This is a genomic window from Thalassospira indica, assembly GCF_003403095.1.
Lineage (GTDB): Bacteria > Pseudomonadota > Alphaproteobacteria > Rhodospirillales > Thalassospiraceae > Thalassospira > Thalassospira indica.
The window spans coordinates 457,058-572,400 of the sequence record NZ_CP031555.1 but is presented as its reverse complement, the minus strand read 5'-3'; the positions used below and the strand labels follow the sequence as shown (position 1 = coordinate 572,400).

At 55.0% G+C, this 115,343-nt stretch carries 96 protein-coding genes, 2 tRNA genes, 1 pseudogene and 1 riboswitch (1 of these 100 cut by a window edge); of the genes and pseudogenes, 48 read left to right on the top strand and 51 right to left on the bottom strand.

Going from position 1 to position 115,343, the window contains the following annotated elements:
* Nucleotides 1-82: 82 nt before the first annotated feature.
* Nucleotides 83-802: a Bax inhibitor-1/YccA family protein gene (locus DY252_RS02685; protein ID WP_064787759.1), complete on the top strand. Its 720-nt coding sequence runs from the start codon at nt 83-85 to the stop codon at nt 800-802.
* Between the two features lie 84 nt (nt 803-886).
* Here DY252_RS02685 and DY252_RS02680 read toward each other — a convergent pair whose 3' ends face one another.
* Together DY252_RS02680 and htpX are read right to left on the bottom strand one after the other, a co-directional pair.
* Complete coding sequence (locus DY252_RS02680; RefSeq protein WP_064787760.1) at nt 887-2,506, bottom strand: hypothetical protein; 1,620 nt, start codon at nt 2,504-2,506, stop codon at nt 887-889.
* Nucleotides 2,507-2,698: 192 nt separating this feature from the next.
* Nucleotides 2,699-3,712 carry a zinc metalloprotease HtpX gene (gene htpX, locus DY252_RS02675; protein WP_064787761.1) on the bottom strand — a complete coding sequence of 338 codons (1,014 nt, stop codon included), beginning with the start codon at nt 3,710-3,712 and terminating at the stop codon, nt 2,699-2,701.
* Between the two features lie 295 nt (nt 3,713-4,007).
* Here htpX and DY252_RS02670 point away from each other — a divergent pair, with 295 nt between their 5' ends.
* Both DY252_RS02670 and DY252_RS02665 read left to right on the top strand, forming a co-directional pair.
* Nucleotides 4,008-4,196, top strand: a complete 189-nt coding sequence (locus tag DY252_RS02670; RefSeq protein ID WP_064787762.1) for a hypothetical protein — start codon at nt 4,008-4,010, stop codon at nt 4,194-4,196.
* A gap of 99 nt (nt 4,197-4,295) precedes the next feature.
* Entirely contained in the window at nt 4,296-4,646 is a 351-nt protein-coding gene (locus tag DY252_RS02665; protein ID WP_064787763.1) for a hypothetical protein, read from the top strand.
* A gap of 74 nt (nt 4,647-4,720) precedes the next feature.
* On the opposite strand, the gene DY252_RS02660 is transcribed toward DY252_RS02665, so the two are convergent.
* The 4 genes from DY252_RS02660 to DY252_RS02645 all read right to left on the bottom strand — a co-directional run bounded on the left by DY252_RS02660 (nt 4,721) and on the right by DY252_RS02645 (nt 15,020).
* Complete coding sequence (locus tag DY252_RS02660; protein ID WP_064787764.1) at nt 4,721-7,900, bottom strand: efflux RND transporter permease subunit; 3,180 nt, start codon at nt 7,898-7,900, stop codon at nt 4,721-4,723.
* Nucleotides 7,901-7,938: 38 nt separating this feature from the next.
* The gene (locus tag DY252_RS02655) at nt 7,939-9,114 is read right to left on the bottom strand and encodes an efflux RND transporter periplasmic adaptor subunit (protein ID WP_231959637.1); all 1,176 of its coding nucleotides are present in this window, start codon (nt 9,112-9,114) and stop codon (nt 7,939-7,941) included.
* A gap of 135 nt (nt 9,115-9,249) precedes the next feature.
* Nucleotides 9,250-9,888, bottom strand: a complete 639-nt coding sequence (locus tag DY252_RS02650; RefSeq protein WP_064787765.1) for a TetR/AcrR family transcriptional regulator — start codon at nt 9,886-9,888, stop codon at nt 9,250-9,252.
* Between the two features lie 296 nt (nt 9,889-10,184).
* The gene (locus tag DY252_RS02645) at nt 10,185-15,020 is read right to left on the bottom strand and encodes an NAD-glutamate dehydrogenase (RefSeq protein WP_064787766.1); all 4,836 of its coding nucleotides are present in this window, start codon (nt 15,018-15,020) and stop codon (nt 10,185-10,187) included.
* A 369-nt stretch (nt 15,021-15,389) separates the two neighbouring features.
* Between DY252_RS02645 and fabI the strand changes: the two genes are divergently transcribed.
* On the top strand, nt 15,390-16,148 hold the full coding sequence (gene fabI / locus DY252_RS02640; RefSeq protein WP_064787767.1) for an enoyl-ACP reductase FabI: 759 nt from the start codon (nt 15,390-15,392) through the stop codon (nt 16,146-16,148).
* Between the two features lie 21 nt (nt 16,149-16,169).
* Here fabI and DY252_RS02635 read toward each other — a convergent pair whose 3' ends face one another.
* The 3 genes from DY252_RS02635 to DY252_RS02625 form a co-directional block, all read right to left on the bottom strand.
* Nucleotides 16,170-16,769, bottom strand: coding sequence for a DUF488 domain-containing protein (locus DY252_RS02635; RefSeq protein WP_231959638.1), 600 nt, complete (start codon nt 16,767-16,769; stop codon nt 16,170-16,172).
* A 152-nt stretch (nt 16,770-16,921) separates the two neighbouring features.
* Nucleotides 16,922-16,996: transfer RNA gene (locus DY252_RS02630), tRNA-Gly, on the bottom strand.
* A 37-nt stretch (nt 16,997-17,033) separates the two neighbouring features.
* Nucleotides 17,034-17,108, bottom strand: a tRNA-Gly gene (locus tag DY252_RS02625).
* A gap of 218 nt (nt 17,109-17,326) precedes the next feature.
* Between DY252_RS02625 and DY252_RS02620 the strand changes: the two genes are divergently transcribed.
* The 5 genes from DY252_RS02620 to DY252_RS02600 all read left to right on the top strand — a co-directional run bounded on the left by DY252_RS02620 (nt 17,327) and on the right by DY252_RS02600 (nt 20,238).
* Nucleotides 17,327-17,845: a prolyl-tRNA synthetase associated domain-containing protein gene (locus DY252_RS02620; RefSeq protein ID WP_064787769.1), complete on the top strand. Its 519-nt coding sequence runs from the start codon at nt 17,327-17,329 to the stop codon at nt 17,843-17,845.
* 134 nt (nt 17,846-17,979) lie between these two features.
* Nucleotides 17,980-18,906 (top strand): thioredoxin, encoded by a 927-nt coding sequence (trxA, locus tag DY252_RS02615; RefSeq protein WP_082923358.1) that lies wholly within the window; start codon nt 17,980-17,982, stop codon nt 18,904-18,906.
* Entirely contained in the window at nt 18,903-19,595 is a 693-nt protein-coding gene (locus tag DY252_RS02610; RefSeq protein ID WP_064787770.1) for an LON peptidase substrate-binding domain-containing protein, read from the top strand. The genes trxA (DY252_RS02615) and DY252_RS02610 overlap by 4 nt, the downstream gene beginning before the upstream one ends.
* A gap of 47 nt (nt 19,596-19,642) precedes the next feature.
* Nucleotides 19,643-19,831 carry a Trm112 family protein gene (locus tag DY252_RS02605; RefSeq protein WP_008888548.1) on the top strand — a complete coding sequence of 63 codons (189 nt, stop codon included), beginning with the start codon at nt 19,643-19,645 and terminating at the stop codon, nt 19,829-19,831.
* A gap of 20 nt (nt 19,832-19,851) precedes the next feature.
* Entirely contained in the window at nt 19,852-20,238 is a 387-nt protein-coding gene (locus tag DY252_RS02600) for a gamma-butyrobetaine hydroxylase family protein (protein WP_064787771.1), read from the top strand.
* A 105-nt stretch (nt 20,239-20,343) separates the two neighbouring features.
* Here DY252_RS02600 and DY252_RS02595 read toward each other — a convergent pair whose 3' ends face one another.
* Complete coding sequence (locus DY252_RS02595; protein WP_063086606.1) at nt 20,344-21,000, bottom strand: OmpW/AlkL family protein; 657 nt, start codon at nt 20,998-21,000, stop codon at nt 20,344-20,346.
* A gap of 198 nt (nt 21,001-21,198) precedes the next feature.
* A complete protein-coding gene (gene ubiH, locus DY252_RS02590; RefSeq protein WP_008888551.1) occupies nt 21,199-22,422 on the bottom strand; it encodes a 2-octaprenyl-6-methoxyphenyl hydroxylase in 1,224 nt (407 codons plus the stop codon).
* A 574-nt stretch (nt 22,423-22,996) separates the two neighbouring features.
* On the opposite strand from ubiH, the gene glnK reads away from it, so the two are divergent.
* From glnK to DY252_RS02560, 6 genes are all read left to right on the top strand, one after another.
* Nucleotides 22,997-23,335 carry a P-II family nitrogen regulator gene (glnK, locus tag DY252_RS02585; protein WP_008888552.1) on the top strand — a complete coding sequence of 113 codons (339 nt, stop codon included), beginning with the start codon at nt 22,997-22,999 and terminating at the stop codon, nt 23,333-23,335.
* A gap of 23 nt (nt 23,336-23,358) precedes the next feature.
* Complete coding sequence (gene amt, locus DY252_RS02580) at nt 23,359-24,687, top strand: ammonium transporter (protein WP_008888553.1); 1,329 nt, start codon at nt 23,359-23,361, stop codon at nt 24,685-24,687.
* A 331-nt stretch (nt 24,688-25,018) separates the two neighbouring features.
* Complete coding sequence (locus DY252_RS02575; RefSeq protein WP_064787772.1) at nt 25,019-26,257, top strand: ammonium transporter; 1,239 nt, start codon at nt 25,019-25,021, stop codon at nt 26,255-26,257.
* A gap of 200 nt (nt 26,258-26,457) precedes the next feature.
* Nucleotides 26,458-27,648, top strand: coding sequence for an aminotransferase class I/II-fold pyridoxal phosphate-dependent enzyme (locus DY252_RS02570; RefSeq protein ID WP_064787773.1), 1,191 nt, complete (start codon nt 26,458-26,460; stop codon nt 27,646-27,648).
* Nucleotides 27,649-27,704: 56 nt separating this feature from the next.
* A complete protein-coding gene (locus DY252_RS02565; protein WP_064787774.1) occupies nt 27,705-30,155 on the top strand; it encodes a DNA translocase FtsK in 2,451 nt (816 codons plus the stop codon).
* A 276-nt stretch (nt 30,156-30,431) separates the two neighbouring features.
* On the top strand, nt 30,432-32,117 hold the full coding sequence (locus DY252_RS02560) for a methyl-accepting chemotaxis protein (protein WP_064787775.1): 1,686 nt from the start codon (nt 30,432-30,434) through the stop codon (nt 32,115-32,117).
* Between the two features lie 95 nt (nt 32,118-32,212).
* Here the strand turns inward: DY252_RS02560 and trxA (DY252_RS02555) are convergent, their stop codons facing one another.
* The 6 genes from trxA (DY252_RS02555) to tsaE all read right to left on the bottom strand — a co-directional run bounded on the left by trxA (DY252_RS02555) (nt 32,213) and on the right by tsaE (nt 41,673).
* Nucleotides 32,213-32,533: a thioredoxin TrxA gene (trxA, locus tag DY252_RS02555; protein WP_008888557.1), complete on the bottom strand. Its 321-nt coding sequence runs from the start codon at nt 32,531-32,533 to the stop codon at nt 32,213-32,215.
* 162 nt (nt 32,534-32,695) lie between these two features.
* The gene (gene addA / locus DY252_RS02550; RefSeq protein WP_064787776.1) at nt 32,696-36,160 is read right to left on the bottom strand and encodes a double-strand break repair helicase AddA; all 3,465 of its coding nucleotides are present in this window, start codon (nt 36,158-36,160) and stop codon (nt 32,696-32,698) included.
* Entirely contained in the window at nt 36,157-39,318 is a 3,162-nt protein-coding gene (addB, locus tag DY252_RS02545; RefSeq protein ID WP_064787777.1) for a double-strand break repair protein AddB, read from the bottom strand. The genes addA and addB overlap by 4 nt, the downstream gene beginning before the upstream one ends.
* Nucleotides 39,318-40,079, bottom strand: a complete 762-nt coding sequence (locus DY252_RS02540; protein ID WP_064787778.1) for a nucleotidyltransferase family protein — start codon at nt 40,077-40,079, stop codon at nt 39,318-39,320. Before DY252_RS02540 ends, addB begins: the two co-directional genes overlap by 1 nt.
* Nucleotides 40,076-41,200: an aminoglycoside phosphotransferase family protein gene (locus DY252_RS02535; RefSeq protein WP_064787779.1), complete on the bottom strand. Its 1,125-nt coding sequence runs from the start codon at nt 41,198-41,200 to the stop codon at nt 40,076-40,078. The genes DY252_RS02540 and DY252_RS02535 overlap by 4 nt, the downstream gene beginning before the upstream one ends.
* A complete protein-coding gene (gene tsaE / locus DY252_RS02530) occupies nt 41,197-41,673 on the bottom strand; it encodes a tRNA (adenosine(37)-N6)-threonylcarbamoyltransferase complex ATPase subunit type 1 TsaE (protein WP_064787780.1) in 477 nt (158 codons plus the stop codon). The genes DY252_RS02535 and tsaE overlap by 4 nt, the downstream gene beginning before the upstream one ends.
* Nucleotides 41,674-41,914: 241 nt before the next feature.
* Between tsaE and DY252_RS02525 the strand changes: the two genes are divergently transcribed.
* Both DY252_RS02525 and DY252_RS02520 read left to right on the top strand, forming a co-directional pair.
* On the top strand, nt 41,915-42,937 hold the full coding sequence (locus DY252_RS02525) for an NAD(P)/FAD-dependent oxidoreductase (RefSeq protein ID WP_008888563.1): 1,023 nt from the start codon (nt 41,915-41,917) through the stop codon (nt 42,935-42,937).
* Between the two features lie 36 nt (nt 42,938-42,973).
* Nucleotides 42,974-43,372, top strand: a complete 399-nt coding sequence (locus DY252_RS02520) for a GFA family protein (protein WP_064787781.1) — start codon at nt 42,974-42,976, stop codon at nt 43,370-43,372.
* Nucleotides 43,373-43,378: 6 nt separating this feature from the next.
* Here DY252_RS02520 and DY252_RS02515 read toward each other — a convergent pair whose 3' ends face one another.
* From DY252_RS02515 to lepA, 3 genes are all read right to left on the bottom strand, one after another.
* Nucleotides 43,379-43,837 carry a heme-degrading domain-containing protein gene (locus tag DY252_RS02515; RefSeq protein WP_064787782.1) on the bottom strand — a complete coding sequence of 153 codons (459 nt, stop codon included), beginning with the start codon at nt 43,835-43,837 and terminating at the stop codon, nt 43,379-43,381.
* Between the two features lie 22 nt (nt 43,838-43,859).
* Nucleotides 43,860-45,731 carry a P-loop NTPase fold protein gene (locus tag DY252_RS02510; RefSeq protein WP_165374886.1) on the bottom strand — a complete coding sequence of 624 codons (1,872 nt, stop codon included), beginning with the start codon at nt 45,729-45,731 and terminating at the stop codon, nt 43,860-43,862.
* 118 nt (nt 45,732-45,849) lie between these two features.
* Nucleotides 45,850-47,655 carry a translation elongation factor 4 gene (gene lepA / locus DY252_RS02505; protein WP_064780089.1) on the bottom strand — a complete coding sequence of 602 codons (1,806 nt, stop codon included), beginning with the start codon at nt 47,653-47,655 and terminating at the stop codon, nt 45,850-45,852.
* Nucleotides 47,656-48,189: 534 nt separating this feature from the next.
* On the opposite strand from lepA, the gene DY252_RS02500 reads away from it, so the two are divergent.
* On the top strand, nt 48,190-50,265 hold the full coding sequence (locus DY252_RS02500; protein ID WP_064787784.1) for a sensor histidine kinase: 2,076 nt from the start codon (nt 48,190-48,192) through the stop codon (nt 50,263-50,265).
* A 100-nt stretch (nt 50,266-50,365) separates the two neighbouring features.
* The gene (locus DY252_RS02495; protein ID WP_064787785.1) at nt 50,366-50,839 is read left to right on the top strand and encodes a hypothetical protein; all 474 of its coding nucleotides are present in this window, start codon (nt 50,366-50,368) and stop codon (nt 50,837-50,839) included.
* 79 nt (nt 50,840-50,918) lie between these two features.
* Here DY252_RS02495 and pheT read toward each other — a convergent pair whose 3' ends face one another.
* The 4 genes from pheT to rpmI all read right to left on the bottom strand — a co-directional run bounded on the left by pheT (nt 50,919) and on the right by rpmI (nt 55,088).
* Entirely contained in the window at nt 50,919-53,327 is a 2,409-nt protein-coding gene (gene pheT, locus DY252_RS02490) for a phenylalanine--tRNA ligase subunit beta (RefSeq protein WP_064787786.1), read from the bottom strand.
* Between the two features lie 4 nt (nt 53,328-53,331).
* Complete coding sequence (pheS, locus tag DY252_RS02485; protein WP_063086571.1) at nt 53,332-54,402, bottom strand: phenylalanine--tRNA ligase subunit alpha; 1,071 nt, start codon at nt 54,400-54,402, stop codon at nt 53,332-53,334.
* Nucleotides 54,403-54,516: 114 nt separating this feature from the next.
* Nucleotides 54,517-54,873, bottom strand: coding sequence for a 50S ribosomal protein L20 (rplT, locus tag DY252_RS02480; protein ID WP_008888574.1), 357 nt, complete (start codon nt 54,871-54,873; stop codon nt 54,517-54,519).
* A gap of 17 nt (nt 54,874-54,890) precedes the next feature.
* Nucleotides 54,891-55,088, bottom strand: coding sequence for a 50S ribosomal protein L35 (gene rpmI, locus DY252_RS02475; protein ID WP_008888575.1), 198 nt, complete (start codon nt 55,086-55,088; stop codon nt 54,891-54,893).
* 253 nt (nt 55,089-55,341) lie between these two features.
* Between rpmI and DY252_RS02470 the strand changes: the two genes are divergently transcribed.
* Nucleotides 55,342-56,292, top strand: a complete 951-nt coding sequence (locus tag DY252_RS02470) for an AEC family transporter (protein WP_064787787.1) — start codon at nt 55,342-55,344, stop codon at nt 56,290-56,292.
* Nucleotides 56,293-56,356: 64 nt separating this feature from the next.
* Here DY252_RS02470 and DY252_RS02465 read toward each other — a convergent pair whose 3' ends face one another.
* From DY252_RS02465 to DY252_RS02450, 4 genes are all read right to left on the bottom strand, one after another.
* The gene (locus DY252_RS02465) at nt 56,357-56,761 is read right to left on the bottom strand and encodes a response regulator (RefSeq protein ID WP_064787788.1); all 405 of its coding nucleotides are present in this window, start codon (nt 56,759-56,761) and stop codon (nt 56,357-56,359) included.
* 51 nt (nt 56,762-56,812) lie between these two features.
* Nucleotides 56,813-57,328, bottom strand: coding sequence for a translation initiation factor IF-3 (gene infC, locus DY252_RS02460; RefSeq protein WP_008888578.1), 516 nt, complete (start codon nt 57,326-57,328; stop codon nt 56,813-56,815).
* Between the two features lie 222 nt (nt 57,329-57,550).
* Nucleotides 57,551-58,585 carry a glycosyltransferase family 9 protein gene (locus tag DY252_RS02455; protein WP_425451897.1) on the bottom strand — a complete coding sequence of 345 codons (1,035 nt, stop codon included), beginning with the start codon at nt 58,583-58,585 and terminating at the stop codon, nt 57,551-57,553.
* Nucleotides 58,582-59,814, bottom strand: coding sequence for a glycosyltransferase family 4 protein (locus tag DY252_RS02450; protein WP_231959639.1), 1,233 nt, complete (start codon nt 59,812-59,814; stop codon nt 58,582-58,584). The genes DY252_RS02455 and DY252_RS02450 overlap by 4 nt, the downstream gene beginning before the upstream one ends.
* A 39-nt stretch (nt 59,815-59,853) precedes the next feature.
* Between DY252_RS02450 and DY252_RS02445 the strand changes: the two genes are divergently transcribed.
* Complete coding sequence (locus tag DY252_RS02445; RefSeq protein WP_064787790.1) at nt 59,854-60,663, top strand: alpha/beta hydrolase; 810 nt, start codon at nt 59,854-59,856, stop codon at nt 60,661-60,663.
* A 38-nt stretch (nt 60,664-60,701) separates the two neighbouring features.
* On the opposite strand, the gene DY252_RS02440 is transcribed toward DY252_RS02445, so the two are convergent.
* The 5 genes from DY252_RS02440 to tsaD all read right to left on the bottom strand — a co-directional run bounded on the left by DY252_RS02440 (nt 60,702) and on the right by tsaD (nt 63,963).
* Nucleotides 60,702-61,037, bottom strand: coding sequence for a Rieske (2Fe-2S) protein (locus DY252_RS02440; RefSeq protein WP_064787791.1), 336 nt, complete (start codon nt 61,035-61,037; stop codon nt 60,702-60,704).
* Nucleotides 61,034-61,447 (bottom strand): EVE domain-containing protein, encoded by a 414-nt coding sequence (locus DY252_RS02435; RefSeq protein ID WP_064787792.1) that lies wholly within the window; start codon nt 61,445-61,447, stop codon nt 61,034-61,036. Before DY252_RS02435 ends, DY252_RS02440 begins: the two co-directional genes overlap by 4 nt.
* A 3-nt stretch (nt 61,448-61,450) precedes the next feature.
* On the bottom strand, nt 61,451-61,729 hold the full coding sequence (locus DY252_RS02430; protein WP_008888584.1) for a YciI family protein: 279 nt from the start codon (nt 61,727-61,729) through the stop codon (nt 61,451-61,453).
* 102 nt (nt 61,730-61,831) lie between these two features.
* Nucleotides 61,832-62,836, bottom strand: a complete 1,005-nt coding sequence (locus DY252_RS02425; RefSeq protein WP_064787793.1) for an NAD(P)H-dependent glycerol-3-phosphate dehydrogenase — start codon at nt 62,834-62,836, stop codon at nt 61,832-61,834.
* Between the two features lie 68 nt (nt 62,837-62,904).
* Nucleotides 62,905-63,963: a tRNA (adenosine(37)-N6)-threonylcarbamoyltransferase complex transferase subunit TsaD gene (gene tsaD / locus DY252_RS02420; protein ID WP_064787794.1), complete on the bottom strand. Its 1,059-nt coding sequence runs from the start codon at nt 63,961-63,963 to the stop codon at nt 62,905-62,907.
* A gap of 289 nt (nt 63,964-64,252) precedes the next feature.
* Between tsaD and hemC the strand changes: the two genes are divergently transcribed.
* From hemC to DY252_RS02400, 4 genes are read left to right on the top strand one after another with little or no spacing between them, the layout of a single operon-like run.
* Nucleotides 64,253-65,197 (top strand): hydroxymethylbilane synthase, encoded by a 945-nt coding sequence (gene hemC / locus DY252_RS02415; RefSeq protein ID WP_064787795.1) that lies wholly within the window; start codon nt 64,253-64,255, stop codon nt 65,195-65,197.
* Nucleotides 65,169-65,954 (top strand): uroporphyrinogen-III synthase, encoded by a 786-nt coding sequence (locus tag DY252_RS02410; protein WP_245960867.1) that lies wholly within the window; start codon nt 65,169-65,171, stop codon nt 65,952-65,954. The genes hemC and DY252_RS02410 overlap by 29 nt, the downstream gene beginning before the upstream one ends.
* A 57-nt stretch (nt 65,955-66,011) precedes the next feature.
* The gene (locus DY252_RS02405; protein ID WP_064787797.1) at nt 66,012-67,526 is read left to right on the top strand and encodes a COG4223 family protein; all 1,515 of its coding nucleotides are present in this window, start codon (nt 66,012-66,014) and stop codon (nt 67,524-67,526) included.
* A complete protein-coding gene (locus tag DY252_RS02400; protein ID WP_064787798.1) occupies nt 67,523-68,947 on the top strand; it encodes a heme biosynthesis protein HemY in 1,425 nt (474 codons plus the stop codon). Before DY252_RS02405 ends, DY252_RS02400 begins: the two co-directional genes overlap by 4 nt.
* A gap of 76 nt (nt 68,948-69,023) precedes the next feature.
* On the opposite strand, the gene purH is transcribed toward DY252_RS02400, so the two are convergent.
* The 4 genes from purH to DY252_RS02380 form a co-directional block, all read right to left on the bottom strand.
* Complete coding sequence (purH, locus tag DY252_RS02395) at nt 69,024-70,601, bottom strand: bifunctional phosphoribosylaminoimidazolecarboxamide formyltransferase/IMP cyclohydrolase (protein ID WP_064787799.1); 1,578 nt, start codon at nt 70,599-70,601, stop codon at nt 69,024-69,026.
* A 344-nt stretch (nt 70,602-70,945) separates the two neighbouring features.
* Nucleotides 70,946-72,358: a 2-oxoadipate dioxygenase/decarboxylase HglS gene (gene hglS, locus DY252_RS02390; protein WP_197482547.1), complete on the bottom strand. Its 1,413-nt coding sequence runs from the start codon at nt 72,356-72,358 to the stop codon at nt 70,946-70,948.
* Between the two features lie 199 nt (nt 72,359-72,557).
* Nucleotides 72,558-74,507 carry a polysaccharide biosynthesis protein gene (locus DY252_RS02385; protein WP_064787801.1) on the bottom strand — a complete coding sequence of 650 codons (1,950 nt, stop codon included), beginning with the start codon at nt 74,505-74,507 and terminating at the stop codon, nt 72,558-72,560.
* 124 nt (nt 74,508-74,631) lie between these two features.
* On the bottom strand, nt 74,632-75,645 hold the full coding sequence (locus DY252_RS02380; protein WP_064787802.1) for an MraY family glycosyltransferase: 1,014 nt from the start codon (nt 75,643-75,645) through the stop codon (nt 74,632-74,634).
* A gap of 223 nt (nt 75,646-75,868) precedes the next feature.
* On the opposite strand from DY252_RS02380, the gene DY252_RS02375 reads away from it, so the two are divergent.
* The gene (locus tag DY252_RS02375; protein WP_064787803.1) at nt 75,869-77,215 is read left to right on the top strand and encodes an RsmB/NOP family class I SAM-dependent RNA methyltransferase; all 1,347 of its coding nucleotides are present in this window, start codon (nt 75,869-75,871) and stop codon (nt 77,213-77,215) included.
* A gap of 132 nt (nt 77,216-77,347) precedes the next feature.
* Complete coding sequence (gene rpe, locus DY252_RS02370) at nt 77,348-78,013, top strand: ribulose-phosphate 3-epimerase (RefSeq protein WP_064787804.1); 666 nt, start codon at nt 77,348-77,350, stop codon at nt 78,011-78,013.
* Nucleotides 78,014-78,096: 83 nt separating this feature from the next.
* On the opposite strand, the gene DY252_RS22220 is transcribed toward rpe, so the two are convergent.
* Nucleotides 78,097-78,360, bottom strand: coding sequence for a DUF1674 domain-containing protein (locus DY252_RS22220; RefSeq protein ID WP_064787805.1), 264 nt, complete (start codon nt 78,358-78,360; stop codon nt 78,097-78,099).
* A 245-nt stretch (nt 78,361-78,605) separates the two neighbouring features.
* Between DY252_RS22220 and DY252_RS02360 the strand changes: the two genes are divergently transcribed.
* From DY252_RS02360 to DY252_RS02340, 5 genes are all read left to right on the top strand, one after another.
* Entirely contained in the window at nt 78,606-80,969 is a 2,364-nt protein-coding gene (locus DY252_RS02360) for a Tex family protein (RefSeq protein WP_064787806.1), read from the top strand.
* Nucleotides 80,970-81,086: 117 nt separating this feature from the next.
* Nucleotides 81,087-81,193: riboswitch (TPP riboswitch) on the top strand.
* A 70-nt stretch (nt 81,194-81,263) separates the two neighbouring features.
* A complete protein-coding gene (thiM, locus tag DY252_RS02355; RefSeq protein ID WP_064787807.1) occupies nt 81,264-82,073 on the top strand; it encodes a hydroxyethylthiazole kinase in 810 nt (269 codons plus the stop codon).
* Complete coding sequence (thiE, locus tag DY252_RS02350) at nt 82,070-82,717, top strand: thiamine phosphate synthase (protein WP_064787808.1); 648 nt, start codon at nt 82,070-82,072, stop codon at nt 82,715-82,717. The genes thiM and thiE overlap by 4 nt, the downstream gene beginning before the upstream one ends.
* Nucleotides 82,718-82,896: 179 nt before the next feature.
* Nucleotides 82,897-83,202 (top strand): hypothetical protein, encoded by a 306-nt coding sequence (locus tag DY252_RS02345; protein WP_008888602.1) that lies wholly within the window; start codon nt 82,897-82,899, stop codon nt 83,200-83,202.
* A 298-nt stretch (nt 83,203-83,500) separates the two neighbouring features.
* On the top strand, nt 83,501-84,106 hold the full coding sequence (locus DY252_RS02340; RefSeq protein ID WP_008888603.1) for a superoxide dismutase: 606 nt from the start codon (nt 83,501-83,503) through the stop codon (nt 84,104-84,106).
* Nucleotides 84,107-84,239: 133 nt separating this feature from the next.
* Here the strand turns inward: DY252_RS02340 and amaB are convergent, their stop codons facing one another.
* The 3 genes from amaB to DY252_RS02325 all read right to left on the bottom strand — a co-directional run bounded on the left by amaB (nt 84,240) and on the right by DY252_RS02325 (nt 88,351).
* The gene (gene amaB, locus DY252_RS02335) at nt 84,240-85,739 is read right to left on the bottom strand and encodes an L-piperidine-6-carboxylate dehydrogenase (protein ID WP_064787809.1); all 1,500 of its coding nucleotides are present in this window, start codon (nt 85,737-85,739) and stop codon (nt 84,240-84,242) included.
* 67 nt (nt 85,740-85,806) lie between these two features.
* On the bottom strand, nt 85,807-87,132 hold the full coding sequence (locus DY252_RS02330) for an aspartate aminotransferase family protein (protein WP_082923359.1): 1,326 nt from the start codon (nt 87,130-87,132) through the stop codon (nt 85,807-85,809).
* Nucleotides 87,133-87,163: 31 nt separating this feature from the next.
* Complete coding sequence (locus tag DY252_RS02325) at nt 87,164-88,351, bottom strand: NAD(P)/FAD-dependent oxidoreductase (RefSeq protein WP_064787810.1); 1,188 nt, start codon at nt 88,349-88,351, stop codon at nt 87,164-87,166.
* A gap of 279 nt (nt 88,352-88,630) precedes the next feature.
* On the opposite strand from DY252_RS02325, the gene gcvA reads away from it, so the two are divergent.
* A complete protein-coding gene (gene gcvA, locus DY252_RS02320; protein ID WP_064787811.1) occupies nt 88,631-89,563 on the top strand; it encodes a transcriptional regulator GcvA in 933 nt (310 codons plus the stop codon).
* A 13-nt stretch (nt 89,564-89,576) separates the two neighbouring features.
* Here the strand turns inward: gcvA and DY252_RS02315 are convergent, their stop codons facing one another.
* The 8 genes from DY252_RS02315 to DY252_RS02280 form a co-directional block, all read right to left on the bottom strand.
* On the bottom strand, nt 89,577-90,401 hold the full coding sequence (locus DY252_RS02315) for a heme ABC transporter ATP-binding protein (RefSeq protein ID WP_129542664.1): 825 nt from the start codon (nt 90,399-90,401) through the stop codon (nt 89,577-89,579).
* Nucleotides 90,398-91,465 (bottom strand): FecCD family ABC transporter permease, encoded by a 1,068-nt coding sequence (locus tag DY252_RS02310; RefSeq protein WP_231959674.1) that lies wholly within the window; start codon nt 91,463-91,465, stop codon nt 90,398-90,400. Before DY252_RS02310 ends, DY252_RS02315 begins: the two co-directional genes overlap by 4 nt.
* Before the next feature lie 14 nt (nt 91,466-91,479).
* Nucleotides 91,480-92,337 (bottom strand): heme/hemin ABC transporter substrate-binding protein, encoded by an 858-nt coding sequence (locus tag DY252_RS02305; RefSeq protein WP_064787812.1) that lies wholly within the window; start codon nt 92,335-92,337, stop codon nt 91,480-91,482.
* A 7-nt stretch (nt 92,338-92,344) separates the two neighbouring features.
* On the bottom strand, nt 92,345-93,427 hold the full coding sequence (locus tag DY252_RS02300) for a hemin-degrading factor (RefSeq protein ID WP_064787813.1): 1,083 nt from the start codon (nt 93,425-93,427) through the stop codon (nt 92,345-92,347).
* A 58-nt stretch (nt 93,428-93,485) separates the two neighbouring features.
* Nucleotides 93,486-95,540 carry a TonB-dependent hemoglobin/transferrin/lactoferrin family receptor gene (locus tag DY252_RS02295; RefSeq protein ID WP_064787814.1) on the bottom strand — a complete coding sequence of 685 codons (2,055 nt, stop codon included), beginning with the start codon at nt 95,538-95,540 and terminating at the stop codon, nt 93,486-93,488.
* Nucleotides 95,541-95,658: 118 nt separating this feature from the next.
* Complete coding sequence (hemP, locus tag DY252_RS02290; RefSeq protein WP_082923400.1) at nt 95,659-95,826, bottom strand: hemin uptake protein HemP; 168 nt, start codon at nt 95,824-95,826, stop codon at nt 95,659-95,661.
* Between the two features lie 194 nt (nt 95,827-96,020).
* Entirely contained in the window at nt 96,021-97,277 is a 1,257-nt protein-coding gene (locus DY252_RS02285; RefSeq protein ID WP_064787816.1) for a CynX/NimT family MFS transporter, read from the bottom strand.
* A gap of 75 nt (nt 97,278-97,352) precedes the next feature.
* Complete coding sequence (locus tag DY252_RS02280; RefSeq protein WP_064787817.1) at nt 97,353-97,985, bottom strand: LysE family translocator; 633 nt, start codon at nt 97,983-97,985, stop codon at nt 97,353-97,355.
* A 159-nt stretch (nt 97,986-98,144) separates the two neighbouring features.
* Between DY252_RS02280 and iadA the strand changes: the two genes are divergently transcribed.
* The 15 genes and pseudogenes from iadA to DY252_RS02210 all read left to right on the top strand — a co-directional run bounded on the left by iadA (nt 98,145) and on the right by DY252_RS02210 (nt 112,920).
* Complete coding sequence (gene iadA / locus DY252_RS02275) at nt 98,145-99,314, top strand: beta-aspartyl-peptidase (RefSeq protein ID WP_064787818.1); 1,170 nt, start codon at nt 98,145-98,147, stop codon at nt 99,312-99,314.
* A 202-nt stretch (nt 99,315-99,516) separates the two neighbouring features.
* Nucleotides 99,517-99,750, top strand: a complete 234-nt coding sequence (locus tag DY252_RS02270; protein WP_008888617.1) for a hypothetical protein — start codon at nt 99,517-99,519, stop codon at nt 99,748-99,750.
* A complete protein-coding gene (locus DY252_RS02265) occupies nt 99,747-100,334 on the top strand; it encodes an RT0821/Lpp0805 family surface protein (RefSeq protein WP_064787819.1) in 588 nt (195 codons plus the stop codon). The genes DY252_RS02270 and DY252_RS02265 overlap by 4 nt, the downstream gene beginning before the upstream one ends.
* A 236-nt stretch (nt 100,335-100,570) precedes the next feature.
* A complete protein-coding gene (locus tag DY252_RS02260) occupies nt 100,571-100,867 on the top strand; it encodes an SCP2 sterol-binding domain-containing protein (RefSeq protein WP_064787820.1) in 297 nt (98 codons plus the stop codon).
* 33 nt (nt 100,868-100,900) lie between these two features.
* A complete protein-coding gene (locus tag DY252_RS02255) occupies nt 100,901-101,569 on the top strand; it encodes a DUF6134 family protein (protein WP_064787821.1) in 669 nt (222 codons plus the stop codon).
* A 54-nt stretch (nt 101,570-101,623) separates the two neighbouring features.
* Complete coding sequence (locus DY252_RS22640) at nt 101,624-102,001, top strand: outer membrane protein transport protein (protein WP_269451508.1); 378 nt, start codon at nt 101,624-101,626, stop codon at nt 101,999-102,001.
* Nucleotides 101,953-102,924, top strand: coding sequence for an OmpP1/FadL family transporter (locus DY252_RS02250; RefSeq protein ID WP_064787822.1), 972 nt, complete (start codon nt 101,953-101,955; stop codon nt 102,922-102,924). Before DY252_RS22640 ends, DY252_RS02250 begins: the two co-directional genes overlap by 49 nt.
* Before the next feature lie 96 nt (nt 102,925-103,020).
* On the top strand, nt 103,021-104,712 hold the full coding sequence (locus tag DY252_RS02245; RefSeq protein WP_064787823.1) for a long-chain-fatty-acid--CoA ligase: 1,692 nt from the start codon (nt 103,021-103,023) through the stop codon (nt 104,710-104,712).
* Nucleotides 104,713-104,816: 104 nt separating this feature from the next.
* Nucleotides 104,817-105,221, top strand: coding sequence for a MerR family transcriptional regulator (locus tag DY252_RS02240; protein ID WP_063086508.1), 405 nt, complete (start codon nt 104,817-104,819; stop codon nt 105,219-105,221).
* Nucleotides 105,222-105,266: 45 nt separating this feature from the next.
* Nucleotides 105,267-106,402 (top strand): annotated as a pseudogene (locus DY252_RS02235) (thiolase family protein).
* Complete coding sequence (locus DY252_RS02230) at nt 106,402-108,738, top strand: 3-hydroxyacyl-CoA dehydrogenase/enoyl-CoA hydratase family protein (RefSeq protein ID WP_064787825.1); 2,337 nt, start codon at nt 106,402-106,404, stop codon at nt 108,736-108,738. The pseudogene DY252_RS02235 and the gene DY252_RS02230 overlap by 1 nt, the downstream one beginning before the upstream one ends.
* A 22-nt stretch (nt 108,739-108,760) precedes the next feature.
* Nucleotides 108,761-110,545, top strand: a complete 1,785-nt coding sequence (locus DY252_RS02225) for an acyl-CoA dehydrogenase C-terminal domain-containing protein (protein ID WP_064787826.1) — start codon at nt 108,761-108,763, stop codon at nt 110,543-110,545.
* Between the two features lie 55 nt (nt 110,546-110,600).
* A complete protein-coding gene (locus tag DY252_RS02220) occupies nt 110,601-111,131 on the top strand; it encodes an acyl-CoA thioesterase (RefSeq protein ID WP_064787827.1) in 531 nt (176 codons plus the stop codon).
* A gap of 66 nt (nt 111,132-111,197) precedes the next feature.
* Nucleotides 111,198-112,004 carry an enoyl-CoA hydratase/isomerase family protein gene (locus DY252_RS02215; protein WP_064787828.1) on the top strand — a complete coding sequence of 269 codons (807 nt, stop codon included), beginning with the start codon at nt 111,198-111,200 and terminating at the stop codon, nt 112,002-112,004.
* A 22-nt stretch (nt 112,005-112,026) separates the two neighbouring features.
* The gene (locus DY252_RS02210) at nt 112,027-112,920 is read left to right on the top strand and encodes an SDR family oxidoreductase (RefSeq protein WP_064787829.1); all 894 of its coding nucleotides are present in this window, start codon (nt 112,027-112,029) and stop codon (nt 112,918-112,920) included.
* A 254-nt stretch (nt 112,921-113,174) separates the two neighbouring features.
* Here DY252_RS02210 and DY252_RS02205 read toward each other — a convergent pair whose 3' ends face one another.
* Both DY252_RS02205 and mdoH read right to left on the bottom strand, forming a co-directional pair.
* Nucleotides 113,175-113,654, bottom strand: coding sequence for a hypothetical protein (locus DY252_RS02205; RefSeq protein ID WP_064787830.1), 480 nt, complete (start codon nt 113,652-113,654; stop codon nt 113,175-113,177).
* Nucleotides 113,655-113,791: 137 nt separating this feature from the next.
* On the bottom strand, nt 113,792-115,343 hold the 3' portion of the coding sequence (gene mdoH, locus DY252_RS02200) for a glucans biosynthesis glucosyltransferase MdoH (RefSeq protein WP_064787831.1). The gene runs 557 nt beyond the window's last position; only the last 1,552 of its 2,109 coding nucleotides appear in the window; its start codon lies beyond the right edge, outside the window — the gene reads right to left on this strand; its stop codon occupies nt 113,792-113,794.

Here is a 115,343-nt window from a genome sequence, read left to right as displayed (position 1 = left end):
TCCCGGAAATCCTGCCATATTTTGATCATCGCAGAATTGTATAACTATGTTCTGCTCACAATTGGATCAAAGAGGGATTTCAATGGCTTTTGAAACGCGTCAACGCGGCTATGACGTCTCGGTTGGCCGGTCGGCGGCCGAGATCGATGAAGGTCTCCGCGCCTATATGCTGCGTGTCTATAACTACATGGCATCCGCACTTGCCCTGACCGGTATCGTGGCAATGGCTGTGTCGACCAGCCCGACCCTGATGCAGGCTATTTTCGGCACCGGACTGCACTGGATTGTCATGCTGGCCCCGATTGGGCTTGTGTTCTTCCTGAGCGCGCGCATCCACAAGATGAGCTTTGGTGCCGCACAGGCGACATTCTGGATCTATGCCGGCCTGATGGGTCTGTCCCTGGCGTCGATCTTCCTGGTTTATACCGGTGAGTCGATCGCGCGCACGTTCTTCATCACCGCGGGTACCTTTGGTGCGATGAGCCTGTTTGGCTATACCACCAAGAAAGATCTGTCGGGCTGGGGCAGCTTCCTGTTCATGGGCCTGATCGGTATCATCATCGCAATGGTGGTGAACATCTTCCTTGCCAGCACGATGCTGCAGTTCGTCATTTCGGCGGCTGGTGTTCTGATCTTCACGGGTCTTACCGCCTATGACACCCAGAAAATCAAGGAAGAATACCACGAGCACGATGATGCAACCACGGCAGGCAAAAAAGCCCTGTTCGGTGCGCTGCGTCTGTATCTTGATTTCGTAAACCTGTTCATCATGCTGCTGCACTTCTTTGGCAATCGCGAATAGAAGTCACACGGCATACGCAGTCAAAACCCCCGCAGCACCTGCTGCGGGGGTTTCTTTTTGTCCGGGCAAAACGGCAGGCAAAAATCAGGAGGCGTCAGCGGTGTCCTTGTCTGTCGCCGCATTACCATTTCCACCCGTGGCATCCATCACCGCCTTGCGATGGCCAAGTTGGGAAAGAAAGTTTTCTGATCGGGTATAGCCGCCAGAAGCAGTACGTGCCGCGCCCTTGGCGCCGGCTTCGGTGAATGCCTCGTAAGACTGAGAGTAGCTCATCCGCGCATGGGTGAGCATTTCGATATCCTTATGCAGGTTGCCATTGGTCAGATAGACGGTCGCGAGTGCAAACATGATGCGGCCCCAGATATAGGGATGATCGCGACGCGTGCAGACCTTGAGCGCTGCCTGAAAGACCGGAACAACCTGGGTATCGGGGATGGTAACATCACGGATGGTCGCAGACGACACAATCGCCTCGGCCAAACCATAGGCGATTGTTGCATATAGCGGACCGTGCACGCGGGCATTGATCATGCCAAGCGCCCGTCGGTAATGGCCAGCCCCCTTGTCGACAAGGCTGGCATCTTCCTTATCCTTGCCGGTAAGCACCATGGCCTCGCCAAGTTTGCAGATCGAAAGGGCCCGATCCACCGGCGATCCCATGGAGAGTTCGATGCGGCGCTCCAACATGCGCCAAATCGCAACCGCAAGAGCCCCGGAGCGCGTTTTAAGATTGGCGACCAAGGACCAGTTCACAAGCGACCCGTAAAGGGCGAGTGCTGCTGTGGTGCGCGGGTCTACCTTGGAGAAATCACTAATCCGGTCGAGAAGATCGGACAGCTGGTTTTCCTGCCCGCCCTGATCATTTCCATCGAGCGCCTCGCCCTTAAGTCCGCTCGGCGCTGCGGTTTTGGTTTTGCCGGCTGCTGCCGTCGGTTTATCAGCGATATCGCTGACCATCTGGCGGATATGGGGCTCCATAACGCGCAGCGCCGTCGCGCAATAGGAACGATCCCCGGTTTCCGAAAGGACGAATGCCCCAAATCCATAGGCAAGGGCCACCCCGGCACCCGCCTGTGAAAAGGTATCACCTCCAAGCACGCGGTCCTGCAGGTCTTCAAGAATGGCTGCCAATCGCGCAATCTGAAGGGCACGCTGTTCGCCACCACGTGATTTCAGCACAAGCTGAGCATTCAAAAGGACACGCAGCGCCTCGGAAACATCAGCATGGCTGGGCTGGCGGAAACTGTAGGTCTGGGGCAACATCAGGTCATAAAGCGACGATGTCAGTGCGTCACTGACCATATGCAAATCGACATAGCCGTTGCCGGGATCCTCACGGCCCCAGAAAACCGTATCGGAATCCTTGCGATGTGCGACGTTGAGAACCCCCAACTGGGCTTCTCGGATGGCTTGGAACAGATCGGCAGCATCGGGATTTGGTGAAAAGAACTGATCGATCCTGATCCCGCTGGTTTCCGGAACAGATTTCAAGGCAGCGCTTACAAGTTCGGAAACGTTATCGGCAGAATCGGCGCCAATATGGGCATTGGTATCAGCAGCGGTGAAACGGGCAATGCCATATCGGCACAGAACATCATCGGCCGCCAGATCATCCCCGGCGCCATCCCCCATGTCATCGACAGTGTCAGAGCCCGTGATCAAGGATTTGAACACGAGGCCAACTATTGACCAGAAACCAGCCATTCTTGTCCTTATCCGTCCCCTGCAGTTCAGAGCCTGGATAACAGGGGCCTTAAGACTTTTGTCGGATCATTTTCCTCTTACAAATCAGGATGGTCAATCCTGCGCGTGGGAATATACCTCATACCCAAGAATAGGATACCCGCCCCCAAAATAGGTGAGCAGACCATCCAACCACACAGATTTTTGACGAATTCAGGATTCCCACGGACGCTTGCGCTGTCGCGACGCAGAACGACCTTTCGCAACAGGGGTCTGTGATTTACGTGCCCATGGCCCCGCAGATCTTCCTGGCTTTGCAACATGTGCAGGCTGGCGGATCGGCCCGCGTTGTGATCCCTGCGCATTTCCGCCCGACGGACGGGTCATGGCCTTGAGACGTGCAATTCGATTGGCCATGTTGGGATGGGTTGAAAACAGGCTATCAACGCCCTTTCCCGACAAGGGATTGGCGATATACATGTGCGCCGTTGCCGGGTTGCGTTCAGCATCCATGTTCGGCACAGCATGCACGCCCTTATCAAGCTTGTTCAGCGCACTGGCCAGCCACATGGGATGACCACAGATTTCGGCCCCGATCTTGTCGGCCTCGTATTCGCGGGTGCGTGAAATCGCCATCTGCACGATCATCGCCCCCATTGGGGCCAAGATGGCAATCAGGATCATGCCGATCCCGCCCAGCGGATTGTTGTTGTCGCTGCGTCCCCCGCCAAACATTCCGGCAAACATCGCAAAGTTTGCAAGGGCCGAAATGGCACCGGCGATGGTCGCCGTGATCGTCATGGTCAGGGTGTCACGGTTTTTCACGTGCGCCAGTTCATGGGCCATGACGCCCGCGATTTCATTGCGATCCAGCAGCTTGAGCAGCCCCGTCGTCGCGGCCACCGCCGCATTTTCCGGATTGCGTCCGGTGGCAAAGGCGTTGGGTTGGGGATTTTCAATCACATAGACCTTGGGCATCGGCAGATCGGCATTGCGCGCCAGCCCCTGCACCATGCCAACCAGTTCAGGTGCGGTTTTGTCATCCACCTGGCGTGCACTGCGCATGCGCAGCAACATGGCATCGGAATTCCAATAGGCAAACACATTCATCGCGGCTGCAAACAGCAGCGCAATGATCATGCCCTGTTGCCCGCCAATCATCATGCCAACCGCGCCAAACAGCGCGGTCAACCCGGCGAGTAACAAACCTGTACGGATGTAATTCATCCTCGAATACCTTTTTGGCTAACAGTCTTTGCGAAAGATAGGGCGTGGTTTTGCGTTGGCAAGCACCCGGCAATTATGAACCGGTCTTTCCACAATAGTATAGGCCATCTCCCGTTTGGTGTAGGCAGTTTGTTCCCTCTAACCATCTGACTTCACGGAATAATTGCGTCCTTGTTTGCCCACGTGACCAACATCACAGAACAGGCACCAAAGATATCAAAGGATTCCCGCGCTACACGCATGAGTGGCACTGATATTGCTTGTTTTCCCAACCGTCACAGCAGGAGATATCGCAATGGTCAACATTCAGGGACAATTTTCATTGGTTGGGGCGCAGATGCTGCTGCTCAATCGGCCGATTGACATGAAAACCGGTGAATACACCACCGAATATAGTGCCGAGGAATGGAAAGAACGCATGCTTTCCCGTCAGGCAGAGTTCAAGGAAATCCGAAAGAATGCGGAAAACAACCTTTCGAACTAGCTTGATGACAACAGCGATGCACAGGTAACCCGTGCCTATTATCTGGATGGGGAACTCACCGCCGTTTTTGGCACCGAAAACACCAATGTTTCGAACGGCATGGATTACGGCTTTGAGTACAGGCTTGCCAAAAATGACGGTGAACAGCGCGGGCTGAGTGGCGATGAGCTGAACGAATATGTAGAAAACCGCATTGAGTTCGAGCTCAAAAGCAAATATGGCAACCGCCTGGAAGTCAGGGAAGGCGCTGCAGGTACAATGGGCACGGTTGGCGACTACCGTGAAGCGCTGTTTGGCGGGGAACGCTGGCCATCAGTCGAAAACATTCCACAACATCCGGAAATTGACTGGAACGCACCGTCACCGAAACAGGCTGGCACATGGAAAGGCCCGATAGACCTTAATACAACGGCGTTTCTGGCGATGCGCGAGCAAGCCAAAAACGCCTGACAGGAAAAGTAAAACAGCCGGACCGGCGGGGTCGGGGGAAAAAGACGGTCCGGCTGCTTATGCAACGATATCGGTCACTCCGCAGGCTGATGTGCATCAGCCTCATCAAGTGAACGAACATCGTTACGCCGGCCAATCATGCGTACAAGAACATAAAAGACCGGGGTCAGGATCAGGCCAAATATCGTCACACCCAGCATGCCGGAAAATACGGCAATACCAATCGCGTGGCGCATCTCGGCACCGGCACCACTGGACAGAACCAGCGGGACGACACCCATGATGAAGGCCAAGGAAGTCATCAGGATCGGGCGCAGACGAAGTCGGCTGGCCTCGATCGCGGCCTGAACGGTGCTGCGGCCCTGATGTTCAAGTTCGCGGGCGAACTCGACAATCAGGATGGCGTTCTTTGAGGCCAGTCCGGCCAGCACAAACAGGCTGATCTGGGTGAAGATGTTGTTATCACCCCCGAACAAATAGACACCAAAGACAGCTGACAGGATGCTCATCGGGACGATCAGGATCACCGCCAATGGCATGGTCAGGCTTTCATACTGAGCCGCCAGAACCAGGAATACGAGCAGGATACAAATCGGGAAGACAAAGATCGCTGTATTGCCCGCGAGGATCTGCTGATAGTTCAGTTCCGTCCATTCATAGGACATGCCCGGCGGCAATGTTTCATCGAGGATCTTTGTAATCGCCGCCTGTGCTTCGCCACTGGAATATCCCGGTGCCGCATTGCCATTCAGATCGGCAGAACGGAACGCGTTATAGCGCATGGCCGTATCGGGCCCGAATGTTTCAGAGACCGAAAGCACGGAGCCAAGCGGCACCATATCCCCGTCTGCATTGCGTGTTTGCAGTCGCAGGATGTCTTCCGGGCTTGAACGGTATGGCTTGTCAGCCTGTGCGATCACCTGATAGGTGCGGCCAAAGGCGTTGAAGTCATTGACATACATCGAGCCGAGATAGACCTGCATGGTCCGGAAGACTTCATCAACCGGGATGCCAAGCTGCTGGACCTTGGTACGGTCAAGCGTTGCCTGAAGCTGTGGCACATTGATGTTGTAGCTTGAGAACACACCGGTCAGTTCAGGAGCAGCCCATGCCTTGGCCAGGACCTGTTTCATTGCATCATCAAGTGCGCGATAGCCCTGATCGGAGCGATCCTGCACCTGCAGCTTGAAACCACCGACGGTACCAAGGCCCTGTACCGGTGGTGCCGGGAAGATGGCCACAAAGGCCTCGTCAATGGCACCGAATTTCTGTTGAAGCTTGCCAGCGATGGCAAGGCCCGACAGATCGTCACTTTTGCGTTCGGCAAAGTCGGTCAGCGTGACAAACACGATGCCCGCACTTGAGCTGTTCACAAAGCCGTTGATCGAAAGTCCCGGGAACGCCACAGCACTTTCAACGCCGGGTTCGTTCAGCGCGATATCAGACATTTCCCGAATGACATCTTCGGTCCGGTCCAGCGTCGACCCCTGCGGAAGTTGGGCAAAACTGACAAGATACTGCTTGTCCTGAAGCGGCACGAAGCCGGTCGGCAGAATCTGGAAGCCCTGATAGGTCAGAACGAGAAGACCGGCATAAAGCACCATCATGATGGTCTTTACCCCGAGCAACCGTTTCACGCCACCGGCGTAAAGTTCGGTACTGCGGTTAAAGAAGCGGTTGAAGCCGCGGAAGAACCAGCCAAAGACAAAGTCCATACCGCGTGTCAGCCAGTCTTTTGGCGCATCATGACTGCGTAGAAGCACAGCCGACAAAGCCGGACTCAGCGTCAGCGAGTTGATGGTGGAAATGATCGTCGCAATGGCAATCGTCAGGGCAAATTGCTGATAGAATTGACCGGTCAGGCCGGAAATGAAGGCAATCGGCACAAACACACCGGTGATCACAAGAGATGTCGCAATGATCGGTCCGGTGACTTCGCGCATGGCGGCAACCGTTGCATCGCGCGGCGACAGACCACGTTCGATGTTACGTTCGACGTTTTCAACAACAACAATCGCGTCATCGACCACGATCCCGATGGCCAGGATCAAACCGAACAGCGACAGCACGTTGATCGAAAAGCCCAACAGCAGCATCAGCGCAAAGGTACCAATGATCGATACCGGCACGGCCAGCAACGGAATGATCGAGGCACGCCACGTCTGCAGGAAGACGGTCACAACAACAACAACAAGGGCAATCGCTTCAAGCAGGGTCATGATGACCGACTTGATGGAACCACGGACGAACACGGTCGGGTCATAAACGATCGAGTAATCCAGATCGTCAGGAAAGCTCTGTTTGAGTTCTTCCATGGTGGCGCGGACGTTGCTTGAAATATCAAGCGCGTTCGAGCCCGGCGATGCGAAGATCGGGATTGCCACCGCCGGCTTGTTATCAAGGAGGGAGCGCAACGCATATTGCTGGGCTTCCATTTCGATGCGGGCAACATCGCCCAAACGCGTAATCGTACCGTCAGTTTCGCGTTTGATGATGATGTTTTCGAACTCTTCGGGGCTCTCCAGACGACCACTGATATTGATCGGCAACTGGAACTGCACGCCAGTGTCATAAGGTGCACCACCGATGATGCCGGCTGCGACCTGAACGTTCTGGCTTTGGATGGCGGAAACCACCTCGCCCGCAGTCAGGTTGCGTTCGGCAACCTTGTCCGGGTTGAGCCAAACACGCATGGCATAATCGCCCGAGCCAAACAGCCCGACCTGCCCGACACCGGTGATACGCGCCAGACGGTCACGCACGTTCAGTGTCGCGTAGTTGCGCAAATACAGCATGTCGTAGCGTTCATTGGGCGAGCGCAAATGCACAACCATGGTCAGATCAGGCGACTGCTTTGACACGGTCACACCAAGCTGACGCACAACATCAGGCAGACGTGGTTCAGCCTGTGATACGCGGTTTTGGACTTTTTGCTGGGCCAGATCCGGGTCGGTGCCGATTTCAAACGTCACGGTAAGGGACAGATTGCCGTCGGTGGTGGCCAGCGAGTTGATATAAAGCATCCCCTCGACCCCGTTGATCTGCTCTTCAAGCGGGGAGGCAACGGTTTCGGAAATCTCGGCCGGGTTCGCACCGGGGAATTTGGCTTCTACGACAACGGTTGGCGGCACAACTTCCGGATATTCGGAAATCGGCAAACGCCACATCGCAATCAGGCCCGCCAACAAGATCAGGACCGACAGGACGCCGGCAAAGATCGGGCGATCCACAAAAAAGCGGGAAAGGTTCTGCATGTTTTTCAGCCTTGCTTTAAAGCGCAGTCACACATCGATTACGATGCGGAGGCCTGCAGAATTTCCGGCGCGACAGGCATACCCGGCCGGACCTTCATGATGCCGTTGACGATAACCAGATCACCTTCGTTCAGACCCGACGTCACAATGCGCATGCCATTGATCTCCGAGCCCAGCGTTACCTGACGGTAGGCAACCGTATTGTCGGGTTCGACGACATAGACAAACTTGCGGTCCTGATCGGTGCTGACAGCCTCTGGCGAGACCATGATGACATTGCTTTTGGCCAATGTGCCGACCTCGAGGCTGGCAAAGGTGCCAGGCAGAAGACTGCCATCAATGTTATCAAACAGCGCACGGGTCCGTATGGTGCCGGTCCGCGGATCAATGCGGTTGTCAAAGCTGTGCACGTGACCGGACACATGACGACCATTCGACAACGTCATATTGACCGGAATGGTTTGGGCGGCGGCGTCGATTTTGCCGCTGTCACCAAGACTTGCAAAGAAGGTCTGCTCATCCAGGTCGAAGTCAGCATAGATTTTACCAGTAGAGACAATCGTGGTCAGGACCGGGGCATTGGGGCCGGCATTGACCTGGTTACCGACGGTCAGCTCAACCCGGCTGACACGACCATTGATCGGTGCTTTGACATAGGCATGATCAAGCTGGATTTCAGCCAGTTCAAGCTTGGCCTTGGCGCGGCTGACGTCACTTTGGGCAACCTGATGGGTGCTGAGACGTTCGTCATAGACGCGCTTGGAAACTGTGCCGTTTGAAACGAGTTTTTCGGCCCGTTCCTTTTCCTTTTTCGCAAGCGACAGATTCTGCTGGGCAGCGGCCAGTTCGGCACGGGCTTCGTCGACCGCGGCCTGATAACTGCGCGGGTCAATGACAGCAAGGATATCGCCCTCGTTGACCAATTCACCGTCTTCAAAAAGGATTTCGACAATCGCACCACTGACCTGCGGGCGCAGCTGAACTTCCTCGACCGCACTCAGACGGCCGGAAAAGTTGCTCCAGAGGCGGACAGATTGAGTTTTGACACCCGATACGGTGACCGGGGTTGCCGGTGGGGCTGCTTGTTCGGTTTGAACCGCGACCTCATCAGCGGCGGAACCGGTGATATGCAGGCCATATCCACCGGCGGCAGCAACCAGCGCCAAGGCGGCAGCTGGCAGCAAAATTTTGCGTTTTGATCGAGACTGCATCATTCCATCTTCCAAATAGGTTACGCCGCGCACAGGCAGCACGTTTGGAAGAAAAATGGATACCGATCGGTATGTTGGCAAGTGAATTTAGAGAAAAAAGTGAACTATTTTCTCTGGACAGCGAAATTTACAGGGGATTTAGGTGGCTGTTTCCGCGTCTACATCCCTGTATTTGCATTGCAAATTAAGGATTCGGCAGATGCCGTTACGGATGTCAGACCGAACGGTATCAAGATCATTGAAAACCTGGCCATAGGTTAGCAAACCGTGAACATACTGGAAAATCAATCGCGCCAAAGTTGTGGCGTCGCCATCTTCACCCAGCATGCCCTCGCCTTTCAGGCCGCGCACCATGGACGCCAGATATTTGATCTGTTCTTCGGCAAGTTCGCGCGAGCAGGCCTGGATCGGCTCATCTTCCGGCCCGACCTGACCACCGGCGGTGAAGATCGGGCAGACACAAACTTCATTTTCCCCAGGGACGGCATAGCGTTCCTGCTTGTTGCAAATGAGCTCGATATAGCTGTTAAGCTGTTCCAACGGTGGGACATCCGGGGAAAAGATGGCGCGAAGTTCGTCCTTGCCCTTTTCCCAGTGATGGCGGGCGGCGGCGGCAAACAGCTCTGCCTTGCTGTCAAAGTGATGATAGAACGCACCCTTTGTCACCCCGGCATGCTTGCACACATCACTGACTCCAACGTCGTGGTAACTGCGTGTCGCCAATAGCTCCATCGCCGTTTCAAGCAGCTTGATCCGGGTTTCTGTGGCGTTCCTCATAACCTTAACCTGTTTTGTTTATATGTCTCAGATATACATACCGGTTGGTATTTTTCAAGGAATACACCGGCCATATTTTGATCCCATCATATAATAATGGCAGCAGAATGACAGGATTTCCCATTAATTTCCGTGATCTAGCGCAAATCACGCTGCATCGCCTTTTTTGCCAATCGGCGGTATGTTTTCTCAACGACGCGCTATGAGCACAGGCCATTGATTGAAAATAAAAGAAGGGCGCCCGCTACAGGCGCCCTTCCAGTTTTTCAAAACAAGGTCTTCCGACCTGCCAGACGTCAAGCCCCGATCAGGGCGCGGATCTGACGGTTGGCCACCGTGATCATGGCAAGATCGATTTGACCGGCCGAACGCAGTTCGTTGATCAGATCATCACAGCGCGCACAGCCACGCTGACGATCTTGCACCCAGATATCGACAAGGTCGGCGCCGGACGAGCCTTTTTTGCCCGCGGCCAGAACCGAACGGGTCAGTTCGCGTTGATGCCCGAACAGATCGTCGATCACTGCCGCACGTGCCAGTTTCTGCCAATGGGTATCGGCTTCGATCGACTCCGCGGCGGAGCGCATCAGGCCCAACTGGAAACGTGCGCCGACTGCGAAATAGGTGGCCGACACTTCGATCACATCGCGACCAGTTGCCTCGGCGATACGAACCACGTCACAAATCGCCACCAACTGGGTCGCAGACGCCACACGCCAGGCGAGGTCGTCGGGGACACCTTGGGCGACCAGCGATTTGGCCTTTTGTTCCAGCGCCTTGCGTGCAGCAGCATCCTCGGGGACGATTTCATCAAAGCTTTCAATCACCTTGGAAACCGCCGGGCGGAAAATCTCGATCTTTGCGCCGACATTAAGCTCCTCGCAATTGCGCAGGAACCACTGGGTAACATCGTTCACCATGCGATTGATTTCGCGGAACATGCTGGTCTGAAGTTTCGCCAGCACGACGTTATCAAGCGCTTCGATGCCTTCCCACATTTCACGCAGCCCGAAGACAGACCGCGTGATCAGATAACCGCGCGACACATCAACTGCCGACATGCCGGTGGCTTCCATCATGTCATGGACGAACGTGCCGCCAACCCGGTTGACCAGGCTGTTGGTCGCTACGGTTGCGATGATTTCGCGTCTCAGACGATGGTTAGAAATCGCGTTTGCGTATTTCTTGCGAAGCGGTGTCGGGAAGTAGCGCACCAGTTCCTCGACCAGAACCGGATCATCCGGCAAATCGGATTCAAGGATTTCGTCATAGAGCCACAGCTTTGCATAAGGCATCAGAACCGAGACTTCCGGACGGGTCAGGCCTTCATGCGCGTTGGCACGACGGGTGAGTTCCTCGTCATCGGGAAGGTATTCAATCTCGCGGTTCAGACGGCCTTCGCGTTCGAGCATGCGGATCAAACGGACCTGTGCATCAAGAATATCGGCCTTTTCCGCATCGGCATTCGAGATGGCCTGGCTTTGCAGATAGTTATCGCGCAGCACCAGTTCGCCGACCTCGTCGGTCATGTCGACAAGCAGCTTGTTGCGTTGCTTTTCGGTCATGTCGCCAGCCGCAACCACCTCGCCCACGAGGATCTTGATATTGACCTCGTGGTCAGAGCAGTTAACACCCGCCGCGTTATCGATTGCATCAGTATTCAGGCGACCACCGGCATGGGCGTATTCGATACGGCCCCGCTGGGTCGCACCAAGGTTTGCCCCCTCGCCAATGACCTTTGCGTGGACTTCGCGACCATTGATGCGGATGGCATCGTTGGCACGGTCACCGGCATCGGCGTTGGTTTCAAGACTGGATTTGATATAGGTCCCGATCCCGCCAAACCACAAAAGTTCGACATCGGATTTCAGGATGGCTTTCATCATGTCCGCCGGGGTGACCTTGCCACTATCCAGCCCCAGAACCTTGCGGACCTCTGGCGACGGATCAAGGGTCTTGGCCTTGCGATCAAAGATGTCGCCACCCTTGGACAGGACCTTTTTGTCATAATCGGTCCAGCTTGAACGCGGCATGTCAAACAGGCGTTTGCGCTCAGCAAAGCTTTTGGCTGGGTCCGGGTCAGGATCGACAAAGATGTGCATATGGTTGAAGGCGGCAACAAGCTTGATCTGCTCTGACAGCAGCATGCCATTGCCAAACACGTCACCCGACATATCGCCGACACCAGCCACGGTAAATGGCGTGGTCTGGATATTCTTGCCCATTTCGCGGAAATGGCGCTTGACCGATTCCCACGCACCACGTGCCGTGATGCCCATTTTCTTGTGGTCATAGCCCTGCGAACCACCAGACGCAAAAGCATCGTCAAGCCAGAAGCCGTAATCACGGGCAACCCCGTTGGCGATGTCCGAGAAGGTCGCCGTGCCCTTGTCAGCCGCAACAACCAGATAAGGATCATCGTCATCAAGACGCACAACGCGTTTTGGCGGCACGATTTCACCGGCAACGATATTGTCGGTGATGTCGAGCATCCCGCTCATCAGCGTTTTGTAGCAGGCAATGCCTTCCTCAAGGAACGCTTCACGCGTGCCATCGACCGGCGGACGTTTGACAACAAAGCCACCCTTGGAGCCGACCGGGACAATGACCGCGTTCTTGACCATCTGGGCTTTGACCAGACCGAGGATTTCGGTACGAAAATCTTCCTGACGGTCTGACCAGCGAATGCCACCACGGGCCACCGGACCACCGCGCAGATGGACAGCTTCAACCCGCGGGGAATAAACAAAGATTTCACGCCACGGACGCGGCAGTGGCAAATCTTCGATCACGGCTGAGTTGAATTTGACCGACAGATAGGATTTCGGATTTCCATCCGCATCATGCTGGAAGAAGTTGGTGCGAAGGGTCGACTGCACCAGATTAAGGAAGGCGCGCAAGATGCGGTCTTCATCCGGGTTCATCACGTCTTCGAGGCGGCTGATGATGTCAGCCTCAATCGCTGCAACCTCGTCACCCTTGGCCTGGTCGCGATCCGGGTCAAAGCGCGCAATAAACAGTGACACCAGAGCGGATGCCAGCGCCGGATTGTTGGCGAGCGTCTTGGCCATATAAGCCTGCGAGAAAGCCGATCCGGTCTGGCGGGTATAACGCGCATAGGCGCGCAGGATCACCACTTCGCGCCAATTCAGATTGCCCAGCAGCACAAGGCGGTTAAATGCATCGTTTTCAACCTCGCCATGCCAGATGCGGACAAACAGTTCCTGGAACTTGTTGCGCACATCATGGAGGCTGAACTCGCCGTCAACCTCGACCCCGAAATCATGAATGCGAACATCAATCCCGACATCACGCGGACTGACCGTGAAGGGATTTTCGGTAATGACCTTAAGCCCCATGTTTTCCAGCATGGGCAGGACATCCGAAAGCGGTACTGGCGCACCGGGATTGTAGATCTTGAAGCGTAGTTCATTCTCGGCAGCTTCGATCGGGCGATAAAGATTTACCCGCAGGTCATTGGCATTAATGACCTCTTCGATACGTTCGATATCAAGTTCGGCACTTTCGACCGTGAAGCGTTCACGATATTCCGTCGAGAAGCTTTCGCCATAGCGACGATGCAGCGCCAGGCCGCGTTCCTCACCCAGTTCACGCACAAGGACCTGACGCAGGGTATCGGACCAGTCTCGCGCCACCTCGACCAACTGGCGCTCGATATCGGCCACACTGTATTCGGGCAATTCACCGGGATTGGTTTTGACCAACAGGTGCAAACGCGCAAGCGGGCTGTCGCCGATCAGGGTGTAGTGCGCCGTGACTTTGCCATCAAAGGCGTTTTCAATCACCGTCTGGAACTTCAGGCGCAGCTTGGTGGTAAAGCGATCGCGCGGACAGAACAGCTGACAGGAGACAAACCGTTCAAACGCATCGCGGCGCACGAATAGCGCAATGCGTTGACGTTCCTGCAGATGCAGGATGCCCATGCACGTATGATACAGATCGTCCAGATCGACCTGAAACAGCTCATCACGTGGATAGGTTTCCAGAATGTTGACCAGCGCCTTACCATCGTGACTTGCTGGCGGGAAACCAGCACGCTTGACGGTTTCGGCAAGCTTCATGCGCAGAAGCGGGATCAGACGCGGGGACAGGTTATAGGCGACCGAGGTAAACAGGCCGACGAAAAGGTGCTGACCAACAACCTTGCCCTTGGCATCGAACTGTTTGACGACAATCGTATCAAGATGCACTGGACGGTGAACCGTCGATTGTTTGTTGGCCTTGGTCACCATCAGCAGGTTCGGCTTGGCGACGAAATCCTGTACCTCGGCTGAAAGGTTGCCAATCTGGCGCAACTCATCAAAGACGTGGGTTCCTTCGCGCGACAGAATGCCGAGCTGATTTTTGACCTCGACATCCACCGGCCCCTTTTTGCCGGCATTTTTAAAGCTGTATTCCCGGTAACCCAGGAAGGTGAAGTGGTCATTGTGCAGCCATCCAAGGAAGTCCTGCACCTCGCGGCGGTCCTCGTCTGGCGCGCCTGCCTTGACATCGCCAATCTCATCAAGAACTTCGGTGACCTTTTTAAGCATCGGCTGCCAGTCGCGCACAGCAAGTGCGACGTCGGTCAGGCTGTTTTCAAGTGCGTCATGGACCTTGGCCAGAACGTCCTTGTCGGTCTGCTCGTCGATTTCGACATGCATGACCGATTCACGCGGATCGTTGGTTTCTTCAACGCTGGCAACACTTTGCAATTCACCCTTGTCATCACGGGCAATGCGCATGATCGGGTGGATGACAAGATGAACGGTCAGATCAAGTTCATGCAGGGCGGCTGTCACCGAGTCCACCAGGAACGGCATATCGGTATTGTTGATTTCGATCACCGTGTGATCAGACGTCCAGCCATGTTCTTCGAGATCGGGGTTATAGACCCTGATTTTGGCCGTATCGGCCGAGGGGCGCTTTTGCGCGAATTTGTAAAGTGTAAGTGCCGCGCCATAAAGCGAGTCGACCGAGCGACCCGCCATGTCGTCAGGCGGAACATCCTTATAAAAAAGGCGAACGAATGCTTCTGCACCCTTCGCCGTTTCACCAGACATTCGTTGATGGATCTTTTCGACAACCTTGTCGATGACTTCCCGCTTTGGGTCGCCGTTTCGGGCTTTCATGACCAATTTCCCTTTTTCCCGGCTCTGTTTACCAGAACCGAAACACCGATCTTTGCGACCGGTGTCACACACCACTGATTTGTCTCGTTATTTGGGAAGGAAAGCAGGAATTTCCACCATAGACCCACCTGGAAATCCCCTGTGTCCCTTCACGCTTACACATAACGGATCATCTGCCTAAAAACTATGCTTCTGCACAAAAAAAATTCATTTAACCAATAAGCTAGCCTTTGGTCGCCAGATCGTCGGCGGACATGAACTGTCACAGAATTTTGCACTTTTTTGCGGCGCAAAACCCGCTACACTTTGAAATACGCCCCGATTTGAGAATTTCTTCGCACTCGCACATGATCCGAAAGGAACCACGGCATGCTTGAAGGCAAAAAAGGGCTAATCGTCGGAATTGCCAATGAAATGTCCATCGCCTGGGGCTGCGCGCGCGTTTTCAAGCGCGAAGGTGCCGACATCGCGGTGACCTATTTGAACGACAAGGCCAAACGCTTTGTCGAACCATTGGCCAACCAAATCAATGCCCCGATCTTCGCCCCGCTTGATGTCCGCAATGTGGCACAGGCAGACGCGCTGTTTGCCGAAATCGAACAGAAGTGGGGAAAGCTTGATTTCGTGCTGCATTCGATCGCCTTTGCCCCGGCAGATGACCTGCACGGTCGGGTAACCGATTGTTCTCGCGACGGTTTTCTGGCGGCGATGGATATATCGTGCCATTCGTTTGCGAGGCTCGCCAAACGGGCAGAGCCATTGATGAGCGATGGCGGCGCGCTTTTGACCGTGACCTATATGGGATCGGAGCGCGTGATTGATCATTACGGGGTCATGGGGCCGGTCAAGGCAGCCCTTGAAAGCACGACTCGCTATATGGCGGCCGAACTGGGCCCGAAAGGCATTCGCTGCCATGCAATTTCACCCGGGCCGCTTTTAACCCGCGCAGCATCCGGGATTGCCGAATTTCAACATCTGATGGACCAGGCCACCGACCGCGCGCCGTCCCGTCGCCTGGTGACAATTGATGAAATTGGCGAATTGGCTGCGTTTTTAGCCAGTGACCGGGCAAAATCGTTGACCGGTGATGTGGTGCATATTGATGGTGGCTACAACATCATGGGCTGAGCCACGGGTTAGCAACGCAGGCTAGCGTCGCTTGATCGCATCCTCGGCCTTGGGGGCGACGCGCTTGATCTGGCGCGCCAATGCCAGTTTGGCTTCAGCTTCCGGGTCGGGTGCGGCGGCGGCAAAAAGATCGGGGACATCCCCGCCGTTGATTGCGATCATGCGGGCATCGGTTTCCGCCTGACTTTCGACCCGACCATCGACCAGATGGCAAAGATCAAACCCGGCATCTTTCAGGGCTGGCGCAATCAGAAGCGTGCGATGACAGTCCAGCGGGTCCTTTTCGGCACACATCAGACAGATGCGATATTTTTCCGCCCCAGAAACCAGCCGGTCGATCCCCGATTTGAAATCAGGCTGATCTGCCATCAGGCCATAATCAAGCTGCCCATCAGGGTAAAGTTCCGGAACTTGCGGCTTTCCGCCCATCACATCGCCCATGAACACATAGGCAATACCGTTTTCGCGAAGGAACGGCCCGAAGCTGTCAGAGTCGAATGCCGTCCAATAACTTGATCGTTTGAAGGTCCGAATATCCGCCACCGCCGTGATGCCATGGGCCTTGAAAAGCGCAAGCAGGCTTTCACGGTCATGGCCCGCATAGCCGACTGTGTAGATCATGCGCCCTGATGACGTGGATTTTGCATTATTCGGATCAGACATCACAGAAGCACACGACAATTCGCATTTGCTTGCAAGCGTGAAACAGTCAACGGCCTTGGCCCAAATGCAAAAAGACCGCCCCGAAGGACGGCCTTTTATAACTTTCATCATGGAGCGGGCGAAGAGATTCGAACTCTCGACCCTAACCTTGGCAAGGTTATGCTCTACCCCTGAGCTACGCCCGCATCATCATGAAAGCGATGATATGTGAAACCGGTCTGATGGAGCGGGCGAAGAGATTCGAACTCTCGACCCTAACCTTGGCAAGGTTATGCTCTACCCCTGAGCTACGCCCGCGTTCATCAGATTGTTTCTGCCCCTGTGGAGCGGCGCGGATAATAGCCCAACAAAGAGCGATTGCAACCCTTTTTTCTTTGAAATCGCGACATCAGGAATTTTGGCGGTTTTCCTTGACTTTAAGCGTCCCAATTGTCGAAATCCGACCCGATTTATGCAAATTTGCGTCCGGTTTTGAACTTGGTTATCTTTTGGCGCACAGCCACAAGGGAAAGAGCATGAGTGATCCATCAACCCCGCTTTTCGATCATCTGGCCAAATTGGGTATCGAAACGAAAACACATGAACACGAACCGTTGTTTACGGTTGAGGATTCGCAGGCACTGCGTGGCGACCTGCCGGGGCTTCATTCCAAGAACCTGTTTGTCAAAGACAAGAAGGGCGCGTTGTGGCTGGTGGTTGCCGAGGAAGAGACCGAAATCCGCATGAACCACCTGCACAAGCGGCTGGGATGCGCGCGCCTGTCGTTTGGCAAGCCGGAGCTTCTGATCGAAACGCTTGGCATAAAACCGGGGTCCGTCACCCCCTTTGCGTTGCTCAATGATCGGGACCGCAAGGTCAACCTGGCCCTTGATGCCAAGCTTGCCAACGGGGATCTGTTGAACTTTCACCCCTTGCGAAATGACCGCACCACGACAATTTCCTCGGCAGACCTGTTAACCTTCATCTGCTCACTTGGTTATGAGGCGATGATCATTGATTTTGATGCCGAACCCGCCACGGCCGATGATAAATGAACCACGGACATCTGAGGTAAGCCCTTAAATCTTCTTATATTCAAGTATAAGTGACACGCAATATCACATAGCTGCCTCTTGTCGTCCGGGCATGGCGGTATCATCTAGAATTCAGAATTAGCGAGTGAACAATAATGTCGATCATTCTTGATGCGAATGCGCCGGATGGCGCCACCACCCATAATCAGGATTCTGACCTGATCAAGGACAGCAGTGTCGAAACCTTCGTCCAGGACGTTATCGAACCGTCGATGGAAGTGCCGGTGGTTGTCGATTTCTGGGCGCCATGGTGCGGTCCGTGCAAAAGCCTGACACCGGTGATCGAAAAAGTCACCCGTGAGGCTGGCGGACGCGTGAAACTGGTCAAGGTCAACATCGACGAAAACCAGGAACTGGCGATGCAGCTTCGCATTCAGTCGGTACCGACCGTGTACGCCTTCAAGGGCGGCCGCCCAGTCGATGGTTTTCAGGGCGCACAGCCCGAAAGCGAAGTGCGCGCGTTTTATGAAAAACTTGCCGGTGGTCCGATTGAAAGCCCGATCGAGGGACTGCTTGAACAGGCAAGTGCCGCACTTGCAGAGGAAAACTTTGAAGTAGCCCATGGTCTTTATGTCAGCGTTCTTGAACGCGAACAGGACAATGAAACCGCAATTGGCGGCATGATCCGTTGCATGGTGGGCATGGATGAAGTTGAAGAAGCCCGCCACTTCGTTGACAACATGTCCGATGTTGATCGTCTGAAGGCACCGATTGCAGCCGCGATCAGCGCGCTTGAATTGGCCGAGACCGGGGTTTCGGGTGAAGACCTTGAAGCTGCGCGCGCCAAGGCAGAAGCCAACCCGAACGACCCGCAGGCGTTGTATGATTACGGCATGGCCTGTTTTGCGAAGAACAAGCGCGAAGAAGCGGTCAACGCCATGATTACCATCATTCGCACCAACCGCGAATGGAACGAGGACGCAGGACGCACCCAGCTCCTGAAGTTTTTTGAAGCCTGGGGTCCGATGGACCCTGCCAGCGTCGCCGGACGCCGTGCATTATCGACGGTATTGTTCTCATGAGCATATGCGGCCCCTTTGATCCTGAACTTTCGGACCTTCCGGAAACCATGCCGGTATTCCCGCTAAGCGGTGCCCTTCTGCTGCCGCGTGGGCATTTGCCGCTCAATATCTTTGAGCCGCGCTACATGAATATGATCACGGATGCGCTTGGACAGGACCGGATGATCGGGATGATTCAACCCCGACCGGATCAGCGTAACGCCTATTTCATGGACCCGGATCGCCCGGAGATCTTTTCGACAGGATGTGCGGGCCGCATTACCGCCTTTAGCGAAACCGATGATGGACGTTTTCTGATCACGCTCACGGGTGTCTGCCGATTTACCGTGATCGAGGAATTGCCCGAAAATTCCGGTGGATATCGCCGGGTGCGTGGTGATTTCGCGCCGTGGAAGAAGGATCTGACCACACCCAAGGAAGACGATACGCCGATCAATCGTGATCGCCTGCGTATGGCGCTTGACGCCTATTTCGCGCAACATTCGCTACAATCATGCTGGGACACACTGGCTGATAGCGATGATGAAATGCTGATCACCACCATTTCCATGGGCTGTCGCCTCAGTCCGCTTGAAAAACAGGCTTTGCTCGAATGCACAACGCTGTATGATCGCGGCGATATGCTAACGTCGTTGCTTGAAATGGCAGTCCATGCCGATCCCAAGCACGCACACAGCAATGCCAACTGAACATAATTGCCGCCGCACACGGCAAATCCAACCCGAAGGCTGAATTGATGACTGCGACCCATAGCCCGGTAGACCCGAAACTTCTTGAAATCCTTGTCTGTCCGGTGACCAAACAGGCGTTGGAATATGATCGTGAAAATAACGAACTGATCAGTCCGAAGGCCGGTCTTGCCTATCCGATCCGCGACGGCATTCCGATCATGCTGCCCGACGAAGCTCGTGCCATCGAAGACTAAGGCAAAGGTTGCCTTCCACCATGCCCAGCGACGGTTTTACGCCCGCTTTCACCCCGGTTGAAATCAACTATCTGCGTGATGAACGCATTCTGGAAATCATCTGGGATGACGGTGTTCAAACACGCCTTGGCGCCGAGCTGCTTCGGGTGGAAAGCCCGTCCGCTGAAGTTCAAGGCCATCATCCGTCAGAAAAGAAGATCATCGCCGGCCGCCGGCATGTCGGCATCATCGATATTGTGCCAGTCGGGAACTATGCCGTACGCATTACCTTCGACGACTTGCATGATAGCGGCCTGTTTAGCTGGCAATATCTGCGCGAATTGCACGACAATCAGGAGAAGCTCTGGAACGACTATCTCGCCGCACTCAAAGCACGCGGCCTGTCACGCGACCCCGCCAAGCGCTAACCCCCCCTTCTTTCTAAAAGTCCCAAAACAAAAACGGCCCTGCCAAAGACAGGACCGCTTTAGTGTCTTGCTGTCCGGGGAGGTCATCCTCGGACGCACGCTTTCTTAGAAGCGATAGCCAATACCGAGACCGAAGACCCACGGGTCAAGATGGGCTTTGGAGGTGTTCGCACCGTTATTGATGCTGACATCGGTATCAAGGAAAATCTTCTTGACGTCGAGGTTGACAGACCACGGACCAGAAATCGCATAGTCAAAACCAGCCTGGAAAGCATAGCCAAAGCCGTCGTCATATTTGACAGAATTGAACTGGCCCGGCTTGGAGTCATAGAAGAAGGTGTAGTTGATACCTGCACCAACATACGGGCTCCAGCGGCTTTCCGGCATAAAGTGATACTGCAGGGTCAGTGTCGGCGGCAGAAGGCGCACAGAACCAGCATCAAGGCTCGGGTTCGACCAATCCAGATCATGCTGCGTGGTTGCTGCGATCAGTTCGAGCGCGATGTTGTCAGTCAGGAAGTAGGAAAAATCGACTTCCGGAACAACGTCGTTGCTAAGTTGGCCTTCGCCAGAACCAATCGTGTCATCATAGGTATCTTCGTCCGGCACCATAGCAATGGCACGGGCACGAACAACGATGTCGCCAGCCTGTTTGGTTTTGAATTCGGCGGTCTGTGCGGAAGCCGGATTGGCAGCAACAAACGAAGCGGCCATCATGCCACCCAACAATGCGGCACCAAGGAGTTTGGATTTGAATGACATTATCTGTCCCCTGTTAGTTTGATCAACTCGACGGGGACATTGCGCCTTTCTGTTTGCTGACTTGTTGACACAAATCAACACTCACCCACAAAAAACGACATGTTTTTGAATGGTTTTAAATGACCTTTGATCACCTATCGCCATTTTTCGACCGGAATCCCTGGCAACAGTTCCCGGTTAGGGCAAAAGGCGATCCGGTTACAACGGCTTGCCCTGCATCAGTTTTGGCAAGGTACCGGCATAGCCCATCGCATGCGACATGAAGGTCTTTTTAAGGGGCGGGATTTTCTCGACAATCGCCAATCCGATATCACGCGCCCAGCGGATCGGCGCGATATCGTTCGAGAACAGGCGCGTGGTGATATCGGTTACCGCCAGCATCACCGTGTTGTCGAAACGACGCCATTGTTCATATTCTGCCAGCACATCGGCACTGCCGATATCACGACCGAGACGACGGGCATTGACCAGAATTTCTGCCAGAACCGCAACATCGCGGATCCCCATATTCAGCCCCTGACCGGCAATCGGATGCATGCCGTGCGCCGCATCACCAATCAGCGCCAAGCGATCCTGGGTATAGTGATAGGCGTGCTGCAACCCAAGCGGATAGCAGAAGCGTGGCCCGATAACTTCAAGATCACCGAGATAGCCGTCAAACCGGCGATGCAATTCATCAAGGAAGGTCTGATCATCAAGATTGACCAGATAATTGGCCTGATCCGTGCCCTCGGTCCAGACAATCGAGCAACGGTTATCTGTCATCGGCAGGATTGCAAACGGGCCTGCTGGCAGGAAATGCTCGACCGCCAGCCCGTTGTGGGGCTGCTGGTGCTTGACGGTACAAACCACCGCACTTTGCTTATAGCTCCAGTTATAGGTCTTGATGCCCGCCCATTCGCGCAACATGGATTTGCGCCCTTCCGCCCCGATGGCAAGTGGCGCACGCACGACTTGCCCGCCGGCAAGCGTAATGGTCATGGCACCCTGATCACGTGCAATCGTTTCGACCTTGGCCGGTGCAATCATTTTGACCAGATCGTTTTTTTCAATCGCACGATAAAGCGCGCTGCGCGTGACAAGGTTTTCGACGATATAGCCAAGCGGCTCGTTACCGACATCATGATGGTCGTAATGCAGGAAAAGCGGGCTTTGACCGTCGGCAATGCGGATATCGAGGATCGGCTCCGCGCCATCGGCCATGTTTTCCCAGGCACCGATCACTTCCAAAACCGATTTGGAGGCGGCGGCAATCGCGCACGTACGGCCATCGTAATTGGCCGTCAGGATGGTTTTGGGGTCTGCATAATCAATCACCACCGACTTGATGCCGCCATGGGCCAGCGCCAAGGCCATAGAGGCACCGTTCAAGCCGCCCCCAAGAATAATGACATCGGTTTGAAGTGGCTGCTGATCATGCATATCGCAATTTCCTGTGTCGTTTGGCCTTGGCCAGTGATGCCGGTTTACAGTGCAGCTCGGCATCCTGCGTTGACCTGACGCAATAGGGCGTCGTGAAAGCGTTGTTTGCACATCTTTACCCTGCCAGATACGCAGCCACAACCCGCACCGATCATCGACGCACAGTTATCACACCTTTGCCGGCACAACATCGGGGCAAAACCATCTTTGACAGTCGTGAATGCGCCATCGCCACCTACCAAGTCATATCACCCCTTGGTTGCGACAAAGCCTGCGGAACCAGAATGCGAATTGCCACAGAGCCTTGAGCTGTAAGCGCTTTTCAATTACGCGACTGGTTGATTAAAAAATATGCATATTTTTTGAACAGCCACAGATTTTGTGCAGATTTTAATCCGGTCATGACAGAACGAAGTCATAATTCCGTCAGATCGATTCATCATTTTATGCAACAAAAACAGCAATTTACGATTTTTATTCTGAGTCTGGCACGATTCTTGGTTTGGAGACTGCGACTGCGAAATCGTGATTACCACGTTGGTACTCAACGGATATGCCGGGAGGTCGCATTATTATGAAACTTGTTACTGCTGTCATTAAGCCGTTCAAACTGGACGAAGTCCGTGAAGCGCTTAGCGCACTGGGCGTCCAGGGTTTGACGGTCACCGAAGTTAAAGGTTTTGGTCGCCAGAAAGGTCAGACCGAAATTTATCGTGGTGCTGAATACATGGTCAGCTTCCTGCCGAAGGTGAAGCTGGAAGTCGCCATCACGGATAATCTGGTTGATCAGGTTGTCGAAGCCATCACCAAAACTGCTCAAACCGGGAAAATCGGGGACGGTAAGATTTTCGTTCTTGATGTGAATCAGGCGGTTCGTATCCGTACTGGTGAAACCGGCGACGACGCCCTGTAAGTCCAGAGACAAGGGGAGACATTATGACTATTTCCATGAAGAAAACCGGCCTTGCTGCGGCTGCAGCTACCGCCCTTCTGGCAATCGCTTCTCCGGCTTTTGCTCAGGACGCAGGCGTTCCGGCTGAAACCCAGTTCATTCTCAACAGCTTTAGCTTCCTGTTCAGTGGCGCAATCGTCATGTTCATGGCGGCCGGCTTTGCTATGCTTGAGAGCGGCCTGGTTCGTACCAAAAACGTTACCACCATCCTGCTGAAGAACATTTCGCTCTTCGCAATCGCAGGCATCATGTACTACCTCATCGGTTACAACCTGATGTACATGGATGTATCTGGCTGGATTGGCTCGCTGAGCCTGTGGAGCGCAGATGACTCCGCTGCCCTTGGTGGCGACTTCTCTGGCGGTTATTCCGCAACGTCCGACTGGTTCTTCCAGATGGTCTTCGTTGCCACCGCAGCTTCGATCGTATCGGGTACTGTTGCCGAGCGTATCAAACTGTGGCCGTTCCTGATCTTCGTCGTTGTTCTGACTGGCGTTCTGTATCCGATCACCGGTGCATGGACCTGGGGCGGCGGCTGGCTGTCGGAAATGGGCTTCTCTGACTTTGCCGGTTCCACCATTGTTCACTCGGTCGGCGGCTGGGCTGCTCTGACCGGTGCGATCATCCTTGGTGCACGTAAAGGCAAGTACGGCGAAGACGGTTCGGTTCACCCGATGCCGGGCTCGAACCTTCCGCTTGCAACGCTTGGTACCTTCGTCCTGTGGCTCGGCTGGTTCGGCTTCAACGGCGGTTCCCAGCTTGCTATGGGTACCGGCGCTGACGTCATCGCCATTGCCAACATCTATGGCAACACCACCATGGCTGCTGCCGGCGGTGTGGTTGCAGCAATCATCCTGACCCAGATCCTTTACAAAAAGGTCGACCTCACCATGGCGCTTAACGGTGCACTGGCTGGTCTGGTCTCGATCACGGCTGCTCCGGACACCCCGACCATTGGCTCGGCGATCATCATCGGTGCAATCGGTGGTATCCTGGTTGTTGTTGCGGTTCCGCTGCTCGACAAACTGAAAATCGACGACGTTGTCGGTGCTGTTTCGGTTCACCTTGTTGCTGGTATCTGGGGCACGCTTGCTGTTCCGTTCACCAATGACGGTGCTTCCTTCGGCACGCAGATCACCGGTATCGTTGCAATGGGTGCCTTCACCATCGTTGCTTCGTCGATCGTATGGCTGGCTCTGAAGTTCACTGTTGGTATTCGCCTCTCCGAGGAAGAAGAAGCCAACGGTTCGGACGCGACCGAGCTTGGTCTGGAAGCCTATCCAGAATTCGGCAAGGGTTCCCAGCGCTTCTAAGCAAAACTTTCTGACAGGTGCCGTGTTCGCACGGCACCTGATCGATCAGATCAAAAGCCCGTCCGGGGAAACCCGGGCGGGCTTTTTTGTTCCATGCTGCCTTTTTGGGCAGCGTTTTGATCACTTGGAAGGCAAAGACGTTTTTCACCCCCATAAACGGACGACACTCTACGGCACTCAAATACCAAGCAACAGCCTTGGCATTTTACGCTTTGCTGCCCGGTTTTGTGGCATTGGCACGAAAATTGATCTTGGCTGCCCCGAACCAGAGTCCGGCTGCCCCGACAAGACCGGACCGAGAGGAAACGCTATTTGAAAAGGGGGACGCCTTATGGGGGCCTTCCAGACTGCCTCGGACGTATTTTTCGTCCTGATGGGCGCTATTATGGTGCTCGCAATGCATGCCGGTTTTGCCTTTCTTGAAGTCGGCACGGTTCGCAAAAAGAACCAGGTTAACGCACTGGTTAAGATCATTGTTGATTTCGCTGTTTCGACCATTGCCTATTTCTTTGTCGGCTACAGCGTTGCATATGGCGTTGATTTCTTTGCCAATGCTGGCGTTCTGAGCGGTCAGATCACCCCCGAAAACAGCCCAGCCTTTGCTGATAGCGGCTATGATCTGGTCAAATTCTTCTTCCTTTTGACGTTTGCAGCAGCGATCCCGGCCATTATTTCTGGCGGCATTGCAGAACGCGCACGTTTCTATCCGCAGCTATTTGCCACCGCCATTCTGGTGGGTATTTGCTATCCCCTGTTTGAGGGCATGGTCTGGAACAACAATTTCGGTTTCCAGGACATGATCGAAGCCACTTTTGGTGCACCGTTCCATGATTTTGCCGGTTCCATCGTCGTTCATGCGGTTGGCGGCTGGATCGCACTTGGTGCTGTGATCAATCTCGGCGTTCGTCGCGGGCGATATACCAAAACCGGCGGCCTCGTCGGTATTCCGCCGTCAAACATTCCCTTCCTGGCGTTGGGGTCCTGGGTTCTTTGTGTTGGCTGGTTTGGCTTTAACGTCATGTCCGCACAATCGATAAGCGGTATTACCGGACTGGTTGCGGTTAACTCGCTGATGGCGATGGTCGGCGGCATTCTGACGGCATTGATTGCCGGTCGAAATGATCCCGGTTTTGTCCATAACGGCGCACTTGCCGGACTTGTTGCCGTTTGCGCCGGGTCAGATGTCATGCATCCGTTGGGGGCACTTGTGACTGGTGGTCTTGCCGGTGCCCTGTTTGTCTGGGGTTTCAATCAGTGTCAGGCAAAATGGAAAATTGACGATGTTCTCGGCGTTTGGCCGTTGCACGGGATGTGCGGCCTTCTGGGCGGAATTGCCTGTGGCATCTTTGGCCTTGAGGCCCTTGGCGGCATGGGCGGTGTTTCGTTCAGCGCACAGCTGGCAGGATCGCTGATTGGTGTCGTTTTTGCGACCGTGGTCGGCTTTGTTGTCTATGGCGCCCTAAAAGCCACCATTGGCATCCGTCTGTCCGAAGAAGCCGAGTTTGATGGTGCGGATATCTCGATCCACAACATCGGCGCATATCCCGAGGATGATCTCCGCGCGAGCTAAGCTGCGCGACCCGCAACAGAGTTAATACTCTTTAAAGCCCGGAAAGCGCATCTTTCCGGGCTTTTTGCGTTGGCTTACCCGTGCTCTTAAATGTTTCTTTGCACTTTTGGCATAGGGGTAAAGTCAGGGGATTTTACCCATCTTCCGAATAACGGGACCGCGAACGGCGGACCACAGATCATGCTGGATTGACGACGACCATGTTTAACGCGCGCCTGGATCAATTGCCTGCCTATCCGTTTCCGCGATTGGCAACCCTGCTTGACGGGATCGAGCCCGGTCAGCCGCCGCTTGTTATGTCGATCGGCGAGCCACAGCATGAACCGCCCGCCATGATCACCGAGGCAATGGTCAAACATGCCAGCCTTTGGCACAAATACCCGCCCGGTGCCGGTACGCCGGAATTGCGCGACGCCATCAAAAACTGGCTTGATCGCCGCTATAACCTGCCCAAAGACATGATCGACCGTGATGATCACGTCCTGCCGGTCGCAGGCACGCGCGAAGCACTTTATCTGATTGCCACCACCGTCATTCCGCAGGATCAACCGGGTCCCAAACCAAAGGTCTTGCTGCCCAACCCGTTCTATCAGGTCTATTGCGGCGCGGCGGTGCTGAATGACGCGGAAATGGTGCCGCTGGCAGCGGGGCCGGAAAACGGGTTCCTGCCCGATCTTGATCAGATTGATGCCAAGGATCTTGATGCCTGCGCGCTGTTCTTCCTGTGCTCGCCCGCCAATCCGCAAGGGGCGATTGCATCGCGCGCGTACCTCGAACAGATCATTGCATTGGCGCGCAAGCATGACTTCGTTCTGGCGATGGATGAGTGCTATGCCGATATCTATGACAGCACCGCACCGACCGGCGCGCTTGAAATCTGTGCCGCACAGGGTGGAAACATGGACAATATCCTTGTCTTCCACAGTCTTTCGAAACGATCCAGTGCCCCAGGCCTGCGTTCAGGGTTCGTTGCCGGTGATGCAAAAATCGTCAAACGCTTTACGGCACTGCGCAGCTATTGCTCGGCCACCATTCCGATGCCTGTCATGGCCGCATCCACCGCACTTTGGAATGATGATGCCCATGCGGAGGCCAACCGGGATATCTATCGCGCCAAAATCGACATTGCCGAGGAAGTCTTTGGCAACCGGTTTGGATTCTATCGCCCACCGGGTGGTTTTTTCCTGTGGCTTGATGTCGGCGACGATGAAGCCGCCACCCGGAAAATCTGGAAAGAAACCGGGGTTAAGGTCATCCCGGGCAGTTACCTTTCCTTGACCGATGCCAAGGGTAACAATCCGGGCAAACAGTTTATCCGCATTGCCCTTGTCCACGATCTTGAAACCGCGCGGGAAGGACTGACCCGCATTGCGAAGGCATTGGAAAGCTAGGCTTCAAACTTCGCACCCAGCTTGAGAAACAGGACTTAACCAGAACGGATACCCAGATGAGCAGCCAGTCAAACACACTTGGAACCGCATTTATGCCCGGCAGTCTTGTGACGCTCCTTAAGCGCAGCGGCTTGCGGTTCTGTGGCCTTGGGCTGGTGTTGCTGGCCATTGCGTTGTTCATCATGCTGATTGGTTTTCATCCGGGTGACCCATCCTTTAACCACGCCACTGACCGCACGACGATTTTCAATCCGCTGGGTATTGTCGGGGCTTATGGCGCGGATATGATGCTCCGCACGCTTGGCTTGGCATCCGCACTGATTACCGTTTTGCTTGTCGCTTGGGGCCTTCGCCTGATTGCGGTCAAACCGTTCCGTTGGATGTGGGCACGTTTCCTTGTTTTGCCGCTGGCACTTCTTTTGGTGGCAGTTTCGGCAGCAGCCATTCAGCCGGGCATGCATTGGCCGCTGACCGTTGGGTTGGGTGGCTTTGCCGGTGACTTGTTGCTCGGCAAACTTCAGACCGGCTTTGCGATGATTGGTATTCCCCGCGCACGGGCATTGATCGCGTTGGCATCCATGGTTCTTGGTCTGGCGCTGACGATCTTTTGCATGGCCTATTCGCTGTCGGAATGGGGACGGTTGGGCACCGCCCTGTCCTTTGTCGGTGGCAAGGTAGTTGCGGGCATTCGCGCCATCATCCCGACCGGCAGCAATGACGAACCGATTGCCAAGCGCGCACCGGGTTCGCGCCAGGAGCCGTCGCTTGAAAAAGGCAAATCCAAACTTGGTGCTGCGATCTCCACCCGTAAAGCCGAACCCCAAGCATCCCCGGACGAGGATGACGAATTTGACGATGAAGACGGCGATCACGAACCGCCGGTCCATATCGTCGCCGCCCCGGCTGCCAAGCTGCAACCAAGCCAGAAGGCGACAGCCCAACGTCAGGCATCGTTTGATCTGGGCTCGGATGAATATCGTTTTCCACCCCTTGATCTGCTTGGCGAACCCGATCCGGCTGATGCCAACCAGATCGATCAGGAAGCCCTGGCCCAAAATGCCCGTTTGCTTGAAACCGTCCTGCAGGACTTTGGCGTAAAGGGCGAGATCGTACAGGTCCGCCCGGGCCCGGTTGTTACGCTTTATGAGTTGGAACCGGCGGCCGGTGTCAAATCATCGCGTGTGATTGGTCTGGCCGATGATATTGCGCGGTCGATGAGTGCGATTGCCGCCCGTGTCGCGGTCGTGCCGGGGCGCAACGTGATCGGGATCGAGCTTCCAAATTCGCGGCGCGAAACCGTGCATCTGCATGAAATTCTGGCGTCCAGCGATTTTGAAAAGAATACCGGTAAGCTTAATATGAGCCTTGGCAAGGATATCGGCGGCACGCCCGTGATCGCCGACCTTTCCAAAATGCCGCACTTGCTGATTGCCGGTACGACAGGTTCAGGTAAATCGGTTGGTGTGAACGCGATGATCCTGTCATTGCTCTATCGTCTACGCCCCGAAGAATGCCGTTTCATCATGATTGACCCCAAGATGCTGGAACTTTCCATCTATGATGGCATCCCGCATCTGTTGACGCCGGTTGTGACCGATCCGCATAAGGCAGTTGTGGCCCTTAAATGGGCCGTGCGCGAAATGGAAGACCGTTATCGCGCCATGAGCCAGGTCGGTGTGCGTAACATTGCGGGTTATAACAAACGCATCAAGGAAGCCGCCGCCAAGGGCGAGCAACTGACCCGGCGCGTTCAAACCGGCTTTGATCCGGAAACCGGTAAACCGATCTTTGAAGATCAGGAATTGCCGATGGAGCCGCTGCCCTTCATCGTTATCATCGTGGACGAGATGGCCGACCTGATGCTTGTGGCAGGCAAGGATGTGGAGGCATCCATCCAGCGTCTGGCCCAGATGGCCCGTGCAGCTGGCCTGCACCTGATCATGGCGACCCAGCGCCCGTCGGTTGACGTCATTACCGGGACGATCAAGGCCAACTTCCCAACGCGTATTTCCTATTCCGTGACGTCCAAAATCGACTCGCGCACCATTCTGGGTGAAATGGGCGCGGAGCAACTTCTGGGTCAGGGCGATATGCTTTACATGGGTCAGGGTGGCCGTTTGCAGCGTGTCCATGGCCCGTTTGTGTCGGACGAGGAAGTCGAAAGCATCGTCAAACACCTGCGCGATCAGGGTGACCCGGCCTATCTTGAAACCGTGACCGAAGAACCCGAAGAAGACCCGGTTGCAGCCTATATGGCCGGCGGCAATGCTGGGGCATCTGGCGGAGCAGGATCGGACGATGATCTTTATAATCAGGCGGTCGGGATTGTCCTTCGCGAGAAGAAGGCATCGACCAGCTTCATCCAGCGCAAACTTTCGATTGGTTACAACCGCGCGGCCCGCATCATCGAACAGATGGAAGAAAACGGTGTCGTTTCAGCCGCCAACCATGTCGGCAAGCGTGAAGTCCTGATGGAAAACATGGATGGCAGCCCTTACGAGTATTGATCTAAACAGACTCGAAAACCGGTCACAAATGACCAAAAAGTATAAAAACCCCCGCCCTTTCGGTGGGGGTTTTAGTTTTTGAAAACAACCCACGGGTGCATATTATTAGCATTATTAAAATTAATTTTTCTTTTTTATCAAGTGCTTATGACACATTGACCGAGGCTACTTGGCATAAATCAACGACTACCATTGCGGGAAACGCAATTTAAGCACCTGGTTACCGTTCGCATCAAATGACGTCGACGGAACAACAAAACAATTAACAGGTGCGTCATGAAACTCTCAGACTTCTCTTTCGCGTGGAAACTACGCGGCGTCATGATCCTCGTCGCGTTGGCACTTGCGGCAGTGTCGATTATTGACCTCTATTCGCTCTACACGACCATGATCAAGGATCGCGAGCAAACCTTGCGATTTGTCATCGATCAATCGGCATCGATCATTGATGATTTTGCCAAGCGCGCGGAGCAAGGGGAGATCTCAGAAGATGAAGCCCAAAAACTTGCCTTGGAAATGGTCAAAGCGCAGCGCTTCGATGGTCAGAACTATGTGTTTGTTGCAAGCCTTGATGGCAAGATGCTGATGCATCCGATCAATGCGTCACTGAATGGCAAACCGGTCTCGACGGTTAAAGACCCGACTGGTGCAACGCCGGTTGTCGATTTGGTCGAAGCAGCACGCAACCCCGAAGGCGGTTACGTCAATTATGTTTGGCCGCACCCTGAAAACAAAGAGATCACGCCAAAACTGGGATATGCAAAGGCAGTTGGCGACTGGGATATGGTTGTTTCGGCTGGTGTCTATATGGACGATGTCATGGCCGCGTTCTGGCAAAGCACCACGAACGGCATCATTGTCTTTGTTGCTGTTCTTGTCGTCATTGGCGGCCTTGGCTTTGCCATTGAAAAAAGCACAACCGCACCGATGCGCAGCATCACCGCAGCCCTGTCGCGGGTCGCAGAAGGCGATATTGCCATTCAAACCGAGGGCAAAGATCGCAAGGACGAAATTGGTGACCTTGCCCGTGCCTTGGAAGTTTTCCGGGAAAACCGCGAGAAAGCTGACCGTCTGCAGCAGGAACAGGAAGCGGCCAATCGGACACAGATCGAACGGGCCGAGAAAATCGATCAGCGCATCAAGCAGTTTGAAAGCGACGTCGAAAGCAATCTGGCGGTCGTCAACGCGGCGCTTACGCAACTGCGCAGCACTGCATCGGAAATGGCCGGTCAGTCTGATGAAACCACCAGCAAAGCAGCCACAGTGGCGGCCGCAACAGAACAGGCGGCAACCAATGTCGACACCGTTGCCGCCGCGGCAGAGCAATTGGCAGCGGCGATTGACGAAATCACCCTGCAGGTTTCACGCAGTTCGGAAATTGCACAGTCCGGCGCAGATGAGGCAGATGATGCCAGCAATATCTTTGCCGAGCTTGCCAATGCATCGGACAAAATCGGTGAAGTGGTCGAACTGATCCAGTCGATTGCCGAGCAGACCAACCTTCTGGCACTTAACGCCACGATTGAGGCGGCCCGTGCCGGTGAAGCTGGCAAAGGCTTTGCCGTGGTTGCGGCCGAGGTCAAAAACCTTGCCAACCAAACCACCAATGCGACCGAAGACATCGCCGGGCACATCAGTGGCATTCAGGAAAGCACGCAAAGTGCACTTGGTGCGATTGAACACCTTTCCGGACGCATGAAAGAGCTTAATGAAGTGGCGGGCGGAATTGCGGCTGCGGTCAGTGAACAGGATGCGGCAACTGGCGAAATTGCGCGCAATGTAGCCGAGGCAGCATCGGGCACGAAAGAGGTGGCGCACAACGTCGTTGGTCTTCGCGAATCTGCCGAGGAAGAACGTCAGGCATCCAATGAAGTCCTGCAGGCATCTGACAGCATGACCGATAAGTCACAAGTGCTGCTCAGCCAAATTCAGGAATTCCTGAAGGATATCAGGGCCGCATAAAATACCAGCCCGCTGAAGTACCTAAGGACATCAAATGAAAAGGGGCAGGCTGATATTCAGCCTGCCCCTTTTTCGTATTCTGTGATCGATGAAGATCAGATCGACTGGTTGATCCAGTCGACAAGAGCGCTTTTCGGAAGGGCGCCGACTTTCATCGCCGCGACTTCACCACCCTTGAAGATCATCAGGGTCGGAATACCACGAACACCGTATTTCGCCGGGGTGTTCGGGTTTTCGTCGATATTCACCTTGGCGATCTTGAGCTTGCCGCCCAGTTCACCAGCGATTTCATCGAGATATGGGGCAATCTGTTTGCACGGACCGCACCACTCAGCCCAGAAATCGACCAAAACCGGGTCGTTGGAACCCAGAACGTCGGTATCAAACGAACCGTCGGAAACTTTAATCGTGGTCATACTTTCAGATCCTAGTTGTTACGAGGCAAGGCGGGCGAACCCGCAAACCTCGATCCGCTTTATGAGGCCAAGGTAGGCAGCACGAACCCAAACGTCAAGCGCATTGGGCGATCCGCGCGAAACCAACCGTCGCCAAAGCAGGCGTTCCGCAGAGTCGGTTCTCTAACCAAATGTCAGAATATGATCGGGCAACTCCACCATCCACGGCCCGTTGGTCCAGAGGATAAAGCACCTGACCTTTTTGCCCGGATACATCTGAGCCAGCGCCGCACGATAGATCGACATCTGACGGCGATAGGCGCGCGGGGTATCATCGACATCGCGCGGCGGCGGACGATTGGTTTTGTAATCGACAATCATCACTTCATCATCGCGCACCACAAGCCGGTCAATCTGGGCCGAAACTACATCGCCGCCCACGATGCCGACCAATGGCACCTCGGCCCGTGATCCGGGTGCAAAGACCGGGGCGAAGGCCGGATTATCGAAAATACCCAGCGTTTCATTGGCAATTTCAACCTGCTGGTCGGCCTCAAGCGCATGGACAGGCTGGGCAAGGAAACGTTCGGCCGCCTTGCGGCGTGACGGCTCAGGCAGATCGGGCAGAAGTTCGAGAAGCTTGTGAATCAGAAGGCCACGTTTGAAGCTTTGCCCCTGATCACCGCCGAGTGGCGATTGAACAGCCGGTTCGTCTTCGAGCGGGCGACTAGGCGCCAGTGGCTTGGGCGGGAAGGATTCTGTGGGCGCAACTGCACGAATTAATTGGCGTTTTACCGATTGTTTTGAATCCGAAACATCATCTTTGCGATCCGGTTTTGGCGCCTGGCTTTGATCAGTTTCCCACACCCAGCCTTCCCCGTCCCAGCCCGATCCGGAATAGGCCGAAAGATCAATCTGGGCCGGTTTGGCGTAGCCTTCCATCGCTTGGCCACACAGATTGTACCAACAATGCTCCGGCGCCTTGCGCCGCCCCTGCCAGCCGCAAATATATAGCCGGTCTTCGGCGCGCGTCAGCGCAACATAGAGCAGGCGGTTATATTCCTGATCACGTTTGAGCGCGATATTATCGCGCAGGCGCGCAACAATATCGGTTTCAAGTGCCACACGCGGCAACCAGAACATCAGATTACGATCTTCCTGCCAGAACAGATTGGGCGCCTGTGTCGGCACCTGCATGGTATCGGGCAGGAACACGATGGGGGCCTGAAGGCCCTTGGCACCATGCACTGTCATGATACGGACTTCATCACGCCCGCTTTGTTCAAGGTCACGTTTGATTTCGGCATCACCTGCCATCAACCAGTGCAGGAAACCTTGCAGGGTGGGGGCGTGATCGGCCTCATAGCCCATGGCAAGGTTGAGGAATTCGTCAATTGGATCATTAGCCTCGATGCCCAAACGGCCAACCAGACGGGCACGCACACCGCGGGCTTCCTCGCCCCGACCGCCAAGCAGTTCGGCATAAAGTTCGAACGGGCGTTCGTAATCCACCCTACCCAACCACTTGAACAGAAACGCATAGGCGCGCGCAAACGGGGATCCGTCTTCGACCATGGCAGCCTTTTCACGCAGCGCGTGCCACAGGGTTCTGGTTCGGCTATGGGCAATTTCAAACAGCTGATCGTCATCAAGCCCGATCAGCGGGCTCTTAAGCACCTCGGCCAGCGTCAGGTCGTCTTCGGGCATCAACAGGAAACGCCCGAACGCCACCAAATCCATCACTGCGAGCTGATCGGTGATCTGCATACGGTCAACACCCGCAACCGGAACATTGCGTTCCTTCAATGCCTTGACGACCTCATCGACAAACGCGGTACGACGGCGCACAAGGATCATGAAATCACCTGCCCGCACCGGACGCCCCCGCGATGTCAGGATTTCCTTTTCATCGATCGCATGACGGATACGCCCGGCAATGACGCGGGCCAATCTGATTTCCGGGTCTTCCAGACGAACGATGCGGGTTGGCGGTGTCCATGGGTCTTCGGGTGCGCGCTCTTCGGGCTCGACGGCCGGCCAAAGTTCAATCCGCCCGGCCTGCCCGACACGAAACGGGCTGTGCAGAACGTCATCGCCATCATCGCCGACCCCTTGCCGTGCGACGGGCCCGGCAAAGACACGATCCACCGTACCCAGTACCGCATCGGTAGAGCGGAACGAGATGTTCATCGGCACTTCGCGCCAGTCGGCTTCGATTTCGCGCGCCCGTTCGCGGAAATAGCGGCGCATTTCAGCAAACTTTTCCGGATCGGCCCGCTGGAAGCTATAGATCGATTGTTTGGCATCGCCGACGGCAAAGATGGTGCGCGGCTTATCGGCATGGCGCCCGGCATCGATAAAGAATTCCTCGGCCAGAATGCGGACCACTTCCCACTGTTCGGGGTTGGTATCCTGCGCCTCGTCAATCAGGACGTGATCAAGGCCATCATCGAGCTTGAACAATACCCAACCGGCAATCCCGGCCTGACGTTGCAAAAGCTGCAAGCTGGTCAGGATCAGATCATCGTAATCAAGGCGGGCATGCAGCGCCTTTTTGGTGGCATAGCGATCCAGCATCGCATTGCCGATGGTAATCAGGGCCGATGTCGCCCCGGCCATGGCGGCGGCCTTGCGCTTACGATCCACCTCAACCAGACGCGCGCATTCCTGTTCAAGCGCATCTGCCCCCATTGGATGGTTTTCGGCTGCCCCCTTGGTGATCAGCTTGGCACGTGGTTCACCTGCGGTGGTGAAAAAAACGCTGCGATAGTCGTTAAACACCGCCAAGCGATCTTCGACCGTCGTCTTTTCAAGGAATTGCGCCAGTGCCGGAACACGCGCCTTATCGGTTTTGGTTCCGGCCTCAAGGGCTGCCAGCCCACGCATCAGACCATCGCGATCAAAGGCGTCATCAGACAGCGCCTTGGACAGAATGGTTTCTTCATCCAATCCGACCGGCACGCCAAGCGCCTTATAGACCGCATCTCGCATGCGATTGGCACCACCCAGATTGGCGAGCATCCGTTTGAGGCGCCCGCGTTCACGGGCCAGTTCGCTCATGACCTCGCCAAAGGCGCCCTCGCGGACCTGTCCGGTCACAACCGACAGGGCATGGGCCAGATCGTCATCGCGTCCGGTGCGGGCGAAAGCCAGGACCTCTTCCTGCACATCGGCCATGGTTTCGGCCGCTGTGCGATCGTCCATGATTTCAAAATGCGGGGCCAGACCGGCTTCGAGCGGGAAGCGGCGCAACAGCGACTGACAAAAGGCGTGAATGGTCTGAATTTTCATCCCACCCGGCGCATCAAGGACGCGGGCAAAAAGCTGCCGTGCGCGGATGGTTTCATCGGCACTGGGGGCCGTTCCGGCAAGATTAGCCAGATCAGCCTGAAGGTCGCGATCCTCCATGGTTGCCCAAAGTCCCAGCCGTTCATTGACACGGTTGGCCATCTCGGCGGCGGCGGCCTTGGTAAAGGTCAGACACAGGATGCGATGCGGCTCAGTTCCCGACAGCATCAGGCGCAACACACGATCAGACAACACCTTGGTCTTGCCCGCCCCTGCCGAGGCCGAAACCCAAACCGATGCCATCGGGTCAGAGGCATTTCGTTGCAGGACGTTGGGATCAGTTCCGCGCATTTCGGTCATGACTTATCCCCTTCGCCAACATCCTGTTTTTCTTCGATGTTAGCGCTATCATCAACATCCTCGCTGCCCATCCATTCACGCAGGCGCGCGAGATGGACATAGTCGGAATATTTCGGCGCGTGATCGGGATGCGGAACACTGAGATACGGCGTATCGGGATCAGCAAAGGCCGCCGCCAGCCCATTCACACCATCCACCGCCGCGTGGGCGAGTTCGGCCGGGGTCGTTTTCATCCGGCCTGTGTTGATTTCAACAATCTCGCCTGCCGGATCCCCGCCCGAAAGTTTCCAGAACGCCATGCTGGCCGGGGGGCCGGCGGGCACATCGCCAAACCCACCCTGTTCGGCAATGGCAGCTTCAAGCGGCAATTGCGGCGCAAACCCGTTGGCAACATCGCCCTGACTGGGTGGTGCGCCGGTTTTATAGTCAATGATCGCGATGCCGCCGTCGCGCAGCTGATCAATGCGGTCGGCACGGGCATAGACCTGAAAACCGCTGCTGGTATCAAGGGTGCCGGATTGTTCGGTATAGGATTTGCGCACGGCATCGCGACGCGCTGCTTCGGTCTGGATGAACCATTTGGCGATGCGTTCGAACCGAGGCCACCAGAAGGCCCAAAGACCGGGACGTGCGGCAAGCGGTTTGAACACATCGCGACCAATGATCAGCAATTCATGTTCGCCATCCGGTGGTAAATGTTCAGGATGGCGGGCGATGAACTGATCAAGGGCATCGTGAATCAGGTTGCCGTAATCGGCTGCACCGGGATCTTCGTCGATCCCGTCAAGCTTGCGCAGGCCAAGGATATGCCGGGCATAGATCGCATAGGGATCACGCATCCACGTTTCGATCTGGGTCACCGACAGGCGAGCCGGGCGGGCGGATACCGGTGGTTTGGCAGCCGGGCGCCCGATCTTGATACGCATATCAGGTGCCGGTTCGTCAATCAGATCGGCCAGTGCACGCCATTCGGCAGCATCGGGCTTTTCCATTGAAACACCCGATTTGCGCAGAATGTTTTCAATCCGTAACAACCAACGGGACGGCACGGTCGGCGTGCCTTCGATACGCAGGGCACGGGTCATCACCACATCGGGCGAGCAAAACAGCTGCTGGAAATCATGGGCTGATTGCCCGACCCGATGTTCGGGGGCAGGCAGCCCGAAGTTACGCCGCATCGGGCGGCTCATCCACGGATCGGCCCCGGCTTCGGGTGGCCAGACACCTTCATTAAGCCCGCCCAGAATGGTCAGATCGGCTTGCTGCATCTGGGCTTCGACCGTTCCCCAGATAAACAGACGCGGATGCTTGCCATAACGCGGGCGCACGGCGCGGTCCGCCATCAACGCATCCAAGAACGCACCATACCGATTGCCCGGCATCGAGGCAAAGTCAGAAAGCGCATTAAGCAATTCATGGACGAAATCCGCCAGCGCCTCGCCCGCTTCGCCGCGCCACAGGCGATCCGCACCGGTTTGGGTGTCGCTTGCTGCCAATGCCTCCGCCGCGGTGACATGACAGCTCAGCAGATGAACCGGCGCATGGGTTTTATCGCCGGTCAGATCGCCCAGCGAATCAAGACAGGTTTTAAACCGGGCAACCAGATCGCTCAGCCGCGCATGATCATCGCGAATTCGCTCAATCCGGCCAATGGCGCTGTCTGATCCGGAATTACTCAGGCGGGAAACTGTATCCTCGCACCAGCCATCAAGGGCGGTTTGCAACCCATCCAACCCGGGGCCGGGTCGCGCGCCACGCAGAACTTTCTTTTCGAGCAATCGGGTCAGAACGCGGAAGGTCTCGGGTGGCAGGCCAGCTGCCGATAGTGGGTGTTTGAGCAATTCCAGAAGCGGAACCGGGGCGAATTCTTCCTGCACGGCGCGCACGACAAGGCCCAGATAGATCGCCGGTGCCGTGTCATGCAGCGGGATGCCCGCTGAATCGTCGATTTCAACCTCCCACCGGCGGAGTTCCGTCGCCACCCGACGGGCAAGACCACGATCAGGTGTCACCAGTGCGCAGGTCTTTTCAGGATGTTCGAGCGCCTCGCGCATCATAAGCGCAATCGTGGTTGCCTCTTCACGTGCGCCAGAGCAATCAACACGCAGGACGCCATCCATCACATCCGTGGCGAAGCCTGTGATATGGCGCCAGTGATGGGTGGTTTTGGCAGGTCGTAGTGCCTCGCGGGCCAGACGGCGGCGCTCAATCGTGGCATCGCTTTCGGGATCAAGGGCCGGCCAGGGCAGAACACTATCGGCATGGCGACCAATATGGCCAAGTGTCTTGCCCAGAAGATGTTGTGGATGGGCAGCATCATCGGCAATCGCCGCCCAGTCTTCGTGACTCAGCCCCGCCATCAGACCGGGCAGAACCACGCGGCCCTGTGGCATGGCGAGAACTGCCTTCATCAAATCGCGCAAGGCCGGAAACGGGCCGGTGGAGCCGACAATCAGAACGGGCGTTTCGGGCGGGTTTTCGGCCCAAAGGTCAATCTGAGCCTTGATCAAAGCGTTGCGCCGCATGGCCCGGTCACTCACATCCTGTGCGGCAAGAATACCCGGCCAGTGGATGGTGAGAATTTGCAGAAATTCGAGGGTGAGCTGCCAGTGTTCGGCGAATTCTTCGGGCACCAATCCCTTGAGATCGTCAAAGGCACAGTTTTCGGTTTGCACCTGATCAAGAAAGCGCGCGAGTTCACCCGCAAGACGGGCGGCCTGATCGGCAGTTGGCTTTTCACCGCGATGATCAGGACGCCCCATGATCAGCTGGGTGAGCAACAATTTGCGCTGCAGATCGGGGATGGCCGGCGGCAGATCAAGGGCCGCCTGTTCCCCGCCCGCGCCATAAATCGCCAATTCATCTTCATCCGCCTCGCCCAGCGGACGAATGGTTGGAAGCAAGGTGACCGCCCCCTGTGATTGCCGCAAAAACGCATCGCGCATGACCTTTGCGGATCGGCGGTTTGGCACCATCAGGACATAGTCGGGCAAGGTATCTGGCTGATCGGCGGTTTCCGCCATCAGTTGTTTGGCGATCAGATCGGCAAAGGCAACGCCGGGCGGAATGAAAAACAGGTTTGAGGGCGGCGTTGCCTCCCCCGCGAAGGAGGCTTCGTCATAGGCGGGCACGTCCATGTAATCAAACAGGTCGGCCATCAAACTCCCCCGGATGCGGCTTTCTTGGTGCGCTCTACCTCAAGCGCCTTGGCGATGACAGGCTCGGAATCCTCGAGCGCATCTGGCGTACCGATATGGAAATACCCACCATCATGCACCAGACCATAACACCGACCAGCCACAAGCGCCTTGTCATAAACGACATTGAGCGACCAGGCACCATCGGGCGTGTTTTCAAACAGGTGCGGTGCGAGGACCTGCACGCCGGTAAAGAAATAAGGGGCTGACGGCGCTTCACCGCGCCGTTTCAAACGCCCATCCACCTGCCAGAAGAAATCGCCAGCCCCGTCATAACCATAGCCATCTGCCACCGGATAAAGGGCCAGGAGCGCGTCCATATGGTCCGGGTCAAAGGCATTGATCAGGCGATCAAACAGCGGCTCCGCGCCCTCGGTCCAGAAAACATCGGCATTGGCAATCAGGATTGCGTCTTCGTTGAGTTTCGAGAGCGCATTTTTCACCCCGCCGCCGGTTTCAAGCAGGTCTTCCTCCGGCGAGGTGATGATGGTGGGCGCGGTTCTGTCGCCAACATGATCAATGATCTGCTGACCAAGATAGTGCGCATTGACCACCGCCTGCGTGACACCGGCACTTGCCAGTTTATCAAGCACGTGATCAAGCATCGGTTTGCCCGCGACCGATATCAGCGGCTTTGGCATGGTATCGGTGATCGGGCGCATGCGCTTGCCAAGGCCCGCCGCCAAAACCATGGCCTGTGCCTTTGTTTCTGGTGCGCTCATGACTTTACCTCGTTGCCGGATGGGGTTTGGGGGTGTGCCAGTGCCGGGACAGTGCGGGCATCAGGTGGAATATGGGCATCCACCCAATCCTGAAGGGCTGGCAAGTAGTCCGGAGCCCCACGGAGGATCATGTCCCAGCAGCGCGGGATAAAGTCGAAATAGCGGGTTTTGCCAGCCTTGATCGCAAGCCAGCCAAACCGGCCAAGAATACGGAAATTACGCACCATCGAGGTCGCGATATAGGCCGTTTCGAAATCAGAACAATCGATATCCGGGAACGCCGCGAGATAGAATTCCTTCATTCGGGTTTCAAGATCCGGGCCGATATCATGGCGCACATCGCGCAGGAGCGATGCAAGATCATAGGGCCTTGGTGCAATGGCAGCGTCCTGAAAATCAATGATGCCGCAATCATCGCCGCCCTCGCCATTTTCGACCAGCATCAGATTATCAACATGATAATCGCGGTGAATGATCACTTCGCCCACCTGCCAACAGAGCGGCAAGACGGTTTCAAGAAGCTGATCAAAAGCGGCACTTGCCACCTCACGCTTGGTCGCATCCGGGATGATCAATGGCAGGTAATCGGTCTTGAAGCTGACCAGCATGCGGCGCAGGTTTTCCGGACCATAGCGCACCAGACCGCAATCGTTCATCCCGCCCGCGTCGCAGAAGCGATGCAGGGTAATCAGCTGTTCGACGGCACGCAGGTAAAGCGCATCCGCAGTTGTGCCATCAAGCATTGCGCTTCCTTGAAGCGCCTCGGTAAAGGTGATGTCACCAAAATCCTCGATCAGGACCAGACCGCGCTTTTCATCCGCCGCGTAGATTTCCGGCACCCGCCAACCGGCCTGTTGGAACAGGCTGGTGGTTTGCAAAACCGGACTTACCGAGGCCGGGCGTTCGGGACTGTCATGAATACCATGCGGATCGACATGAATGGCCGAGGGCGGAAAATCCATCAGAAGGGCGGTGTCATGACGTCGTTCCAGACGGAAATATTTCCGGGCGGAGGCATCATCGACCAGCGGCATGACCTGCGCGGTCTGCCAGCCGCAGGTGACCAGAAAATCCTGGCGCTCGGCGTTGCGGCGTTCCTGATCGGGGCTTGCGCGGTTCATGACGAGCTTACCACCAGATCATTGATCCGCACAGTCCAGTCTTCGCCATGCGGTTCAAGGTTAAACACACGCCCATCGGGGGTCGATCCGGGTTCGATATGAATATCGAGACGGCTTTCCGGAGTAAGATATTCCAGCCTATCCGGCCATTCGATCAGGCTGACAGCATCGGAAAAGGCATCCTCGATATCCAATTCATGGACTTCTTCGGGATCAGACAAACGATAGAGGTCAAAATGCCAGACCGGCACGCGATCAAGCTCATAGATCTGTACCAGTGTAAAAGTCGGACTGGGGACTTCTTCATGCGGGTTTTCGGCCACCGCCCGGATGAAGGCCCGGCAAAAGGCGCTTTTGCCCATGCCCAGTGTGCCATGCATCAAGATCACATCTCCTGCCCTGGCAACAGCGGCAAGTTTGGCGGCAAGGGCTTCGGTCCCGTTCTGATCGCTGACAGTGACTGTCTTGCTCATAATGTCCGTCTTTTGAATGGCTCTTGCCTTCTGTTTTAGGGGGTTGATGTGGCACTTCGCAATGATTTTGCGAAGCCGATTGAGGCGTGTGGTTCAAATCACGGCGCAAACCCGGAAAAAGGCCGGTTTACATTGCGATATCGTGTTCCAGATGCTATCTCGCTGCATAAGAAATCCCGCACACCGCCGGGCTTGGGGGCAGCCCCCTACCCAAATTCGATTTTATTTGGATGGAAGAAGTATGTCAGACGCATCGCATAGCACAGATATTGCCATTATTGGCGCAGGCCCTGTGGGGCTTTTTGCGGTTTTCGAAGCCGGTATGCTGGGGCTTAAATCCCATGTGATCGACGCGCTTGATATGGTCGGCGGCCAGTGCAGCGCACTGTATCCGGAAAAGCCGATTTTCGACATTCCGGCCCATCCGCAGATTGCCGGTCAGGACCTTATTCACGAGCTTGCCAAACAGGCCGATCCGTTCGAGCCGACCTATCATCTGGGTCAGCAGGTCACCAAGCTTGAGAAACGCGATGATGGCCGGTTCACGCTGGTCACCACAAAGGGCACGGTGATTGATGCCGGTGCGGTTGTGATTGCGGCTGGTTGCGGTGCCTTTGGCCCGAACAAACCGCCAATGGATGGCCTTGAAGAGTATGAAGGATCGGGTGGCGTTCAGTATTACGTCAAACGTCGTGCCGACTTTGCCGGCAAGAACGTCGTGATTGCCGGTGGCGGTGACTCGGCTGTCGACTGGGCCCTGTCGCTTCATGATATCGCCGCCAAGGTGATGGTGGTTCATCGTCGCCCGAAATTCCGTGCGGCCCCTGACAGCAGTGCAAAACTGCAGGCACTGGCAGAGGCGGGCAAGATCGAGATGGTCATTCCCTATCAGCTTAAGGGGCTTAAGGGTGAAAACGGCATTCTGTCACACGTGGTTGTCGCAACGCTGAAGGGCGAAGAGCGCGAGCTTGAAGCCGATCACCTTCTGCCGTTCTTTGGCCTTGCCATGGAACTCGGTCCGATTGCCGATTGGGGCCTTAATCTTGAGAAGAACCATATCGGCGTAAAACAGGCGACGATGGAAACATCCGTCCCGGGCATCTTTGCCATCGGCGATATCGCAACCTACGAGCACAAGCTGAAACTGATCCTGTCGGGCTTTGCCGAAGGTGCGAGTGCGATCCACGCTGCACGCGCCTATATGTTCCCGGACAAGGAATTCCATTTCGAATATTCGACCACGACGGGTGTTCCGAACGAATAACCCGACATTTGGTCAAAGTTTTCAAGGAAGCGCACCATGACCACAAAACATCCCGAACATCCTGGGGGTTGTCTTTGTGGCGCGGTGCGCTTTGTTGCATCCGGGGAACCGATTGGCGGCAATCACTTCCATTGCGGCATGTGTCGCAAGGATAGCGGTTCGGGTGTTTCAACCTTTTTTGCGTTCCCGGCCCATGCCGTCACATGGGATAGCAAGCCGCACGAATATGAAAGCTCTCCTGGCAAGTATCGCGGGTTTTGCCCGATATGCGGATCAAGCGTTACCTGGCGCAAGGGCGATGATGACAGCTTCATCGATTTCCGATTGGGCACATTTGATGACCCAAGCCGGTTCAAGGCACAAAAACACCTTTGGATGAGCACCGCACTGCCGAGCTTTGCCGGAATTGATCCCGATATCGAGCATTTCGACTGAATTATCTCAGATCGACACGCCAAGATGTTCAGCCAGAACGTCGACAATCATGCCGTGATCTTCGTGCGATGCGAGGCCGGATACTGTAATCGCGCCAATCACGCCGACACGGGCAACACGGACCGGGAAGCTGCCGCCGTGATCGGCATAGTCGGCAAAATCGATCCCGTGATCGGCAAGGGTTTTGCCCTTGGCCTTAAGCTCCGCGCCAAAGCGCATCGAGCTTTGATGTTCACGTAGCACCAGATTGCTTTTGCGACGCACCCAGGCATCGTTGGCCGGCTTGGCACCCGCAAGCGATGCGTGAAACAGGGTGCGGTCTGGAGTCCGAATATTGATGGCAACCGGGGCGTTTTTGGCCTGCGCGACGCCAACCAGTTTGGAGCCGATTGACCAGGCGGTGTCTTCATCAAAGTGGTCAAACACCAGAACGTCTTCCTGGGTGGCAAGCTGTTTTGAATTCATAATTCTTCTTTTGACCTTCAGTTCAGGTTTCGTCGTGAAGTGCAAGGAATGATAAACCGAGGCATTTAGATATAGTCGCAAAAAGGGAGATAATCTGACGCTTCAGCATATTCTGATGAGGAGGTTTTGCAGCATCTGCAATTAGCAAAAGCTCGTCCAAGAAACACAGTAGCCATTCCCTCTCGTCATGCAGGCTACAAGTGTCATGCCCTTGCGCATTCTGGTATCGCTTGGACAAACTTGCGAGGAGTCTCCTGTCAGCTTTTTCATTCTCAACAATTGAATGCGCAAAAACCTTCGGATCAATGAACTGCAAGAATGCTATGTTCCCGTATTTTTTGTTAGCGAAATCGCATTCGTGCAAAACTTCATATTTGTCTTCGTTTCTGAGAAGTTCATCAACGTAGGATTGTGCAAACTCACTCATACGTTGCCTCAGCGCATCAGAGTTAGCTGATCTAACAAGAGTATAGATGGCTTTGAACGAATCGCTTTCTGCGCGTCTGAACGCCAAACCCGCGAAACCGGTACCACCCCCGATTCCGAAGGTCTCATCGCAGTACTGAAACTCTCCATCTTCCAATAGTTTGCGCACGTAATTTTCAAAGAACTTTACTACGCTCTGATAGGGACTTGTAACATTCCCTCCCATCTCTTCGATCTCAATGATGGACCCTGCAGCTAACAACAATGGTCCTGGGAACCTGATGTCCTTATTGATGAAACTACTTAGGGTTTCTTGCACTAGTTCTTCGTACTCTTTCCTGTCTAAGTTATAGAAGCTCCATAGCCTACGCCATATAGGCACGGCCTTTTTCTCAACGACACTAGGGTGGACCAAAAGATGACTATTTAATTTCTCATAATCAAATTGCCCTCTTACAAGTATATCTGCAATTATTGCATACGGTAATATTGGATTTCTAAAATCAAAATTTTCATGTTTATCAAATAATTTTTCTATCCCAGTCTTCTCCTTACCCTCACCATTTTGCTCCATAAACCGATAGGAGTGAAAGTAAAACCCGCGATCCATTTCGAGTATATCTTCTTTAGTTATATTATTTGCCCTGTACTCCAAACCAACTGCAATCATATAGAGTAGAATTTCTCTTAATGCGTTTTTGGAGCGAAGAACCTTTTTATCAAGCAACGATGTAACTCGCTCGAAATCCATCAAGATTGAGCGTAAACTTCTAAAATTCAATATCTCCGATTTTTGCAGACAACTCGAAATACCATCGCAGTTATCTAAATAGAAATCCGTCATCTCATTCCTTGGAATAGATTCAATTATTGAGACAACCAAATTGCTAATGTCAGGTTCAAACTGGATCGTTTTACCTACAACTTTTTCTTTTATTTCAAGGTAATTAGAAGATTTTTTCGACAGCTTTTTTTCTTCCGCCAGCAAAATAACCTTGAGCTTCTCGTGTTCAATGTAATGATTGATGTAGCCCATCATTTCTTCCGCCGATAACTCACACCGTTCAAGGTCATCAAATACAAGAATTTGATTTTTGGTACGCGACAACAACTCTTTGGATATTTTACTTAAACCACCTCCAAACAGAGAAACCCCGGAGTAACCCTGCAGAACACTTGAGCCTGCAGCTCCTATCAATCTGGCCGCAGTAGAACTCAATAAAGGGTTCAGTTGAGCGAAGAACTGATCGCTAATTTCGGAAACGTTTGAAACACCATTCAGACTTGCATAAAGATATGACTGTCCCTCTAGGGGATCGTTTTTACGTGCTGCGCTATCTCGTCCATCAAGATAACTCTTGATGAAATGGGTTTTGCCAGAACCCCACTCCCCCATAATCAACACAGCGGACCTCTCATCAGATGACAAATAATGATCCAAATAGCTGCTGAGATGATTATTAGACACTGTTGTCTCCTGAGAACTCGACAAACCCAAGCTCCAACCCTACTACACACACGATCAAATAAAAAAGGCTGCATCCTGATCAGGAATACAGCCTTTGTTTCGAAATTGTAATTTCGGCTTACTTGTCGTCGCCCATCTTGAGCGCGTTGATAAACGCCGATTGCGGAATTTCGACCTTGCCGAACTGACGCATCTTTTTCTTACCGGCCTTCTGTTTTTCAAGAAGCTTACGTTTACGCGAAACGTCACCGCCGTAACATTTTGCCGTCACGTCCTTACGGAGTGCTGATACGGTTTCACGGGCAATCACCTTGCCACCGATGGCGGCCTGAATGGCGATGCGGAACATCTGGCGCGGGATCAGGTCCTTAAGACGCTTACAGATCTCACGACCACGGTATTCAGCCGCCGAACGGTGCACCATCAGGGCCAGCGCATCGACCGGTTCTTCGTTCACAAGGATGGAAACCTTGACCAGATCGCTTTCATCGTAACCCGCGATCTCGTAATCGAAGCTGGCATAGCCGCGCGAAATGGATTTCAGACGGTCATAGAAATCAAATACCACTTCGTTGAGCGGCAGTTTGTAAACCGCCATTGCCCGGTTGCCGACATAGGTCAGATCAAGCTGAACACCACGGCGTTCGGTGCAAAGGGTTAGGATGCCGCCAAGATATTCGTCTGGCACCATGATCGATGCCTTGATCCATGGTTCTTCAATGGCCTTGATCTTGGTAACGTCCGGGAAATCAGCCGGGTTATGCAGCAGGATTTCTTCGCCCTTGCTCAGCGTGATCTTATAGGACACGGACGGTGCAGTGGTGATCAGATCAAGCTCGAACTCGCGCTCAAGACGTTCCTGAATGATTTCCAGATGCAAAAGACCCAGGAAGCCACAACGGAAACCAAGACCAAGTGCGGTCGAGTTTTCCGGTTCGAACTGGAAGGACGCGTCATTGAGATGCAGCTTTTCAAGCGCATCGCGCAGCACTTCATATTCGCTGGTATCCACCGGGAAAATGCCACAGAACACAACCGGGATGGACGGCTTAAAGCCGGCCAGCGGTTTGGCGCACGGACGTTTTTCTTCGGTAATCGTGTCACCGACTTCACATTCGGCCACGGTTTTCATACCGCAGTTGATAAAGCCGATTTCACCCGGCCCCATTTCATCAATCGCAAGCGGCTTTGGCGTGAACACACCAACGCGTTCGATCTGATGGGTGACCTTGGCGTTCATGAAGCGGACTTTCTGACCCTTTTTGAGGGTGCCTTCTTTCACGCGCACCAGAATCATCACACCGAGATAGGTGTCATACCAGCTATCAACCAGAAGCACTTCAAGCGGTGCGTTCGCATCACCAGTCGGCGCCGGAAGACGGTGCACCAGTGCTTCAAGCACGTCAGGCACGCCGAGGCCGGTTTTGGCCGAGATCATCACTGCGTCAGAGGCATCGATGCCAATCACTTCTTCGATCTGTTCCTTGACCTGATCGGGTTCGGCTGCCGGAAGGTCGACCTTGTTCAGGACCGGTACGATTTCGTGATTGTTTTCAATCGCCTGATAGACGTTGGCAAGCGTCTGGGCTTCCACACCCTGTGCTGCATCAACCACCAGAAGCGATCCCTCGCAGGCTGCGAGGGAGCGTGATACCTCATAGGCAAAGTCAACGTGACCCGGCGTGTCCATCAGGTTGAGCGTATATTCCTGCCCATCCTTGGCGGTGTATTTCAGCCGCACGGCCTGGGATTTGATGGTGATGCCACGTTCACGTTCGATATCCATCGAATCGAGAACCTGATCGGCCATTTCACGTTCGGTCAGGCCACCGGTCAACTGGATCAGGCGGTCGGCCAGGGTGGATTTACCGTGGTCGATATGGGCGATGATCGAAAAGTTACGAATGTTCTTAAGGTCAGTCATTTTTGGCTGCTTCTGGCACTAAAATTGGCTGGCATTTCGCCGCGTGGCACATTGTTTCGAAACGGTGTGATCACCAGATACCCGGTTGATACATAACGCGCAAATCGCATTCTTTCCAATATCCCCTACCCTGTCAGCCAGCCAATTTCGGCAGCGACATCAGGCCTTATCGCATCACGGATGCGAAGGGGCATGATCGGAAAAACCAGCATTGCGTGATCATTGCATCGTTCGGGAAATCGGTTCTGATATATCCCGGATCAATCACCAGCGGGTTTATAGGGGTTTTTGCACGGAATTAGAAGCGTTGTGTTATGTTCACGGCGTCTGTGAAAAACCCGCAGTCTGGCACGGCCATCACTTGTCGGAACGTGATCACGTTAAGGGTCTTGGTCACGAGATGTCGGGTGCATCACAAAACAGGCCTTTAACGCTTACATTCATTTGTTTGCATCCTTTTCAACCGCGCGAAAAGGTCTTAAATTTCAAGGTTGAGGAAACCATAACTCTGTCTGGCAGGGGCACGCCAATAACATGTTCATAATGTCAATCGAGCCATCCCTGTCCCGGCGCAGTCTTGTCAAGCTCCGCAAACGGCTTGCCGCCTTGACACTGACGGGTGTGTTTGTCCTGCTGTTTTCCTTCTTTTTCATTCAGAAAACGCTTTATGACAGTGCCGTTGAGCATGCCAGTGCCCAACTTGAAGCAACCGCCTTTCGGTTGGGATCGATGTTGTTGCTTCATAATGATGTCGACCTGCAAAAGATCGTGGCGGACAATTCCGACATTACCGTTGGCCTGCTTGATAACCAGCTTAACCAGATCAAGGGTTTTATCCCGCCGCATCTGACCGGCGATCTGGGCGACTATATCAGTACCCAACAAACTGATCGCGATTCCCTAGTCTGTGTTCACAGCAGCGAAGTCATGGTTCTGGCTTATAGCAAACTGCCACAAATCAACCGGATCGTGGTGGCTTATACGCCGCGCAGCGCGCTTTTGAATAACTGGCGCGATGCCTTTATCCTGCACGCGCTGATGTTTGTCATGGCGATGACCATTCTTTGTGGCCTGGCGGTCTGGTTGTGGCATCGCCTCAAACGGCAGCACATGCGTGCTGCCCATCTTGCCGAACATTTCAGCGACACGGAAAATACCTTGGCGGAATGCGGCTGTGCCGTGATCAGCTGGCCGGTGGAGACCAGCGACGGAAAACTGACGGCGCAGCTGAACTGGCCGGAAATCCTTGGTCCGACAGCCGAAAGCATCGAACCAACCATGACGGATTTCCTTGATCGGTTGTCACCGGAATCCCGCACAAAGCTTCGCGGACCGCTGATTGACAATGTCTGGCAAGATGCCCGGATTGGCACGATGGTCGATATCCGCACGGCCAAAAACCAGATGCAGCGTTTCTACCTGATGGCGCATCGCTACAGCGAAGACAATCGGGAATTTATTTCGGTTTTGCTTTTGGAAACTGCGGCCCAACAGGAGCTCTGCCATCCGTTTGAAACCTACCTTCGCCATACCCCGGAACCGGCCATTGTGGTCAATCAGGACGGCATCCTTAAGGGGTTCAGCCCTGCCCTTGAAGAGCTGATGGGGTTGCCGGTGCATGACATCGTCAACAAACCTTTCTTTATGCTGTTCGTTCCCGAGGACCAACAAACCGCGATGACGGCGATGCGCCAGAAAAACGGCACTGCGACGATCAGTGATGGCAAATCAATCCTGCGCGTACTCGACCGCAAGGGCAATGTTCGCTGGCTGGCATGGCATTGCGTGGGCCCGTTTGACGAGATGATCTTTTGCAGTGCGCGGGATGTGACGGAGTTTGTCGAAAATGCCAACAAGCTGCGCGACACACTTGATCAGCTCAAACGCAGCAACGAAGACCTCGAACAATTTGCCTATGTGGCATCCCACGACCTGCAACAGCCGCTGCGCATGGTCGCCAGCTATACGCAACTTCTCAAGCAGCGTTACAGTGGCAGCCTTGATCAGGAAGCCGACGAATATATCGACTTTGCCGTCGATGGTGCCAAGCGCATGCACAAGCTGATCAGCCACCTGCTTGAATATGCCAAGACCGGTACGCGCGAAGATTTCGCACCGATTGACTGCAATCAGGTGCTAAACGAGGCGCAAGCGGACCTCAAGGACGTGATTGGCCGTGAACATGCGACCATCACCCATGACGATCTTCCGACCGTCAAAGGTGACCGGATTGCGCTTTCGCGGCTGTTCCAGAACCTTTTATCCAATGCCATCAAGTATCGCCGCCCCGGCGTATCACCGCATATATCCATCACGGTCGAACCCGACCCGGTGATGCGCGACTATTGGCGTTTTTCGGTGCGTGATAACGGTATTGGCATTCACCCCGAGCATGCACAACGGATTTTCCGGCTGTTTCAGCGCCTGCATAAGGACGAGTTTTCCGGAACGGGACTTGGCCTGTCTCTGTGCCGCAAGATCGTTGAACAGCATGGCGGCCGCATCTGGCTTGATACCAGCCGACCGCTCAGCGACCCGGGCACGACCATCATCTTTACGCTTCGGGTTTACCACGCCGAGGCATCCCGCATTGGGCAAAACAATCCTTGAACGGCTCATAACATTGCAGCATGGCAAGCATATTGCTTGAGACTGAGAGTTAGACGGGCAGACAGGTAAAAGCTGCCCTGTGCCTGTTATGGAGCGTTAGATGTTCAAGACCATGATCCTGTCCCGCCCTGTATTCAAATCTGTTCCGGTGATGCTGGCCCTTTTGGCGCTCAGCGCATGTGGTTCGGACATGCGCACCATGAATGACAGCCACATGCAGAAACTGGCTTATTATTTTGCCGAACATGAACCGGGCGAGCCGCTGCCGCGGGGCTGGAGACGTCTGGATGGCGCAGAAATCAATTACCGTTTTGCAAACGAAACATATGCCGTGTATTCAATTGACGAGGACGAGCAGATCCTGGTCATGCATCTTTACGACGATGGTACGGGTCGACTGGAAGCCGATGATGATCGTGAACGTTGCGAATGGAACAGCATGGTCGATCAGCTGACCATCGAATGCGACGATACCGATATGGAATGGCATGTCTTTACCAATGGGCCGGATCTGATCGCGCTTGATCTGGATGAGGACGAATACGCCATCCTGCGCAAACGCCCCGGTCGGTAAATTTGACCGATACCCCACAAACAAAACGGGCTGCCCAACATTGGAGCAGCCCGTTTTTATTCGTATCTTTGGCGAAAGATCAGGCGCGCAGAGAGCCACCCGTGGCTTTCTCAACCGCTTCGACAACCTTTTTGCAGACCGCTTCGATTTCTTCTTCGGTCAGGGTTGCCTTGGTCGGTTGCAGCGTGATCGAGAAGGCGAGTGACTTTTTGCCATCCTCAATCCCCTTGCCGGCATAAAGGTCGAAGATCGTTACATCCGTGATCAGATTGCGATCGGCACCTTTGGCGGCCTTAATGATCGCCTCTGCCTTCACAGCTTCATCAAGCAAGAAGGCAAAGTCGCGTTCGACCGACTGGAAGCTTGATGCGTTCAGCGCCGGACGGGCTGTGCCCTTTTTCTTTGGCATCGGGACGTTTTCAACAAACAACTCAAACGCAACAACGCGGCCTTTGACGCCAAGTGCCTTAAGCACTTTCGGATGCAATTCGCCGAAATAGCCCAGAACATTTTTCGGACCCAGCTGCAGGGCTGCCGAGCGGCCCGGATGATACCATTCCGGCGCACCATCGGTATTGACCTGAACATTGGCGGCACTGGTACCCAGTGCTTCGATCAGGGCTTCGGCATCGGCCTTGACGTCAAACACGTCGACATCACGGCGTGAACCGGTCCAGCTGCGCGGAGTTGTTGCACCGGAACGCAAGCCTGCGGCCACCAGACGCTGATCGCCCGGCTGATCGCCAAAGAATTCCGGACCAACTTCAAACAGCGCCAGATCGGAAAAACCACGGGCCTGGTTACGACCGGCCGCCGCAATCATGTTGATCAAGGCGTTCGGGCGCATGATATCAAGGTCAGAACTGATCGGGTTCGCCAGATACAGACCGTCTTTGAGTTCACCAAACAGCTTGGCCCAACGCGAGTCGGTAAAGGACCAGGTCACGGTTTCATAAAGACCGCGCGATGCCAGAACCCGACGGGTCAGGCCAACGCGTTTCTGGAACGGCGACAAGGCCGGAACTGGCAGGCTGGTTTCACGTTCCAGCGGGACTGTCGGGATTTTGTCATAACCGACAATGCGCAGGACTTCCTCGACCAGATCGGCTTCACCGATGATGTCCGGACGCCAGGTCGGTGCGACGGCGTTAATAACCGGTGCAGAACCGCTAACCTCGAAGCCCAGCGATTTCAGGATTTCAATCGCCCGATCTGCTTCAACGGCAACGCCGCCCAGCTCACGAATACGATCAATGCGCAGATCAAAGGCGTTGCGCGGATTTGGTACTTCGCCCGCCTTGACGACATGGGATACTTCACCCCCGCAGATCTCGGTGATCAGATGGGTGGCAACTTCCATGCCCCAGGCAACCGACTGCGGATCAACGCCACGCTCAAACCGATAGCGTGCATCGGAATTGATCTGAAGCTTACGACCGGTCTTGGCAATGCTGATCGGATCAAACAGTGCGCATTCGACAAACACATTGGTCGTTTCTTCAAGGCAGCCAGTTTCTTCACCACCGATGATGCCACCAATGCCCAGTGCCTTTGCCTGATCGGCAATCACCACCATGGAGTCGGAAAGTTCGTATTCCCTGTTATCAAGGGCTGCGATCTTTTCGCCATTGGTCGCGTAACGCACATTGATGTCGCCCGACAGTTTGTCGGCATCAAACACATGCAGCGGACGACCAAGGTCATGAGTCACAAGGTTGGTGATATCCACCAGGGCGGAAATCGGACGCAGCCCGATGGCTTCCAGACGGGCTTTCAGCCATTCCGGGCTTTCGGTGTTTTTCACACCGCGGATGTAGCGGCCATAGAAGGCCGGAACGGCATTGTTGGATGCAATCTCGGTACTGATCGTAACGCCAATCGGGCTGTCAAACGCACCAGCAACCGGCTCTTGGCGCGGATCAGCCTTAAGTGTGCCGATGCCAGCAGCCGCCAGATCGCGGGCGATCCCGCGAACACCGGTACAGTCCGGGCGGTTCGGGGTCAGGCCGATTTCAAGGATCGGATCATCCGCACCAAGGACAGACGCAACCGGTGCACCGATTTCGGCATCTTCAGGCAGTTCGATGATGCCGTCATGGTCTTCACCAAGGCAGAGCTCGCGGGTTGAGCACATCATACCCTGGCTTTCGATACCACGGATTTTGCCCGGCTTCAGTTTTGAGCCATCAATCGGAATGATCGCGCCCGGCTGTGCCAATGCGACCTTAAGTCCGGTACGGGCATTCGGCGCACCACAAACGACCTGAATGATTTTTTCGCCGGTATTAACCCGGCAAAGCTTCAGGCGGTCAGCATCGGGATGTTGTCCGGCTTCTTCAATGTGGGCGACACGGATGTCGGCAAGGGCTGCCGCGCGGTCGGTCACGCCTTCGATTTCAAGACCGATATCGGTCAGTTTTTCGGCAACCACCTCAATCGACGCATCGGTATCAAGGTGCTGTTTCAGCCAATTCAGTGTGAATTTCATAATCTCAGCCCCTTACCATGTTCGGTACATCCAGCGGCACGAAACCATAATGTTTCAGCCAGCGCAGATCGGTATCGAAGAAGGTGCGAAGATCGGGAATGCCGTATTTCAGCATGGCGATACGTTCGATCCCCATACCAAAGGCAAAGCCCTGATATTCTTCCGGATCAAGGCCACAGGCGCTCAGCACGCGCGGATGAACCATGCCGCAGCCAAGAATTTCCAACCAGTCGTCGCCTTCACCAATCTTGAGCTCCCCACCCTTGCGCGAACAACCGATATCCATTTCGGCACTCGGCTCGGTGAACGGGAAGAAGCTTGGACGATAGCGGACCGGCACATCATCAAGTTCGAAATAGGTTTTGACGAACTCGAGCAGACAGCCCTTGAGATGACCCATATGGGTTTTCTTGTCGATCACCAGACCTTCGACCTGATGGAACATCGGCGTGTGGGTCATGTCACTGTCTGAGCGATAGGTACGACCCGGCGCAATGATGCGGATCGGCGGGGTTTTGGACTGCATGGTCCGAATCTGCACCGGCGAGGTGTGCGTTCTCAGCACAAGGCGCGAACCGTCTTCCTGTTCGGGCAGATAGAAGGTGTCCTGCATTTCGCGCGCGGGGTGTTCCGGCGGAATGTTCAATGCGGTAAAGTTATGGAAGTCGTCTTCAACATCCGGGCCTTCGGCCAGGGCAAAGCCCATTTCGCCAAAGATCGAAACGATTTCATCGATCGTCTGGCTGATCGGGTGAATGCGGCCTGCGGTTTCATCCGGACGCGAGGACAGGGTGACGTCAATCCGCTCGCCCGACAGACGCGCCTCGAGAGCGGCATCTTCTAGGGCAGTTTTACGGGTTTCGATTGCGCCAGCGACCTGGTCCTTGACGGCATTAAGCGTCTGACCAAATTCACGACGCTGGTCAGGGTCCATCTTGCCAAGGTTTTTCATCAGGCCGGTAATGCGGCCTTTCTTGCCAAGGGCGCTGATGCGGACGTCTTCAAGCGCGGTCAGATCCGCTGCCTTTTCGACTTCCGCCAGAACCTCTTCGCGCAATGCTTCGATGTTTTCCATAACTTCCGACGCTTTGGCTTGGGTTTAAAAATCACAAAAAGAAAAGGGACGGCCAATATGGCCGCCCCTGATCAAATCAGGCAAGTGCCGATGAAACCTTTTTACAAAGGTTTATCAGTCCAGTGCAGCCTGCGCCTGGGTGACCAGAGCTTTGAAAGCTTCCGGCTCACGCACTGCGATGTCGGCAAGAACCTTACGGTCCAGTTCAACACCAGCCTTTTTCAGGCCATTCATGAACTGGGAATAGCTCAGACCGTTCTCACGTGCGCCAGCGTTGATACGCTGAATCCAGAGCGAGCGGAACTGGCGTTTCTTAACGCGACGATCGCGGTATGCATACTGCAGACCTTTTTCCACAGCCTGAACGGCGGTGCGGAAAGTATTGTTGCGGCGACCGCGGTAACCCTTGGCAGCCTTAATAACCTTGCGGTGACGAGCGTGTGAAGACACGCCCCCTTTTACACGAGCCATTTAACTCTCCTTCAACCTTAACCGTACGGCAGGAATTTTTTGACGATGCGGGCATCTGCGTCACAGAGAATCTCCGTGCCACGTGCCTGGCGCTTCATCTTGGTCGGTTTCGCAGTCAGAAGGTGGCGCTTGTTTGCCACGTTGTGACGGACTTTTCCGCTGGCGGTCAGGCGAAAGCGTTTTTTCGCACTCGCTTTGGTCTTCATCTTGGGCATTTTTCTATCCTTGCAAAAGCAATGAAAACGAAATCCCCTACGGCGGCTGGGCATGCCCTGAAGGATCTATATAAACCTTCCAGCCTCACCACCTGTTTTGGGGACGGGTGGTTATAGACTCCGACTTTACCTTTTTCAAGGGTCAATTCAGCCCTTTCCCCTTGCTTTTTGGGACATTGAGCCGCCATTGTGCGCAGGCACCACTTTTTCAGACCCAATCCATCATCGCGCATTCTGCCATCTGACTGATCACATGTCGCAAATCACATCAATCATTTTGCCATTCTTTGCACTGATCGGCCTTGGCTGGATTGGCGGCAAGTTCAAGATCGTATCACCCGACGGGATGCGCGGCATCAACGGGTTTGTGTTCTACTTTGCGCTGCCCGCCCTGTTGTTCAAGGCACTTGCGACCCGAAGCCCGTCAGAGATTTGGCAGCCTGACATCATCCTCGCCTATGGCGGTGGCACTCTTGTGGTTTATGGCATTTCGCGGCTCATCGCCTCGCGCGTGTTCCATCTTGATCCGGCCAGCCAGACGCTGTTTTCCTTTGCCGGAACCATGGGCAATGTCGGCTTCATGGGGCTTCCGCTGATCATCGGGTTGCTTGGCCCACTGGCGACTGTGCCGCTGATTGTCGCGCTTGCAGTTGATTTGATTGTGATGCTGCCGCTCTCGCTTTTGTTGCTGGAAGGGACAAAGCACGCCAAGGGCAGCCATCCGACGGGCAAGATCATCAGAGGCACCCTGACGAACCCGGTTGTACTTGCAATTATCATCGGTGTGCTTGCAAGTTTGCTTGATCTGGATTGGCCCGACGGCGTTGAATACTTGCTGGACTTGTTGGGGCAAAGTGCAGGCCCGGCGGCATTGTTTGCCATTGGCGTTGCGCTGGTTGGGCGACCGATTGCCGAAAAGCGCGCCGAACTTGCCACCATGTCGGTTGCCAAACTGATTGTGCATCCGATTGCGGTATTTATCGGGTTTTGGATTGTTGGCTCAGCAAGCGGACTTGAAACAAAGGCCGTCTTGTTACTGGCAGCTCTTCCGACAGCAGGAAATGTGTTCGTAATAGCAACGACCTATGACCGCTATATCGTGCGCAGTTCCTCGATCGTGCTGGTGACCACCGCAATTGGCGTCGTCAGCTTTTCCATCTTCTCGGTCTATATTGAGACAATTGTCGGGTGGCTTGGCCAGTAAGAGGGTCAGAGCGGCCCGAGATCAGAAAGAATATCCGAAAACATCATCGGGCTTTAGGCCGCAATTAGATAGCGGTCTTGATGGTATGCGCCCGACCGATCCATTTTTCGATTCGGCTCATAAGCTTTTCGCGATTGATCGGTTTCAGCACGAAATCATTGCCGCCGGCGGCAACACCACCCCGCAAATCTTCTTCCCCCTGGCGCGCCGTGACATAAATGATTGCACAGGCCAGATCGGGAAACTGGGTCCGGACATTAATCGCGGTCTCGAACCCGTTCATGTCAGGCATCATGATATCCATCAGGATGATGCGCGGACGTTTGGTCTTGAGAAGTTTAAGAAGATCCTTGCCAGAGGAAGCACCCTGAAACGTGAACCCGCCGCTTTCGACGATTCGTTTCAGAAGAACCAGACTTTTGGGGTCATCATCGACGCCCACGATCAAAAGATCATTTCCGACTGGCATGGCATTCCCTCTTTGGCTTGAACCTTGGGGTAAAAGGCAAAACGCCGCGTCTTAACGCGGCGCCAGTACCATAATCATAACACGGCCTTCCATCTTTGGCATCATCTCCGGTTTTGCGAGGTCCTCAAGGTCCCCCGAAAAACGCTGCAGCATGCCAAGACCGAGGTCCTGGTGAGCCATTTCACGTCCGCGGAAACGCAACGTGACTTTCACCTTGTCTCCACCGCCAAGAAACTTCTGCGCAGCACGCAGTTTGACGTTGTAGTCATGGATATCAATGTTCGGACGGAGTTTGATCTCCTTGACCTCGATAACCTTCTGTTTCTTTTTGGCCTCGTTCTGCTTCTTGCTTTGTTCGTATTTGAACTTGCCGTAATCAATCAGCTTGCAAACTGGCGGCTCGGCATTCGGAGCGACTTCGACAAGATCAAGTCCAGCTTCCGCTGCCATTTCAATGCCTTCACGCACCGTCATCGGGTCGGACATGTTGCCTTCAGAGTCAACAACACAGATGGAACGGGCTTTGATATCCTCGTTGACGCGCGGACCTTCCTTGGTCGGCTGCATCGGTTTGCGTGGTCGTGCTATGGATAATCTCCTATGGTCATCAAACAAATCGGTTAGAAACAGAAAAACACGCAAGGACGTTCTCGGATGTTTTCCTTGAAACCTGACCTAGCATATCCACGTGCGTTCAGAAAGCAATGATTTTAGGCAATTACAGCGCCCTCAAAGCGCCATTTTCCGCGCCTTTGTACGAGATCGCCAAATCAAACAAATCCTGCAATCCTAGTCGGTGAGATCAAGGCGCTCACGAATGACATCCATCACCCGGTTTACAGTCAATTCTCGCAGATCACTCTCGCGTATAATACTGACTGCATTAGGAGCGTGCCCACGGGGAGCGCAGCGCTTTGGATCGGACTCACGTGAAAACAAAACCACTGATGGTGCACCGGCCGCCGCGGCGATATGCATTGGACCGGTATCATTTCCGATCGCCAGAACCGAACGCGCTGCAAGCGATGCAATATCAAGAAACCCGGTACGCCCCATCAAATTGCGTGCCTTCGGGCACATCTGATCAATCCGGTTCAAAACATCTGCTTCGCTATCGGTTCCGATCAGAACCGGGGTCAAACGGTAATCGGCCAATTTCTTGGCAAGAAGACCGAACCGCTCAGCCGGCCAGCGTTTCGCCGGACGGTGTGGCGCTCCGCCGGGGCAGATCAGAACAAACGGGCTTCGAATGCCAAATCGGTCTAGGTCTATATCGGGCCCTGAAATGTATGGTGCTGGAACATCCTTGATACCGGCATCAGCAAGCTGGTCCGCATGTCGATCAATCGTATGCATATTTGAGCTCTCAGGATTGGCATGTGGATGAGAGCACCCACGCGCAATCCCTGACCATTCCGGCTTGGGTCCCGGCCAAAACAGTTTATAATAAAAGCCGGTCCGGTCGGACGTCTGCAGATCATAAACCCGGTCAAAATTACCGTTCCGAAGAAAGCGTCGCAGCGCCAAGACTTCACGCACTTGAATCAGTTTTGGGCGACGGTCGATAGCGATCGAATCAAAAAATCCGCTGGCCTTCATCAGATCAACATAAGGCCGCGTGGTCAGCACCGTGATATGCGCATCTGGATGGGCGGCACGGATGGCCGCAAACGGACCCATCGCCAAGACAACGTCTCCAAGCGCAGAAAGTTTGATGACAAGGATACGCTTGCGCTTGGACTCTTCCGTCCCTTCCACAGGCTGTTCATCAACCCAGAAATCATCAGGATTCACGGACATGCTTTCGGTTTTATTGTCGGTCATGCGGCGTTCCTGATGACCCGTTTCAGCGCCTTGGCATAAACATTTAGTGTCCGCTCGGCCATTTGTTCCAAAGAGAATTCTGCAATCACATGATCGCGACCTTTAACGGCAAGTTTGGCGCGCTTTTCGGGTGTAAGGCTAAGAACCTGAACCAAAGCACGGGACAATTGATCAACCTCGCCTGGACTGACCAACCAACCTGTTTCGCCTGGAAGAACAGTTTCCATTGCACCACCATGCGCCGTCGACACAACCGGTCGCCCCATTGCCTGCGCTTCAGAAGGAACACGGCCAAAAGCCTCTGGTTCCATTGATGGGCAGGCAACGACATCTGCCAGCATATAGGCTGCTGGCATATCGTTGCAGTGATCCACAATATGGACGATGTCTTCCAACCCAAGCTTGCGAGTCTGGCTCAAGATCTCTTCGCGATAACCTGTCCGCCCTTGATCCGATCCAACGATCAGACATCGTACTTTGCGATGGCCAAGTTGTTCAAGAACGGCGGGAAGCGAACCAATTAGGAAGCCATGCCCCTTCCAGCGCGTGATACGCCCCGGCATCATGATGACATATTCCTCACCATTCAGGCGCCACTGGTTGGAAAGCGCAATCAGGCGTTCCTGACTGACATTTTCCGGATTAAACAAATCCACATTTGTTCCGCGCGGCACGATATTGAGGCGATCCGGATCGACCTTGTAATATTTGTTGATGTGATTGGCGATGTGCTTGGAAATCGCAATCACCTGATCACCCATGGTCATGATCGCGTTATAGCGACGCTTGAACGGGTTGTTGTATCCGGAATAAGTGCCGTGGAAGGTCGTCACAAACGGAATGCCGGTCTTGCGCGCCGCAAAATAGGCACTCCAGGCCGGTGCACGTGAACGGGCGTGAATGATATCGACACCCTCTTCACGGATCAGTTTGACGAGCGCATCAATGTTCTTGCGCATGGTGAGGATGTTCTTTGATTTAAGCGGCAGGGTGATGTGCTTGGCACCAAACCGATCAAGTTCTCGTTCGAGCCGGCCGCCCTGGGATGCGACAAGCGCCTTGCCACCGCCATCGACAATAGCGCGCGCGATATCAACTGTTCCGCGCTCCACACCGCCGGCATCAAGTTCGGGAAGCACCTGTAAAATAACGGCAGGCCGATAGTCCCCACCTTGCGCTTGGGGCTCTGATCGATAGACTGTTTCTGTCATTACTTCTGACGCGCTCATGCAACTCCAACCATCAACACCCAAGGACAAATGCCCCGGATGACCCATGACCTGCCAACGCCACAGCCTGCAAAGCCCGAATATCTCAACCGTCCAGATGGTTTAAAAATCGCATACCATCACGTGCCGGGCAAGCCATCTGACGTACAGGTGCACAATACACCCGGTGTAATGTTTCTCGGCGGGTTCATGTCAGACATGACCGGTACCAAGGCCACTCACCTTGAGGCGCATTGCATTCGGCAGGGGGTGGCTTATACCCGCTTTGATTACACTGGTCACGGACAATCGTCGGGCAAATTTGCCGACGGCACCATCGGGCAGTGGGCACGCGATGCCGTTGCTGTTCTTGATGAAATCACCTCTGGCCCGCAGATTCTTGTCGGTTCTTCGATGGGCGGCTGGATCATGCTTCTCGCAGCCCTCTCCCGACCGGAACGCATTGCCGGATTGGTTGGCATTGCTGCTGCCCCCGACTTTACCGAAGACCTGATGTGGGCGCAGTTCAGTGAAGAACAGAAAAACACCATCATGAGTGAAGGTGCATTGATCGAACCGACCGAATATGGCGATGATCCATACACGATCACCCGCGATCTGATTGAGGATGGCCGAAAACAGCTTTTATTGCGCAAGCCGATTGATCTGAAATGCCCGGTCCGACTGGTTCAGGGCATGCAGGACCCGGATGTGCCGTGGCAGACAGCGATCCGCCTGACCGAGGCGCTGGTATCTGAGGATGTCCGCGTGGATTTGATCAAGACCGGCGATCATCGGCTTTCGGAGCCAGATCAGCTTGACGTTATCACCATGCATATCGAAGAAGTGATCGCAAAGACGGCGGGATAACGCGCCGTCTCGCATAAATTACGTATGGCGACAGGCGATTAGGCCAGAACGACCTGATCGTCCTTTATTCTCACCGCAACCGGTTCAAGCATATCACCCGCGCACGGGCCGGATACACATTCGCCATCCTCGATCCGAAACCGTGCGCCATGGGTCGAACAGATGATTTCATTGCCAAAGTCGCTGATGAATTCATCTGGTTCCATATCCAGCGGCACACCGATATGCGGGCAACTATTGATGTAGCCAAAAACGTCATCGCCACTACGGACAACAAAAATACCGGTACCACCAAGATTAAGGCCTTTGGCACCGGTGGCATCAAGATCGCTGAGCGCGCAAAGCACCGTGCCGGGCGCAGGCAAATCACTCATGGATCGACCCCGCCCATCTCGCAGATCGCCGCCCAGGACGCGTCATCAATTGGCATGACCGATAGACGCGATTGTTTAAGCAAGGCGAGATCGGAAAATCGCGGATCGGCCTTGATATCGGCAAGGGTCACTGGCGTTTTCAACGGTTTGACCGTTTCGAAATCAACCTGAACAAACTTGCCCTTTTCATCGGTCGGATCCGGGTAGTATTCCCGGACCACCTCGACAATCCCGACAATGCGTTTCTCGTTCACCGAGTGATAAAAGAACGCCTTGTCGCCGATTTTCATCGCGCGCAGGTTCTTGGCTGCCTGATGGTTACGCACACCATCCCAGCCTTCGACCCCCTTCTTGACCTGATCGTCCCACGACCAGCTTCCCGGTTCGGTTTTGACCAGCCAATACGCCATGGATCAGAAGACCTTCTTGAACGGACGAATAACAACGGATTCGAACAGGCCAGCCTTGGCATAAGGATCATTGGCAGCAAATTCGCGCGCGTCTTCGATGGCATCAAACTCGATGATAAAGACCGAGCCGTTCATGCCTTCCATGTCGGGATCAAGGGTCGGACCAGCTGCGACAATGCGATCAGCAAAACCGCCTTTGATATAGGCCAGATGGTCTTCGCGATTGGCCTTGCGCACATCAAGGTGGCCAGGCTTGTCAACACAACGGATGTAGAAATGCATGAACGGTTTCCTGCTTCTTTATGGGTTCAATATCCATAAATTGACAGAAGCCCAACGCATTCTCAAGCCGAACTGCGCGGTCAATAACCGCAAGGCCAGAATTTAATAGGCGTTTTCAAGCTCGTCGCGGAACGGGCGCTGCAACAGGGCATTGATCGTGCTACGCAGATCCGCATCGTGATTGGCGACCTGATCAACAGCCGCACAGATCGGCATTTCGACACCATATTTGCTGGCAACGGCGGTGATGGATGCCGCGGTATGCACGCCTTCGGTGACTGAACGGCGTTCGGCCAGAATGTCCTGTGCCTTGCGGCCTTCGCCCAGTGCGACGCCAAAGGTGTAATTGCGTGACAACGTGCCGGTACAGGTCAGGGTCAAGTCGCCAAGACCCGCAAGTCCCAGCATGGTTTCAACCCGGCCACCCATGGCAACCGCCAGACGTGACATTTCGGCAATACCACGGGTAATCAGGGCTGCACGGGCGTTGTCACCCAATTTCAATCCGGCCACCACGCCACTGGCAATCGCCAGAACGTTCTTGATCGCGCCAGCCACCTCGACACCAGCGACATCGGTACTGAAATAAGGACGGAATTCCGGCGTGCCGATCAACTCGACCAGGCGTTTGCCCAGGGCACGATCTTCACAGGCCAGCGTGATTGCGGCTGGCAAGCCGATCGCAACCTCCTTGGCAAAAGTCGGCCCCGAAAGGACCGCCACCGGCACGTTTCCAAGGGTTTCGGACACCACCTGTGCCATCAGGGCACCGGTTTCCTTTTCAATGCCCTTGCAGCAAATTACCGCCGGAAGCTGATCTGGCCAATGCGATGACAGCTTGATCAGGGTCTCACGCAAATGCTGCGCAGGTGTCACCAGTAAAACCGCATCAGAATCACGCAGACCTTCGTAATGCGTAGTGGCCCGCAAAGCACCCGGAAGCTCTATACTAGGCAGGTAAAGATCGTTCTCACCTTTGGTGTTGATCCGATCAGCCAGTTCTTCGTTGCGCAAAATCAGTTCAACGTCTTCACCTGCCCGCACAGCCTGCACAGCCAGAGCCGTTCCCCAAGCACCGCCACCCACAACTGTAATGCGCTTTTTCATGATGTTTGTCCGGCAAAAATGAAGTTGTTTCGAGGATCGGCAAATACGTCAAACGCGGCAGATGGGCCTTACGCCTTGACCCCGGCACCCGGGCGTTTGGGGGCCTCAGGATCCAGTGGCCAGCGCGGGCGCGGCTTGAAATCAAGATCATCGCGCTCACCCAGACGGAACCGCTCCAACCCGGCCCATGCAATCATCGCGGCATTGTCGGTGCAAAGATGAAGCGGCGGTGCGACCAGTTCCATCCCGGCCTGATCGGTCAGTTCCACAAGACGCCCACGCAGATACTTGTTGGCCGCAACCCCACCGGCAAGCACCAGCGTTTTGCCACCGGGGTAATCGCGCATGAATTCAAACACGGCATTGCGCGCGCGATCAATAAGGGTATCACCCACCGCGCGCTGGAAAGATGCCGCAAGGTCGGCCTTGACCTCATCAGTTTGTTGTTCGACCGGGAAGCCATCCAGATAAGTCCGAACGGCTGTCTTGAGGCCCGAGAAGGAGAAATCGCACCCCGGCCTTCCACGCAATGGGCGCGGCAAACCGAACCTGTTCGGATCCCCCTTCGCGGCAATCTTTTCAAGTGCCGGACCACCGGGATAGCCTAGCCCCATCATCTTGGCGGTTTTGTCAAACGCCTCGCCGACCGCGTCATCAATGGTGGTGCCAATGCGCTTGTACTTGCCAACACCCTCGACAATCAGGACCTGACAATGCCCACCGGACACCAGCAACAGCAGATAGGGAAATGCGACGTCGTCGGTCAAACGCACAGTCAGCGCGTGACCTTCCAGATGATTGACGGCAAGGAACGGTTTTTGGGCGGCAAAGGCAATCGCCTTGGCCGTCATGGTACCAACCATCACGCCACCGATCAGCCCTGGCCCCCCGGTGCAGGCCACGGCATCAAGATCATCAAAATCCACACCGGCATCATCCATGGCCTCGGCCGCCAGACGATCAAGATGTTCAAGATGGGCACGCGCGGCAATTTCCGGCACCACCCCACCATAGGGTCGATGATCGTCAAGCTGAGACAACACACGGTTTGCCAGAATTTCGCGCTTGTCGTTCACGACAGCAGCGGCCGTTTCGTCACAGCTTGTTTCGATACCCAGAACGATCATGATCCTGATCCGTTTTACCAACTCTGCCGACACGGACGGCAATCGGAATCCTATTACAGGTGTGACGATGATGTAGCGGAAAGTTCCTGCGCTTTCCACCCCCGTGCAGCGCAAGTGCCATATGCAGTTATCGCGTTTCACGAAGGCAGCAAAGATTTTGAACCGCGACCTAAATCAATGCAGCCCAGTTTCGAGCGATTACAATAACCGAAAATTCAGCCCTTTGCCGGTGGCAATAGGCTGCCCGCAGACCTTGTTTTTAAACAGTTTTAAGACTAAGACTTCACTCATGACAGATACAGCAAAACTTCGCATCGGCACCCGCGGTTCGCCCCTGGCTTTGGCACAGGCGCATGAGGTCCGTGACAAACTGGCAAATGCCCATCCGGAACTAGCCGAAGAAGGCGCAATTGCCGTCACAGTGATCACCACAACCGGCGACAAGATCCTTGATCGTGCCTTGTCGGAAATCGGCGGCAAGGGGCTGTTTACCAAGGAAATCGATGACGCCCTTATGGGGGGTGATATCGACCTTGCGGTTCACAGCATGAAGGATGTGCCAACTGTTCTGCCCGATGGCATGATCCTGCCAACCATCCTGCCACGCGAAGATGTCCGCGATGCATTTATTTCGCTGAAATATAAAAGCTTTGCCGAAATGCCCGCCGGGTCCGTGATCGGATCGGCCAGCCTTCGTCGGCAGGCCATGATCCTGAACAAATATCCCGACCTCAAGGTCGTGACATTCCGCGGGAATGTGCAAACCCGTTTGCGCAAACTCAGCGAAGAACAGGTTGATGCCACACTTCTGGCAATGGCGGGCCTCAACCGTTTGGGGCAGCCTGACATCGCCACAGCCCCGATTTCCGAAGACGATATGTTGCCGGCGGTTGCGCAAGGCGCCATTGGCATTACCATCCGCGAAGATGATGCACAGTGCAAAAAATGGCTTGCTGCGCTTCATTGCGAAACCTCTGCCATTCGCGTGGCAGCAGAACGTGCAGCGCTTAAGGCACTTGATGGGTCATGCCGCACCCCGATCGCAGCACTGGCCGAGTTTCAGGATGATGGCAGCCTGCGCCTGCGTGTATCGATTGTGCGCCCGGACGGCAGCGAACGCCTTGATACCGAACGCATGATCGCCAAACCGGATATCGCAACGGCGATGGCGGCTGGCACGGATGCCGGTGAAGAGCTCAAACAGCGTGGCGGACCAGATTTCATTTCCGCCTGACGAGAATCAGTACCCTAGGCAACAGACAGGGACGCAGATGGGACCCTTGGTTCTAAATACCCGGCCCGATACCGACTCTGCCGACCTTTTGGCAGCGCTTGATAAGCGCGGCTATCGTCACCTGTCTGCGCCAATGCTGAATATTGTCATTCCAGTGCCGACAAGCCCGCTTGATATCAAGAAATACCAAGCAGTGATTTTCACATCGGCGAACGGGGTCCGGGCATTTGCCAAACTGACCGGGGATCGGTCACTTCCGGCGTATTGTGTTGGTGATGCGACAGCCAGAACGTGCGCCGCATTTAGCTTTGATGATGTTTATTCGGCAAATGGTGACATCAACGATCTGGCAGCGTTAATTCGCAAAAAAGTTGATCCTGCACATGGACCACTTTTCCATCCAGCCGCACGTAAAACGGCAGGTGATCTTGGCCAGATGCTTTTGACTGATGGATATAACGTCGATCGGCAAACCGTTTATGAAGCACAAGAAAGCAAGTCGTTCCCAGAAGACGTTTTAGAGGCGCTTCGCAACCATCATATTGAAGCTGTTTTATTTTTCTCTCCCCGCACTGCGGAAACCTTTGTTAAGCTGGTCCGCAGCTATAAGCTGGAAAGAGACTTGTCCGGAACAAGCGCGATTTGCCTAAGTCCGGCGGTGCAATCGAAGATATCCGATCTTACATGGTATAGAACACGCGTTGCATCACAACCGACACAAGAATACCTTCTTTCCGAGCTAGGGTCCCTGTCGTAATGGCTTCCTGCGCCTGACGCCGTCTTGGGAATAACCGCAAACTGCAATGGTCTGATCGTGAAAACACCAGAAACGCCAAAAACCAATGCTTCCGCAAAATCGGCCGACACCAAAGAGTCGTCCGACACGATTTCCGTAGATAGCAAAGGCAATGCGAAATCGTCCGCCAAAACGGACGACACCGGCACCCCCCCCAAATCCAGCGTGCCAAACTCAGGCACGGTCAAATCTGGTGAAACCACTGCGAAAAAGGACGGCAGCCCTGCGGACAAACCCGCAAGCAGCACAACTACCGCAGCAACTGGCACGTCAAAACCCGACACCAAAGCCGGTGACGATAAAAAGGCATCGGCAGCGAAATCGAGCGCGCCCGCAAAACAGAAAAGCGGCGGTGGCAAAGCGCTGTTTTTGTTTGTGATCATTATCGTCGGTGCCCTGGCAGCAGGCTGGCTGACACGCGCAATCTGGTGGCGCGATGCAGAACCGGTTCTGACCCAGTATATACCAAACGAAATTCTTGCCGAAATCGCACCTGAGGGCTACGGCCCGGATGCGACCAATGGCAACGAGATTACAGTCACCAACGCGCCGACAGAAAATGCTTCATCTGATCACGCAACACCTCCTGCGCCAAACGAAGATGCCACCATGGCCGAAAAGGATGACGGCGTGTTGGCAACCGAGGGAATGCTTCCAACTGCTACAGATAAAAGCGCCTCGACCGCGAACTCCAACCCCATCCCGGATGGATCTGTCGTCATTGACCCGGACCTGACCGAACGCCTTTCGCGTTTGGAAGGCACGATTGATGCTCTGCGCGAACGTTTGAACAATGAACGTGGCGATACACTGAACAACACGGTTGCACGTCGCATGGCAGAGATCGAAACCCGTACCGCCCCGATTGAGGAACTGGCACGGGTCGAAAGCGAACTGGCTGGTGTCGCCAATGAAATGCGTGAGCTGTCTGCCCGCCTGTCGACCATGGAGGAAGAAATCCGTGCGACCAGCGGTTTGCGAGTTGAAAGCCGCGGTCAGGCCATTGCCATGGCTGTTACCATTCTGCGTGATGCCCTTCAGCGTGGCGGGCCGTTTGTCATTGCCCTGAACCAACTTGAACGCAGTGCAGGCGATGACGAAGTCATTGCAGAACAGATCGCAACCCTGAAACCGTTGGCAGATCAGGGTGCACCAACCCTTGAAAAACTGCGTCAGTCCTTCCCGGCGATGGCACAAGAAGCAGTTGCGGCTGCCACCGATGATCATTCGGGCAGTGTCCTTGATGCAACTTGGGCGAACATCAAAAAGCTGGTCCCGATCCGGCGTGTTGATGCCGCAGGCGAAGAGTCACTTGAAGGCCGTCTGGTTCTGGCGGAAAACGCGTTGGCGCAGGATGATCTTGATGCTGCCGTTGCCGCCCTTCAGGGTATAGAAGGCGATCATGCCGCAGCCTCCGTCAGTAATTGGCTTGAGGCTGCCGAAAACCGTCAGACCCTCAATCAGGCAATTGCGACGCTGAGTTCACACGCGATTACCATTCTGACCAGTACCAGTTCGGAGGGCAGTCAATGATCCGCCTTCTGATCTTTATCCTTATTACGGCAGCACTGGTTTTCTGCACCGTCTGGTTTGCCGATAATCCGGGCCGCATGACGATTGTCTGGCTGGGATATCGCTTTGACGGATCGATCGGCATGGTAGCGCTGGGCCTCTTGGCGCTAACGGCCGTACTCGTCCTGCTGTGGCGCGGCTGGACAATCATTGCCAATTCCCCGGGCTGGCTTGGCCGCCTGCTGGGCAGCCGCCGCCGCAAGAAAGGCCAGCAAGCCCTGACCATGGGATTGCTGGAACTGGCGTCAGGAGACGTGCGCCAAGCACTGAAACATACCCGTGCGGTCGACCGGTATCTTGAAGACGATACCCTGACCCGGCTTTTGACAGCACAGGCGGCAGAATTGGACGGCAATAATGACGCCGCCAAGCGCCAGTTCGAAGCCATGCTGGAAAAACCCGACTCCGCATTCTTTGGGCTGCGAGGCCTTTTGCAATTGGCGTTGAAGTCCAATGACCGCGAAGCCGCCCTTGATTATGCCGAACGGGCACACCGTCTGCGTCCACGCAATCCGGCGGTCATCGTTACAATGTTTGACTTGCTGCTGACCTCAAGACGCTGGGACCGGGCGCTTAGCCTGTTGGTTGATGCAGAAAAGGCCGCCGTATTTAGTGAAACCGAACTGACCCATCGCCGTGCACTTTTGATCACGGCCAAGGCAGAAGACGCGATTGCCGAAGGCGAAAACGCAGAAGCCACCAAGCTTTTGCGCAAGGCGCTAAATTCTGCACCCGGCTTTACCGGTGCGGCTGTGCTTCTGGCCGGGCTCTATCGTGATATAAAACAGGATAGCAAGGCACGCGACGTCGTGATGCAAAGCTGGCGAACAGCCCCGTCGGCGGCATTGGGCGCGATTTTCCGTGAAACGCTGACTGGCGATCCGTTGGCAAAAGTCAAAGCGGTCGAAAAACTCGTCGCGACAAACCCCGGTCATGTCGAAAGCCAGATCGTTCTGGCCGAAGCAGCGCTTGAAGCCGATCTTTGGGGTATTGCGCGCGGCAACCTTGAAAAGGCCATGGCAACCAAGGCCGAAGCCCGGCATTACCGGCTGTTGGCCGATCTTGAACTGCGTGAAAATCAGGATGGCGCGAAGGCCCGTGAATTGCTGATCAAGGCAAGCCATGCCAACCCGGATCCGGATTGGCGTTGCAGCGCCTGTGGGGCCGAAACTGACCGCTGGGTCGTTTCCTGCCCGTCCTGTCATTCGTTTGGCAGTGTCGACTGGCGCGCACCGCTCCGCGTTCATCAGGATGACGCCGCCAAGGAAACCGCAGAACCGGAAACGGCAAAACCGTCTGCGATTACACAGACTGGCGTCCTGATTGATCAGGATACAGATTCGGATGACGCCAAAGATGGCAAGGCAACCGTTAAGGCCTGATTTTCAGTTCTGATGCAATCAACACAAAACCCCGCAAGGCATCCTTGCGGGGTTTTGCTTTTAAAGTCCGAAGCGCCTAGTGGCGGAAATGACGCATGCCGGTAAAGACCATGGCAATGTCATTTTCATCAGCTGCGGCGATGACTTCTTCATCACGCATGGAACCACCCGGCTGGATCACTGCGGTCGCACCCGCCTTGACTGCGGCGAGAAGGCCATCGGCAAACGGGAAGAACGCGTCCGACGACACGACTGAGCCCTGGGTGCGCAGATCGCTCTCGCCAGCATTCTTGCCAGCTTCTTCGGCTTTCCACGCGGCAATGCGCGAGCTATCGACACGGCTCATCTGACCAGCACCGATACCAACAGTCTTGCCGTCTTTGACATAGACAATGGCGTTTGATTTGACGTGCTTGCCAACGCGGAAGGCAAACAGAAGGTCATCAAGCTCTGCCTCGGACGGCTTGCGCTTGGTCACGACCTTAAGCTCTTCGCGTTTCACGCGACCCGCATCGCGGTTCTGAAGCAGGTAACCGCCTGCCAGCGAACGCAGGGTCATGTCTTCACCTTCCGGATCCGCCATGCCACCGGTGACCAGAAGACGCAGGTTTTTCTTCGCTGCCAGAACTTCCTTGGCCGCGTCATCTGCATCCGGGCAAATCACGACTTCGGCAAACAGTTTGGCGATTTCTTCGGCCGTCTGTTTATCAAGGGTACGGTTGACCGCAATGATGCCGCCAAAGGCCGATACCGGATCACAGGACAGAGCCTTGTGATAGGCATCAATAAGGCTGTCACCCTCAGCAACGCCGCACGGGTTGGCATGCTTGATGATCGCAACAGCCGGCTTTTCATCAAACTCGGATACCAGTTCGAACGCGGCGTCGGTGTCGTTCAGGTTGTTAAACGACAGTTCCTTGCCCTGAAGCTGGGTCGCGGTTGATACACCCGGGCGGTTTTTGCCGTTGGTGTAGAACGCGGCCTGCTGATGCGGGTTTTCACCGTAACGCAGCGTCTGTTTCAGTTCGGCAGAAACATTCAGACGCTGCGGGAAGGTTTCGCCAAGTTCACCGGCAAACCAGCTTGAAATCGCCGAGTCATACGCACCGGTGCGGGCAAAGGCCTTGGCCGCCAGAACACGGCGGGTTTCAGCTGTGGTGGCACCGCCATTGTCATTCATCTCGGCAACGACGCGGTCATAATCGGACGGATCAACAACCACAGTCACGGACTCGTGGTTCTTGGCCGCAGAGCGGATCATGCTTGGCCCGCCGATATCGATATTTTCGATGCAGGTGTCGAAATCGGCACCCTTAGCGACGGTTTCTTCGAACGGATAAAGGTTCACACAAACCAGATCGATTGGGGAAATGTCGTTATCTTCCATCGCCTGCATATGGCTGGAAAGAGAACGGCGGCCCAGAAGGCCGCCATGAATCTTCGGATGAAGAGTCTTGACACGACCGTCCATGATTTCGGGAAAACCGGTGTGATCGGCAACTTCCTTAACTGGCACACCAGCAGCTTCGATCGCCTTGGCGGAGCCGCCAGTCGACAGAATTTCGACGCCCTGGGCGTGAAGGGATTTGGCAAATTCGACCAGACCGGTCTTGTCGGAAACGGAAATAAGCGCGCGCGCAATACGAGCAGTCATTGGGTTCGCTTTCATGCATCAATGTGATGAAGGTTGCGGACCCATTGATGATATATCGGCCCACAAAATCAGGAATGCGCATGGCTGCTCGTGCATGCGAAATGAAAGTGTGCGGGCAAACCGGCCTTTAAAAGGGATCGGAAGAAGGTTTATCCAATCCGGGCCGACACATGATCAATGAGTCCGAACCATGTTTCGCGCGGAGCTTTAGCATGTGCGACGCAAAATGTGGACCCCGAATTCTTGCATGGCGGGTTTTAACAATCAGGCCAGCAAACCTTATCGACCAGCAAAAAACGGGACCGCATCGCTGCCGCCCCGTTCAGATTTTACCAAGTTTCGGATCATGCAACGTTTTTACGCACGCCCAGTGTTTTGAGCGCATCAGCAAGTGAGGCCTGCTCGAGCCCGGCATAAAGTGCAAGTTCGTCAAGAACCGGCGCACCAAGGCATTGTTCGAACACGTCCTGGTTGGATTGTTCTGAATAGTTTTTCTGCTCGTCACTACCAAGATTCGATTGGAAAATCCCGGCCGCACTGACTGGCAGGAAATCCTCGTAAATGATCGGATCGGCGCGCAGATAGCCCGTATCGACCAGTTCATTGATCGCAGTTGCCGGATCAAGATCGCCTTTCTTGGCGGCATTCAGACCAGCCTTGGTCGGGCTATAGCGGAAGAAGGCCAGCTTTTCGACGCGCAAGGTCTCATAATCATCCGGGAAGGCACGGAAACGCTCTGCAAGTTCGGTCTCATAATCGCGCGCATTCGACCCACCGGCATTGATCTGCACCGCATGACGGGTCGAGGCCAAGAGCGTGTCATAAAGCTTGCGACCCTCGGCGGTCAGGGCAATACCGCGCTGCTCGATCTCGCCAAAGCGGGCGGTATGGGTGCGGACCGTTTCATCACGACGACCACCGATAAAGTTCACCCGTTCTTCAAGCGCCTTGAAGCTGGTCTGGCGCAGCAGGATCGGACAGGACCGCGCAGGTGGCCCTTCAACGATTGCCTTTGGCGTGATGCCGCACTTGGGCATGTCTTGCTGCACGGCATCGATATCAAGGGTGCGCGGCGTCAGGTGGTTGATATGCGGCCCCTTGAAGCAGACCACATCGGCAATCAGGCGATGGGCGTCATGAAGTTTCCGATAGGTTTCAAGCGTGACGGTCGCATCGCTATGCCAACGGAAAGTTTCCAGTGCCTCGGCAACGAACTGTTCGGCCTGTATACGGGTCAGCCCGCCATTTTTCTCTGCCAGATAAATCAGCTTAGTGGCATCCGCGGTAAAGATGTCGCGCTTTGCCAGAATGCTCTCCGCTTCATTGCGCAGATCTTCGTCTTCAATCAGTTCAAGACGCAGCAGCGAGGTGAAGACACGGAATGGATTGCGTTTAAGCGCTTCCTCGTCTATCGGGCGAAATGCGGTTGAATGCACTGGTACACCGGCAACAGACAGGTCATAATAGCCCACCGGATGCATGCCCATAACGGCAAACAGTCGGCGCATATTAAACAGCTCTTCCGGTTTGCCGAGCCGGATCGCGCCGTGGCGTTCAAGGTCGATACGCTCAAGTTCGCCATTATATTCAAGGCTGTCGGCAAGCTTTGGTTCGGCTTCAAGTTTGTTCTGATTGATCTCGGAAACCAGCTCCATCAGGGTGCCGTATTGTGGCACTTCACTGCGATACATGTCGGACATCGCGCTGGAAAACATCGAACGAATTTCATCGGGATGGACAAAGGCGTCTGTCGACATGGGGCCTCCAAAAGACGGGATCATATTGAACCTGTGGAATGGCCTTATTCGGCAAGATCATTCCCATTCATCATCAGGATGGGAAAATATGGCCCGGTTTCGGGCATGACAAACGACAATTTGGCACGAATTCATTCCATCACAGAATGAACGTGCAGATAATTGAAACAACAATTGGAAATGCGGTGAAAAGCAGCTTTTAAGATGCTGCCTCGGTTTCGCTGCCGTTGCTATCTGCAAAGATCGATTTCACACCGATCTCGGGCGGCTGGAATTCAGGCACCAATTGGCTGATCAGCTCCAGCGTTTTGGAAGTGTTTCGGTTGGTGGCACTGTCTTCGAGCGCATCAAAAACCTGCTTGATCAGGCCATAATCCACCACACGCGGGGCTGCCAAAAGCACCCCATCGGTCTCGGTCGGGACCGGTGGCTCGGAATCGTGGAAAAGCTCTTCATAAAGCTTCTCACCCGGGCGCAAACCGGTGACCTTGATTTCCACATCCTTGTCAGGCTGCAAGCCCGACAGCAGGATCATCTGTCGCGCCAGATCGATGATCTTAACCGGCCGCCCCATATCAAGGACGAAGATCTTCCCGCCCTCGGTCACCCCGTGGCGCCCCAGCTCAGCTGATTGCAAAACAAGCTCCACGGCCTCGGCGATCGTCATGAAGTAACGGGTGATACCTTCGTGGGTCACGGTTAGCGGGCCACCTGCCTCAAGCTGACGCTTGAACAGGGGCACAACAGATCCGGTAGAACCCAGAACATTGCCAAACCGCACAGTCACAAACCGTGTCGACCCACGCTGATCAAGCGGCAAGGTTTCCAGCGCCTGGCAATAACATTCCGCCAGACGTTTTGATGCGCCCATGACATTGGCGGGGTTCACCGCCTTGTCGGTTGAAATCAAAACCATTGTGCCAACACCAGCGGCACGGCAGGCCTCGGCCACATTGCGCGTCCCCAGTGTGTTGGTCAGAATGCCTTCATTGGGGTTGTGTTCGACCAGCGGGACATGTTTGTAGGCCGCGGCATGGAATACGATTTCGGGCTTGTAGAGATCAAAAACCTGACCGATGCGGGTTTGATCGCGAACATCACCAAGAATGCTTTCGCGCGGCAAATCGGGGTACTTTTCCGCCATCTCCATATCTATGGCATAAAGCTGAAATTCCCCTGCATCCAATAACGTCAGGCTGTCCGGACCATAGGATGCAATCTGACGCACCAGTTCCGAACCAATTGACCCGCCAGCGCCAGTCACCAGAACACGCTTGCCGGCAATCATTTCGCGCACACGATCGCGATCCAGTCTGGCCTGCGGGCGACCAAGCAAATCTTCAATCGCCACCGGGCGGATTTGCAGCGGATCGGCTAGGCCTTCGCGCAGATCGCCCAGCTTGGGCAGACGGGCCAATGTCATGCCATAGCGATCAGCAATCTCGACCCACTTGGCATTGTCTTCATGACGCAGTGCATCACCACTCAGCACCAATCGGCGCGGCAGGCCATGCCTGCCCTTTTGTAATTTCTGAATGACATCTTCAAGCTGATCGACGGTCGCCAGAACGTCAACACCATGCATGTTGCGACCAACCCGGCCCTGAGTCAGCGAAACGATGCCAATGACCTTGAACGGGGTATTAGCGGATCGTTCAGTTTCACGGATGAAGGCTTCTGCCTCGTCTCCCGCCCCAATCAACAAGACCGGAACACGTGCTGTTCCCTGACGCACCAGTGCACGTGCAGTCGATTTGTCCTTGGCAATCCGATAGGTCAGGCGTGCCCCGCCAAGCAAGGCCATCAGAAGGAACCACTGAATGATTGGTGCCGAACGTGGCATCCAGTCCAGACGTGCGGTCAGAAACAGAACTATAAAAAGAACCGCGACAGCAACCGATACGGCCTTGGCAATACGGATGACATCGTTGAGCGATGCATAGCGCCAAATGCCGCGATACAGACCGAAATACCAGAAGGACACGGCTGCGATCAGCGTGAAAATGCCCGACGAAAACAGAATATTTTGCGGCGCATAATAAACCACGCCATCCCCAACCCGCAGATACAAGGCTAACGGGAAGGAGATTGCCGCCATGATGATGTCATGGACAAAGGCAATATGGCTTCGCTGAAATGTTCGCAGCATGCGGTCCCTTACCGGCAGATTTCTGTTTTTATAAGGATATACCCGCTTGGCGACAGACGGATAAGGGTTTCTTTTCGCGCTCTGCTCACATCAAGTCAAGCAATGCACGTAATAGTCTGATCGATCAGGTGCCGCGTGTTTCGCGCACAGGCATCCGCACCATCATGCCAACCAGACCAAGCACAACGATCAGTGCTGCGATCACCCGCATCCAGTCCGGCGTATCACTCTGGGCAAAACAGACACCGATCAGAATAAGGTTGCTGACAAGGATCATGAGCGACACCCATGCATGCGAAAACCCACGCTGGGTGGCTTTCTGATAGAAATGTTCGCGATGGGCCTGCCAGATTTTCTCGCGCCGCAGAGCGCGTTTGATAAGGGTGAATGTTGCATCAAACAGATAATAGGATGGCAAAATCAGCGCGATGGTCCACGCCCCTTCGGAGGCGACCTTTAACAACAGCCATCCCAAAATAAAGCCAAGCGGGATTGATCCGACATCGCCAAGAAACAGCTTCGCCGGATGCCAGTTCCAGATCAGAAACCCGATCATGATCGCAAGAATGCCAAGCCCGATATAGCCAAGCCCGATGAATTGCGGCAACGGCACAAAAAGCGCGAGCACAAAAATCCCAAGGCCGATTGACCCGGCCTCGACCCCGGTAATCCCGTCAATCCCGTCCATGAAATTGAACAGATTGATGAACCACACCCAAGCCAACACCACCAACACGTGATCCAACCAGATCGGCACCAGTCCGCCAAGAACCGGTTTATCAAGCGCCAACATGCCAATGATTACGGCGACAAATTGCAGGGCAAACCGTTTGGCGGCAGACAGGTCATGACGATCATCAAGCCAACTGAGCAAACCAAGCCCCGCGCAAGCGGCCAGCATCAACCAGTCACCAATATCCGAAACACCGTTAAAGACAAAAACGACCGCAACCAGCACAATCAAAAGCGGCGTCACGGCAAGCCCGCCACCACGCGGGGTCGGTACAGCGTGACTGGAACGGTGATTTGGCATATCAAGGATCGCCTTTCGGCGCAGATAGTTCAGAACCACCCACGTCAGCAACATCGAGCCGATCAGAAAGATGCTTGCAAAGGTCGCAAGTCCGGCAAAAGTCATCGTTGGATCGCCCTTGTCCCTGTCCCCATCAGATTGATCCGTCTGGATTAGCCGGACCCATTCCCTATCGCAAGGCTTTTCAACCTGCCAGCCCCACCATCCTGCCACCATTCCCGACACAGCCGCACAGAGCAGCCATGCCACGCAAAACCATGCTTGATGCTTTACAGTTTGCCATGCTGGGCTTAACTACAGCACATAAACTAAAACCGGAGATATTCCTTTGGCAGAACGTCGTTCCCGTCCATCCCAGCGCAATGCCCCCCGCAAACAGGCGGTCGAGGCGCCCGATCCGCGCTTGCTTGCGCTTAAAACCCTGCAGGAATTGCGCGGCGGCGAAGTGACGTTGGACGAACTTCTGTCAAAGCATGGCTATGGCCTGCCGTCGCTTGATCGCAATTTCCTGCGTCAATTGCTTGGCACCACGCTGCGCCATCTGGGCGAAATTGATGCCGTACTTGCCCCGCGTTATCAACCACCACAGGACCGGGTCGCGGCGCGCTTGACCAACATCCTGCGGCTTGGTGTGGCGCAGCTGTTCTTTATGGATACGTCTGACTACGGTGCGGTTGACAGTACGGTCAATCTCGCGCGTGATGCGGGTTTGCATAAATACACCAAACTGATCAACGCCGTTCTGCGTGGCTTGCAGCGTGACGGCTTTGAATGGCCGGAAGGTGTCGAAGACTGGCAGCTCAACATCCCGGCATGGCTGCGCGGATCCTGGAAAAAGGCCTATGGGGCCGAGATCGCCCAAGGCATTGCCGAAGCAAGCCTTGGCCACGCGATGCTGGATCTGTCGATCAAGGATCGCAGCCAGACCGCCGAGTGGGCCGAAAAAATGGATGGTATCGTCCTGCCGACCGGATCGGTGCGGCTTGAACCGGGTCGACGCATCCGTGATCTGCCGGGCTACAAGGATGGTGACTGGTGGGTGCAGGACGCAGCAGCCGCCATTCCGGCAACTCTGTTTTCGGCCTACAAGGACAAAACCATCTATGACCTGTGCGCGGCACCGGGTGGCAAGACCATGCAGCTTGCATCCCTTGGTGCGAGTCCAATTGCGGTCGATAAATCCGAAGGTCGCCTGAAACGTGTGTTTGAAAACCTGGAGCGTGTATCGCTTGGTGCGGCTGTCGTAACCGGCGATGCCACCGATCTTGCACCTGATACGCCGCGCGCAGATGCCGTCCTGCTGGATGCGCCGTGTTCGGCCACCGGCACTATTCGCCGCCATCCGGACATTCTGCTGCGTCAGAATGACAAGCTGATGCAATCGCTTCTGCCTATTCAGACCAAGCTACTTAATCAGGCGGACAAACTTTTGAATGTCGGTGGCGAGCTGATTTATTGCACCTGTTCGCTGCAACCCGAAGAAGGCGAACATCAGGTCAAATCGTTCTTGGCGGATCATCCGAACTATGAACGCAAAGCCATCACCGCCGACGAACTGGGTGGCTGGGATGAGGCAATCAACGATGCGGGTGAATTGCGCATTCTTCCAATCCATATGGCCGATTTTGGCGGCATGGATGGATTTTTCTGTGCACGGCTTGTCAAAAAATCCTGATTTTCAGCCACAAAATCACGGTTTAACGCAGACAAGGCAGCCATGAGTCCCATTCGGGTGACATAGGGGGCAATCTGGGGTATGAAGGCCGCGCATTTCCCATATCCCGCATTGCTTCAGGACCTGTGACGCATGACCACGTCAAATATTAAAATTGCACCTTCGATCCTTTCGGCGGATTTCGCCCAGCTTGGCGTTGATGTCCGCGCTGTTGACGAAGCCGGTGCTGACTATATCCATATCGATGTGATGGATGGTCACTATGTACCAAACATCACCATTGGCCCGGATGTGGTCAAGGCGCTGCGCCCGCACAGTGACAAGGTGTTTGATGTGCATCTGATGATCGCACCGGTCGATCCTTATATCGAGGCATTCGCCAATGCCGGTTCTGACATCATCACCATCCACGCCGAAGCCGGCCCGCACCTGCATCGCTCGCTTCAATTGATCAAGTCACTGGGCAAAAAAGCCGGTGTCTCGCTCAACCCGTCGACCCCGGAAAGTGTCATTGAATATGTCATGGACATGGTTGATCTGGTTCTGGTCATGACCGTGAACCCGGGCTTTGGCGGCCAGAAATTCATTCCAAGCCAACTTGAGAAAATCAAACGCATCCGCAAGATGATTGATGCCACCGGCCGTGATATCGACCTTGAAGTCGATGGTGGCGTAAACCCGGAAATCGCCCCACAGGTGATCAAAGCCGGTGCGAACGTGCTGGTTGCAGGTTCCGCCACCTTCAAAGGCGGACCGTCTGAATATGCCAACAACATCAAGGCCATCCGCGGTGCATAATCTGCGACAGCGTTGATCGCCCAAACAAGAAAGGCCGGTGCATATCGCTCCGGCCTTTCTTATATCTGTCTCACACCCTGCACTCAGAAATCAATGCAGCGGCCCTTGTTTTCCCAATCGCCAAAGCGGGTCGGCTCCGGACCTTTGGGTCCGCCGATTTCGCGGGCCTTCGCTGCAGCTTCCTTTGCAGCCTTGGCTTCGGCAAGCGCATTAATCGCGTCCTGAGACAATTGTGGTGCGGCTTCTGCTCCCGCAATCTCGTCAGATGCCGTATTTGTTTCGGCCTGCGGCTCTGCCTTTTCCTTGGGTACTTCATGGATGACGGTTTCGCGGAACTTTCCGGCCATTCGTCTTCTCCTGCTTTGGGCACGGCCCGGTAAATCACATTTGCCAAAGAAATAACGTCCCCAACCGTGATCGGCAAGTCCGCTTGGCTTCGGGGCCAAGTGTCGACAAACCCAAATGATTTCAGGCCTTTGGAATCAAACAGGGAATCCTGATGTGGATGTCGACAAAAATTTGGGAAAACAGAGTCTTTCCCGGCACGCTCAAAGCCGCTATTCCAAGCATACGAGCAAAACAAGGAGAAACCATGCGTCCAATTCCCCAGCGTATCGCCGAAGAACTTTCGGTTCGCCCGGAACAGGTCATTGCCACCATCGAGATGCTCAATGAAGGCTCCACCGTTCCGTTCATCGCCCGTTACCGCAAGGAAAAAACCGGTGGGCTTGATGACACCCAACTTCGTACGCTGGAAGAACGCCTGCGCTATCTGACCGAGCTTGAAGAACGCCGCGCATCCGTGCTTGAGAGCATCCGCGAACAGGAAAAACTGACGCCGGAACTTGAGGCCGCAATCAACGAGGCAGACACCAAGACTCGCCTTGAAGATCTTTACCTGCCTTACAAGAAAAAGCGCCGCACCAAGGCCCAGATTGCCCGCGAGGCCGGGCTGGAGCCGCTGGCAGATAGCCTGTTTAACGACCCGACGCTGGATCCGGAAACCGAGGCGGCCAAATTTGTCGATGCCGAAAAAGGCATCGAAGACACCAAGGCCGCCCTTGATGGCGCGCGCCAGATCCTGATGGAACGCTTTGCCGAGGATGCCGACCTTGTTGCCAAACTGCGTGACCATCTGTGGAACGAAGGTGAAATCACCGCATCGGTGATCGAGGGCAAACAGGCCGAAGGTGCAAAATTCTCGGACTATTTCGAACATTCCGAAAAAATCAAAACCTGCCCGTCGCACCGTGCACTGGCGCTTTTCCGGGGTCGCAACGAAGATATCCTGCAACTGAAACTGACCCTTGGCAAAGAAGACGAAGACCGTCCGCGCAGCCAGCCGGGTCGGGCCGAGATGATGATTGCCGCCCATGTCGGTATTGCTGACAAGGGCCAGGCAGCGGATAAGTGGCTGATGGATACCGTGCGCTGGACCTGGCGCGTCAAACTGTCGCTGTCGATTGAGCTGGATCTGTTTGGCACGCTTCGTGACTCTGCCGAGGAAGGTGCGATCAAGGTCTTTGCCGATAACCTGAAAGACCTGTTGCTGGCGGCCCCCGCCGGGCAAAAGGCGACCATGGGTCTTGATCCGGGTGTGCGTACCGGGGTCAAAATTGCAGTGGTTGATGCCACCGGCAAGCTGGTCGATACCGCAACGGTTTATCCTTTCCAGCCGCGCAATGACGCCGAAGGCGCGATCAACACCATGGCTGCACTGGCGGCCCGCCATCAGATCGAACTGATCGCGATTGGCAATGGAACCTTTTCACGTGAAACCGACGAACTTGCCGGTCAGATGCTTAAACGCTTCCCGGCGCTTAAGGCCACCAAGGTCATCGTCAACGAAGCCGGTGCTTCGGTTTATTCCGCATCGCAGTTCGCAGCCGAAGAATTCCCCGACCTTGATGTTTCGCTTCGTGGTGCAGCCTCCATCGCACGCCGCCTGCAAGACCCGCTGGCAGAACTGGTGAAGATTGAACCGAAATCCATCGGTGTCGGCCAGTATCAGCATGACGTATCGGAAACCAAACTGGCCCGGTCGCTTGATGCCGTGGTTGAGGATTGCGTGAACGGTGTCGGGGTTGACCTTAACACCGCCTCCATCCCGCTTCTGACCCGTGTGGCTGGCCTGACCGAAACGCTGGCGCGCAATATCGTTGGTTATCGCGACTCCAATGGGGCGTTCCAGTCGCGTGCGGATCTTAAAAAGGTCGAGCGTCTTGGACCAAAGGCGTTCGAGCAGTGCGCGGGCTTCTTGCGTATTCGCGGCGCCAACAATCCGCTTGATGCATCGGCTGTGCACCCGGAAGCCTATCCGCTGGTCGAAAAGATCAGCGCCAAGGCCGCCAAGCCGTTGGCAGAACTGATCGGCGATTCGGCCTTTATCAAGACACTCCGCCCCGAAGATTTTGCCGATGACACATTTGGTGTCCCGACCATCCGCGACATCATCGCCGAGCTTGATAAGCCCGGCCGTGACCCGCGCCCGGAATTCAAGACCGCCAAATTCACCGAAGGTGTCAACGAGATCAAGGATCTGCGTACCGGCATGAAGCTTGAAGGTACCGTCACCAACGTCACCAATTTCGGCGCGTTCGTTGATATCGGCGTGCATCAGGATGGCCTTGTCCATATCTCGCAGCTGGCCGACAAGTTTGTCGAAGATCCCCGCCAGGTGGTCAAGGCAGGCCAGATCGTGTCGGTCACTGTTATGGAAGTCGACGCGCCGCGTAAACGTATCGGGCTTTCGATGAAATCTGCACCGGATTACGAAGGCACGCGTGAAAAACGCGCCGACAATCGCGGCGATGCACCGCGCGGCAACCGTCCGCAGCATTCATCAGGCCCGCGCCATCAGAGCGGCCAAAGCCGTGGCAATGCCCCTGGTAACGCTGGCGGCGATGGCGGTGCAATGGCCGCCGCACTCAAGGCCGCGATGGAACGTCGCAAGTAACCTATCAAAAAAAAGTCTTCGAAACGGCGGGATGGCATATACTATTCCGCCGTTTTTCTTTTGCCCAATCATGCCGATCGGATGAATTGACAGAAGACGGTTTAAAACCCATGTTGAGCACTCACCAAGGGGAGCCCCGACAAGGGGGCTGAGAAACTGCCGCGCAGTGACCCTTTGAACCTGATCCAGTTCATACTGGCGTAGGGACGGTGCGAACGCGGATTACGACGTTTTCCATCTTTCCGACTTCGAACTGGGTCTCCATACGCAAAGTTTCTGCAGTGGAGCCTCGACATGACGACCGAAATTTCCCAGACCGCGACTGAGCTTTTTGAACGCATGCGTGCCACCAATCCGTTGATTCAGTGCATCACCAATTATGTTGCGATGAACTACGCCGCCAATGTTTTACTGGCCGCTGGCGCCTCACCCGCGATGGTTCACACGCCTGAAGAATCCGGTGAATTTGCCGCGATTGCCGGGGCTCTCACGGTCAATATCGGCACTCTTTCGCCCAACTGGGTTGAAGGCATGATTGCCGCGGCCAAGGCGGCCAATAAAGCTGGCAAGCCCTGGGTACTTGATCCAGTGGCGCATTTTGCCACCGGGTATCGCCGCGATGCCGTGGCAGAGCTTTTGAAACTCAAACCCAGCGTCATTCGCGGCAACGCATCGGAAATCATTGCACTTGGCGGCGGTCAAAGTGCCGGTCAGGGTGTCGATAGCGGCGATCCGGTTGAGCAGGCCGAAGAAGCCGCACGCGGCCTTGCCATCGCACAAGGTGCCATTGTTGCGGTTACGGGTGAGGTTGATTTTGTCACTGATGGCAAACGATCCGTGCGCATTGCCGGTGGATCGGACCTGATGCCGAAAATCACCGCCACAGGCTGTTCGCTGACCGCACTTGTTGGCGCCTATCTTGCGGTTGCACCCGATCGGGCGTTTGAAGCCACCATTGCCGCCCTTGGCAATTTTGCCGTGGCGGGTGAAATCGCCGCCAAAACGGCAAACGGCCCAGCATCCTTCATGACCGCCTTTATCGATGGCCTGCATCGCCTTGATGGCGCGACTTATGCCAAGAACCTTCGGGTCAATGTTCAATGAAGTCGTTTGATCTATCGCTTTATCTCGTGCTTGATACCGATCTGTGTCGCGACCATTCGATGGTGGAAACCACGATGGCCGCGATTGCAGGCGGTGCCACCCTCATTCAGCTGCGCGATAAAAAGGCCGGGACCGAGGGCCTCATTCGCGTTGGTCGGGAATTGATGAAGGCGATGGAAGGCACCAACATACCACTGATCGTGAATGACGACATTGATGCCGCCATTGCCATTGGCGCACATGGCCTGCATGTCGGTCAGGATGATCTGCCATCGCAAATTGCCCGCGACCGCCTTGGCCCGGACAAAATCATCGGCCTGTCGATTGAAAGCGAAGATGTCGCGCAAAAGGTGGACCACACGATTGTCGATTATGTCGGCATCGGCCCGATATTTGCCACCGCGACCAAGCCCGACCATAAACCGGCAATCGGATTTGACGGGCTTGAAAAACTGGTGCGGATGGTCGGCCTGCCATCGGTTGCGATTGGCGGGCTTAAGGGTGAACACGCCCTGCCGGTTCTTGAAAGCGGTGCGAACGGTATTGCCGTTGTCTCGGCGATTTGTGGGCAGACTGATCCCGAACAGACCACCGCATATATCGCTAAAAAACTTAAATCAGCGCGGGCTTATCTGTCGCAGTAACCTTGGGCTTTCGCGGTTCAGATTTGCAATGATCAGGGCTGTTATGGGGCGCAAAACGCATGGCTGTTGCGCCCAAATAACAATGACCGGCACGGAAATGCCCCATTTGCGCCGTTAATTTTTCGGCTTCGTAGCGCAAGTTAGCAGGCATCAACCAAGAACAACCGCGCGAGGAAGCCATGCTGAGATCTCTGCGTAGTAAGCCGGTTGCCATTGCCCTGATTGGGCTTATGACGATCACGACAGCCGGGCTGGCTGCAATCAAGGTCGCACCCAAACCGACCACCGACAGCGTTACCATCCATTCCGAAATGGTCCGGGGTGAAGTGACCCTGCGCCACCCGGATGGCACCATCGCCATCAGGCGCGATTGCGTCCGGTTCCCGTGCAAAATTGACATCTCGTCGCTTGAACGCGGGGACTACGATGTCACACTGACAAATGGCGACGAAAGCCAGAAGATGGTAGGACTCTACAAAGAATAGGCATCCCGCCTGCGCCACGACCCAAACCGTTCAATTTTTTCCGGAAAATCCGGGAACGTTTTGATGGCCTGAATGTTCATCATATATCGAACCATTCAAAGGTAATGTGGCGATGCGTTGCATAAACGCTCGTGCGTGCTAGATAAAGTAGCACGGGTGTAACGACCCGGATGCGCCAGTCGGCCCTGCAACAAAGGTTTCCAAGATGTTGCACGGGATTTTCACTTTTATCGACGGCGAAAAAAGGGATATGTTGCGTTACCGCACAGATTAATAATGAAAGTCGAGGAACTGTATCATGGCATTTGAACTCCCAGCACTTCCGTATGCATATGACGCGCTTGCGCCGGTCATGTCTGCTGAAACCCTTGAGTTTCACCATGACAAACATCACAACGCCTATGTTGTGAACGGCAACAAGCTGCTCGAAGGTTCGGGCCTTGAAGGCAAGTCGCTTGAAGAAGTTGTTGTTGCATCTTACGGCGACGCTTCCAAAGCAGGCCTGTTCAACAACGCTGCTCAGCACTGGAACCACATTGAGTTCTGGCAGATGATGAAGGGCAATGGCGGCGGCGCCATCCCGGGTGAACTCGAAAAGAAAATCGTTGAAGATTTCGGCTCTGTCGATGCCTTCAAAGAAGCCTTCATTCAGGCTGGCGTAACCCAGTTCGGTTCTGGCTGGTGCTGGCTTGCGATGGACAAGTCCGGTAAACTGGTTGTCACCAAGACCCCGAACGCGGAAAACCCGCTTGTTCACGGTCAGACCCCGCTGCTCGGTTGTGATGTTTGGGAACACTCCTACTACATCGATTACCGCAACGCGCGTCCGGACTATGTCAAAGCCTTCCTCGACAGCCTGGTTAACTGGGAATATGTCGCAGAGCGCTTCTCCAAAGCTGGCTAATCAGCCGACGCTTTGAGACTGAATTACAAAAGCGGCCCCTTCGGGGGCCGCTTTTTTGTGCGCGCAACACAAACAAAGAAAAACCCCGCCAGCGAACCGGCGGGGTTTGGATCGAACATAATCAGACGCGTGATCAGATATCGAATTTGATGCCCTGAGCCAGCGGCAGCTCACGGGAGTAGTTGATGGTGTTGGTTGCGCGGCGCATGTAGCCTTTCCATGCGTCTGAACCGGATTCACGACCGCCACCGGTTTCTTTTTCACCACCGAAGGCACCACCGATTTCCGCACCGGACGGACCGATATTGACGTTGGCGATACCGCAATCGGACCCAACCGAGGACAGGAACAGTTCGGTTTCGCGCAGATCGGTCGAGAAGATGCACGACGACAGACCCTGCGGGACGTCATTCTGAAGCGCGATGGCTTCTTCAAGCGTCTCGTAGGTCATCACATACAGGATCGGTGCGAAGGTTTCGTGGCGCACGGTCTCGGTCTGGCCCGGCATTTCAACCACCGACGGGGTGACATAAAACGCGTTCGGATATTCCGATTCCAGGGTACGTTCGCCACCATGCACGGTGCCACCGTCTTTCTTGGCATTGGCAAGTGCGGCCTGCATGTTGGCAAAGGCTTCTTCGTCGATCAGCGGACCAACCAGAACACCATCGGCCAGCGGATCGCCAATTTTCACCGACTTGTAAGCCGCAATGATTTTCGGAAGAAGCTGATCCTTAACGTCCTTGTGAACGATCAGGCGACGAAGCGACGTGCAACGCTGACCACAGGTGCCAACAGCGGAGAACACAACCGCACGAACGGTCATATCCAGATCCGCCGACGGGGTCACGATCATGGCATTGTTCCCGCCAAGTTCAAGAATGGTACGGCCAAAGCGTTCGGCAACACGCGGGGCAACTTCGCGGCCCATGCGGGTAGAACCGGTGGCTGAAATCAGCGCGACGTCGCGGCTGTCGGTCATGATTTCACCGATTTCACGATCACCGACAACAACCTGATGCAGGTTGGCCGGTGCATCACCGAATTTGGCAATCGCCTTTTCGAGGATCTTCTGGCAGGCAAGGGCAGTAACCGGGGTTTTTTCCGACGGTTTCCAGATCACGGCATTGCCGCAAGCCAGTGCAAGCGCTGTGTTCCATGCCCACGGTGCGACCGGGAAGTTGAACGCGGTAATCAGGCCAACAACACCCAGCGGATGCCAGTTTTCCATCATTTTGTGGCCCGGGCGTTCGGACGCGATGGTCAGACCGTAAAGCTGGCGCGACAGACCAACTGCGAAGTCGCAGATGTCGATCATTTCCTGAACTTCGCCAAGACCTTCCTGATAGATCTTGCCGCATTCAAGCGACACCAGACGGCCCAGTGGTTCCTTGGCTGCGCGCAGTTCTTCACCCAGAAGACGGACCAGTTCGCCACGACGCGGACCGGGAACCTGACGCCATGCGCCAAATGCCTTTTTGGCGTTGCCGATAACATCGGTCATCTCGGCCGGGGTGGTTTCGGTGACACTTGCGAATTCCGAACCGTCAACCGGGGTCTGGACACTGAGGGTGCCATTGGCAATCTCTGCTTCGGACAGACCAAGTTCGGTCAGAATGGATTTGTAGCTCACAGTAAAACTCCCTTCGTTTTAAACTTTCCGGCGTGGATCACCGGCAAATTCGATCTCTGTTCGATCCCTAGAGGGCGTCGCTTTTAATCTCTGCCACCTTGGGCAGCAGCTTGGCGATGATGGCAAAGGCCTCATCAACCTGATCAAACGGAATAGTCAAAGGTGCCAGCAGGCGCACCACATTTGCGTGTTCACCGCTTGGCATTAACAATAGCCCGTTATCACGGGCCAGTTGCAACAAGCATTGCAGACGTTTGGGTGACGGTTTGCCGTTATCTGCAATCAATTCAAAGGCACGCATAGCGCCAATCCCGCGCATGTTGCCAATCACATGCCCACCGGGCAGATCGCGCAACCATGCGATATGGGTGGCGTATTTTTCACCAAGCTGCTTGGCACGGGCGGTAAGCTTGTCGGTTTTCAGAACCTCAAACACGCCGGTTGCTGCCGCGCACGCCACCGGATTGCCGGAATAAGTACCGCCAAGCCCACCCGGGGCCAGCGCATTCATGACATCCTCGGCACCGGTGATGGCGGCCAGCGGAAAGCCCCCGCCAATGCCCTTGCCCATAACAAGGATATCGGGCGAAACCCCGGCATGCTCAACGGCAAACATCTTGCCCGTCCGGGCAAAGCCGGACTGAATTTCATCGGCAATCAAAACCATGCCGTTTTCGTCACACATATGGCGTAGCGCGGTCAGGAATTCACCATCGGCGGCACGAAAACCACCTTCGCCCTGCACCAGTTCAATCACTACAGCCCCGACCGATGCCGGATCTGCGGAAACGGCAAACAGTTTGGCAATGGCGGCCATTGCATCATCAACCGATACACCGGTTTCCGGGCAAGGAAATGGCAGATGCCAAACCGGTCCCGGCAACGGGCCAAGCCCGGTCTTATAGGGTTTGGTTTTACCCGTCAGTGCCAGGGTGGCCAAGGTTCGACCATGAAAGCCGCCCTCAAACGCAATCACACCCGTGCGACCGGTAAAGGCGCGCGCAAGCTTCAGCGCATTTTCCATCGCCTCTGCCCCAGAATTGGTCAGCATGGATTTTGCCGGACCTTCAATCGGGCAGTTTTCAGCCAGCCATTCGGTCACCGCGACGTAGGGTTCGTGTGGCAACGCATTATAGCAGCTGTGGGTAAATCGTTCGCACTGGGCGGCAACGCGGTCCATCACAACCGGGTTGCGATGCCCGACAGTCAAAACACCGATCCCGCCGATGAAATCGATATAGCGTTTGCCATCGACATCCCATGCCTCGGCATTGAGCGCGCGATCAAGATAGACCGGATGCACATTGCGCACCCCGGCCGATACCGACGCGATTGCGCGCTCGCGCATCTGCGTGCTGTCTTGGGCTGGTTTGGTGTTTTCGTCACGGGGCATGTGGGGCTGCTCCGACCTTTTTGTTGATGGTTTAGATAACGTTCAGTTCAAGCACCGGCGCGTTGTCGCGAATGCGCTCATAGCCAAACACCGACAGATCAAGGGTTTCATAGCCGTTTGTTGCAATCAGTTCGGCAATACCACGACCGACCGCCGGGCTTTGTTGCAGGCCATGGCCCGAGAACCCGTTGGCAAAGATGAAGTTTTTGACGTCCGTGTGACGGCCCAAAATCGCGTTCTGATCCAGCAGGTTATAGGAATAATGACCCGCCCAGGCATTAACGACCTTGATCGCCTCAAACCGCTCACACCGCTCATACAGGCCGGGCCAGATGATGTCGTCAAACAGGCTGTGATCGACGTCAAAATCCCAGCATTCCGGATCACGATCCTTGGGCGGTGCGATGCCGGTAATAAAGAACTCGCCTTCCGGGCGGACATACAGACCACTTGGATCAATCAGCATCGGGCAGGATGCACTGATGTCTTCCGCGTCCCGGCAATTGAATACAAAGATGCAGCGTTTGCGTGGCTCGACCGGAATTTCAAGGCCGGCCATCCGTGCAACCTTTGATCCGCCGGTGCCCGCGGCATTCACAAGCTGGCCACAGCCAAAACGACGACCGTCCTTAAGAACCACACCCGTAACCTGATCACCATCCCGCATGACCTCGACGACTTCGCCGTCAATGTAATCAGCACCAAGGCGACGTGCCTGTTTGCGAAATGACTGCATCAGGCAATAGGCATCAAACCAGCCTTCGCCCGTGCGTCCCCAGCAACCGGCCGCCAGATCCGATGTGTTCATCCACGGATATTTCGCGGCAAGGTCATCGGGCTCCATCCAGACGATGTCACCACCAAATTCGGTTTGCGTTGCATGGTTCTGACGCAGGATATCGCGGCCCTGATCAGTGGCCAGAATGAGATAACCCTTTTCATGCAAGGCAATATCGACATCCGGGTCAAGATCGCGTTTCAGGTTGCGCAGGAACTGAATGCCATAGGCCGACATTTCAATATTGATCGGAGTCGAGAACTGCTGTCGGATCGACGCGGCTGAAAGCGCGGTCGAACAAAACTCATAGGTCGAGTCTTTTTCGATCACCAGAACCCGGCCGTTGAAATCATCTCGGCCTGTCAAATGCCATGCGATGGAACTGCCGATCACGGCACCACCGACGATGATCACATCATAATTTTCGTCAACAGAACCCATTCTTGCCTTCTACCCGATGCAATTTGTGGTCGTCCGGCCCTTGAAGGTCCGGTGTTTTGCAATGCTGCGCTGGGTACCGTCACCCGAATGAAAGGAATCTATCCTTCCAAAAAATTCCAAAGTAACAGCATTCCAGCGCGCCGGCCTTTCAGCCCAAGCACCTGATAGGGTGGCGCGAGGGGGCGTAGAACCATTTAAAATCCTATGTCTTGGATGAAAAGCAAACAAACGATATATTCGCACCATATCATTCCGTTTTGTTATGAACTGGTTTTACCCATGCGCCGCGTCCTGCCATCCCTTACCGCCTTGCAATTCTTTGAAAGTTCGGCCCGTCATCTGTCTTTCACCCGCGCGGCAGAGGAGCTCAATGTCACTCAAAGCGCAATCAGCCGTCAGATCCGTGCGCTTGAGGAATATCTGGGACGGGATCTTTTTCGCCGTGTGAAGAAACGCCTGAAACTGACCGCGGCCGGTGAAGCCTATGCCGCACAGGTTCGCGACCTTCTTGATCGGGCCGAAGCCGCCACGCTTCAGGTCATGGCTTATTCCGATGCAGGCGGAATGCTCAATGTCGGGACCCTGCCGACCTTTGGCGCGCGCTGGCTTGTGCCGCGCCTTGGTGATTTCAAGGCAACCTGGCCGGACATTCAGCTCAATCTTATTACCCAGACGCGGGAGTTTAATTTCGACCGCGAGGGTATCGACATCGCCATTCACTTTGGCGAAGACAACCTGCCGGGCTGCGTGACCCACCGTTTGATGGGGGAAACCCTGATTGCGGTCTGTGCGCCCAAGCTGCTTAAGGAAAATGACGATCTGCCGATTGCCCGCGAACGCGTGCGCAACTGTACTTTGTTGCAACATTCCACCCGTCCGCGTGCTTGGCAGGACTGGCTTGCGGCCACCGGCGTTGCCGTGGTCGATGAACTGGCTGGCCCCCGGTTTGAGCATTTCCATATGGTCATTCAGGCCGCTGTCGCAGGCCTTGGGCTGGCACTTTTGCCGGAATTTCTGGTGCGTGAAGAACTTGAAAGCGGGCGTCTGGTCGCACCCTTTGATGTCTCCATCCCCAACCAGCATGCCTATTACGTGGTTTATCCCAAGGAAAAGGAAAATAACTTTGCGGTCCGCGCATTTCGCGACTGGCTGATTGCAACCTGTCGCACCGAACAGGATGACCGCCCCATCCCGTCGGGCACCGCTGCCTGATATCCGCCTGAAGTCAGGCAGATTGACTGATCAAAATGACTCCACCCGCCGGGTCATTAATTGACCGGATCCGGCTTTTGAAAACTGATGACAGCAAGTCCGGTGTCATGACGTCTGATACCGATCCCTGTGCGACGACTTCGCCTGCGCTAAGGACAGCGACCTGATCGGCATAGGTCAGGACCTGATTGAAGTCATGCAGGATCATCAGAACACCAACACCGCATTCCTTCGCCTCACGCCGAGCAAGGGATAAGACCGCATGTTGATGCGCCACATCAAGACCCGCCGTCGGTTCATCCAACAGCAAAAACCGCGCAGCAGATATTGAGCCATCGCTTGCCACCTGGGTTAGGTTGGCATCCGTCATGCCCCAAAGCTGAACCAGCGCACGTGCCAGATGAACGCGCTGTTTTTCTCCACCTGACAAGGCCGGATAGGTCCGATCCGCCAGATGGGTGATATCAGCAAGCTTGATCGCACGAATAACTTGTTTTTGATCAAACTGGCGCGTTGAAACCTTGCGAAATGGCGCACGACCCAGTGCGACAACATCAAACACCGTGAACGGAAAGGTCATCGAGGCGGCCTGTGGCATTACTGCGCGTTCCTGCGCCAGATCAAGGGCCGAAATGGTCGAAAGGGGTCGGCCATTCTGAAAGACCTTGCCACCACTTGTCGCAAGTTCACCCGCCAAAACCTTGAGCAAGGTGGACTTCCCCGCCCCGTTCGGACCAAGGATGGCCAGAACTTCGCCCGGCTCGACTGTAATCGATACATCACGCAGCAGGTAACGCCCACGCGCCTTGAAATCAGCCTTATGCGCCATAAGGGTCATAGGCGACGCCTTTTCTTTTCAACAATCAGCAACCCTAAGAAAAACGGGCCACCGACAATGCCGGTGACAAGCCCGATGGGCAGTTCGGCCGGAAGGACGATGATTCGTGCCACCGCGTCTGCCGCAGTCAGAATAATCGCCCCGCCCATCGCTGATGCTGGCAGGACGTAACGGTTATCCGGCCCGGTTGCCAAACGCACCAAATGTGGTGCCACCAACCCGACGAACCCGATAATCCCCGAAACCGCCACCGCCGCCCCGACGACAAGGGCTGTGATCACCGTGGCGCGACGTTTCAGATGTTCGACCTCAACCCCCAGATGGCGTGCTTCGGCCTCGCCCAGCAAAAACAGATTAAGTGGGGTTCCAAGCCGGACTAGGTAAACAACCCCAAGTACCATCACGATCAAGGCGGGCAGATCAGTCGCACCATTACCCGAAAGCGCGCCCATCTGCCAGAAGGTCAGGCTGCGCAACTGGGCGTCGTCGGCCATGTAGGTAAAGACACCCACACCGGCAAAGGAGATGGCATTGATTGCCACACCAATCAGCAACATGATCGCCGCATCGGTACGGCCATCCTGACGTGACAAAACGCTGATCACAACAGTCGCCAAAGCCGCACCACCAAAGGCCGCAACCGGCACGCCATATGGCCCAAAGGCCGCATAGTAACTGCCCAGTATCAGGTGACCTGCGACAATCATCGTCACAGCCCCAAAGGCGGCACTGGCCGAAACACCAATGATCCCGGGATCGGCAATCGGATTGCGAAACAGGCTTTGCATTACGGCACCGGCAAGTCCCAACCCGGCCCCAATGACAATCGCCCGCAGGATGCGTGGTAGCCGCAAACTATCAAGGATACGGGCGTCAAAGGCGTCAATGCCGACCTCGGTTGCGCCGATGCGTTGCCCAAGATGAACAAACACATCCCCAACCGAAATCTCGACCCCGCCCATACCAAGCGACACAATGGTGGCAGCACAGAGCCCGACCATCAAAAGGATCAAAAACAGTGCCGATCGGCTGACCGGTAGCTGCATTTGCAGGGCTGCAACCATCTGTTTCACAGCGATCACGATCCCTGTTCTGCCTTACGAAGATGGTCGGCAAGCGCACGGATTTCCGCGGCTGATGACGGGCCAAAACCAAGAATGGTCGATGCGGAAATGGCAAGTACCCGACCATTCGCCACCGCCTTGTTCAAACCAAGGACCGGATGGGTCTGAAGCCCTTCAATACCGCCCAACTGATCGATGGTCGACTGCGTTACCAGCACATAGTCGGATGCGTCAGATGCAATCACCTCGGGCGAGACGGGCTTGAAACCATCAAAACCCGCCATGCTGTTGGCCCCGCCGATCATTGTGATGATTTCGTCGGCCGTCGTTTCGTGCCCGGCCGATAACGGTTTGCCATGGCCGACCGCCATCAGGAACACGATGCTTGGTCGGTCAGCGCCATCATTGCCCTGCAATTGCGCCAGATCATCCTGCACCCGGTCAGAAAGTAGCTTTGCCGCATCCACCCGACCAAGCGCATCCCCCGCCATCGCAATCGCATCAGACAGGTTTTCCATCTTTGCAAGTGACGGCAGGATGACAATCGGAATGCCAAGATCGGAAAGCTCGTTCAGAACCACATCCGGCCCGGACTTTTCAACACCGACAATCAGATCAGGCTTGAGGCCAATGATGCCTTCGGCCGCCAATTGGCGCATATAGCCAACCTTTGGCAGAGTTGGCACCGGGTCGGGTCGGGTGCTTGTGCTATCAGTTGCAATCACGCTGTCACCAGCGCCAAGTGCAAAGACGATCTCGGTCGCGGGTGCCCCGACAGTGATCACACGCCGGGGTGTGCCATCGGCAATGGCGGGCATGCACAGCCCGACAATGCCGATGATCAACAAGACAAATCCGGTGAAATGACGCATGGCCCGATTACTCCGCCACTGCTGCCATAGTGTTTTCCAGACGCGGCAAGCTTTCAGCCAGCTTCTGCCAATCGGGATTTTCCGGATCCTTGCGCTTGCGCTCCCCACAGAAGATCGCGAAATTGTTCAGATCACGGTCATAAAGTTCAATGGTGGTTACCATGCCTTCGCGGATCGGTTTGCGTACAATCCATGCCTCAAAAACCTGATCCATGCGCAAATGCAGGGTAAAAGTCGGATCCATAATGTTGATCCAGTCGCCCATTTCGCGAATGGTCTTGATCGGACCCGTATGGATCTGGATGGCGCCACTGTTGCCAACAAAGACCATGATCGAAATGCCGCTTTCCGATGCCTTTTCAAGCAAGGTCTTCAGCGCATCCGCACTCAGCCGTTCGGCAAACTCCGGCCCAGCCAGACGCATGCCTTGCTGACGACCGACGTTAAAGTCCTTGAGCATCCCGTGATACTGATGGACGTCCGTCATCCGGCGCCAGTGCGCACGCAGGTTTTCAACATCGACATCCTGATCAGGAAGTGTCACGGCTTTGGGTAGCGGCGGCAGGACCTCGATCCCCGGCAACTGGGTATCGGCCTTGAAATCGCCAATCAGTTTGTCATAGGCGGCTTCATCGGACTGATCCGTCAGGAAAATCTTGTGAACGGCGCGCCCGTCATGGTCGAAAATCTGGAAACTGCGGCGACGCCCGGCGCGCGGGTTGTCGGTTTCAACCGCAAACGCATGGCCCCAATGGCCAAGAAACAGGCGCAAATCAACATCATGATTAAGCACCAGACCCATCTCGCCATTGATGCTGATCTTGCCAAAAGTCCCGATCTTTTCGTGCACGACACTGGGATTGCGCGTCAGGATCTTGACCTGCCCCAGTTCTTCCAGACGGGGGATGAAATCACCCCAATCGGCATCAAGCCGCACAACGTTGGTGCCGATGCCAGCGGCAACCAGTTCACCCTCGCTTAAGCCCAGTTCGGCGGCGATATCAACGGCATATCCCTTGGCCTCACCCACAGCAAAGGCGGTCCAGGCTTCGGTGGCAGTCGTGAAATTGTTTGAATTGTTATCGGTCATGGCGTTTTGTCCTCCGTACAGAACGGACGGCGCGCGGTAACGCACCGTCCGACCCGGTTTAGAATTTCATGCTTGCAGAAATTTTGAAGTTGCGACCCGGCTCATAGATGATCGCGTCACTGGTGCGGTAGGTCTGATCAAGCAGGTTGTCGATGCCGGCATTGACCTGCAGGCCGTCGACATAATTACTGGCATCCCATCGCGCAAAGAGATCAAGACGGGTATAGCCACCGCGATCCGCCGTGCCGTCGGGCATTCGATCCTGCTTGGCGACCATGGTCGCACGACCACCCAGTTCAAGCCCGTAATCCATCAGGCGATAGCCACCCAACAGGCTCAGCTTGTCACCTTGGATGTTCGACAGGTTTTCACCCGTTTGGCTGTTTTCACCACGCAGGATAGATGCTGCCGCACCGGCAAAGACAATGCCGGTGTCGTAATTCACATCGGCCTCAAAGCCCTTAATCTCGGCTTCGGGCAGGTTGCTGCTGGTTGTGGTGCCGGTGAAACCGCCAGTCACACTTTGTTCGATGTAATCGGTGATTTCGTTACGGAAGACCGCAACCTTGGCCCGCAGACTATCACGGCTGGTAAACAGCTGATCAGCCTTGAAGTTCGTACCGAATTCCCAGGTTTTGGCTTTTTCCGCATCCAGATTGGGGTTTGGAACAAACCGGTTATTCCCGAAGTGAATGCCATCATTGTATAGCTGGGTCAGTGATGGCGCATTGAAGGCCTCTGCATAGCTGACATAGGGTTGCATCCAAGATGTCAGGCGATAACTTGCCGAGAAACGCGGCGAAAGCGCATCATCCGTGCGGTCGTTGCCACTGGCAGAAGAAAGATCAAAACTGTCATAGCGAATACCGGCTGTCAGTTGCAACGCGTCGGTAACATCTAACTGGTTGTCGATATAGAAACCCGAAATCAGCATATCGGCATCAGGATAAAGACCCGGGGTCGGCGCGCCATCACGGCGACCTTCCTGTGTATCCTGAAAGACTTCCCCACCGAGCGTGACCGCAAGGTCGGACGAACCAAGCTCGAAACGGGCGGTGTTGCTACCTTCGGCACCAAGAGTGACCAGATCACGCTCGTCCAGTCGGGTCTGGCTCAGACGGCTTTCATAAATGTTGGTGTTCATGCCATAGACATTGACATTGGCATCAATCAGATCGCTGCTGTCCGAGTAATAGTCGAACCCGAGCACACCGGTGGTCTGTCTGGTTTTGCGTTTGACGATTACCGTGGTTGAACCGACCGCGCTATCAGGTGACGTCGGCAAGATGTGATGGTCGGCATAGCGCTGCAACATCAGGTGGATATTTCCGGTATCGCCAACATCGACCGCCCCCTTGAACAACCCATTGATATAGTTGTCATCGGTATATTCTTCTTTGAAGCCATCACTGGTTTCATAGTTGCCGCTGTTCATATGCGACAACGACACCAGTACGTCGGAACCTTCCGTCGGTTTGGCATAGGCCATGGAATTAAGCGTCAGTGCGCTATCCACCGATGCGTAACCGGTTTTGACCCGTGCACCGACACGCTCGCCATCTTCAAGCATGTCATCGGCGGTTACGGTTTCAAACGCAAGAACACCGCCAAGCGCACCCGTTCCCTGCATGGTCGATGCCGGACCACGGAAAACTTCGACCAGCTTGAGCGTTTCCGGATCAAGGAACAGCCCGCCTTTATGACCTGAGCGGAAATTGGCGCGCGCGCCATCAAGACGGATCACCACGCGGTCATCGGTCAAACCACGAATACTTGGCATCTGCGCCGTCGCACGCGGGCCACCAGACGTTTCAACACCCGGAAGACTGCGCAAGATATCGCCAAGATTTTGCGGCTGATAACGATCAAGTTCGTCGTCATCGACGATGGAGATTGATGCTGGCGCATCAATGACAGAGGTTTCGACCTTGCTTGCGGTAACTGTAATCGTATCAAGAACGACCGCTGTTTCAGCAGCCGGTGCAGTTTGGCTGTCGGTGGTCTGGATATTTGTCGCCACTGCGGATGTCGGTTCTTGGGCGTGGGCGGCAACGCTGAGCGCGAGTGTGGAAACTGTCGCCAGAAGAAGGCGCACAGAAGTGGTTCGAACCATAATGATTCCCCTGTAAGGCAGCTTTAGCTTTTTACCGATTTCGGCTGGCTGGCTGGCTTGTGCAGGGCACTGGCGCGCTGGCTGGCAAATGGTGTTGTGTGAGAAGGCGTTTAAACGCCTATTTTGTCAGGATCAGTTTATTGTTTGATGTCAGACGCAATCTGTATTCTTCCCCCTGATGGACAATGATGACTTCACGGTCATCACCCATCAGTTCATGCACCTGCATCTGTTTTACCGTGTCGGACTTTCCTGCGTGCCCCGGTTTTGCTGCGATGTCTGGCATCGCAAACTCCTTGCTGGATCGAATGTTATTAATAATGATTTGCATTCCTATAGGTTTGTTGAGAATGCAAGTCAAGTTCATTCTGGCGAACCTTGGTCTCTAGTGATCAGGGTCACTCAGAAAAAAGGCACCCCAGAGTAACCTGAGGTGCCTTTGCAAAGCTTCGAAGACTTTGAAATGATGCTACTCCGCGCTTAACCCGCGCCAATCTTTGCGGACGATCCTGCACGCATCGCTGCACAAAGTTGCACCGCCACAACAACAAACAGGAAGTAGAGTGCCACTTGCCAGTCGCCCAGAAGGTCATGCAAGGCCCCAAACAAAACTGGCCCAATGGCTGCAAACAGATAACCCACTGATTGCGCCATGCCTGACAGTCGTGCCGACGTTTGCGGATCTGCTCCGCGCATGCCGACAAGGGTCAGGGCAATACTGATCATGCTGCCTTGTCCAAGCCCCATGCATACAGCCCAGACATACGGTAATTCGGTGGTGGCAAAGACAAAGCCCGGAATGGCGATGATCAACGGAATATGCAGCACCAGCATCGCCAGTTTCTTGTTGGCAATCCTCGAATAAATCAGCGGCGCACCAAAGGCGGCCGGAATGCCAAATACGTTAAACAGGGTCAGAAGGGTCGCGGCTTCGGCCTCGGAAATGCCGTGATCAATGAACACTTTGGCGACCCAGGCGGTGCCGGTATAGAACATCAGCGACTGACAACCAAAGAACAGCGCCAGCCACCAGGCTTCGACATTTTTCCAAAGCGAAATACGCGCAACCGGTGTCGGCGCCGCTCCGACATGGCGATAGCGTAACATCGGCAGCCAGCAGACAAAGGCAATGGCGGCAAGCACCGCCCAAACGCCGAGCGACCAGCGCCAATCCCCATCTGCCGCATTTCGGATCGGGATCGAAACAAATGCCGCAATCGTCGCGCCACTGGACATGGTGAAGGTGTAAAGGGCAGTCACCAGTGCCACATGGGTCGGGAAGCTGCGCCGTACCAGTGATGGGGTCAAAACGTTCAGAACCGCAATTGCCGCCCCCAAAATGATGGTCCCGAGCACCATGATGTCATAGGCCCCGCTGGCGCGAAGCCCCTGCCCGATGGTGATGAACAGCAACATCGTCAGTAGGGTCGCTTCGAGACCGAATTTCTGCCCCAGACGCGGTGCAAACATCGAAAGCACGCCAAAGCTCAGCACCGGCAGCGTTGTCAGCAAACCAAGCTGGGTGCCTGAAAGCGACAGATCAGTACCGATGATTTCCGCCAACGGCCCCAAACCGACAATGCTGCCCCGCATGTTCGCCGCCAAAAGCAGGATCGCCAGCAGAAATCCGATATGCGCCCCCAAATGATGGAATCCACGCCCGGCATTCGATGCGGCATTCTTTCCCGGCGTTGTAGTCTCGGAAGGATTGGTATGTGGGGCCGTCTTGTCAGTCATCTGGATGATCCATGTTATGTCGCGATGGTGGCGCGGACAGAAATTCAGTTCAGCATAAATTCAAAAAGCGGGCTTTCAGATCGCAACAACACCCCACAGTACCCGAAGTGCAACCAGCACAAACAGAACGGCAATGATCCGCTCAATCCAGGCAGCGTGATCGCGCAACCAGGGCAACACCGCCCCGTGCGACAATCCGACGGCGACAAGGCAATACCACGCCCCGTCGATTACAGCAGCGGTGAACGCCAGAAGGAACTTGCCACCCCATTCAAACTCGGGCGAGACAAACTGGCTGAAAAGGGCCAGGAAAAACAGCGCGATCTTGGGATTGAGAAACGCAATCATGAACCCGTCGCGGGCGGCCTGCAGGATCGAACCCGATACCTTGCCAGCACTATCCACATCAAACTTCGCACCCGCCTTGGCACCGCGCCACGCCTTGATCGCAAGCCAGATCAGATAAAGCGCACCCAGGATACTGACGGCATTGTGAAAGACTGGCACCGTCTGAAACAGAATGCCAAGTCCGGTCATGGTGATTACGGCATAAAAGCCGATACCCAGCGCATGCGCCAAGGCGCAGGCAAATCCGGCCTGGCGGGAATGACCGACGGAATAGCGCAATACGACGGCCAGACTTGGACCCGGTGTCATTGCGCCAAGTACACAGATGGTTGCAACCGACAACCAGGCGGCGAAGCTCATAACGTTTCCTTTGGGTGACGCAGGTTTATTCCCGCTTGGTTTTATCGAAAGCTATCTGCTTGCCAGAACCGTTTCAACGGAAATGAACTGTCGCTATGATGCGCATCCGCGCCAACCCGCCACCTGAACACAGCATTTCGTAAAATACGGTTTTAAAACATGTTTCTGTTGCTCAAGAACGCCAACGTCTTCGCCCCGACGCCGCTTGGCATCAATGATATCCTGATCTGTGACGAGAAAATTGTCGCCATTGCCCCGGATCTGGTGGTTTCTGTTCCGGCCGAAATCAAGACCATCGACCTTGGCGGCAAGATGACTGTACCAGGCTTTATCGACGGGCATGTCCATCTGATCGGGGGCGGTGGCGAAGGCGGATTTGCCACGCGTACGCCCGAAGTTGCGGTTGGCAAACTGATCGAAGCCGGCATCACATCCGTTTGTGGATTGTTGGGCACAGATGCCGCAACCCGCCACATCGCATCGCTGTATGCCAAGACCAAGGCGCTTCGAACCGAAGGTATCTCTGCCTGGTTCTTCACAGGTGGTTATCGCGTACCGTCGCCAACACTGACCGGTAATATCGGTGATGATGTGACGTTTCTGGATGCCTGTATCGGTTTGAAAACAGCGATTTCAGATCACCGCAGCAGCCAAAGCACGGTTGAGGAGCTGACCCGCATCGCATCCCAATCGCGCATTGGCGGTATGACATCGGGCAAGGCCGGATCGGTTGTGGTTCATCTGGGCGATGGTGACGGGCACTTTGATCCCCTGATTGCTGTGATTGAGCAGACCGAAATCCCGATCGGCCAGTTCATCCCGACCCATGTCAACCGCAAGCGCGCCTTGCTTGATGCTGCCAAACTCTGGGCCAAACGCGGGGGCAATATCGATTTCACCACCGGGATTGATGCAGAACCCGATCCCAAGGGGGCGACCAAAACATCGACCAGCATTGCCGAATGCCTGGCCGATGGCGTTGCGCTGGATCGCATTTCAATGACATCGGATGGCAACGGGTCACTGCCGGATTTTGATTCCGATGGCAATATGATCGGGCTTTTGGTGGCAGGCTTTGAAACCGTGCCGCGCGAATTTGCCGATCTGGTCGAAGTCGCAAAGCTTGATATCCCCACCGCCTTGGCCCCGATTACGATCAACCCGGCACGCATGCTGGGCCTTGCGGCACACAAAGGGCAGCTCAAGGTCGGTTATGATGCCGATATCCTGGTTTTCGATAATGCTTTGACCCCCGATAGCGTCATTGCACGCGGAAAACCGGCCATGATTGGCAAGGAACGGCTGCTCCGCGGCAATTTCGAAGATTAATTTGGTCTTTGGACCGGATTACGGCAGTTAAAAACGCACCGAAAACCAATAATTTGCGGATTTGGTGCCTTTTTATCGTCATATCTGCCCCAAATAGCCCCCAATGCGGCCAAACCTCGTGCCTATTTCCTCGGCAAGCTTTGAGATCAGACACAGGTCCAAGAATGACCTGTGCCCAAAAACCTTGGAAAGGACACGAGAGATGCGACAGACAGCCATGATTTTGGCCGTTGCAAGCGCATTGGGGCTTTCGGCTTGTAGCGGATTGAATGACCGGGACCAGAAAATGCTGAGTGGCGGCGCGATTGGTGCCGGTGTGGGTGCTGTTGGCACCGTGATTACCGGCGGCTGTGTTACCTGTGGCGCGGTGATTGGCGGCGCGGTGGGTACCGGTGCGGGCTATATCATGCACGAGAATGAGAAGGCCCGGAAATGATGAAACGGATCATTCTTCTGGTCGCTGCATTCGGCCTAACCCTGCCATTTGCAGCACCTGCGCCCGTTAAGGCCGACCCGCCGTCATGGGCACCTGCCCATGGCTATCGTGCCAAGCAGCACAAAGGCCACAAACGCAATTATAGCCGCCACGGTAACGAGCTTTTTGTCTCCGACGGTGGTTTCCTGCGCTGTAACCGTGATGTGGTTGGTGCCATCATTGGTGGTGGCACAGGCGCGGTTCTTGGTTCAACCATCGGCAAGGGAAGCGGCCGGGATGCGGCCATGATTGGTGGTGCCATTCTTGGTATGCTCAGTGGCTACTCGATTGGCCAGAGCCTTGATCAGGGTGATCTGGCTTGTACCGGCTATGCCTTGCAGCGTGCCCCTGATGGGCAGGCCGTCCGGTGGCAAAATCCCGATTCGCAACACAGCTATAATGTTGTGCCGACCAACAGTTGGCGGAACGCCGACGGACGCTATTGCCGCGAGTATAGCGCAACAGCCCGAATTGGTGGAGAACTGCGGAAAACATACGGTACGGCATGCCGCCAGGCTGATGGTTCCTGGCAGATCGTTTCCTGAGAACCAAACACGCGCCAAGCATATTTCAATCTGGGGCCATGCCCCGCAAAAAGCCCGGCACTGCCGGGCTTTTTCTGTACGTTATCTTACACGTAGCGCATCTTAAATTATTTCAATTCAATGTCTTATAGGTGGCCATACTCTCGCAACCGTTATTTATTTTACGTTAACGTCACTTTGCGTTACAGTCCTGTCATAATCAAAACAAAAATACCTGCTGACAGAGGGAGGCGTTCGTGGATGACATCCTCGAAACCGTAAAAGAAAAACTGCCGCAACTGCGCGGTCTCAATGCTGTCGTCGCCTTCGATTGTGGCGATGATGGACATATCGTGATTGATGCCACCGGCGACGAGCCGGAAATCAGTGATGATGATCCGTCCGATGCCGATTGCATTCTCAAGATCAAGAAAGCCAACCTCGAAAAGCTGATCGCCGGAAAGCTTGACCCGATGCTTGCCTTTACCATGGGCAAACTGAAGATCAAGGGCTCCATGGGTGTGGCAGCAAAGCTGTCATCGATGCTCGACTAGCTTTGTCGGTATGGTCTGTTTGACGAGGGAAACATGCGCAGTCGCATCGCAAAAGGCAGCATATCGGCCCTGATTGCCGGCTTTACGATTCAATATGCCACCGCGTCGCTGGCATCCGGATCGGAAACGCTCAATTTCCGCGTCCTCAAGGACGGGGAGCCGATCGGTTATGAAACCGTCGAAATTGCGTCAACAGCGAACGGTCAAACCGTGACGGTCAAAACCCTGACCGATGTGCGGGTTTTATTTTTGAAGTTCCATTACGACCATCAGCGCACCGAACAATGGCAGGACGGAAAGCTGGTATCGATCGAAACCACCACCAATGATGACGGCACACACTACACCTGGCAGGCCAGCTATGACGCAGATTGTTATGCGCTGGCGGGCAAAGGTGTCGGGAAACGCGACGCCTGTGACGCGGCCTGGCCGCTGACCCTGTGGCACGAGGATGTCACGGGTAAAACCGATCTCTTTAGCGTCATCAATGCTGAACCCTACACTGTGCACACTCAAAGGGTTGGCGAAGAAAACGTCATGGTCGAAAGCCGGGAAACACCGGCAGTCCATTACGAAATGTCTGGCGATGTCGAACGGCACCTCTGGTACGGCATCGACGGAAAACTGCTCAAAACGAGTTTTAAAAGGAAGGGTTACGACATCGATTTCATCAGGGTCGATGCGATAAACCCTCAGCAATAAAAGCGGGCGTTTTAAATCAAAGATTTGAAACGTTTAAAGATTAGGGAGAAACAGATGTCCTACTTCAAGAAGAGCCGCCTTTGGGGTGCAGCTTCAGGTACTGCACTTCTATGCGCACTCGCCACTGTTGGCACCGCGCAAGCGTCCGGTTTTCAAGTGCGGGAAACCAGCGGTACACTGCAGGGTTCAAGCTTTGCAGGGATGACCACACTGTCAACCGACGCATCGACGATGTCCTATAACCCGGGCACGGTTGGGCAGTACAAGGAAACCAGCTATAGCGCTAGTTTGACGGTCATCCGTCCGGTTGCGAAAGCAAAAGATATTGTTGCTACTGACGGCAACTCACCGCAATTGCGCAAACCGGTGGTAGCTACAAAGACATGGCGCAAGATGCAGTCGTTCCGAATGCACACGCAGTATGGAAACTGAACGAAAACATCAACTTTGGTGTTTCAATTACAGCTCCATGGGGTTTGGTAACGGACAACGACTCGGACTTTGCCGGGCGGTTCTTTGGTACGACATCCAAGATCAAAACCGTCAATATCAAACCGGTTGTCGCTTATCGTTTCGACAATGGCCTGAGCATTGGTGCCGGACCACAGATTCAGCGGTTTGAAGCATCCCTGAGCAAGGCGGTTCCCAAACTTGGCGCGGCGCCGAAAGAAGAAGGCAACTCTACCGTTGAAGGCGATGATATCAGCTATGGCTGGTCCGCAGGCCTGAACTGGGAAATCACCGACAATACACGCTTTGGTCTAGCCTATAACTCCGAGGTCAAACACAAGCTCGAAGGTGATATCAAGTTCGACCAAGCGGCAAAAAACCTGTCTTATATTGATCGAAAAACAACCGCCAAAATCACCACACCGGAAGCAATCGCATTCGGCGCGTCACACGATCTGACAGAAAAACTGACGCTGATGGGTGACCTGCAATGGACAAACTGGAATTCCGTCAAAGACCTTGTATTCAATTACGATGGCAATATTCACAGTGCGCTATCTTCCAGCACAACTGAGAACTACCACTGGGGTTCCTCTTGGTTTGGTGCCCTAGGCGCACGCTACCAGCATGATGGAAACTGGTCGTTTACTGGTGGTATTGCCTATGACGAAACCCCGATCAAAACCCGGAACCGCAACGTTCGTCTGCCAGACTCCAACCGCTACTGGGTATCACTTGGTGCCACATACAAGGCTGCCGACTGGGCGGATGTAACACTGGGTTACACGCACATCTTTGCTGATGAGGCGCGGGTAGATCACGCGTCGTCGTCGCTCGGCAACTTCGCTGCCGACTACGAAGCCAAGGTCGACATCATCGCGTTGCAGGCGAAATTCAAGTTCTGATTTGCTATACTGTTCGATGCGGGGTGCTTTGGCGCACCGCATCGGGCTCCCTTTTTTTGCCCGTAAAGTGACGTTAACGTAATGGAGTTAACGCAAGTGAACAAAGTAAACGTCGAAGAATCCCCAATCCTGCGCGATGGCGTTGATATCAGCTCGCCGGTAAGAACCTGCCCGGTTCATGAGATTTTCGATAAAGCGGCGGCGCGGTTCCCGTTGCGCCCGTGTCTGGATTTCCTCGGTCGGGTCTATGATTACAAGACCATTTCCGAGCAAATCGACCGTGCTGCCGAAGGCTTCAAACAGCTTGGCGTGCGCAAGGGTGACAAGGTCGGGCTGTGCCTACCCAATACGCCCTATTACGTGGTTTGCTATTACGCGATCCTGAAATGTGGCGGTGTGGTCGTAAATTTCAATCCACTCTATGCCAAGCGCGAGATCGCATATCAGATCGAAGATTCAGGCTGTCGCCTGATGGTGACGCTGAACCTCAAACAGATCTATCCAAAGGTGGCGGCATGCCTTGATGAAACCTGCCTCAAGCGGATCGTTGTTTGTGAAATGAGCGGCATCTTGCCGCCAGTTAAAAGTGTCCTGTTTTCGCTGTTCAAGCGCAGCGAACTGGCCGACGTGCCGACGGATCTGCGTCACATCCCCTATTCACGGGTCATCGGATGCAAACCGATTGACCGCGTGGTGGATATTGATGTGAACGATCTGGCGGTTCTGCAATATACCGGCGGCACAACCGGTCGTCCCAAGGGGGCAATGCTGACCCATGCCAATCTGAGTGCAAACGTTGATCAGCTAACCCGCTGGATGCCAGACGCCAAACCGGGCCACGAAGTGACCCTGTGTGTGTTGCCATTCTTCCATGTTTTTGCGATGACCGTGGCGCTCAACACATCAGTCAATCTCGGGGCGGAAATGGTGTTGCAGCCCCGATTTGAGTTGGGTTCCCTGATCAAGGCGCTGGACAAGAAAAAGGCCACCATCTTCCCGGGTGTTCCGACGATCTATACGGCGATCAACAATTCGCCGGAAACACTCAAATACGATCTGTCACACATCCGTTGCTGCATTTCGGGTGGTGCGCCGCTGCCGGTTGAAGTCAAACACCGGTTTGAAGAAATTACCGGCTCCAAAGTGGTTGAGGGATATGGCCTGTCAGAGGCGAGCCCGGTCTGTACTTGCAACCCGCTCAAGGGGGAAAACAAGGAAGGCTCGATCGGGCGACCGTTGCCCGGAACTGAGATCGAAATCCGGTCGCTGGATCGGCCGGATACGGTCGTAGCGCTTGGCGAAAAGGGCGAGGTCTGTATTCGTGGCCCGCAAGTCATGCCTTGCTACTGGCAAAACGAAACGGCTACCAACGAGACCTTTATCGATGGTTGGTTGCGGACCGGTGACGTCGGCTATCAGGATGAGGATGGCTACACCTTCCTGGTTGATCGCCTGAAGGACGTCATCCTGTGCAGCGGTTACAACGTTTATCCGCGTGCCATCGAAGAGGCACTTTATCTGCATGACAAGGTCGCCGAAGTCACCTGCATCGGGATCCCCGATCAATATCGTGGTCAGGCGCCAAAGGCGTTTGTTCGCCTGAAAGACGGTGTCACCGATGTGACCGCCGAAGATTTGCGGGCATTTCTGGATGACAAGATTTCAAGAATCGAAATGCCACGCGAAATCGAAATTCGCGAAGAACTTCCCAAAACCATGGTCGGCAAGCTGTCGAAAAAGGAACTGGTCGAGGAGGAACGACAAAAGAGGGAAGGAAATACGGTTTAGTCACAATGCGTTGACGTCACGATACACACACTGAAAAAACTTAAGTGACGTTAACGTAAACTAATTGACGTATACTGAAAAATAGATACCATAAGGGGCGAACAATGACAAAAATTGACGAACGGTTTTATACCGTTCCCGAACTGGCCGACGATCTTGGCATCACGCCGCGCACCATCCGGTTTTACGAGCAAAAGGGGCTTTTGAACCCGCAGCGTGCCGGCACCACCCGGGTATATACCCGACAGGATCGCGCCAAACTGCTCCTCATTTTGCGGGGCAAGCGACTGGGCTTCAGCTTAAGAGAGATCGCGGACTACCTTGATCTTTACGGCGCAGACCCAACCCAGGCAGAGCAAATCAAAATGCTTCTGGAACGCGTTCGGGAACGGATTACTGATCTGGAAGAACAGCGTCAGGCACTGGACGTCACTTTGGATGAACTGCGTGATATCGAACAGCAATCGGTTGATGCACTTAAAGAAAAGGGACTCGATCCGGTATCGTAACAAGTTTCCCGGATCAGAGGACAGCTCAGGAAGGAAGACATAGCCATGACCAACGCCGTAATTGCCGGATATGTCCGGTCGCCCTTTACCCCGGCCCGCAAAGGGGCCCTTGCAAAGGTCCGCGCTGACGACCTTGCGGCACAGGTCGTCAAAGGTCTGGTCGAAAAGACCGGCATTGATCCCAACGCGATCGAGGACCTGATCCTTGGTTGTGCCTTCCCTGAAGGCGAACAAGGCTTGAACGTTGCCCGCCTGATCACCTTTATCGCCGGTCTGCCACGTTCCGTTGGTGGCGTGACGGTCAACCGTTTCTGCGGATCGTCCATGCAGTCGATCCATCAGGCCGCTGGTGCAATCGCGATCGGTGCCGGTGATGTCTTTATCTGTGCCGGTGTCGAAAGCATGACCCGGATTCCGATGATGGGCTTTAACCCCCTGCCCAACCCGGAGCTTTATAAAGTCATGCCCGAAGCCTATATGGGCATGGGCGATACGGCCGAAAATGTTGCTGCCAAATACAGCCTGACCCGTGCCGATCAGGAAGCTTTTGCAGTTGAAAGTCACAAACGTGCCGCCGCAGCACAGGCTGTTGGCAAATTCACGGATGAAATCATCCCGATCCAGACCAAGGATGGTGTTGTTTCCGAAGATGGCTGCATCCGCGCAGAAACAACCGCCGAAGGCTTGGCTGACCTCAAACCTGCCTTCAAGGCAGACGGTGTTGTTACTGCTGGCACCTCTTCCCCGCTGACCGATGGTGCGTCGGCTGTTCTGGTGTGCTCCGAAGACTATGCCGCCAAAAACGGCCTGACACCGATTGCACGTATCAAGTCGGTTGCAGTTGATGGCTGCTTGCCGGAAATCATGGGGATTGGCCCGATTGGTGCATCGAAAAAAGCGCTATCGCGAGCCGGTCTGACCTCGGCCGATATTGATGTCACCGAGCTTAACGAGGCCTTCTCGTCCCAGGCCATGGCAAGCATTTCCGATCTGGGTCTGGATGGTGCCAAGGTCAATATTGATGGCGGTGCACTGGCGATTGGTCACCCGCTGGGTGCGACCGGGGCCCGTATCGTAGGCAAGGCGGCTGCAATCCTCAAACGTGATGGCGGTAAATATGCTTTGGCCTCGCAATGCATTGGCGGGGTCAGGGGATCGCGACCATTCTGGAGGCGATGTAATGCCCAAGGTAGCCAAAGACATTAAACAGGTCGCCGTCATTGGCGCCGGTGTTATGGGGGCGGGGATCGCTGCCCATATCGCCAACTCAGGGACATCTGTCCTGCTGCTTGATATCGTGCCCGAAGGGGCCAAAAACCGAAATGCGGTTGCCGAGGGCGCGGTTGCCAAAATGCTGAAAACCGATCCGGCCCCGTTCATGTCCAAACGGGTCGCCAAGCTGATCACCTGTGGCAATATCGAGGATGACCTTGATAAAATCGCCAAATGTGACTGGGTGATCGAGGCCGTCATTGAACGCCTTGATATCAAGCAGGATCTGTATCGCAAGATTGATGCGGTCCGTGCCAAGGGGTCGGTGGTGTCGTCAAACACATCGACCATTCCGCTCGCAACCCTGATTGACGGGATGGACGAGAGCTTCGCACAGGACTTCATCATTACCCACTTCTTCAACCCGCCGCGCTATATGCGCCTGCTGGAACTGGTTGGATCGGGTGTCACCCGCGATTGTGTGATTGATGCGGTTGCCGATTTTGCTGATCGCAAACTGGGCAAGACCTGTGTCACCTGTCATGACGAACCAGGCTTTATCGCCAACCGTCTGGGTGTCTACTGGATTCAGGCCGCCATGGTCGAGGCCATGGACCGCAAACTGACCGTCGAAGAAGCCGACAGTGTCATTGGCCGTCCGTTCGGCATTCCCAAAACCGGGGTATTCGGCCTGATGGATCTAGTTGGTCTTGATCTGATGCCTCACGTGCAATCAAGCATGGCCGGTCTTCTGGACAAATCCGATCCGTTCCACGCCATCTACCGCGAAAGCGAACTTGTCAGCAAACTGATTGCCGATGGCTATACCGGTCGCAAGGGCAAGGGTGGTTTTTACCGCCTGAACCGCGAAGGTGGCGAGAAGGTCAAGGAATCGGTTGATCTGCAAACCGGTGAATTTGCCAAATCCGAAAAGGCGCGGCTGGGCAGTGTCCGGGCCGCAGGCAAAGATCCGCGCAAGATGATGGAAGCATCTGACAAGGGCGGCCAATATGGCCGCGCTGTTATGGGCAAAACCCTTGCCTACGCGGCCTTCATTGCCGAGACCGCGGCAAATTCCATTGTCGATGTCGATGACGCGATGAAACTTGGCTATGCTTGGAAAACAGGCCCGTTTGAGCTGATTGATGCCATTGGCGTTGATGCGCTGATTTCGATACTGGAAGAGGACGGTGTTGAAGTCCCCGCCTTGCTGAAAAAGGCAGCTGGCAAGTCGTTCTACAAAGTCGAAGATGGCGACCTTTATTATCTCGGCTTTGATGGCGACTACGCCAAAGTCACCCGCCCCGATGGGGTCATCCTGCTTGAAGACATCAAACGCAAATCCGAACGCGTCGCTGGCAACCGTGCCGCATCGCTTTGGGATATCGGCGATGGCGTTGCCTGCCTTGAATTCCATACCAAGATGAATGCCCTTGATGCAGATGTTCTGGGCGCGATCAAGACATCGATCCGGACTGTCAAAAAGCAGTTCAAGGCGATGGTGATCTATAACGAAGGCAGCAATTTCTCCGCCGGGGCGAACCTTGGACTGGCGCTGTTTGCCGCCAATATCGCAGCATGGCCGGAAATCGAAAATCTGGTTGAGACCGGTCAGGAAACCTACAAGGCGCTGAAATATTCACCCTTCCCGGTGGTCGGTGCGCCAAGCGGTCTTGCCCTTGGCGGTGGTTGTGAGGTCCTTCTGCATTGTGATGCGGTTCAGGCGCACGGCGAAACCTATATCGGACTGGTTGAACCCGGTGTTGGTCTGATCCCGGCTTGGGGCGGGTGCAAGGAAATGATCCGTCGCTGGGCGGAAAATCCGAAATTCGTCAAAGGCCCAATGGCCGCAAGTGCCAAGGCGTTTGAGATCATCTCGGTCGCAACCGTTGCCAAATCGGCCATGGAAGCCAAGGAAAACCTGTTCTTCCGCGAAGGCGACGGCATCACCATGAACCGCAATCGTTTGCTGGCCGATGCCAAGGAACGCGCGCTTTCGATGGTCGAAGGTTACGAAGCGCCCGAAGAATTCACCTATCGCCTGCCAGGTGAAAGTGCGCGGGTTGCATTTGAAATGGCCGTCGATGGGTTCCACCGCCTTGGCAAGGCCACCGATTATGACCGCGTTGTTGCCGGTGAACTGGCAAAGGTTCTGGCCGGCGGCGATACCGACGTGACCGAGGAACTGTCCGAAGACGAGATGCTTGAACTCGAACGCGAAGGCTTCATGCGACTGGTCCGCAATGAAGGCACCATGGCCCGGGTTGAGCACATGTTGCTGACCGGCAAGCCGTTGCGCAATTAACCGGTCCAGGAGGAAACAGAAAATGGCTCAATATAAAGCACCCCTGCGCGATATGCGCTTCGTCCTGACCGAGCTGTTTGATTTCAACGATATCAATCAGATGCCCGGTTGCGAGGATTTCACCCCAGATGTCGTTGACGCGGTTCTTGAAGAAGCCGCCAAGGTTTGTGAAGAAGTCCTGTTCCCGATCAACCGATCAGGCGACGAGGAAGGCTGCACCTGGGATGACGGGGTCGTTACGACACCGAAAGGTTTCAAGGAAGCCTATCAAACCTTTGCCGAAGGTGGCTGGACGGGCATTGCCTGCGATCCCAAGTATGGTGGTCAGGGCGCCCCGAAATCCATCAATGCCCTGGTCGAGGAAATGATTTGTTCGACCAACTTGTCTTTTGGCATGTATCCGGGTCTGTCGTTTGGCGCCTATGCGGCGCTACACAGCCACGCATCAGATGAACTCAAAGACAAGTTCCTGCCCAAGATGGTCGATGGCACCTGGTCAGGAACCATGTGCCTGACAGAACCGCATTGCGGTACGGATCTTGGCATCATTAAAACCAAGGCAGAGCCGCTTGGCGACGGGTCCTATTCAATTTCCGGCACCAAGATTTTCATTTCCGCCGGCGAACATGACCTGACGGAAAACATCATCCATCTGGTTCTCGCCAAACTGCCTGATGCACCGGCGGGAACCAAGGGCATCTCGCTGTTCCTCGTTCCTAAATTCATGGTGGGCGATGACGGATCACTTGGCGATCGTAACGCGGTCAAATGCGGTTCAATCGAGCACAAGATGGGCATCAAGGCATCTTCGACCTGTGTCATGAACTTTGATGGCGCGGTCGGCTATCTGGTCGGTGAGCCCCATCAGGGCATGCCCGCCATGTTCACCATGATGAACCAGGAACGCCTTTCGGTTGGTATTCAGGGTCTTGGCCTTGGCGAAGCGGCCTATCAGGGCGCACGTGCCTATGCCAAGGATCGCCTGCAGGGCCGCGCCCTGACCGGGGCCAAATCCCCCAACCAGCCAGCGGACTCCATCATCGTACATCCCGATGTGCGGCGCATGCTGCTTACGGCAAAGGCAACCAATGAAGGCTGCCGGGCGATGGGCATGTGGGTGGCACGCGCACTTGATACCGCCAAACACCACGAAGATCCGGTCAAACGCGAAGAAGCCGACGAGTTCGTTCAACTGATGACCCCGATCGTCAAGGCTCTGTTCACCGACTGGGGCTTTGATAACACCAACCTTGGTGTTCAGGTCTTTGGCGGGCACGGCTATATCCGTGAATGGGGCATGGAGCAGTATGTTCGTGACGCCCGTATTGCCCAGATTTACGAAGGCACCAACGGCATTCAGGCGCTTGACCTTGTCGGGCGAAAAATGCCGAGCAAAGCCGGTCGTTACCTGCGTCGTTTCTTCCATCCGGTGCAGGAATATATCGAAGCCAACGTTTCAAACGGCGAGCTTGGTGAGTTTGTTCAGCCGCTGGCAAAAGCCTTCATGCGCCTGCAACAGGCCACCGGGGAACTTGCCCAGCGGGGCATGAAAAACCCCGATGAAGCCGGTGCTGCCGCCACCGAATTCCTGCGTCTGTTCGGTCTGGTTGCTGTCGGCTTCATGTGGGCCCGGATGGCGGAAATTGCACTCGCCAAACAGGGTGATGACGAAGACGGTTTCTATAAGGGCAAACTGATCACGGCCAAGTTCTATATGGAACGTGTTCTTCCGCAATCAGGTGCCCTGTTCAGCCAAATCATGTCGGGGTCTTCGACCATGATGGCGCTTGACGAGGAGCTGTTCTGATCATGGCTGTGGGCCGCACGCATAAAGACCTGTCACCCGGATACGGAGCCTTGTCGTGAACCTGATTTTCCGACTGATCCGTGTGATGATCCTGTCCTTGTTGCGGCCCCGCCTGCACCCGCTTGATCCATCGACCCTGCATTTCCGGGCATGGCCGCTGGATATTGATATCAATGTGCACATGACCAATTCACGCTATTTCGCGCTGATGGATCTGGGCCGAACCGAACTGATCATGCGCAATGGTATTGCCAAGCAGATGCTGAAACGCAAATGGCAGCCGGTGGTGTCCGGATCGACCATGCGGTTCAAACGCGCGATCAAACCGTTTCAGAAATTCGCACTCGAAACGCAGGCTTTGTATTGGGATGAAAAGGGCTTCTATCTTGAGCAACGCTTTGTGGCCAAAGGCAAGACGCTGGCCCTTGGCGTCGTAAAAGCGGTTTTCGTTGGCCCGGATGGCATTGTCGCGCCTGAGGAAGTCTGTCGGATGGTCGGCGCAGATGAGACGTCCCCTTCAATGCCCGACTGGCTTTCTGGGTGGCCCGATATGGAAACCGCAATCGAAGCGCGACTGGCGATTTAACACACACACACGAACAACCGGAAAACCGGGAGAATTGCGGAAAAACACCGCGCAGGAGGAAACATCATGGCATCCGATGACGCCGTATTGCTCAACATCACTGATGCGGTCGCAACGATTACGCTGAACCGCCCGGATCGCATGAATGCCCTTGATCAGGCGATGGTCAGTGGCTTGGCAGCTGCCATGGACAAGATCGAAGCCAACCTTCCCGATATCGGAGCTGTCATCATCGAAGGATCGGGCGGCACTTTCATGGCCGGTGGCGATGTGAAGTTTTTCCATCAGGTATCAAAAAGCCCGGTCGAAGACGCCCGCTCCTCAATCGAAGCATTGATTAATCGTGTTCACGAAATTGTTTTGCGCATCAATGCCCTGCCCCGCCCGGTGATCGCCAAGCTTGAAGGCGCGGTTGCCGGATTTGGTGTCAGCCTGATGAATGCCTGCGACCTTGCAATCGCGGCTGAGGAAACCGTTTTCACCCTGGCCTATATCCATATCGGCACCTCGCCCGATGGCGGTGCAACCCATTCGCTGACCCGGTTGGTCGGCATGAAAAAGGCAAAGGAAATCGCGTTGCTTGGCGATCGGTTCGGGGCCGATGAAGCCCATGATTGCGGCCTGATCAACAAGGTCGTCCCGGCCGACCTGCTGGCATCAACCACCGCGAAATACGCCACCCGTTTGTCCACCGGACCGCGTGATGCGATCGCGCGCACCAAGGCGTTGCTAAATGCCGCCCCCGAGACCGATCTGCAAACACAGCTGAAGGCCGAGGCCAAATCATTTGCTGATTGCGCCGTAAGTGCCGATTTCCGCGAAGCCGTCACTGCTTTCGTCGAAAAACGAACGCCTCGTTTTGGCAAATCATAAGAAGAATTCAGGGAAGAATTTGATGACGAGTCTTAAAGGCAAAACACTGTTCATCACCGGCGCATCGCGCGGCATCGGCAAGGAAATTGCCCTGCGTGCAGCGCGCGATGGCGCCAATGTCGCGATCATCGCCAAAACCGATGAACCCCACCCCAAACTGCCCGGGACCATCCACAGTGCCGCGGCCGAGGTCGAGGAAGCCGGCGGAAAGGCACTGGCCCTTAAGACCGACATTCGCGATGAAGACCAGATTGCCGCGGCGGTAGCCAAAACCGCCGAGACGTTCGGCGGGATTGATATTCTGATCAACAATGCCAGCGCGATCAATCTGACCCCGACCCTGCAAACCCCGATGAAACGGTTTGATCTGATGCATCAGGTCAATACCCGCGCAAGCTTTGCCTGTGCGCAGGCCTGCCTGCCCCATCTTCTGAAATCGGACAATCCGCATATCCTGACACTGTCGCCACCGCCCAACCTGTCGCCACAGTGGTTTGCCAATCACACGGGCTATACGATTTCGAAATACGGCATGAGCCTGATCACCCTTGGCCTGTCTGCCGAATTTGCCGATGAAGGCGTGGCTGTGAATTCGCTTTGGCCGGTCACGGTGATTGAAACCGCAGCGCTGAACATGATCCCCGGCCTTGAACAGGGCCGTGCCCGCACACCGCAAATCATTGCCGATGCGGCGCATGCGATCCTGACCGCCCCTGCGCGCGAGGTTACGGGTGGTTTCTTTACCGATGAAAGTGTGCTTGAGGCCATCGGCGTGACCGATTTCGAACAGTACAACCTGACACCGGGTAAAGCGCCCTATCCGGACTTCTTCCTGGAACTTGATCGCAACGGTAAGAACGATCCGGAGGTTGCAAAATTGCTTACAAAACTGGGCCGCTTTCACAAAGCAGCCTGACCGTCATGGCGCCGGGGAAGTGTGTGCTTCGGCGTCTCGTAGGAGCCTGATTTTACGGCTGTAGATGATCTGCACTGGAAATCGGGCTCTCTCGCCCGCTGAACTCAACCCGCCCTTTGTGGCGGGTTCTTTTTTGCGGCATCCACACATAAAGGCACCGCCACAGGGGAGAATGGCGGTGCCGCCTTCGCATTAAACGCTAGACGTTGAGGGATATGATGAAAAAGCGTGAAGCGAAGGAGTAGTTGTTAGCTTCAGGAAGCGCGGCGTTCCAGTGACTGACGCGGCATTTCACAAGCAACAAGACTTGGCGTCGGCAACATCATCTGTACCGAAAGTGCCATGTCGAGGTCGCGGTGATCGCGTTTGGCATCCAGGAAATGCTCCGACCAGATGCCGTCACGGTTGGCTGACAGAAACGCACAACGCAGCATCGAAAAACGGCTTGATCCATGGCAGTTATGTTCGCCAGTCACCTGTGCAAGCCAGCCGGCAATTGCGTCATGGGCAGCCTGATCAAGGATGTCCTGCATGCTGGCCCGATCACTGGCTGCAATGCTGTCTTCGGCCAGCGCATCGCGAAGGGCGTTGATCATGCGCTGAGTGGCCTGCCGGGCATACACACCGAACGAACGCAACCACGCACGTGCCGTGTCTTCGATCAAACGCGTCATCGCAGCCGATTCAAACGCGGCATAGGTGAAACCCTTTGATGCAATGGTCATGTCAGTCATTTGTCTGGCCCTCCGGGCGGTAAACAATCAGCGGGACTTAACGCTTCGTTAAGGATGAATATCGCTGAAAAAACGCGGGATAATTTGCTCGAATCTGGGCGTTTTTGTGGCGTAGAAAATCTTTTGAAAACAAACCACTAGCTTGCTGGTTTCGGGCCTTCGGCCGTGATGTGATCCCGCCCTGCCATGATCTGATCAAGCGGCTTGACCGGCCAGGACAGAATCAGAAGCTTTTCATCGCGCGTCAGGCTTTCAACGCCAAGCCGCGCAAGCTTTTCATAGATGATCCCGATTTCGATCGCAGTACGCGCATCCGGCTTGCACACCGGCAACAAAGCCGAATGCAGCGCATTGGCGTAAGGATCTTCGATCAGGCGCAACAACCCGTCTTTGACATCGTCCTCACCACTTTCGGCATTGATCCGCGCCAACGCGCGAAGCTCGTCCGGGCTGTCATATTCTTCGGGGGTCACAAAAAGCTTCATACGGCGGGCTGCCTTTCCGATGGCAAGGCTGCTGGAATAATGCGTCAGCCATGGTGAAAGCACCAAACCGGCCAGAATGGGCGACAACCACCAGAAAAAGGCCGTATCCACAAAGACAGCAATCGCACCCCAGACCACACCAATCACGATAATGGTGCGATGGGTTTTAAGGGCAGCCTTGAACGGTACCCCGGCATCGTCACGTTCCTGCGCGTCCCAGCCCACCTGATTACCGGTCAGGACCGAGAACACGAACTGGGAATGGAGCATCATCATGATCGGAGCCTGCAAGGCCGAATACAGGGTTTCAAGTAGGCCACTGGCCAATACCATCACCCCGCCATACTGCTTGCGGTCGCGGCCAAGACACACCATCAGAATCGAGATGATCTTGGGCAGCACCAGCATGCCAATGGTAAAGATCAGCAACACCAGCATTTCAAAGGACCGATCCACCGGCCATTGCGGGAACATGGTGAACTGACCGGGGAAAAAACTATAGGTCAGCTGCGTGTTCTGAAGTGTCGCAATTGTCGAGCTCAGCAACAGCAACAGCCACAGCGGCGATGACACAAAGCTCATCACCCCCATAAAGAAATGCAAGCGACTAAGCGGCTTGAAACCCGGTGCGACCATCAGTCGCGCATGCTGCATGTTGCCCTGACACCAGCGCCGGTCACGGATGGCAAAATCAATCAGGTTGGGCGGCAATTCTTCCCAGCTGCCTTCAAGCTGCGGGATCAGCCAGCACCGCCAGCCTGCCTTGCGCATAAAGGCGGCTTCAACGAAATCGTGGCTCAGGATATGGCCACCCATCGGCGGTTTGCCCGAAAGCACCGGCAGGCCACAGCATTCGATAAACGCCTTGGTGCGAATGATCGCGTTATGGCCCCAATAGTTCGAACTGCCCATGCACCAGAATGACAGACCCGCTGACATGGTAGGACCATGCACGCGCGAAATGAATTGCAGGATGCGGGCAAACAGGGTCTGGCGACCGGTCGGCTGCGGCGGGCTTTGAATGATCCCGGCATCCGGGTTGTTTTCCATCAGATAGGCCATATTCACCATGGCCTCACCCGACATGACGCTATCGGCGTCAAAGACGATCATGTGATCGTAATTGGCGGCATAGGTCTCGCAAAATTCCTTGAGGTTGCCGGACTTGCGTTCGGTGTTTTCTGCCCGGCGGCGGAAGAAAATC

Coding starts and splice junctions, on each gene's coding strand:
- DY252_RS02610 (WP_064787770.1), top strand. CDS start 18,903: ATGAGCATATGCGGCCCCTTTGATCCTGAACTTTCGGACCTTCCGGAA.
- trxA (WP_082923358.1), top strand. CDS start 17,980: ATGTCGATCATTCTTGATGCGAATGCGCCGGATGGCGCCACCACCCAT.
- DY252_RS02635 (WP_231959638.1), bottom strand. CDS start 16,769: ATGATCTACACAGTCGGCTATGCGGGCCATGACCGTGAAAGCCTGCTT.
- DY252_RS02655 (WP_231959637.1), bottom strand. CDS start 9,114: ATGATGCAGTCTCGATCAAAACGCAAAATTTTGCTGCCAGCTGCCGCC.
- DY252_RS02285 (WP_064787816.1), bottom strand. CDS start 97,277: ATGACTGACAAGACGGCCCCACATACCAATCCTTCCGAGACTACAACG.
- DY252_RS02315 (WP_129542664.1), bottom strand. CDS start 90,401: ATGACCCTTATGGCGCATAAGGCTGATTTCAAGGCGCGTGGGCGTTAC.
- DY252_RS02650 (WP_064787765.1), bottom strand. CDS start 9,888: ATGAGGAACGCCACAGAAACCCGGATCAAGCTGCTTGAAACGGCGATG.
- DY252_RS02295 (WP_064787814.1), bottom strand. CDS start 95,540: ATGGTTCGAACCACTTCTGTGCGCCTTCTTCTGGCGACAGTTTCCACA.
- DY252_RS02595 (WP_063086606.1), bottom strand. CDS start 21,000: ATGTCATTCAAATCCAAACTCCTTGGTGCCGCATTGTTGGGTGGCATG.
- DY252_RS02540 (WP_064787778.1), bottom strand. CDS start 40,079: ATGAGCGCACCAGAAACAAAGGCACAGGCCATGGTTTTGGCGGCGGGC.
- hglS (WP_197482547.1), bottom strand. CDS start 72,358: ATGTCGACAGACGCCTTTGTCCATCCCGATGAAATTCGTTCGATGTTT.
- DY252_RS02255 (WP_064787821.1), top strand. CDS start 100,901: ATGCGCAGTCGCATCGCAAAAGGCAGCATATCGGCCCTGATTGCCGGC.
- DY252_RS02645 (WP_064787766.1), bottom strand. CDS start 15,020: ATGAAAGCCCGAAACGGCGACCCAAAGCGGGAAGTCATCGACAAGGTT.
- addB (WP_064787777.1), bottom strand. CDS start 39,318: ATGGCCGACCTGTTTGATTACATGGACGTGCCCGCCTATGACGAAGCC.
- DY252_RS02225 (WP_064787826.1), top strand. CDS start 108,761: ATGGCTCAATATAAAGCACCCCTGCGCGATATGCGCTTCGTCCTGACC.
- DY252_RS22640 (WP_269451508.1), top strand. CDS start 101,624: ATGTCCTACTTCAAGAAGAGCCGCCTTTGGGGTGCAGCTTCAGGTACT.
- rplT (WP_008888574.1), bottom strand. CDS start 54,873: ATGGCTCGTGTAAAAGGGGGCGTGTCTTCACACGCTCGTCACCGCAAG.
- DY252_RS02400 (WP_064787798.1), top strand. CDS start 67,523: ATGATCCGCCTTCTGATCTTTATCCTTATTACGGCAGCACTGGTTTTC.
- fabI (WP_064787767.1), top strand. CDS start 15,390: ATGCTTGAAGGCAAAAAAGGGCTAATCGTCGGAATTGCCAATGAAATG.
- DY252_RS02440 (WP_064787791.1), bottom strand. CDS start 61,037: ATGAGTGATTTGCCTGCGCCCGGCACGGTGCTTTGCGCGCTCAGCGAT.
- DY252_RS02300 (WP_064787813.1), bottom strand. CDS start 93,427: ATGACCGATAACAATTCAAACAATTTCACGACTGCCACCGAAGCCTGG.
- pheS (WP_063086571.1), bottom strand. CDS start 54,402: ATGGAAAACATCGAAGCATTGCGCGAAGAGGTTCTGGCGGAAGTCGAA.
- amt (WP_008888553.1), top strand. CDS start 23,359: ATGACTATTTCCATGAAGAAAACCGGCCTTGCTGCGGCTGCAGCTACC.
- DY252_RS02605 (WP_008888548.1), top strand. CDS start 19,643: ATGACTGCGACCCATAGCCCGGTAGACCCGAAACTTCTTGAAATCCTT.
- DY252_RS22220 (WP_064787805.1), bottom strand. CDS start 78,360: ATGGCCGGAAAGTTCCGCGAAACCGTCATCCATGAAGTACCCAAGGAA.
- DY252_RS02455 (WP_425451897.1), bottom strand. CDS start 58,585: ATGACCGACAATAAAACCGAAAGCATGTCCGTGAATCCTGATGATTTC.
- DY252_RS02330 (WP_082923359.1), bottom strand. CDS start 87,132: ATGCCCCGTGACGAAAACACCAAACCAGCCCAAGACAGCACGCAGATG.
- DY252_RS02470 (WP_064787787.1), top strand. CDS start 55,342: ATGTCGCAAATCACATCAATCATTTTGCCATTCTTTGCACTGATCGGC.
- DY252_RS02380 (WP_064787802.1), bottom strand. CDS start 75,645: ATGACTTTTGCCGGACTTGCGACCTTTGCAAGCATCTTTCTGATCGGC.
- iadA (WP_064787818.1), top strand. CDS start 98,145: ATGTTTCTGTTGCTCAAGAACGCCAACGTCTTCGCCCCGACGCCGCTT.
- DY252_RS02430 (WP_008888584.1), bottom strand. CDS start 61,729: ATGCATTTCTACATCCGTTGTGTTGACAAGCCTGGCCACCTTGATGTG.
- rpmI (WP_008888575.1), bottom strand. CDS start 55,088: ATGCCCAAGATGAAGACCAAAGCGAGTGCGAAAAAACGCTTTCGCCTG.
- DY252_RS02680 (WP_064787760.1), bottom strand. CDS start 2,506: ATGGCTGGTTTCTGGTCAATAGTTGGCCTCGTGTTCAAATCCTTGATC.
- DY252_RS02620 (WP_064787769.1), top strand. CDS start 17,327: ATGAGTGATCCATCAACCCCGCTTTTCGATCATCTGGCCAAATTGGGT.
- glnK (WP_008888552.1), top strand. CDS start 22,997: ATGAAACTTGTTACTGCTGTCATTAAGCCGTTCAAACTGGACGAAGTC.
- DY252_RS02535 (WP_064787779.1), bottom strand. CDS start 41,200: ATGAACCGCGCAAGCCCCGATCAGGAACGCCGCAACGCCGAGCGCCAG.
- rpe (WP_064787804.1), top strand. CDS start 77,348: ATGACCACGTCAAATATTAAAATTGCACCTTCGATCCTTTCGGCGGAT.
- DY252_RS02240 (WP_063086508.1), top strand. CDS start 104,817: ATGACAAAAATTGACGAACGGTTTTATACCGTTCCCGAACTGGCCGAC.
- DY252_RS02685 (WP_064787759.1), top strand. CDS start 83: ATGGCTTTTGAAACGCGTCAACGCGGCTATGACGTCTCGGTTGGCCGG.
- DY252_RS02665 (WP_064787763.1), top strand. CDS start 4,296: ATGGATTACGGCTTTGAGTACAGGCTTGCCAAAAATGACGGTGAACAG.
- DY252_RS02360 (WP_064787806.1), top strand. CDS start 78,606: ATGCGTCCAATTCCCCAGCGTATCGCCGAAGAACTTTCGGTTCGCCCG.
- DY252_RS02515 (WP_064787782.1), bottom strand. CDS start 43,837: ATGAATTCAAAACAGCTTGCCACCCAGGAAGACGTTCTGGTGTTTGAC.
- DY252_RS02465 (WP_064787788.1), bottom strand. CDS start 56,761: ATGCCAGTCGGAAATGATCTTTTGATCGTGGGCGTCGATGATGACCCC.
- DY252_RS02495 (WP_064787785.1), top strand. CDS start 50,366: ATGTTCAAGACCATGATCCTGTCCCGCCCTGTATTCAAATCTGTTCCG.
- ubiH (WP_008888551.1), bottom strand. CDS start 22,422: ATGCATGATCAGCAGCCACTTCAAACCGATGTCATTATTCTTGGGGGC.
- infC (WP_008888578.1), bottom strand. CDS start 57,328: ATGCAGCCGACCAAGGAAGGTCCGCGCGTCAACGAGGATATCAAAGCC.
- DY252_RS02265 (WP_064787819.1), top strand. CDS start 99,747: ATGATGAAACGGATCATTCTTCTGGTCGCTGCATTCGGCCTAACCCTG.
- DY252_RS02325 (WP_064787810.1), bottom strand. CDS start 88,351: ATGGGTTCTGTTGACGAAAATTATGATGTGATCATCGTCGGTGGTGCC.
- DY252_RS02385 (WP_064787801.1), bottom strand. CDS start 74,507: ATGCTGCGAACATTTCAGCGAAGCCATATTGCCTTTGTCCATGACATC.
- DY252_RS02305 (WP_064787812.1), bottom strand. CDS start 92,337: ATGCGTCATTTCACCGGATTTGTCTTGTTGATCATCGGCATTGTCGGG.
- DY252_RS02230 (WP_064787825.1), top strand. CDS start 106,402: ATGCCCAAGGTAGCCAAAGACATTAAACAGGTCGCCGTCATTGGCGCC.
- DY252_RS02560 (WP_064787775.1), top strand. CDS start 30,432: ATGAAACTCTCAGACTTCTCTTTCGCGTGGAAACTACGCGGCGTCATG.
- tsaE (WP_064787780.1), bottom strand. CDS start 41,673: ATGAGCAAGACAGTCACTGTCAGCGATCAGAACGGGACCGAAGCCCTT.
- DY252_RS02575 (WP_064787772.1), top strand. CDS start 25,019: ATGGGGGCCTTCCAGACTGCCTCGGACGTATTTTTCGTCCTGATGGGC.
- hemC (WP_064787795.1), top strand. CDS start 64,253: ATGACAGATACAGCAAAACTTCGCATCGGCACCCGCGGTTCGCCCCTG.
- addA (WP_064787776.1), bottom strand. CDS start 36,160: ATGACCGAAATGCGCGGAACTGATCCCAACGTCCTGCAACGAAATGCC.
- DY252_RS02280 (WP_064787817.1), bottom strand. CDS start 97,985: ATGAGCTTCGCCGCCTGGTTGTCGGTTGCAACCATCTGTGTACTTGGC.
- hemP (WP_082923400.1), bottom strand. CDS start 95,826: ATGCCAGACATCGCAGCAAAACCGGGGCACGCAGGAAAGTCCGACACG.
- DY252_RS02435 (WP_064787792.1), bottom strand. CDS start 61,447: ATGGCGTATTGGCTGGTCAAAACCGAACCGGGAAGCTGGTCGTGGGAC.
- DY252_RS02205 (WP_064787830.1), bottom strand. CDS start 113,654: ATGACTGACATGACCATTGCATCAAAGGGTTTCACCTATGCCGCGTTT.
- lepA (WP_064780089.1), bottom strand. CDS start 47,655: ATGACTGACCTTAAGAACATTCGTAACTTTTCGATCATCGCCCATATC.
- DY252_RS02670 (WP_064787762.1), top strand. CDS start 4,008: ATGGTCAACATTCAGGGACAATTTTCATTGGTTGGGGCGCAGATGCTG.
- htpX (WP_064787761.1), bottom strand. CDS start 3,712: ATGAATTACATCCGTACAGGTTTGTTACTCGCCGGGTTGACCGCGCTG.
- DY252_RS02340 (WP_008888603.1), top strand. CDS start 83,501: ATGGCATTTGAACTCCCAGCACTTCCGTATGCATATGACGCGCTTGCG.
- DY252_RS02520 (WP_064787781.1), top strand. CDS start 42,974: ATGACCACAAAACATCCCGAACATCCTGGGGGTTGTCTTTGTGGCGCG.
- DY252_RS02600 (WP_064787771.1), top strand. CDS start 19,852: ATGCCCAGCGACGGTTTTACGCCCGCTTTCACCCCGGTTGAAATCAAC.
- trxA (WP_008888557.1), bottom strand. CDS start 32,533: ATGACCACGATTAAAGTTTCCGACGGTTCGTTTGATACCGACGTTCTG.
- DY252_RS02660 (WP_064787764.1), bottom strand. CDS start 7,900: ATGCAGAACCTTTCCCGCTTTTTTGTGGATCGCCCGATCTTTGCCGGC.
- DY252_RS02270 (WP_008888617.1), top strand. CDS start 99,517: ATGCGACAGACAGCCATGATTTTGGCCGTTGCAAGCGCATTGGGGCTT.
- DY252_RS02450 (WP_231959639.1), bottom strand. CDS start 59,814: ATGAGCGCGTCAGAAGTAATGACAGAAACAGTCTATCGATCAGAGCCC.
- purH (WP_064787799.1), bottom strand. CDS start 70,601: ATGACTGCTCGTATTGCGCGCGCGCTTATTTCCGTTTCCGACAAGACC.
- DY252_RS02215 (WP_064787828.1), top strand. CDS start 111,198: ATGGCATCCGATGACGCCGTATTGCTCAACATCACTGATGCGGTCGCA.
- thiM (WP_064787807.1), top strand. CDS start 81,264: ATGACGACCGAAATTTCCCAGACCGCGACTGAGCTTTTTGAACGCATG.
- gcvA (WP_064787811.1), top strand. CDS start 88,631: ATGCGCCGCGTCCTGCCATCCCTTACCGCCTTGCAATTCTTTGAAAGT.
- DY252_RS02345 (WP_008888602.1), top strand. CDS start 82,897: ATGCTGAGATCTCTGCGTAGTAAGCCGGTTGCCATTGCCCTGATTGGG.
- DY252_RS02525 (WP_008888563.1), top strand. CDS start 41,915: ATGTCAGACGCATCGCATAGCACAGATATTGCCATTATTGGCGCAGGC.
- thiE (WP_064787808.1), top strand. CDS start 82,070: ATGAAGTCGTTTGATCTATCGCTTTATCTCGTGCTTGATACCGATCTG.
- tsaD (WP_064787794.1), bottom strand. CDS start 63,963: ATGATCGTTCTGGGTATCGAAACAAGCTGTGACGAAACGGCCGCTGCT.
- DY252_RS02250 (WP_064787822.1), top strand. CDS start 101,953: ATGGCGCAAGATGCAGTCGTTCCGAATGCACACGCAGTATGGAAACTG.
- DY252_RS02570 (WP_064787773.1), top strand. CDS start 26,458: ATGTTTAACGCGCGCCTGGATCAATTGCCTGCCTATCCGTTTCCGCGA.
- DY252_RS02500 (WP_064787784.1), top strand. CDS start 48,190: ATGTTCATAATGTCAATCGAGCCATCCCTGTCCCGGCGCAGTCTTGTC.
- DY252_RS02425 (WP_064787793.1), bottom strand. CDS start 62,836: ATGAAAAAGCGCATTACAGTTGTGGGTGGCGGTGCTTGGGGAACGGCT.
- DY252_RS02210 (WP_064787829.1), top strand. CDS start 112,027: ATGACGAGTCTTAAAGGCAAAACACTGTTCATCACCGGCGCATCGCGC.
- DY252_RS02565 (WP_064787774.1), top strand. CDS start 27,705: ATGAGCAGCCAGTCAAACACACTTGGAACCGCATTTATGCCCGGCAGT.
- DY252_RS02445 (WP_064787790.1), top strand. CDS start 59,854: ATGACCCATGACCTGCCAACGCCACAGCCTGCAAAGCCCGAATATCTC.
- pheT (WP_064787786.1), bottom strand. CDS start 53,327: ATGAAATTCACACTGAATTGGCTGAAACAGCACCTTGATACCGATGCG.
- DY252_RS02310 (WP_231959674.1), bottom strand. CDS start 91,465: ATGGTTGCAGCCCTGCAAATGCAGCTACCGGTCAGCCGATCGGCACTG.